Source organism: Shewanella sp. MTB7, assembly GCF_027571385.1.
Classification (GTDB): domain Bacteria; phylum Pseudomonadota; class Gammaproteobacteria; order Enterobacterales; family Shewanellaceae; genus Shewanella.
The window spans coordinates 2,421,776-2,537,118 of the sequence record NZ_CP085636.1; the positions used below are offsets into that span (position 1 = coordinate 2,421,776).

Annotated in this window: 87 protein-coding genes and 1 other annotated feature (1 of these 88 cut by a window edge); of the genes, 36 read left to right on the forward strand and 51 right to left on the reverse strand. The window is 43.7% G+C overall.

The features are described from left to right. A protein-coding gene (locus tag HWQ47_RS10300) for a GMC family oxidoreductase (RefSeq protein ID WP_269971027.1) crosses the window boundary here: on the forward strand, positions 1-47 show its final stretch. 1,522 nt of this gene lie to the left of the window's left edge; 47 of the gene's 1,569 nt are visible here — the last part of the coding sequence; its start codon lies off the left edge, out of view; the stop codon is at positions 45-47. A gap of 62 nt (positions 48-109) precedes the next feature. Further along, positions 110-1,249, forward strand: a complete 1,140-nt coding sequence (locus HWQ47_RS10305) for a porin (RefSeq protein WP_269971028.1) — start codon at positions 110-112, stop codon at positions 1,247-1,249. 82 nt (positions 1,250-1,331) lie between these two features. On the opposite strand, the gene HWQ47_RS10310 is transcribed toward HWQ47_RS10305, so the two are convergent. After that, on the reverse strand, positions 1,332-1,532 hold the full coding sequence (locus tag HWQ47_RS10310) for a ribbon-helix-helix domain-containing protein (RefSeq protein ID WP_326515416.1): 201 nt from the start codon (positions 1,530-1,532) through the stop codon (positions 1,332-1,334). A gap of 445 nt (positions 1,533-1,977) precedes the next feature. Beyond that, entirely contained in the window at positions 1,978-3,273 is a 1,296-nt protein-coding gene (locus HWQ47_RS10315; RefSeq protein WP_269971029.1) for an alpha/beta fold hydrolase, read from the reverse strand. 193 nt (positions 3,274-3,466) lie between these two features. On the opposite strand from HWQ47_RS10315, the gene HWQ47_RS10320 reads away from it, so the two are divergent. Next, positions 3,467-4,114 (forward strand): MBL fold metallo-hydrolase, encoded by a 648-nt coding sequence (locus tag HWQ47_RS10320; protein WP_269971030.1) that lies wholly within the window; start codon positions 3,467-3,469, stop codon positions 4,112-4,114. A gap of 5 nt (positions 4,115-4,119) precedes the next feature. Here the strand turns inward: HWQ47_RS10320 and HWQ47_RS10325 are convergent, their stop codons facing one another. Continuing rightward, a complete protein-coding gene (locus tag HWQ47_RS10325; RefSeq protein ID WP_269971031.1) occupies positions 4,120-6,363 on the reverse strand; it encodes a M14 family zinc carboxypeptidase in 2,244 nt (747 codons plus the stop codon). Positions 6,364-6,890: 527 nt separating this feature from the next. Here HWQ47_RS10325 and HWQ47_RS10330 point away from each other — a divergent pair. The 5 genes from HWQ47_RS10330 (at position 6,891) to HWQ47_RS10350 (ending at position 13,527) form a co-directional block, all read left to right on the forward strand. Further along, on the forward strand, positions 6,891-7,400 hold the full coding sequence (locus HWQ47_RS10330) for a DUF1097 domain-containing protein (RefSeq protein WP_269971032.1): 510 nt from the start codon (positions 6,891-6,893) through the stop codon (positions 7,398-7,400). Between the two features lie 108 nt (positions 7,401-7,508). Then, on the forward strand, positions 7,509-8,957 hold the full coding sequence (locus HWQ47_RS10335; protein WP_269971033.1) for a methyl-accepting chemotaxis protein: 1,449 nt from the start codon (positions 7,509-7,511) through the stop codon (positions 8,955-8,957). Positions 8,958-9,184: 227 nt separating this feature from the next. Further along, entirely contained in the window at positions 9,185-9,856 is a 672-nt protein-coding gene (locus tag HWQ47_RS10340) for a hypothetical protein (RefSeq protein ID WP_269971034.1), read from the forward strand. Next, positions 9,856-12,192, forward strand: coding sequence for a bifunctional diguanylate cyclase/phosphodiesterase (locus HWQ47_RS10345; protein ID WP_269971035.1), 2,337 nt, complete (start codon positions 9,856-9,858; stop codon positions 12,190-12,192). The genes HWQ47_RS10340 and HWQ47_RS10345 overlap by 1 nt, the downstream gene beginning before the upstream one ends. Positions 12,193-12,300: 108 nt before the next feature. After that, positions 12,301-13,527, forward strand: a complete 1,227-nt coding sequence (locus HWQ47_RS10350) for a hypothetical protein (protein ID WP_269971036.1) — start codon at positions 12,301-12,303, stop codon at positions 13,525-13,527. Between the two features lie 71 nt (positions 13,528-13,598). Here HWQ47_RS10350 and HWQ47_RS10355 read toward each other — a convergent pair whose 3' ends face one another. Further along, entirely contained in the window at positions 13,599-15,617 is a 2,019-nt protein-coding gene (locus HWQ47_RS10355; RefSeq protein WP_269971037.1) for an NADPH-dependent 2,4-dienoyl-CoA reductase, read from the reverse strand. Positions 15,618-15,727: 110 nt separating this feature from the next. Between HWQ47_RS10355 and HWQ47_RS10360 the strand changes: the two genes are divergently transcribed. Both HWQ47_RS10360 and HWQ47_RS10365 read left to right on the forward strand, forming a co-directional pair. Then, positions 15,728-16,834 (forward strand): AraC family transcriptional regulator, encoded by a 1,107-nt coding sequence (locus tag HWQ47_RS10360; protein WP_269971038.1) that lies wholly within the window; start codon positions 15,728-15,730, stop codon positions 16,832-16,834. Positions 16,835-16,980: 146 nt separating this feature from the next. Next, a complete protein-coding gene (locus HWQ47_RS10365; RefSeq protein WP_269971039.1) occupies positions 16,981-17,589 on the forward strand; it encodes a TetR/AcrR family transcriptional regulator in 609 nt (202 codons plus the stop codon). Positions 17,590-17,701: 112 nt separating this feature from the next. Here HWQ47_RS10365 and HWQ47_RS10370 read toward each other — a convergent pair whose 3' ends face one another. Then, entirely contained in the window at positions 17,702-19,423 is a 1,722-nt protein-coding gene (locus HWQ47_RS10370) for an AMP-binding protein (RefSeq protein WP_269971040.1), read from the reverse strand. Positions 19,424-19,716: 293 nt separating this feature from the next. On the opposite strand from HWQ47_RS10370, the gene HWQ47_RS10375 reads away from it, so the two are divergent. The 7 genes from HWQ47_RS10375 (at position 19,717) to HWQ47_RS10405 (ending at position 30,601) form a co-directional block, all read left to right on the forward strand. Beyond that, positions 19,717-21,534 (forward strand): acyclic terpene utilization AtuA family protein, encoded by a 1,818-nt coding sequence (locus tag HWQ47_RS10375; protein ID WP_269971041.1) that lies wholly within the window; start codon positions 19,717-19,719, stop codon positions 21,532-21,534. After that, positions 21,534-23,150 carry an acyl-CoA carboxylase subunit beta gene (locus HWQ47_RS10380; RefSeq protein ID WP_269971042.1) on the forward strand — a complete coding sequence of 539 codons (1,617 nt, stop codon included), beginning with the start codon at positions 21,534-21,536 and terminating at the stop codon, positions 23,148-23,150. The genes HWQ47_RS10375 and HWQ47_RS10380 overlap by 1 nt, the downstream gene beginning before the upstream one ends. 42 nt (positions 23,151-23,192) lie before the next feature. Beyond that, positions 23,193-24,344, forward strand: a complete 1,152-nt coding sequence (locus HWQ47_RS10385; RefSeq protein ID WP_269971043.1) for an acyl-CoA dehydrogenase family protein — start codon at positions 23,193-23,195, stop codon at positions 24,342-24,344. A 4-nt stretch (positions 24,345-24,348) separates the two neighbouring features. After that, on the forward strand, positions 24,349-25,197 hold the full coding sequence (locus HWQ47_RS10390; protein ID WP_269971044.1) for an enoyl-CoA hydratase/isomerase family protein: 849 nt from the start codon (positions 24,349-24,351) through the stop codon (positions 25,195-25,197). A gap of 39 nt (positions 25,198-25,236) precedes the next feature. After that, the gene (locus tag HWQ47_RS10395) at positions 25,237-27,309 is read left to right on the forward strand and encodes an acetyl/propionyl/methylcrotonyl-CoA carboxylase subunit alpha (RefSeq protein ID WP_269971045.1); all 2,073 of its coding nucleotides are present in this window, start codon (positions 25,237-25,239) and stop codon (positions 27,307-27,309) included. A gap of 31 nt (positions 27,310-27,340) precedes the next feature. Next, a complete protein-coding gene (locus tag HWQ47_RS10400) occupies positions 27,341-28,306 on the forward strand; it encodes an NAD(P)H-dependent flavin oxidoreductase (RefSeq protein ID WP_269971046.1) in 966 nt (321 codons plus the stop codon). A gap of 219 nt (positions 28,307-28,525) precedes the next feature. Continuing rightward, positions 28,526-30,601: an alpha/beta hydrolase family protein gene (locus tag HWQ47_RS10405; protein ID WP_269971047.1), complete on the forward strand. Its 2,076-nt coding sequence runs from the start codon at positions 28,526-28,528 to the stop codon at positions 30,599-30,601. An 86-nt stretch (positions 30,602-30,687) separates the two neighbouring features. Here HWQ47_RS10405 and xthA read toward each other — a convergent pair whose 3' ends face one another. From xthA to HWQ47_RS10425, 4 genes are all read right to left on the reverse strand, one after another. After that, positions 30,688-31,494 (reverse strand): exodeoxyribonuclease III, encoded by an 807-nt coding sequence (gene xthA / locus HWQ47_RS10410; protein WP_269971048.1) that lies wholly within the window; start codon positions 31,492-31,494, stop codon positions 30,688-30,690. 17 nt (positions 31,495-31,511) lie between these two features. After that, positions 31,512-31,811 (reverse strand): YciI family protein, encoded by a 300-nt coding sequence (locus HWQ47_RS10415; protein WP_269971049.1) that lies wholly within the window; start codon positions 31,809-31,811, stop codon positions 31,512-31,514. Positions 31,812-31,907: 96 nt separating this feature from the next. Next, positions 31,908-32,456, reverse strand: a complete 549-nt coding sequence (locus tag HWQ47_RS10420; RefSeq protein ID WP_269971050.1) for a septation protein A — start codon at positions 32,454-32,456, stop codon at positions 31,908-31,910. A gap of 102 nt (positions 32,457-32,558) precedes the next feature. Next, positions 32,559-35,186: a TonB-dependent receptor gene (locus HWQ47_RS10425; protein ID WP_269971051.1), complete on the reverse strand. Its 2,628-nt coding sequence runs from the start codon at positions 35,184-35,186 to the stop codon at positions 32,559-32,561. Between the two features lie 277 nt (positions 35,187-35,463). Between HWQ47_RS10425 and HWQ47_RS10430 the strand changes: the two genes are divergently transcribed. After that, positions 35,464-37,605 (forward strand): winged helix-turn-helix domain-containing protein, encoded by a 2,142-nt coding sequence (locus tag HWQ47_RS10430; RefSeq protein WP_269971052.1) that lies wholly within the window; start codon positions 35,464-35,466, stop codon positions 37,603-37,605. A 71-nt stretch (positions 37,606-37,676) separates the two neighbouring features. Here the strand turns inward: HWQ47_RS10430 and HWQ47_RS10435 are convergent, their stop codons facing one another. Both HWQ47_RS10435 and HWQ47_RS10440 read right to left on the reverse strand, forming a co-directional pair. Then, positions 37,677-39,050, reverse strand: coding sequence for a TonB family protein (locus HWQ47_RS10435; protein WP_269971053.1), 1,374 nt, complete (start codon positions 39,048-39,050; stop codon positions 37,677-37,679). Positions 39,051-39,365: 315 nt separating this feature from the next. Further along, positions 39,366-41,870 carry a TonB-dependent receptor gene (locus HWQ47_RS10440; RefSeq protein WP_442802045.1) on the reverse strand — a complete coding sequence of 835 codons (2,505 nt, stop codon included), beginning with the start codon at positions 41,868-41,870 and terminating at the stop codon, positions 39,366-39,368. A 954-nt stretch (positions 41,871-42,824) separates the two neighbouring features. Between HWQ47_RS10440 and HWQ47_RS10445 the strand changes: the two genes are divergently transcribed. After that, complete coding sequence (locus HWQ47_RS10445) at positions 42,825-43,994, forward strand: HD-GYP domain-containing protein (protein ID WP_269971055.1); 1,170 nt, start codon at positions 42,825-42,827, stop codon at positions 43,992-43,994. A 78-nt stretch (positions 43,995-44,072) separates the two neighbouring features. On the opposite strand, the gene trpA is transcribed toward HWQ47_RS10445, so the two are convergent. The 6 genes from trpA to HWQ47_RS10475 all read right to left on the reverse strand — a co-directional run bounded on the left by trpA (position 44,073) and on the right by HWQ47_RS10475 (position 50,883). Then, positions 44,073-44,894, reverse strand: a complete 822-nt coding sequence (gene trpA, locus HWQ47_RS10450; RefSeq protein WP_269971056.1) for a tryptophan synthase subunit alpha — start codon at positions 44,892-44,894, stop codon at positions 44,073-44,075. After that, positions 44,887-46,110 carry a tryptophan synthase subunit beta gene (gene trpB / locus HWQ47_RS10455; RefSeq protein WP_269971057.1) on the reverse strand — a complete coding sequence of 408 codons (1,224 nt, stop codon included), beginning with the start codon at positions 46,108-46,110 and terminating at the stop codon, positions 44,887-44,889. The genes trpA and trpB overlap by 8 nt, the downstream gene beginning before the upstream one ends. 109 nt (positions 46,111-46,219) lie before the next feature. After that, positions 46,220-47,665: a bifunctional indole-3-glycerol-phosphate synthase TrpC/phosphoribosylanthranilate isomerase TrpF gene (gene trpCF / locus HWQ47_RS10460; RefSeq protein ID WP_326515613.1), complete on the reverse strand. Its 1,446-nt coding sequence runs from the start codon at positions 47,663-47,665 to the stop codon at positions 46,220-46,222. A gap of 1 nt (position 47,666) precedes the next feature. Further along, complete coding sequence (trpD, locus tag HWQ47_RS10465) at positions 47,667-48,725, reverse strand: anthranilate phosphoribosyltransferase (protein WP_269971059.1); 1,059 nt, start codon at positions 48,723-48,725, stop codon at positions 47,667-47,669. Further along, positions 48,722-49,327 carry an aminodeoxychorismate/anthranilate synthase component II gene (locus HWQ47_RS10470; RefSeq protein ID WP_269971060.1) on the reverse strand — a complete coding sequence of 202 codons (606 nt, stop codon included), beginning with the start codon at positions 49,325-49,327 and terminating at the stop codon, positions 48,722-48,724. The genes trpD and HWQ47_RS10470 overlap by 4 nt, the downstream gene beginning before the upstream one ends. After that, on the reverse strand, positions 49,324-50,883 hold the full coding sequence (locus HWQ47_RS10475) for an anthranilate synthase component 1 (RefSeq protein WP_269971061.1): 1,560 nt from the start codon (positions 50,881-50,883) through the stop codon (positions 49,324-49,326). The genes HWQ47_RS10470 and HWQ47_RS10475 overlap by 4 nt, the downstream gene beginning before the upstream one ends. A 74-nt stretch (positions 50,884-50,957) precedes the next feature. Further along, positions 50,958-51,066 (reverse strand) — a sequence feature (Trp leader region). 266 nt (positions 51,067-51,332) lie between these two features. Here HWQ47_RS10475 and rnm point away from each other — a divergent pair. The 6 genes from rnm (at position 51,333) to HWQ47_RS10505 (ending at position 56,482) form a co-directional block, all read left to right on the forward strand. Beyond that, positions 51,333-52,196 (forward strand): RNase RNM, encoded by an 864-nt coding sequence (rnm, locus tag HWQ47_RS10480; protein ID WP_269971062.1) that lies wholly within the window; start codon positions 51,333-51,335, stop codon positions 52,194-52,196. Between the two features lie 88 nt (positions 52,197-52,284). Beyond that, entirely contained in the window at positions 52,285-52,905 is a 621-nt protein-coding gene (locus HWQ47_RS10485) for an L-threonylcarbamoyladenylate synthase (protein WP_269971063.1), read from the forward strand. Between the two features lie 118 nt (positions 52,906-53,023). Continuing rightward, on the forward strand, positions 53,024-53,812 hold the full coding sequence (locus tag HWQ47_RS10490; protein WP_269971064.1) for a segregation and condensation protein A: 789 nt from the start codon (positions 53,024-53,026) through the stop codon (positions 53,810-53,812). Positions 53,813-53,915: 103 nt separating this feature from the next. After that, on the forward strand, positions 53,916-54,578 hold the full coding sequence (gene scpB / locus HWQ47_RS10495; protein WP_269971720.1) for an SMC-Scp complex subunit ScpB: 663 nt from the start codon (positions 53,916-53,918) through the stop codon (positions 54,576-54,578). Continuing rightward, entirely contained in the window at positions 54,571-55,434 is an 864-nt protein-coding gene (gene rluB / locus HWQ47_RS10500) for a 23S rRNA pseudouridine(2605) synthase RluB (protein WP_269971065.1), read from the forward strand. The genes scpB and rluB overlap by 8 nt, the downstream gene beginning before the upstream one ends. A 136-nt stretch (positions 55,435-55,570) precedes the next feature. Next, positions 55,571-56,482 (forward strand): exo-alpha-sialidase, encoded by a 912-nt coding sequence (locus tag HWQ47_RS10505; RefSeq protein ID WP_269971066.1) that lies wholly within the window; start codon positions 55,571-55,573, stop codon positions 56,480-56,482. Positions 56,483-56,532: 50 nt separating this feature from the next. On the opposite strand, the gene HWQ47_RS10510 is transcribed toward HWQ47_RS10505, so the two are convergent. Next, positions 56,533-57,270, reverse strand: a complete 738-nt coding sequence (locus HWQ47_RS10510; RefSeq protein ID WP_269971067.1) for a YciK family oxidoreductase — start codon at positions 57,268-57,270, stop codon at positions 56,533-56,535. 265 nt (positions 57,271-57,535) lie between these two features. Between HWQ47_RS10510 and HWQ47_RS10515 the strand changes: the two genes are divergently transcribed. The 3 genes from HWQ47_RS10515 to HWQ47_RS10525 all read left to right on the forward strand — a co-directional run bounded on the left by HWQ47_RS10515 (position 57,536) and on the right by HWQ47_RS10525 (position 62,401). Then, positions 57,536-60,022, forward strand: coding sequence for a VolA/Pla-1 family phospholipase (locus HWQ47_RS10515; RefSeq protein ID WP_269971068.1), 2,487 nt, complete (start codon positions 57,536-57,538; stop codon positions 60,020-60,022). A gap of 171 nt (positions 60,023-60,193) precedes the next feature. Continuing rightward, a complete protein-coding gene (gene sohB / locus HWQ47_RS10520) occupies positions 60,194-61,225 on the forward strand; it encodes a protease SohB (RefSeq protein WP_269971069.1) in 1,032 nt (343 codons plus the stop codon). 147 nt (positions 61,226-61,372) lie between these two features. Next, a complete protein-coding gene (locus HWQ47_RS10525) occupies positions 61,373-62,401 on the forward strand; it encodes an AraC family transcriptional regulator (RefSeq protein WP_269971070.1) in 1,029 nt (342 codons plus the stop codon). A 14-nt stretch (positions 62,402-62,415) separates the two neighbouring features. Here the strand turns inward: HWQ47_RS10525 and HWQ47_RS10530 are convergent, their stop codons facing one another. The 5 genes from HWQ47_RS10530 to HWQ47_RS10550 all read right to left on the reverse strand — a co-directional run bounded on the left by HWQ47_RS10530 (position 62,416) and on the right by HWQ47_RS10550 (position 68,478). Further along, positions 62,416-63,600 carry an SO2930 family diheme c-type cytochrome gene (locus tag HWQ47_RS10530; protein ID WP_269971071.1) on the reverse strand — a complete coding sequence of 395 codons (1,185 nt, stop codon included), beginning with the start codon at positions 63,598-63,600 and terminating at the stop codon, positions 62,416-62,418. 95 nt (positions 63,601-63,695) lie between these two features. Next, on the reverse strand, positions 63,696-66,335 hold the full coding sequence (locus tag HWQ47_RS10535) for a parallel beta-helix domain-containing protein (RefSeq protein ID WP_269971072.1): 2,640 nt from the start codon (positions 66,333-66,335) through the stop codon (positions 63,696-63,698). Positions 66,336-66,670: 335 nt separating this feature from the next. Beyond that, a complete protein-coding gene (locus HWQ47_RS10540) occupies positions 66,671-67,558 on the reverse strand; it encodes a DUF481 domain-containing protein (protein ID WP_269971073.1) in 888 nt (295 codons plus the stop codon). After that, the gene (locus tag HWQ47_RS10545) at positions 67,446-67,799 is read right to left on the reverse strand and encodes a hypothetical protein (RefSeq protein WP_269971074.1); all 354 of its coding nucleotides are present in this window, start codon (positions 67,797-67,799) and stop codon (positions 67,446-67,448) included. Before HWQ47_RS10545 ends, HWQ47_RS10540 begins: the two co-directional genes overlap by 113 nt. A 106-nt stretch (positions 67,800-67,905) precedes the next feature. Continuing rightward, entirely contained in the window at positions 67,906-68,478 is a 573-nt protein-coding gene (locus tag HWQ47_RS10550) for an arylesterase (RefSeq protein WP_269971721.1), read from the reverse strand. Positions 68,479-68,521: 43 nt separating this feature from the next. On the opposite strand from HWQ47_RS10550, the gene HWQ47_RS10555 reads away from it, so the two are divergent. Both HWQ47_RS10555 and HWQ47_RS10560 read left to right on the forward strand, forming a co-directional pair. Further along, complete coding sequence (locus tag HWQ47_RS10555; protein WP_269971075.1) at positions 68,522-69,262, forward strand: ABC transporter ATP-binding protein; 741 nt, start codon at positions 68,522-68,524, stop codon at positions 69,260-69,262. Then, a complete protein-coding gene (locus HWQ47_RS10560; protein WP_269971076.1) occupies positions 69,262-71,727 on the forward strand; it encodes an ABC transporter permease in 2,466 nt (821 codons plus the stop codon). The genes HWQ47_RS10555 and HWQ47_RS10560 overlap by 1 nt, the downstream gene beginning before the upstream one ends. 105 nt (positions 71,728-71,832) lie before the next feature. On the opposite strand, the gene HWQ47_RS10565 is transcribed toward HWQ47_RS10560, so the two are convergent. Both HWQ47_RS10565 and folX read right to left on the reverse strand, forming a co-directional pair. Further along, complete coding sequence (locus HWQ47_RS10565) at positions 71,833-72,750, reverse strand: TIGR01777 family oxidoreductase (RefSeq protein ID WP_269971077.1); 918 nt, start codon at positions 72,748-72,750, stop codon at positions 71,833-71,835. Between the two features lie 214 nt (positions 72,751-72,964). After that, positions 72,965-73,336: a dihydroneopterin triphosphate 2'-epimerase gene (gene folX, locus HWQ47_RS10570; RefSeq protein WP_269971078.1), complete on the reverse strand. Its 372-nt coding sequence runs from the start codon at positions 73,334-73,336 to the stop codon at positions 72,965-72,967. A gap of 76 nt (positions 73,337-73,412) precedes the next feature. Between folX and HWQ47_RS10575 the strand changes: the two genes are divergently transcribed. Both HWQ47_RS10575 and HWQ47_RS10580 read left to right on the forward strand, forming a co-directional pair. Further along, positions 73,413-74,537 carry an AI-2E family transporter gene (locus HWQ47_RS10575; RefSeq protein ID WP_269971079.1) on the forward strand — a complete coding sequence of 375 codons (1,125 nt, stop codon included), beginning with the start codon at positions 73,413-73,415 and terminating at the stop codon, positions 74,535-74,537. Positions 74,538-74,579: 42 nt separating this feature from the next. Further along, the gene (locus HWQ47_RS10580; RefSeq protein WP_269971080.1) at positions 74,580-75,491 is read left to right on the forward strand and encodes a class I SAM-dependent methyltransferase; all 912 of its coding nucleotides are present in this window, start codon (positions 74,580-74,582) and stop codon (positions 75,489-75,491) included. 78 nt (positions 75,492-75,569) lie between these two features. On the opposite strand, the gene HWQ47_RS10585 is transcribed toward HWQ47_RS10580, so the two are convergent. From HWQ47_RS10585 to ackA, 4 genes are all read right to left on the reverse strand, one after another. Beyond that, on the reverse strand, positions 75,570-75,794 hold the full coding sequence (locus HWQ47_RS10585) for a hypothetical protein (RefSeq protein WP_269971081.1): 225 nt from the start codon (positions 75,792-75,794) through the stop codon (positions 75,570-75,572). A 526-nt stretch (positions 75,795-76,320) separates the two neighbouring features. Next, the gene (locus tag HWQ47_RS10590; RefSeq protein ID WP_269971082.1) at positions 76,321-76,740 is read right to left on the reverse strand and encodes a hypothetical protein; all 420 of its coding nucleotides are present in this window, start codon (positions 76,738-76,740) and stop codon (positions 76,321-76,323) included. 361 nt (positions 76,741-77,101) lie between these two features. Further along, a complete protein-coding gene (pta, locus tag HWQ47_RS10595; RefSeq protein WP_269971083.1) occupies positions 77,102-79,252 on the reverse strand; it encodes a phosphate acetyltransferase in 2,151 nt (716 codons plus the stop codon). A gap of 118 nt (positions 79,253-79,370) precedes the next feature. Further along, on the reverse strand, positions 79,371-80,567 hold the full coding sequence (ackA, locus tag HWQ47_RS10600; protein WP_269971084.1) for an acetate kinase: 1,197 nt from the start codon (positions 80,565-80,567) through the stop codon (positions 79,371-79,373). A gap of 194 nt (positions 80,568-80,761) precedes the next feature. Here ackA and yfbV point away from each other — a divergent pair, with 194 nt between their 5' ends. Beyond that, complete coding sequence (gene yfbV, locus HWQ47_RS10605) at positions 80,762-81,205, forward strand: terminus macrodomain insulation protein YfbV (RefSeq protein WP_269971085.1); 444 nt, start codon at positions 80,762-80,764, stop codon at positions 81,203-81,205. 45 nt (positions 81,206-81,250) lie between these two features. On the opposite strand, the gene pflA is transcribed toward yfbV, so the two are convergent. The 3 genes from pflA to HWQ47_RS10620 all read right to left on the reverse strand — a co-directional run bounded on the left by pflA (position 81,251) and on the right by HWQ47_RS10620 (position 86,672). Then, a complete protein-coding gene (pflA, locus tag HWQ47_RS10610; RefSeq protein ID WP_269971086.1) occupies positions 81,251-81,991 on the reverse strand; it encodes a pyruvate formate lyase 1-activating protein in 741 nt (246 codons plus the stop codon). A gap of 205 nt (positions 81,992-82,196) precedes the next feature. After that, a complete protein-coding gene (gene pflB, locus HWQ47_RS10615) occupies positions 82,197-84,479 on the reverse strand; it encodes a formate C-acetyltransferase (RefSeq protein WP_269971087.1) in 2,283 nt (760 codons plus the stop codon). Positions 84,480-85,139: 660 nt separating this feature from the next. After that, on the reverse strand, positions 85,140-86,672 hold the full coding sequence (locus HWQ47_RS10620; protein WP_269971088.1) for a DUF3360 family protein: 1,533 nt from the start codon (positions 86,670-86,672) through the stop codon (positions 85,140-85,142). Between the two features lie 917 nt (positions 86,673-87,589). On the opposite strand from HWQ47_RS10620, the gene focA reads away from it, so the two are divergent. Next, positions 87,590-89,074 carry a formate transporter FocA gene (focA, locus tag HWQ47_RS10625; RefSeq protein ID WP_269971089.1) on the forward strand — a complete coding sequence of 495 codons (1,485 nt, stop codon included), beginning with the start codon at positions 87,590-87,592 and terminating at the stop codon, positions 89,072-89,074. Between the two features lie 53 nt (positions 89,075-89,127). Here focA and HWQ47_RS10630 read toward each other — a convergent pair whose 3' ends face one another. The 3 genes from HWQ47_RS10630 to ycaO form a co-directional block, all read right to left on the reverse strand. After that, a complete protein-coding gene (locus HWQ47_RS10630; RefSeq protein ID WP_269971090.1) occupies positions 89,128-90,210 on the reverse strand; it encodes an AI-2E family transporter in 1,083 nt (360 codons plus the stop codon). A 324-nt stretch (positions 90,211-90,534) separates the two neighbouring features. Beyond that, positions 90,535-91,440, reverse strand: coding sequence for a LysR substrate-binding domain-containing protein (locus HWQ47_RS10635; protein ID WP_269971091.1), 906 nt, complete (start codon positions 91,438-91,440; stop codon positions 90,535-90,537). 301 nt (positions 91,441-91,741) lie between these two features. After that, the gene (ycaO, locus tag HWQ47_RS10640; protein ID WP_269971092.1) at positions 91,742-93,508 is read right to left on the reverse strand and encodes a 30S ribosomal protein S12 methylthiotransferase accessory factor YcaO; all 1,767 of its coding nucleotides are present in this window, start codon (positions 93,506-93,508) and stop codon (positions 91,742-91,744) included. Between the two features lie 497 nt (positions 93,509-94,005). Between ycaO and panF the strand changes: the two genes are divergently transcribed. Next, the gene (gene panF, locus HWQ47_RS10645) at positions 94,006-95,445 is read left to right on the forward strand and encodes a sodium/pantothenate symporter (protein ID WP_269971093.1); all 1,440 of its coding nucleotides are present in this window, start codon (positions 94,006-94,008) and stop codon (positions 95,443-95,445) included. 263 nt (positions 95,446-95,708) lie between these two features. Beyond that, positions 95,709-97,187 (forward strand): putative basic amino acid antiporter YfcC, encoded by a 1,479-nt coding sequence (gene yfcC / locus HWQ47_RS10650; RefSeq protein ID WP_269971722.1) that lies wholly within the window; start codon positions 95,709-95,711, stop codon positions 97,185-97,187. 82 nt (positions 97,188-97,269) lie between these two features. On the opposite strand, the gene HWQ47_RS10655 is transcribed toward yfcC, so the two are convergent. The 16 genes from HWQ47_RS10655 to HWQ47_RS10730 all read right to left on the reverse strand — a co-directional run bounded on the left by HWQ47_RS10655 (position 97,270) and on the right by HWQ47_RS10730 (position 115,216). Then, on the reverse strand, positions 97,270-98,238 hold the full coding sequence (locus tag HWQ47_RS10655; protein ID WP_269971094.1) for a TDT family transporter: 969 nt from the start codon (positions 98,236-98,238) through the stop codon (positions 97,270-97,272). A gap of 132 nt (positions 98,239-98,370) precedes the next feature. Next, positions 98,371-99,450 carry a methyltransferase gene (locus HWQ47_RS10660; protein WP_269971095.1) on the reverse strand — a complete coding sequence of 360 codons (1,080 nt, stop codon included), beginning with the start codon at positions 99,448-99,450 and terminating at the stop codon, positions 98,371-98,373. A gap of 122 nt (positions 99,451-99,572) precedes the next feature. Continuing rightward, positions 99,573-100,994, reverse strand: a complete 1,422-nt coding sequence (locus tag HWQ47_RS10665; protein WP_269971096.1) for an NADH-quinone oxidoreductase subunit N — start codon at positions 100,992-100,994, stop codon at positions 99,573-99,575. After that, positions 100,991-102,580: a complex I subunit 4 family protein gene (locus tag HWQ47_RS10670; RefSeq protein WP_269971097.1), complete on the reverse strand. Its 1,590-nt coding sequence runs from the start codon at positions 102,578-102,580 to the stop codon at positions 100,991-100,993. The genes HWQ47_RS10665 and HWQ47_RS10670 overlap by 4 nt, the downstream gene beginning before the upstream one ends. After that, complete coding sequence (gene nuoL / locus HWQ47_RS10675) at positions 102,577-104,448, reverse strand: NADH-quinone oxidoreductase subunit L (protein WP_269971098.1); 1,872 nt, start codon at positions 104,446-104,448, stop codon at positions 102,577-102,579. Before nuoL ends, HWQ47_RS10670 begins: the two co-directional genes overlap by 4 nt. Position 104,449: 1 nt before the next feature. Continuing rightward, on the reverse strand, positions 104,450-104,752 hold the full coding sequence (gene nuoK / locus HWQ47_RS10680; protein WP_269971099.1) for an NADH-quinone oxidoreductase subunit NuoK: 303 nt from the start codon (positions 104,750-104,752) through the stop codon (positions 104,450-104,452). Further along, positions 104,749-105,393, reverse strand: coding sequence for an NADH-quinone oxidoreductase subunit J (locus HWQ47_RS10685; protein ID WP_269971100.1), 645 nt, complete (start codon positions 105,391-105,393; stop codon positions 104,749-104,751). The genes nuoK and HWQ47_RS10685 overlap by 4 nt, the downstream gene beginning before the upstream one ends. Positions 105,394-105,432: 39 nt before the next feature. Continuing rightward, positions 105,433-105,948: an NADH-quinone oxidoreductase subunit NuoI gene (gene nuoI, locus HWQ47_RS10690; protein ID WP_269971101.1), complete on the reverse strand. Its 516-nt coding sequence runs from the start codon at positions 105,946-105,948 to the stop codon at positions 105,433-105,435. Positions 105,949-105,960: 12 nt separating this feature from the next. Beyond that, positions 105,961-106,914 carry an NADH-quinone oxidoreductase subunit NuoH gene (nuoH, locus tag HWQ47_RS10695; RefSeq protein ID WP_269971102.1) on the reverse strand — a complete coding sequence of 318 codons (954 nt, stop codon included), beginning with the start codon at positions 106,912-106,914 and terminating at the stop codon, positions 105,961-105,963. Further along, positions 106,911-109,862 carry an NADH-quinone oxidoreductase subunit NuoG gene (gene nuoG / locus HWQ47_RS10700; RefSeq protein WP_269971103.1) on the reverse strand — a complete coding sequence of 984 codons (2,952 nt, stop codon included), beginning with the start codon at positions 109,860-109,862 and terminating at the stop codon, positions 106,911-106,913. The genes nuoH and nuoG overlap by 4 nt, the downstream gene beginning before the upstream one ends. Further along, a complete protein-coding gene (nuoF, locus tag HWQ47_RS10705) occupies positions 109,849-111,213 on the reverse strand; it encodes an NADH-quinone oxidoreductase subunit NuoF (protein ID WP_269971104.1) in 1,365 nt (454 codons plus the stop codon). The genes nuoG and nuoF overlap by 14 nt, the downstream gene beginning before the upstream one ends. Next, the gene (gene nuoE / locus HWQ47_RS10710; RefSeq protein ID WP_269971105.1) at positions 111,210-111,743 is read right to left on the reverse strand and encodes an NADH-quinone oxidoreductase subunit NuoE; all 534 of its coding nucleotides are present in this window, start codon (positions 111,741-111,743) and stop codon (positions 111,210-111,212) included. Before nuoE ends, nuoF begins: the two co-directional genes overlap by 4 nt. A 9-nt stretch (positions 111,744-111,752) precedes the next feature. After that, a complete protein-coding gene (nuoC, locus tag HWQ47_RS10715; protein ID WP_269971106.1) occupies positions 111,753-113,549 on the reverse strand; it encodes an NADH-quinone oxidoreductase subunit C/D in 1,797 nt (598 codons plus the stop codon). Between the two features lie 2 nt (positions 113,550-113,551). Continuing rightward, positions 113,552-114,142 (reverse strand): NADH-quinone oxidoreductase subunit B, encoded by a 591-nt coding sequence (locus tag HWQ47_RS10720; protein WP_269971723.1) that lies wholly within the window; start codon positions 114,140-114,142, stop codon positions 113,552-113,554. 53 nt (positions 114,143-114,195) lie between these two features. Beyond that, positions 114,196-114,564 carry an NADH-quinone oxidoreductase subunit A gene (locus tag HWQ47_RS10725; RefSeq protein WP_269971107.1) on the reverse strand — a complete coding sequence of 123 codons (369 nt, stop codon included), beginning with the start codon at positions 114,562-114,564 and terminating at the stop codon, positions 114,196-114,198. Between the two features lie 220 nt (positions 114,565-114,784). Beyond that, a complete protein-coding gene (locus HWQ47_RS10730; protein ID WP_269971108.1) occupies positions 114,785-115,216 on the reverse strand; it encodes a CBS domain-containing protein in 432 nt (143 codons plus the stop codon). Positions 115,217-115,343: the final 127 nt, after the last annotated feature.

Consider the following 115,343-nt stretch of genomic DNA (forward strand, 5'->3'; position numbering starts at 1 on the left):
GTCAAGCTAAATTCATTGCTAACCAGCTATCAACTAAAACAATTTAAAGGTATAAAAATGAAAAAAAATAAAATTAAACCATAATCACCTATTTTATCAGTTACTTGTTGTGCTAGGACTTTTCTTAACCTCTAATAGTAGTCATGCAAAAGTAGAACTTTACAATAAAGACAATATGGAAGTATCGGTTGATGCTTTTTTGAGTGCTTTTTATGTTAATAGCAGTTCCGATTTTACGGATCCTGAAAAAATAGATAAAGAACAATCGAGAGTACGAATCGGTTATATCCCTAACTGGATTGGTTTTAACTTTACTAAGACGACTGACAGTGGCTTAACCCTTGGTGCACGTTCTTCTTTTTGGGTGTCTGTTGGCGATCAAATTGATGATTCTCAGCTTACAGACAGTGTTGTAGATACTCGTCAGTTCTATGGCACTGTGTCAGGGGAGTGGGGGGAAGTGTTATTTGGTAAAGATTTTGAGGTTTTTAGTCGTACCACGGTCTTTAATGACGTTAATTTGATGGGGGTTGGTAATGTTAGTCAAACATTAGGCGTGGTTGATTTTGAATTTGTATCCTTTGGAAACTTAGGTACTGGTCATACTTTTCCGTTACCGATTGGTCAAATTACCTATCGTTCACCGGAAATGAATGGATTTAAACTGGCTGTTTCTATGGTTGATCCATCGAAGCAAGCTCGAACAGCAACGATTGACTCACAAGAAAAAAAGCCACGTTTTGAGACAGAGTTAACCTATGATAGAGAATGGCAGGATGGTAGTTTAACGGGCTTTTTAGGTGGTACAACTCAAGAGTCTGAACAATTATTAGCTGGGGGAGATAGTGTTAAATCTTACGGAATAAACTACGGTGTGTTAATTAGACAAAGTGGCTTTGTATTACATTTGTCTGCGCTTGATGGTTCAGGCATTGGGCCGTTAATTAACTCACAAGGTGGTTATGTTCTTAACAAATTAGGTAAATTTCAAGAGTTAGACGTTAAAGCCAGATTAGTGCAATTGTCTTATACTTTTGGCTCCGAAAAATTATTCATTTCTTTGGGTAAAACGGAGCAAGAAGGTGAGTCGGCACTGAGTAACAACACATTTGACGCAAAATCATTAGCGGTTGGTTGGTATCATAAATTTTCAAAACAACTGACACTGTTAACAGAATACAATCATTTAGAACATAAAAATTTGGAAGAGGTTGATATTGTTTCAATGGGAATTGAATTAACGTTCTAGCAGACATTCTGAAGTATCGGTCATGGGTTTCAGTGATGCTGGAAACTGATGACTACGAACGGATTTCGATTTCTTAATTATCCTAATCCCGTTCGAGCTTCACATGTTCTTTATTGTTGAGATAAGTGGTACAAGCTACTCGTAAAAATGATGAAAAATTAACGATTCTTCCGCATTCTGTTAATTTTTCATAATACAGTCTGGATAAAAACTCTGAAAGTTTTAGGCTTTCTTCTTGTGATATTCTATCTAGAAGTTCCCAAAAAACTAATTCAAGTCTAATACGTAGTAACTACGCCATCAATTCGAATAGAGCGTGTTTTTAATTCAAATAAAGCAACATCTGCGCTTATATAAATTTCACACATGCACAACCTCCCAGTTACGCGCCGTACACATGGAAAGATAGTTGATTTTTTTTACCAAAGCAATATTTAGAATTTTTCAAGCCCCTAAATATTTCTTTTTTTGCATGCGTTTAATATATCGCTGAGCCGCCTTAGTTGCAGTAGCAGGTTTGAGTGGCATGATTTCTGCAAGCTTTAGAAGAACGATGGTCTTTACGTCCTCTATTTTTAGCTTTTATAGTATGCTGCAAGCTATTAACAGGGTTGAAGTAACGGCTTACAGCTAGCTAACCAAATACCAATTCCGCTCAATAAACCCAATCAAAAAAGATATTTTAAACTTGTTATCACACACGTTTCCTAACCTAGTTGTCTCACAAGCTACCTAAGTTGTTCACCACGATTAAGGGCTATCAATCTGTCGAGAATATGCTCCCCGTCCATACGGATGCCATTGTGTTCATACTCTGATGTCAGCCAGTATTTTAGGTTGCCCACTTTCTGGGTAGTTTCTAGGCTGTAGCGCATCTCAACAAACATGTCTTCGCTGTAGATGGCGGCTGCGACGGGGACTTGGTTGTTGACCAAGGTGTTCAGGTTATAGAGTGTTGGCCAGTCACTTTTATTGGCTAATAAATTGGCTGCATGTTTAAGCGGTTTTAAGTTAGTAAACTGCTCGAAGAACCAAGGGTAGACCATCTCTCCGGTAAAGAGAAAAGGCTTGCCAAGTTCATAGTTAAACTCATCATATTGAGCCCGTACTCGTTGAGCTGACCAATTTGAAGCGGTTTGCTGACAGTAAATACTTTCATGGAGTAGGGCAAAAATAGGGTTCGTATTGAAGTCTAACATCTGACAGAAGTGGGCGAGGAAAAGTGGGTTTACATGGGTGCCGATCTCCGTTTCTATCAGGGCATGCTCCAGAAGGTAGTATACCGCTTCAGGGCCTTGCTCCATGCCGATATTGATCCCAAGTAACTGTAACATCTCAACGGTGAGCCGCTCGCCAGTAGCGATGCGAACCTCATGATGGGTAATATGCTCGGCAAGCTGAGTGATAAGCTGCTGTGCATCGCTGAAGCGGGTAAAGAAATCGTGGTTTTTTGTTAGGACTCTTTGGTAGGTGGCTTGATAAATTTCATCGGCAGCGCGAGTAATAGAGGGGATCCCACCAGTGATATAGGCCTCTTTGAGTCCTGAAGGGGCATCATTGAGGTACTTTAGTACGCAAAAACCTCCGAAACTCTGACCTAAAATACTCCATTTTTGTCCAGGACAGAGTTGTTCTCGAATGGCTTCAGCGTCACGAATGATATTGTCAGATCTGAAGTGTGACAGATATTCAGCTTGTTGCTCAGAGTTGAAATGAGCCAGACTTAAATAGCTGACTGGGGTAGAAAGTCCTGTTCCGCGTTGATCTAAAAGTAGTACTCTGAATTCTGTTAATGCGCGTTTTATCCAGCCGCTATTTGCAACGGGTCTGATGGCTCCAAATCCAGGCCCTCCTTGAAAAAACACTAAAAAAGGCAGTTCATTTGAATTCGAATTAGTACCCGCTAAGGTGAGCTCTCTGGCAAAAACGTGGATCATTTTACCTTGAGGATCATCATAGTTAAGGGGCAAGGTGAAAGTATGTTTATGCGCAGACAAACCAGCTAAGCTTAGATCAGGTTTCATGGTGGTCCTAATTCTTAAATTTTTCTTATTGCTCGATTGTATACAAGAATTTGGTTTGGTCAAAATCCCTTTTTAGTTGTTGAGATCAAGTTAGTGTGAACTTTTAGCAAGAGTTATTAGAGTATTTCTCTGAGTTGTCGTAACCTCTTACTTTAATTCAAATGAAGTTCAGCCATTTTATGCAGGCCAATTAATGAAGTATCAGATCATTCCTGTCACCCCTTTTCAGCAAAATTGCAGTCTTGTTTGGTGTGATGAGACGATGAAAGCGGCTGTGATCGATCCCGGTGGTGATATAGACCGGATCCTAACTGAAGTAAAAAAACTGGGCGTATCTCTTGAGAAAGTATGGTTAACGCATGGACATATTGACCATGTTGGTGGCGCTAAGTTACTCTCAAAACAACTCAATATACCTATAGTAGGTCCTCATAAAGCGGATGTTTTCTGGCTTGAGAGCTTAGCGGATCAAAGTCAGCATTTTGGTTTAAAGGCCTGTGAGCCCTTTGTTTCTGATCAGTATTTAGAAGATGGTGACACGCTGACTATCGGTAAGTTAACACTTAAGGTATTGCATTGCCCAGGTCATACGCCTGGTCATGTGGTTTTTTTCTGTGAAAAAGCGAAAACAGCGTGGGTGGGAGATGTGTTATTTCATGGCTCAGTAGGGCGTACGGATTTTCCGCAATCGAATCACGATGATTTAATCTCATCGATCACTAAAAAGCTGTGGCCATTGGGCCGAGATGTGGAGTTCATCCCGGGACATGGGCCTATTTCAACTTTTGGTTCAGAGCGAGATCAAAATCCATTTGTAGCTGATCAACTGTTTAACCAGTGAATATTTTATCTCTTTCTTTTTATACCGATAGACAGCAGTAACAAACTGATGAATCCCAGTGCACCACCAGAGCTATTACTTGCTGTTGGTGCAGGTGTTGGCACTGCTGTTACTGTGATGCTTTGTTCAGATATACTATCAGCTTTACCATCCTTGACCGTTAATATCACCTTATACGTGCCAGCTTGGCTATAACTATGTGATAGCTGTAGCTTATCGGCACTATTGCCATCACCGAGATCCCATAGATAACTCAAACTGTCTTCGTCAGCATCACTGCTGCTATTGGCGTCCAGTTGACATGTAAGATGAGTACAATTGGCGGTAAAGCTTGCACTAGGAGCTTGGTTTATGTCGAGTGTTAGGCTTTGACTCTTACTGTTATTCAAGCCTTGCGGATCGGTCACCGTGAGTGTGATTTGCGCTTTATTGTCAGAGAGCTGGCTGTTTGAAAAGTCATAACTAGGACTCCTTTCACTACTTGAAGCTTCAGCTATTTGCCATTGATAAGTTAAGTTATCGCCTTCTGGATCCTCGCTGTTACTGGCGTCAAACTGACAGACAAACTTATCGCACTGGTAACTAAAACTGGCTTGTGGTGCAAGGTTGGCCTCAGGTGTAATAATTTGAATAAACTGCGCTGATAATGCGCCCCATTGACCACTAGTGTCTTTGGCTTTTAGATAGAGAGTATGTTGGCCAATACTTAAATCACTGGCGTTGATTTGAAGCTCACCCTGTTCTGTTTTCTCATCAAACGTCCCGTCTAAAGGGGTGAGCAACGTTGTCTGACCGTCATCCCAAGGTGCATCGTCAATATAAAGTGCAATTTCAGAGATATCTTGAGTGGTTTCAGTGCCACCTCGTTTGCTAAATCTATCGTCGGATGCGGTGACGTTGAGTGTAACTCGGTAGTTTTGCGCAATGGCATCGATGGGGTGGCCAACAATGCTGATACTGGTGATATCAGGGCCAGAGGGGATAAGATAGGGCGCTTCTACAATTTTCGCGGCATATTTAAGAGCCTTGAGATTGTCTGGTAATACCTTCTCATTGTAGACCGAACAGCTCTGAAAAAATTCAGTCCCCAACTCGAAAGTCATGTGGGGGATCCCTAATTCGCCATAGCTTAAATTATCGCTGGTGCCATCGGTTGGGTAGAGTCCGACACTCTGCATCGGCATATAGCCATTGTAACGGGCAAGTTTTCTGCCCAGAGCGCGCATCGCCGCACCATTTGGGGCTAAAGTGTTATTATCACCCCATGGAAAAAGTACTAATTCACTGTAGGAATGAACGTCAATATGCAGTCCTTGGGTGGTATCCGGCGCGGCATCATTGCGGTTCGGTCCTCTGTGATCACCAAACAGGTTTCTCACATAGTTTTCTACAGCTTGTGTTTCAGGTTCTGATGCCGGCGTTGGCCCACGAAATACTTGGCTGCATTCATTGCCGCTAGAGCCTTCCTCTACCGTATTCCAGCCCCAACTAAAATTGCGGTTAAGATCGGTGCCGATGGCGTCGGGATTGCTGGCGCAGTAATCTTGGTTCTCGTTTTTGCGCCAGTACAGTCCATTTTCGGCTCTCTTGCGTCCATCCGGATTCATATGCAGTAGTAGATGAATTTCGTGGCGGTCTAGAATCCATTGGCTGTCGGCGTCGCTGCTGTATTCATTGAGTAGATTTTTAGCAAACTGTAATACCAAAGGGGACGTGGCATACTCCCTCGCATGCATTGCAGCGTGGATAAACAGCTTAGGTTTCTCGCCTGTAACTAGGCCGTTAGTGAGCTTCAATACATTAAGATCATAACCGCCATTGCCCGTCTTTTTTTGCCAGGAATCACCAATATCTTCGATACTGGCAAAATTTGGATATTGAGCAACGAGCTGTTCGATATCGCTTTGGGTCTCCTCAACCGTTGGGTAGCAGCTATAACCCGCTATTCCCTGCATTGATGAACTGCTTTGACTTGGCGCTCTTTGGGGATAAAGTTTGGCAGATTCTTCCACCTTGACTGTGCTGGTGGTGAAAGGCTTTATTCTGTTAAAAGCCGCATTTGACAGTGGCACCCAGATAACCCTCTGCTGGGGTTCTGTTTTTATCTTGTCATTGTGAAGTGTGATATTGGCTTTTAGAAAAGTCATCTCATCGGGAAAGATCAGTTTATAAGTGTGTTGGCTGTTATCTGTTGCAATGGCCTGAGATTGAAGCAGCGATGTTAAGATCAGGCTGGGTATAAATAGCATTTTTGTGAATCTAGAGAACGTTAATTTTGGTGACAATCGAGTTATTTTTTTTGATATATTCATTATAGTTAACGGCCTTGTTCAACCATCCTACCTGAGCTTAAACATGAGCATTTTGAGGTAGCTTGGGCATATATTTCTCATTTAGACGAGAACGGTTTGTTTTACCGTGCAGGGCAAAACGCTTATTCTGTACAAAATAGCAACATATCTCTCTTTTTGTAAGCTGTTTTACACTCTATTAAATATGACAAATAGAGTTTGCTGTGTCTGACGCCTTTTATAGGAGGCTCAAGCTATTCCAAATACCTAGTTTAAACTTGAACCGTTTGGCTGTTCGTCTCGAAGACATTTAACTGAGAAATAGCCTTTTGTTGGTATTTTTACTACAAAAACCTATTTGCAGTCACATCTGCGGCCAATAAAACCGCAGTTAATCCCAGTTTTATGGCATTGATCCTATTTTTGTTATTAAAAATGGAGTAATTTATCATTCAAAACTATTCCAATGTAATGAGGGGTCATACATGGAACATCGTTGGCAAATTGCCATATCGGCAGGCTTACTTGCGGCTGTTTGGGCAGGCGTCGCAGATATCTTTCATCTGGTCACTTGGATCGGGTTTCTAAGTTGTAGCACCTATTTTGCATTGGGGAAATTGAATTTCCAAGGAGTCGTTATCTCTTGGTGCACCAATCTGTCCGGCGTATTCTGGGCTTGGTTAGTCATCAGTGGTAGTAGTTACTTTGAAACGCCTATGGTGGGTTATCTACTTACGGGGATCGTCACCTCAGCCATGTGCCTTCAAGCCAGTTACAGCAAGCTTGCGTTTATTCCCGGGGCATTTATTGGTTGCTGCATTACTTTTGCTATGGGCGGTGATATTGCCAATATTTTACCTGCGTTAATCATAGGTTCACTCTTAGGCTATAGCATGTCAGAATTGACCGGCGTACTGGTGACATTGAAATTAAAATGGAAGGAGCGTTTCCAAAGTGATAGAGCATCGATAAGCTCGTCTAACCAGACAAATTAGTGAGATAGCGCAAAGTTAATTCGTTTTTTGGTTTTATACTCGATAATAAAAATAATGTTTAGTAACAACAATAAATTTCTGTTACTAAACAAAGAGGTTGTAGGAACAATGAAACAGATCCAGTTTAGAAAAATAGATGCTTTGATGATTAAGTTGAGCCTCAATGGCAAATTTTGGCTCTTGTGTCTTTTGGTGTCGTTAATTACCACCAGTATCGCCTTGGTCAATCTTAATCAAGTTCAGACTCAGATTACTGCAAACTCTCAGGAAAGAGCACAATCGATGCTTGATGCATTTGCCAATGTTGCAAGCACTCAAGGGATAACAGGTGATGAGCTTGCTCGTTTTGCTTCAGAGCAAGGGCTTCAGTTAAATAGTAACAGTGTTGATCGCCGTCAGAGGGATTCTGTTACTGTCTCCTCGCCGGTGGGTCATCAGTATCTTCAATTGAATGTCAATGTGAAAGCGTGGGAAGCGCAAGCACTTAGCAATGCCAATATGATGCTTTGGGTCGCTTTGCTCGGTCTGTTGCCACTATTTCAACTCAGTTATTGGACCTCAACCTCACTTGGTGGCGGTTTGTGGGATATGTATATCGCCATTAAGCGTTTGGCTGATGGCGATCTGACTCAGAGATTGAAATTTTTTGGTAAAGACGATTTTAGTATGATCGCCACCGAAATCGATCGCAGTGCCGACAATATGAGTGAGATGGTGGTAGCGATAGCTCAGAATGCAGCTACGCTCGCTCAAGCTGCAGATGAATTTGATCAGCAAGCGAAGCAGAGCGAAGATTTAATCGGTTGCCAACATCAGTTCTTAGATAGTGTGGCGGTGGCAATGGATCAGATGACTGCCGCAATCGAAGAGGTCTCGCACAATGCGGCTAATACTTCAACCCAGACCCAAGAGAATACTCATCAGGCTCAAGCAAGCAAGCAACGTATTGCTGAAGCGGTTACCCGCATCACAGATTTGGTGAATGAGATTGATACGGCATCGAGTTCAGTATCACAACTTTCTAATAGTGCTTCGGAAATTGGCGCCGTAGTGACTACCATCAATGGGATTTCAGAACAGACAAATTTGCTGGCATTGAATGCCGCCATCGAGGCTGCTCGTGCTGGAGAGCAGGGCAGAGGATTTGCTGTTGTTGCTGATGAGGTTCGAACTTTAGCGGGCAGGACTCAGGCTGCAACTGTTGAGATTCAAATGATGATTGAAGGTTTACAAAAGGGCAGTTCAACGTTATCAAAGGTGACTAAAAGTATTGTTGAACAGGCCGATCAGGGACGAAATGCTATCGTTTCTGTAGGAGAAGATGTGGACTCAATGGCGAATTCGACTGCGGACGTATTTGATATGAGTTCTCAAATAGCCGCTTCAGCTGAAGAACAGAGTGTGACGGCACGTGACATTGCCGCTCAGCTCAATGACATTCGTGATCAATCGCAAATCATTAAAGAGACGGCTCAGCGCTCAGTCATACTGGCTGCAGAACTGAGCCAGTCCTCTGTCGAGTTAGATCAGATTTTGAGTCAATATAGATTGAGTTGATTCCACCTCAGTTACGCAGAAAAAGCAAAACCTTGGTTTTGCTTTTTTATTGCCTATTATTAAATAGTTCAATATAGAACTGCTATATTATTTTAAATATATATTTCTTGTTTGAATATGAAATTTTTTTCTTTAAATTCAGTTCTTATTATCGGCGGGATAAAAGTGACTGATGTCATTATTCAACTTTGCCATATTTCTTTTCTGCAATTGAAAATGAGGTAGATGTGAACAATAGACCGGCAATGGCGTTATGTGCAGGATTTTTTATTGGCCCATTAGGGGGTCTTTCTGAAGTGAGTGCAGATACAATCAGGTTGGTTAACCCATCGGGGGAACCTCTACCAGATCTTGTTGTGTACTTACAAACTAGCAATCCCTCTCAGCCCGCAACTATGGGTAAAATCAGCCCTCCTATAGAAATACATCAACAAGATAAACAGTTCACACCCTATATTACGGTGATGCAAAAAGGTTATGAATTACAGTTTGTAAATGACGATGATATTACCCACCATATCTATTCTGCCGCAGGGCCAAAGCGTTTCTCTTTTAAGCTTAGAAAAGGCAGTGCATCGGATTCGATTGTTTTTGACCAAGTGGGCCATATCTCCATGGGGTGTAATGTCCATGATTGGATGAGTGGGCACTTATTAGTCGTCGACACTCCCTATTTTGCTATCACTGATGAGATGGGCGAGGTTAAGTTTGATACCATTGTTGATGCTGACTACACCTTAACGACATGGCATCCCCAGCTATCCGTCGACAGTAATCGTATATCACAGAAGATCACCACACCGCTTGCTCAACCTTTAATCATAACCGTCAATGCATCTATGGCTGATATCCCCGAACAAAAGAGTTTGGATGATTTTGAGTTTCTGGAAGGCTACTGATGTTTGGTTTTTGCAATCGAATACAGACGCGCATTTTTGCCTTTTTCGTCATCTTATTGATAGCGGTTCAGGCGATCTCATTTTCAATTACCTTCTTCGCTAATAAACGACTTGAACAGCAACAACTGAATAACCAGCTATCCGTGGCTGAACTGGTGTTTAAGTCTGATTATGGCAAGCGTAATTACTACCTGTCAGCTTTTGCCGAAACAGCTGCTAAAGATTTTGGTCTCAAAGATATCTTCATCGATAATGACAGTCGTAGTTTTTTGGTGGCGCTTAATAATCACAGAAAACGCATTAATGCCGATCTTGCTATCGCAGTGGATAAACATGGTGCCATCATCGGTGAGTTGATGCTCAACACCGGTGAGCAGGAGCTAGGCAAGGTTACTGTTGGTCCTGAGCAAGGTCAGCAATTTCGTTACCCATTGGATACCGGGCTTGTGAATATTAATCCACTCTATTCGCTCGGAGGTAATATCTATCAAATCAAATTTGCGCCCTTAACCAGCGGCGCAAACAATGTGATTGGTTGGGTCGGGTTTGGTTTTATTATTGGTAATGAACTTGCCAAGTCACTGCAGTTGCACACCGGATTAAATGCCGGGTTTGTGGTGACACAAGCTGGGCAAGCTAATCAATTTATCAGTTTATCCGGTGAAGGTTTAAATGCCGCTGACAATGACGCGGTTTCTCGCTTTATTGCTAATGGAGAGGCTAACGAAGATTATGTTCTTTGGCATGAGCTACTTGGTCAAGTGGAGCAAAAGCAGGTGCATGCCTTCATGTATCAGACTCGGTATGACGTGCTTGAGTCGTTCCAAAAACAGTGGTTGCAACAGTTAAGTTTAATTTTGCTGATGCTTCCTATCTCTCTTTTATTGGCATTTTTTATTTCAAGTGGCGTAACTAAACCGATCATGCTGTTGATCGAGCAGGCAAGGTATATTGCCAAGGGAAATTATAACTCTAAAGTCCAGGTGGGCAACAGTGTCGAGATGCAGCTTTTAGCCGAAGAGTTCACCGTGATGCAGCAGGCTATATTGAGCCGTGAAAGTGAAATAGTGTTTCAGGTCTATCATGATCCCTTGACTAAGCTAGCCAACAAAAATGAGCTGAAACGGCTGACATCCCTATGGTTTGACGATAAGTCGGCCGTTGCTATCTGTTTAATTGATATAAAACGCATGACAGAAGTGAATGGCACCCTAGGCCACGTGGTCGGAGATGAGGTGATTAAAGAGGTTGGCAAGCGGCTGTCGTCTTTGGAAAATATTGACCTTGTTTGTCATATTACAGGAGATGAATTTGCCTTGGCTTTTAAAAACACCTCGCCAAAAAAGCTTAGGGTTTTGATGGCCGAACTGCAAAAAAGCATTGAAGCAGAATACCGTTATCAAGATATATCCCTGCATCTTCAGCTTTCCATTGGTATCAGTTTTGTTCATTACCCTAGTGATTTAGAAACCTTATTACGTCAAGCGGATACGGCACTGCAATATGCCAAGAAAAATAAACTAGAACAGCAAATCTACAATCAGCAGATTGATGGTAATACGTTAGATCGCTTGCAGTTAATTAACGAACTTAAGTCAGCTATAGACAATGGTGAACTGGTGCTCTTTTACCAGCCTAAACTTGATCTTAAATTAAAAAAAGTAACCCATGTTGAGGCGTTAGTGCGCTGGCAACACCCAGATAGAGGCATGATCCCTCCGGATCACTTTATCCCGATTGCGGAACAGATGGGGCAGATGAATGCATTAACCCAGTGGGTAATGAACGAGTCAATTGAACAATATCTTAAGTGGAAGTCTCAAGGCATAGACTTATGCATTGCTATTAACATCTCAGCAGAAAATTTGAAGGATGCTCATTTCTGCCAATACGTACTGGATCTTATCTCAGAAAAAGGCGTACCTATTGAGGTATTAACGTTAGAGATCACTGAGGATGCGGTGGTATCAGATCCTGAAAATGCGATTAAGCAACTTAAGGTGTTAAAAAACAGTGGCCTTAAGATATCTATTGATGATTATGGTACCGGTTATTCATCTTTAGCTCAGCTGAAACAGCTGCCGGTGTCTGAACTGAAAATTGATAAGTCATTTGTGCAAAATTTGATGGTGAGCGTGGATGATCAGATTATTGTGAGCTCTACTTTGCAGTTGGCGCATAATTTAGGACTCAGTGTTGTTGCCGAAGGTATAGAAGATGAAGGTGCATTAAACTGGTTAGTTGAACGAGGATGTGAGATGGGGCAGGGCTACTATTTGTCCAGACCTTTAGATGCAGGAAAAATTGCCGACTGGTTGGCTAACTCACCCTATTAACTTATTAGGCCAATAATCTTAGCTCTGCTGAATATGAAGGTTTGGATGAGAATAGACTATAGAGTCAGTTAGTAAGAGCAAAAATATGCTCGATTAAAAGGGGGAAAGATGAAATATTGGGTATGGATGTTGTGCTTATTCTCATCAATCACAATGGCCGTTGAACATAAGGTGTCAGGGATTGTGGATGTCAGGGCAAGTTATACTGATGGGATAACATCATATGTCGATGCGGGACTGGGTAAGTTCCGTTTTAACCCTGACGGGCAAGTATCTTTAGCTCAAGGAGGACTCAGTTATCAGATTGATTGGGAGAATCCCCTGTCAGCTCATGTGGTGGCAAACGCTTATTGGGATGGAGTTAGAGACAATATAGGCCTTACCGAAGCCTACCTTAAATATAAAGGTTTACCCTGGAGTAATGGGTTGAGGTTGTCGGTGAAGCTTGGGATCTTATATCCAGATATCTCCATGGAAAATATAGCGACGGCATGGTCATCGCCCTACACACTCACATACTCAAATATCAATAGTTGGATTGGCGAAGAAGTTCGTCATATCGGTGGTCAATTTAGTCTTGAACATTTAGGAAAGTTCAGCGATTCTTCCCATGATTTTAAACTGGTTGCCGAGCTATTTCAGAATAATGACACCACAGGCGCCATGTTATCTTGGCATGGATGGACAAACAGTTCGCGGCAGACACTCTGGCAAGAAAAGTTACCCTTGAGTGCACTTCCCAGTCTTGATGGTGGTTCGCTGACGGATCAGGCTAAGGAGTCCGATCCATTCTTAGAACTCGATGATCACCTTGGTTACCATGTTAAAGCACAATGGCGCTTGCAGAGCTTGGGCAGGGTCGAACTGGGGTATTACGATAATGATGTTGATACCAGTGTGGTCAAAGAGGGCCAGTATACTTGGCTGACTCAGTTTGGCCATATAGGTACTAAATGGCGCTTGCCTTATCATATCGAATTAATTGCGCAATATATTAAGGGCGATACGTCGATGCACTCGCCCTCGGGTAGCAAGGTGGTTGATAACGGCTATGAAAGTGGTTTTATTTTATTGAGTCATCGATGGCAGAGGCACAGAGTCTCTTTCAGATTTGAACATTTTAACGTTACAGATAACGATCTTACTCTGGATGATGACAATCGTGAGCAGGGCAAAGCTGTTACGCTTTCTTATGGCTATCAATTGCGTAAAGGCTGGTTTCTGCAGGCAGAATATAATCGTATCGATTCGACGCGTCCCGCACGGCAAGCTCAAGGTTATGATAAGGATTTAATTGAAGAGCAGTGGCAGTTAGCCAGCCGTTACTACTTTTAAGAGTCGTAACGGCTGACAAGATTGCTTGGACTGTCAGTCAAAAGCTGATGGGTTATAAGATGTTGAGACTATTATAGGGCAGCAGCAACGATAGTTCCTTGTTTAATTGCACGCTTAGCGTCCAGCTCAGAGGCGATATCTGCGCCGCCGATCAACGTGACTTTCACATTTTCAGCTTCTAATTCAGCTTGTAGACTTCGGTGCGAATCTTGACCGGCGCAGATGATAATGTTGTCTACTTCAAGAAGCTGGGCTTGGCCCTCTATTTCAATGTGCAGACCCGTATCATCAATGTGAGTGTACTGTACGCCTTTGAGCATTTTCACGCCTTTATTCTTCAGTACTGTACGGTGGATCCAGCCAGTACTTTTACCTAAACCTGCACCTACTTTAGAGGTTTTACGTTGCAGTAGGAATATCTGTCGCGGTGACGGCTCGCTTTGAGGCTCTGTTAAGCCACCAGGGGTAGAAACCGTGAGATCCACTCCCCACTCTTTCATATAAGCCGTTTTATCTAGGCTGGTAGATGGACCCTGATGAGAAAGGTACTCGCCGACGTCGAAACCTATGCCGCCTGCCCCAATGATAGCAACGCGTTTACCGACAGGTTTCTTATGCTTGAGTACGTCGATATAGTTCATCACACTAGGGTGTTCTATTCCTGGAATATCGAGTTGGCGTGGGATTATCCCTGTTGCCAACAACACTTCATCGAACTGGGTTAACTCTTCTTTAGTGGCTTTGGTATTGAGCTTTAGTGTCACACCTGTTAGTTCTATCTGTTTTTGGAAGTAGCGTATGGTTTCAGAGAACTCCTCTTTACCCGGTACTTGCTTAGCGATATTAAATTGACCACCAATTTTGTCATCTGCCTCAAAAAGCGTGACTTTATGGCCGCGTTTGGCGGCTGTTGTTGCGGCAGCAAGTCCAGCAGGTCCAGCGCCGACGACGGCAATATTTCTTACATCACTGGCCGGCAGGATAAGCAATTTTGTCTCATGGCAAGCTTGTGGGTTGACTAAACAACTCACCAACTTCATCTGAAATATATGGTCTAAACAGGCTTGATTACAACCGATACAAGTATTGATCTCATCTGATTTGTCAGCAGCAGCTTTGAGTATAAAATCAGGATCAGCCAGCATAGGTCGCGCCATCGAGATGATATCGGCATTGCCTTCGGCCAAGATCTCCTCAGCAAGTTCAGGGATATTGATGCGGTTAGTGGTACACAGAGGGATATTCACCTCTTGCTTCATGCGCTTGGTTATCTCAACAAACGCTCCCCTAGGTACACTGGTGGCGATGGTAGGAACTCGCGCTTCATGCCAGCCAATTCCCGTGTTGATAATCGTTGCGCCAACGGCTTCAATGCCTTTAGCCAGCTCAACAATTTCTTGCCATGTGCTGCCACCTTCAATGAGATCGAGCATAGATAAGCGGAAGATTATAATGAACTCTTTACCTACTGCTTCTCTGGTACGGCGGACGATATCGAGGGCGAGTCGAGTGCGGTTCTGGTAGCTTCCCCCCCAGCGATCGTTTCTGTGGTTGGTGCGCTTACAGATAAACTGGTTGATAAAGTAACCTTCAGAACCCATGATCTCCACGCCGTCATATCCAGCAGCTTGTGAATTTAGGGAACAGTTAACGAAATCTTGGATCTGTTTCTCAATCCCTGCTTCATCTAGCTCTTTGGGGACGAATTGATTAATCGGTGCTTGTAGTGGCGAACAGCTCACTAGGTGAGGGTGGTAAGCGTAACGGCCGGTGTGCAGTATTTGAAGGCAGATAACCCCATCTTCTTTATGGACGGCTTGAGTGATCAGTTTATGTTTCTCAATGTCCTCATCAGTGGCAATCATGGTGGCATTGGGCATGCCGCCACCTTCCAAGTTCGGCGCAAAACCGCCGGTAACGATAATGCCTATCCCGCCCGCTGCTCGCTTAGCGTAATAGGCAGCCATGCGTTCAAATCCGTTAGGGGCTTCCTCTAAGTTCGTGTGCATCGAGCCCATCAAGCTGCGATTTTTTATGGTGCGGAACCCGAGATCAAGCGGGGCCATTAAGTGGGGGTATGGATTGCTCATTATTCGACACCTAGTCATTATTATTCTTGGTTAAAGATAGAGCGAATGCTAAGATTAGCCAATGACCAAAGTTAACAAATTGATGATTATAATTTGCATGGTGGTGTGTTGTGAAACTCGGTGATATCTCTATCTCATACATTGAAATTGTGATTAAGGCGATGCAATATCTAGGGGAAGATATCGATGGTCTCTTAACTAAATACTCTTTAGATAGCACGGCACTAGCTTCTCCAGATGCTCGAGTAACTATTCCTAAATTTATGCGATTAGGTCATGATTGTATTAAACAAACCAACACACCTTGGTTAGGTTTGATCATGGGTAAAGTCACGACAGTGACCAATTTAGGGATTGCTGGCCTACTGGCTTTTTCGTCGAAAGATCTCAGGCAAGCTTGTGAGCAGATAAGCACTTATGAGCTACTGAATAAGTATAACTCCCGCGGTCAATCGCATTTTTATGTGAGCCACTCTTTTGGCATGGAGATGGGCAAGAGTCGCGAGCTTTGCCGTGAGTACGATGTAGAAGATGGTCAGGGACTATTGATGTTCTACTCCATCAATCCCTATAACGAATATAATCACTTTGTGGTTGACTCTTTACTTTCTGGCTGGCATCAGGTGATTAACACTTTATCGGGTCGTGAGGATGCGATTGTCAAGGTATGTTTCGAATTTCCCGCTCCCGTTTATGCTGATAAGTACAGTGAGTATTTCAATTGTGAAGTGGTATTTAATCAACCCAATAACTACCTAGTCATCAAGGCTGAAGCCTTAGATTGGCCCTGTTTGAATCGTAGTGCGCCCACTTTTGAATTACTGCGCCGTGGCGCGGAAGCTGATCTTGAGAAGGTGCGGTTGGGGCTGAGTTTTCACGAGAAGGTGAGTCGGGTTATAGGCCCCTTACTTGATGGTACCACGCCGACCTTAGAGCAGGTTTCAGAGCAACTCAGTATGGCACCTTGGACTGTGCGGCGTAAGTTGGTGGATGAGGGGGGCAGTTTCCAGCAGACGCTCAATGATACTCGTCGAACCCTCTCAATAAGCTATGTTCGTGATACAGCATTGACCTTAGGAGAGATAGCCTATCTATTAGGATTCGGTTCACCTACCGCATTTCAACGGGCATTTAAACGTTGGACGGGAGAGGCGCCGGGTCGTTTTAGAAACCGAATCACTCAGGGGAATGACCTGAGAAATGTCGATGAAGATTAAAATTAAAACATAGGTTCAATACTTATTCGTTAATAAGTTTGGTGAATTTGCAATCAATAAAATCAACGTGCCAAGCAAGCGCTAGGTTTGCAATGTCTCGCTTGTCATGATATTCCTTTGGTTTTATTTCTGAAACAGAAAAAGTAATGATGGATAAACAGCAAGATATATTTGGTTCTGAGGATCTTGTCGATCTACTTTCTGCCCGTGGGAGACTTCAGCAAGCATCGGCTAGTTTGTTCAAGGCCAAGGGATATTCTCAAACTACAGTGCGTGATATTGCCGCTAAGGTGGGGATTCAAAGTGGCAGTATATTCCATCATTTTAAGAATAAAGAACAGATATTGGTGTCTGTGATGGCGGATTCTGTGCTCAGAGTCTTGCTTTCAATGGAGAGTGGTTTGGCAATAGCTACCAGCACCAAAGACAAGATAAGCTGCTTGATCCAATGTGAATTAAATGCGATACACGATGAAGAGTTAGCGGGCTTTCGTTTACTTATTTCAGAGTGGCGCTCACTGAGTGGGGATAATCAAAAGAAAATCCTCTGTTTACGAGACAGATATGAAGCAATTTGGTCTCAGGTATTGAACAATGCTCAATCGGAGGGGTTAATTCATACTGAGAGCTTCTATCTGCGAGGGTTTATCCGAGGCGCCACCATTGAAACCTGCAACTGGTATAAACCGTCGGGGAGTGTAAGCCTTGCTGCGCTCACTGATAAATTGATGCTCTCTATTGTGTGTCGGGTATAATACCCATTAAAAGTAACCTCAACATCAATCATATTATGTTGGGGTTACTTCTATACCCAAACCTCTAACACAACGCCTCTGAAACTAGCGTTCTTAGGTCGTTTGGGTATAACTATGCCGACAGCTTTTCGAGCTTGGATTCCTCTTTTAATTCACGTCTTAGAATTTTTCCAACCGGTGACATGGGCAGTTCTTTTCTAAACTCATAAATCCGTGGAATTTTATAACCTGTGAGTTTGTCTTTACAGAAGGCTTTTATATCATCTCCGGTGAGGGTGACATTGTTCTGAGTCACAATATAAAGCTTTATCACTTCGCCTTGTTTAGGATCTGGCACTCCTATGGCCGCGCAGTTTAATACATCGGGGTGTGTGGCCACGATTCCCTCAATCTCATTGGGGAACACATTAAAGCCGGAAACAATAATCATGTCTTTCACTCGGTCGACGATACTGACATAGCCATCCTCGTCAATAATGGCAATATCGCCAGTCAGCAGCCATTCGCCACCAGGGGTAAAAGATTCGCGGGTAGCCTTGGGGCGGTTCCAATAACCTTTCATGACTTGAGGCCCTTTAACGCACAGTTCCCCACGTTCACCTATGGCCACCTCATCGCCGATAGCGTTGATGCATTTAAGACTTGTTCCAGGCAGAGCTTGGCCGACGGAGCCCAGACGTTCTTGGCCATCAAATGGGTTCATGCAAACAGCAGGAGAGCATTCGGTTAAGCCGTAGGCTTCTGAAATACCAATTCCAGTGATCTGTTTCCAGCGCTCTGCGGTATCGTCCAGTAACGCGGTACCACCAGATAGCGTGAACACCATCTCACTAAAATCCAGTTGTTTAAAGTTAGGGCTCTCCATCAAGGAGACAAAGAGGGTATTAAGCCCCATCAGTCCCGTCATCTTAAAGGGCATTATAGCCTTGATAAAGGTCTCTGTATCTCTGGGGTTAGCGATTAACACGCTATGCTCCCCCAATCTGAAAAATGCCATTAAGTGCACGGTAAATGAGTAAATATGATAAAGGGGCAGTGGGGCAACCATGATGGATTGTTTATCGGCTCCCATCAACGCTTTGCCATTTTCATCTGTTTGCATGGTAACGGTTCCTGACTGCAACATGTTAGCGACGATGTTGGCATTGGTCAGTTCTGCACTTTTGGCTACTCCAGTTGTTCCGCCTGTGTACTGTAGCACTATGGTGTCATCTGGCTGACTTAGGTGAGTGGGATTAAATCCCTTACCTAAAGATTGATTGACGACTTTTCTAAAAGAGATGGCTTGAGGCAGATGATATTTTGGAACCATCTTTTTGATGTGCTTAACCGTGGAGTTGATCAGCAGCCGTTTTACGCTAGGTAGCATATCGGCAAGGCTGGATATTAAGATAAGCTCCAAGCTGGTTTCAGCTTGTATATTTTCAACGGACTTGGCAAACACATCCATACACAGGAGTGCTTTGGCTCCTGAGTCATTAAATTGGTGAACCATCTCTCGTTCGGTATAAAGCGGATTGGTGTTGACGATACGCAACCCAGCTCTTAATGCGCCATAAACCGCAATGGGATATTGCAGTGTGTTGAGCATCTGAATAGCGATGGCATCACCAGGTAATAGGGAGGTATGGTTTTGCAGATAATGGGCGAAGGCGGCACTGTATTTATCTATTTGAGCAAAACTTAATGTGTATCCTAGGCTAGTAAAGGCGGGTCTGTCTGCATAGGTAACAAAGGCTTCTTCAATTGCCTGAATGACCGATTCATATTGAGTGAAGTCGATGTGATCTGTCAGGCCCGATGCGCGTTTACCATCCCAAAAAGATGCTTCCATAAATCCCTCTTATTTTTATTTTTGACTCAAATCACGGCATTAGCGTGGGATGCTTGCCATTAAGAAGTCTTTTTCAAACTTGACTATCACTTAAATAGCGAACAATGAGAAGTGACTAATAATGACAAATTAGTATCCCAAATTGACATCCAGCTTCTGCCGTTTAGCTAAACAGGTTAGTTTTGCTGTTATTGAGTGAATATTTTGTTGTTACAAGATTGCAAACCAAGCGCTTGCTTGGTAGTGTGTTTTTTAACATAAGTGTTTACTTTATATTCAGCGCAGGTACGGCAATGGGTTTAACGCAAAAAACGGTGCGACTTGGGTGTGCTTCGGCATTCTGGGGAGATACAGGAGCCGCTGCGAGTCAGTTGGTTGCTAAAGGTGAACTGGATTATCTGGTTTTTGACTATCTGGCTGAGATGACGATGTCATTGATGGCTGCCGCTCAGCTTAAAAGTGTCGATGCAGGTTTTGCGCCCGATTTTATAACCAGTTTAATCCCATTGTTACCGAGTATCGCCCAGCAAGGTATTAAAGTGTGCAGCAATGCTGGAGGGATCAATCCCTTAGCTTGTGCGCAGGCTTTGCAAACTCAGATTGACGAACAGGGGTTGGGTTTAAAGGTCTATGTGATTGAGGGAGATGATCTCAGATCCCAAGCGGCCTCGCTGCAGACTCAGGGGATCACTGAGATGTTTTCCAAGCAGGCATTGCCCTCTGATCTCACCAGCGTAAATGCTTATTTAGGCGCTCCAGCGATTGCTAAGGCGTTTGAAGAGGGAGCCGACATTGTGATAACCGGACGTGTGGTCGACAGCGCTGTGGTGCTAGGTCCCTTAGTTTATGAATTCGGTTGGAGCTGGCAAGACTATGACAAACTAGCTCAGGCATCACTGGCTGGTCATATTATTGAGTGTGGCACCCAATGTACAGGGGGGAATTTTACCGACTGGCACATGGTTAAAGATGGCTATGCTGATATGGGTTTTCCTATTGTTGAATGTCATCAAGATGGCCGTATTTTTGTGACTAAAATAGCGGGAACCGGTGGATTAGTCAGTTGCGATACCGTTGGTGAGCAGATCTTATATGAGATAGGCGATCCAAGGGCCTATCAACTGCCTGATGTGATTTGTGATTTCAGCCAGGTGACGCTGCAACAAGAGGGCAAAGACAGAGTATTGGTCACGGGCGCGAGTGGTAAGTCACCTTCAGCGCAATATAAAGTGAGTGCCACCTATTTAGATGGTTACCGAAGTACTGCCAGCTTTTTAATTGCTGGTAGAGATGCAGCCACTAAGGGGCAAGTAGTGGCAGAGGCTATCATTTCGCGAGTTAATGCTATTTTTCGTGACAAAGGTGTCGATGAATTCACTCTGGTAGATATCGAAATCCTAGGGGCTGAATCGACCTATGGGAAGCACTCTCGCGCTTATAATAGCCGTGAGGTGGTGGTTAAGCTTGCGGTTCAACACAAGGACCGCCGAGCATTATTTTTGTTTGGACAGGAGATAGCTCAAGCTGCAACAGCGATGGCTCCAGGGATCTCCGGGTTAATTGGTGGACGGCCTAAGTCGAGTCCTAGGCTTTGTTTGTTCTCGTTTTTAATCGATAAACGCTCAGTCAGTATCAGCTATCGACGTGTTGGTCGAGATAAAGAGTGGTTCAAAGGCGTTTCGGCTGCCTCATCTGACGTTAGCTCATTGCCTGAGTTAGCTTATCAAATACCTACCCCTATAGAGCCTGTTACTGAAGCCAACAGAGTTTCAGTTCCGCTTATTGCACTGGCGCTTGCCCGAAGTGGCGACAAGGGCAATCATTGTAATATCGGTGTGATTGCGCGAAAGCCGGAATATCTGGCTTATATTCAAGCTGCGCTGACAAGGGAGCGGTTAAGCGAGTTTTTTCCCCATCTGTTATGCGCAGATAGCCGAATAACGCTCTATCAAGTTCCGGGAATGAAGGCGATTAATATCCTGCTTGAGAACAGTTTATCCGGCGGGGGAATGGCGAGTTTACGTGCAGATCCTCAAGGTAAGGCTATTGCACAGCAGTTACTGGATTTTCCCGTTGAGATCAGTAACAACGTATTTAAAGGGAGTGACTGATGGCCATTTTATCCTCTGATATAGAGGTTCAAAACCAAGACTTTAATGACAATCGCAGTGCCATGTTAACGGTTATCAGTGAGTTTCGGGAGATAGAGCAGCGGGTAATGGATAAGTCTTCTCTAGCTAAAGGTAAGTTTCAAAAACAGGGCAAACTCCTGCCCAGAGAGAGATTGAATCTGTTACTGGATGCGGGTTCAGGCTTTATTGAACTGTGCGCCCTTGCGGGTTATATGATGCATGACGATAAAGATGGCACAGGAGCCGGCGGCGGACTTATCGCTGGTATTGGGTTTGTGGCTGGTATTCGCTGTCTAATTCAAGTGAATAATAGCGCCATCAAGGGAGGAACCATATCGCCAACTGGGCTGGATAAAACCCTCAGGTTGCAAGAGATCGCCAAAGAGAACAAATTACCTTTGATCACCTTGGCTGAAAGTGGCGGGGCAAATCTAAACTATGCTACCGATATTTTTGTACCGGGGGCACGTGCCTTTGCAAATCAAGCCAGATTATCGGCTCAAGGTGTGCCGCAAATCACTTTAGTCCATGGCAATGCCACGGCTGGTGGGGCCTATCAGCCCGGCCTTTCTGATTACCTTATCGTCATAAAAAATAAGACTAAGATGTTTCTAGCAGGCCCACCTTTGCTTAAAGCTGCAACGGGAGAGATAGCGACCGATGAAGCTCTTGGCGGCGCTGACTTACATGCCTATGAAGCGGGAACGGCTGATTACCTAGCCCAAGATGATGTCGACGGCATTCGTATCGTCCGTGAGATCTTACACAGCTTACCTTGGAACGAACAACTCATTTTGCCGGAGAAAAGAGCTGGGATTGCTCCCCTTTATCCTGCAGAGGAGTTACTTGGTATAGTCCCAGCCATCGCTAAGAAAGCCTATGACGTGAGAGAGGTGATAGCACGATTAGTGGATGGCTCAGATTTTCAAGATTTTAAACCTGAGTTCGATACACAAACCTTATGCGGCTTTGCCTATATCGACGGTCACAGTATTGGCATTATCGGCAATAATGGACCCATTACTGCCAAAGGTGCCAATAAAGCGGCGCAGTTTATTCAGTTGTGTGAACAGGGCCAACGCAGTCTGCTCTTTTTGCACAACACCACAGGGTTTATGGTCGGTACCGACGCAGAGCGAAACGGCATTATTAAGCATGGATCTAAGCTCATTCAGGCAGTTGCCAATGCCAGTGTGCCAAAGTTTTCAATCCTAATTGGTGGCTCTTATGGGGCTGGTAATTACGCCATGTGTGGCCGAGGACTCGACCCACGCTTTATCTTTGCTTGGCCCAACGGTAAGACGGCTGTGATGGGGGGGGAACAAGCGGGCAAGGTGCTGCGCATCGTTACCGAGCAGAAGATGCGCAAGCTAGGTCAGGCTATCGATGAGGCTCAACTGGATCAATTAGAGCAAGGAACAGCGATGAAATTAAACGCGAATTCCACAGCGATATTTGGTACGGCTAGGTTATGGGACGATGGACTTATCGATCCTAGGGATACGCGAGTTTTGTTAGCAAACCTGCTAGATATCTGTTGGCAGGAAAAACACAGACAGCTAGCCAGCAACCGTTTTGGTGTTGCTCGTTTTTAATTGCACGTCATATGAATACCGTATTTTGGATGGAGCCGAATCATGATCTTGACTCAAGAGCACTTAGCGTTGAAACGTACAATCGCCAAATTTGTTGAAAATGAGATAAACCCTCATGTGGATGAGTGGGAAAAATCAGGCGTATTCCCTGCTAAAACCTTGTTTAAAAAATTGGGGGAGCTTGGATTATTGGGGATCAGTAAACCCGTCGAAAATGGAGGCATGGGATTAGATTACAGCTATGAGATGGTCGCAGCCGAAGAGTTTGGTGCTATTCGATGTGGTGGTGTCCCTATGGCGATTGGTGTTCAAACCAATATGGCTAGCCCAGCCTTGGCTCGTTTTGGTAGTGAGTATGTTAGAAACACTTTCTTAGCCCCTGCCATCGCTGGCGATATGGTTGCTTGTATCGGGGTGAGTGAGCCTGGTGCCGGATCTGATGTCGCTGGACTTAAGACTACGGCAGTTAAAATGGGCGATGATTATATTATTAATGGCACTAAGATGTGGATCACTAATGCCACTCAGGCAGACTTTATCTGTTTGTTGGTGAATACCTCGGATGAAGCTCCCCATAGGAATAAATCCCTGATTGTGGTTCCGACAAACCTAGCTGGCATCAGTTTCTCGGACAAGTTGGATAAATTGGGGATGCACTCATCAGATACCGCACAGATATTTTTCGATAATGTGCGCGTGCCTCAGCGTAATCTCATCGGCCAAGAGGGAGCTGGGTTTATCATGCAGATGCAGCAGTTTCAAGAGGAGCGTATGTATGTGGCAGCCATGTCATTGAAGAGCATGGAACTGTGTATTGATGAAACCTACGCCTACACCTCAGAGCGTCAAGCATTTGGAAAACCGCTTATCGCCAATCAAGTGATTCAGTTTCGTTTAGCTGAACTTCAATCTGAAGTTGAAGCTCTCAGATCTCTGATATATCGCGCTTGCGAAGGCTATATTAATGGAGAGGATATGACTCAATTGGCCTCTATGGCCAAACTAAAATCGGGGCGTTTAGCCCGAGAGGTCAGCGATGCTTGTTTGCAGTACTGGGGAGGAATGGGCTTTATGTGGGACAACATTGTCAGTCGTCTGTATCGCGATAATCGCTTAGGTTCCATCGGCGGTGGCGCCGATGAGATCATGTTAAGCATCATCAGTAAAAGCATGAGTAAGCACGCGAGGGGATAAGCTGATGGTTCAAACTGAATTTAGAGAGTTGAGGGAGTTAGATAACTTAGCTAATAAAGGGATCGGGTCAGTGCTTGATACAGCACAGACGTTGCAGATCGATGCGCATTTCCCCGTCATGACGGTCACGCTTAATCGTCCTAAGGTCGCCAATGCCATGAGCCTTAAGATGGTGGAAAAGTTGATGTCAGTGATGAAGCTCGTTGAGCTTGAGCAGTATCGAGTGCTAGTGCTTCAGGGAGGAGGGCATAACTTCTGTGCCGGCGGCGATATTAAAGATATGCAAACTGCCGTAGGAGATGAAGTAGCATTGGTGCGTCTTAATCGTGCCTTTGGCTTAATGATTGAGACAGCAAATAAGTTACCCGCTGTGGTTATCTGTCTGCTGCAAGGGGCTGTGCTCGGTGGTGGATTTGGCTTGGCCTGTATCAGCGATGTGGCGATAGCCGATGGTTCAGCGACGTTCGCCTTGCCTGAAACCTCATTAGGGCTCATACCCGCCCAAATTGCGCCTTTTGTAGTGCAACGAGTGGGCTTAACTGCGGCTCGTCGACTGGCACTATTGGGCATCCGCATAAAATCTGAGGAGGCACTGCGCTTAGGAGTTATTCACCAACTGGCCACTGATCATGATGATTTAGTTTTACAAGCTAAGAAGAGTGTGGACTTAGCCCTTAAATGCGCCCCAAAAGCCAATCGTACCACTAAGGCATTACTTCATGACGTTAGTGAACAACCCCTCGAACAATTACTCGATATTGCCGCAGTAGATTTTGCTTTTTCAGTTGCCAATGAGGGCAGTGAAGGGGCGGCAGCATTTATGCAAAAGCGCGCGGCTAAATGGATACGTTAACGGCGTCAGTGATAAGCCCAATGGGATATAGGTCATGTTATGTTTAATAAAATCTTAGTCGCGAATAGAGGCGAAATAGCGGTGCGGATTATCGAGACGGCTAAAGCATTGGGTTATCGAACGCTTGCAGTATTTTCCGATGCAGATAGTCAAGCCCCACATGTGTTAATGGCCGATGAAGCCGTGTATATCGGTGCATCGAGTGTCAGTGACAGTTACCTCAATAGCGATAAATTACTCGCAGCCGCGAGAGCGAGTGGCGCAGATGCCGTCCATCCAGGTTATGGTTTTTTGTCTGAAAATGCGCAGTTTGCTCAATCTTGTCAGGATGCCGGCCTAGTCTTTATCGGTCCTGGCAGTAGTGCTATTGCGTTGATGGGCAGTAAAGCTGAGTCAAAGCGCGCCATGATAGCGGCAGGAGTGCCTTGCATTCCAGGCTATGAAGGGGAAGCTCAAGATACCGATACGTTTATTGTCGAGGCAGATAACATAGGTTTTCCTTTGATGATTAAGGCATCTAATGGTGGTGGCGGTCGTGGTATGCAGTTGGTTAACCAGATGTCTGAACTTAGCGATGGGCTAAAGTCGGCGCGTTCTGAATCGTTGGCGGCATTTGGTAGCGAAGTACTTATTCTGGAAAAAGCCCTGTTTGGCTGCCGTCATATCGAAATTCAAATCATAGCGGATACCCAGGGCAATACCGTGTACTTGGCCGAGCGTGATTGCTCGGTGCAGCGACGTCACCAAAAAGTGATTGAAGAGGCCCCTAGTCTGTCGGTATCGCCGCAGCTAAGGGAAAAGTTAGGGCAAACGGCAGTTTTAGCAGCTAAAGCTTGCCAATATGTTGGTGCTGGCACCGTGGAGTTTCTGCTGGAGCCTAGTGGTGAGTTTTACTTTTTAGAAATGAATACTCGCTTACAAGTTGAACATCCGGTGACCGAGTTAATCACAGGGCTTGATCTGGTGGCGCTACAGTTGAGTGTAGCCAATGGTGAGCCGCTGCCTTTTACTCAAGAGCAGGTAACTATAAAAGGTCATGCTATCGAGGTCAGGCTTTATGCAGAAGATCCTGCTAACGGCTTCATGCCGCAATCGGGAGAGGTTTTGTTATGGCGCCCCGCCAATCTAGATGAGCAAACAGGCTTGCCGCTCGCGGGACTCCGTGTCGATTCAGGGATCAGTGAAGGGGGAACCGTCACTGCATTTTACGATCCTATGTTGGCGAAATTTATCGCCTATGGCGATAACCGCGAGCAAGCAAGGCGGCGGTTATTGCGTTTAGTTCAGGAGTCTCATCTATTGGGATTACGGGATAACCGTGCTTTTTTAAGTCAATTGTTACAGCATAAAATCTTTATTCAAGGGGAAGCTTGTACTCATTTTGTGGCCGATGAGTTTATGGGCGATGTCAGTCTGACTGAGCAAGTTGTCACTGAAGAGGAGTTGATACTGGCAGCTGTGCTGATGAATGTTGGTCGTGACAAAAGCGATATAAAAAGAGTGAGTGAAGGACAAGATTTTAATTCCAGCTACTTGGGAGATAGGTTCGTCAAGTTCGCTATCGCAGAGCGGGAATATACCTTGTCAGTGGCTCGGCTGGATGTAAGGGGACAAGGTACAGGGTTATCATCGGCTAAAACGGCTTATACCGTGACTAAGCGAGTGGATAGCGCGCGTGATGAGCAACTCAGTGAACCGTCAGAGAGTCTCACTGTGCTTGAGTTAACTCAATCCAATGTTAGGTATGAGTATCAAGGGGTGATTAAGCGCCGTTATTTCGTGTTCAGTCATCAAAAATCCTCACCGTCACTTTGGCTCACAAGTGACATGGGCAATTTAGAGTTTATCGATCTCACGCTTTCAAGCAAGAGCCTACAAACCTATGGTAGCGATCGTGTGCTTGCGCCTATGGATGGCGTAGTGGTCGAGGTGAACGTTGCCGTTGGTGATGAGATTAAAACGGGGGATCTTGTCGGAGTTATCGAAGCGATGAAGATGGAGCATTCACTTAAAGCGAGTGTTGATGGGCGGGTGGAGTGTATCAATGTCAGTGCTGGCGATCAGGTCAAAGGACGACAATTAATAATACAGCTGGCGACCCACGAATCATAGAAGATCTGTAGACACAATTTTGGAGTTAACTATGTTACCGATACAATGGCAGGAACGCTTATCCATCCCAGTGGTAATGGCCCCTATGTTTCTCGTCTCCGGTCCAGAGCTTGTGATCGCCGGATGTAAAAAAGGCGTTGTAGGTACATTTCCCGCCTTGAACCAACGCAGTAGTGAGGATTTTGAGCGTTGGTTACAGCAGATCACCGCTGCTCTGGCGGATTTTGAGCTGACAACGGGCAATAAACCCGCACCCTATGGGGTCAACTTGATTGTGCACGATTCTAATCCCAGGTTGAAAGCAGATTTAGCCCTGTGCGTTAAGTACAAGGTGCCTTTAGTTATTACAGCGCTCGGTGCGTTAAAGGATGTGGTGGATTGCGTACATGGGTACGGTGGTGTCGTCTTTCATGATGTAACCACTAAGCGTCATGCCCTGAAAGCGGCCCAAGTAGGTGTTGATGGTATTATTGCTGTGAGCGGCGGCGCTGGTGGTCATGCTGGGACAATTAATCCCTTCTCATTAGTGGAAGCTATTCGTCAGTTTTGGGACAAAACCTTACTATTAGGTGGCTGCATTAATCGTGGAGAGCAAGTGCGCGCCGCCGAGTTGATGGGGGCGGATCTAGCCTATGTTGGCACGCGTTTTATCAATACCCTTCAAAGTCGTGCTCCCCAAGATCATAAGCAGATGATTATCGATTCAGCCTCTACCGATGTCATTCATACTCCAGCAGTGACGGGGGTGCACTCAAACTTTATGAAGCAGAGTTTAGCGATCGCGGGCTACGATATGCAGGCGTTGCTTGATCCAGGCAATGTGAATTTTGGTGCCAAGTTAACCCCCACAGGAAGTGATTCGTCGAAAGCCTGGCAAGATGTTTGGTCTGCGGGTCATGGTGTCGCCGGGATCCTTGATATTCCTGACTGTGGGGCATTGATTGATCAGATGATTGAGGAGTACACGGTTACGTTTAAACAAAAGAATTGCTATTAGTATCGGTGTTTAGCTTGGTGCGTATTTAATTACTTCAATGATTAACCTGCAGAGGGATCCGCTTTTCAGGCTCAATTCATAGTGAATCGTTAAGGTTAAATCTAATCGACACTTGTTTACGTTTTGCTGTGTATGGTTTTATAATGCTGTGCTCATGCTTGACGAGAACAACAAAATAACAATAACAAGAAAATTAATAGATTGGAGTTACAATACACTATGAAGAGACAGTTAAGTACTGTTAAACACGCCCTTGCTATATCCCTTGGCTTGTTTAGTTTCACTGCTAGCGCTAGCAATATCTTAACCGCTGAAGAGGTCGTAGGTCTGCAACAAGTAGCTCAGGCCCAAGTGAGCCCATCAGGCGACAGTGTCGCTTTTACTCGCAATGTACCCCGTGAGATTTACAAAGAGGAGAATGGTCTACATTGGGCCGAACTCTACCTTGTTGATGATAAAGGGGTTGAACGTCCTTATGTCACAGGTTCAGTGACCGTTAATAACATTCAATGGTCTGCCGATGGCAGTATGATCTACTTCCTCGCTAAGATGGATGAAGACAAGTTTACCGCACTTTATCAGATCCCATTTAATGGTGGCGAAGCTCAAAAGACCATCGAGTTGAAACAAACTGATGTGGCAAGTTATGCTTTAAGTCAGGATGGCAAGCAGATCGCTATCATTGCCAAGCCAGCTAAAGATAAAAGTATAGAGGAGCTTGAAAAACTTGGCTTTATGGCTGAGATCTATGAAGAGAATCTAACCAATAAGCAACTGTTCGTTATTGATCTTGCAGTCAATGATAAGCCACTTACACCCGTAGCTTGGAATATAGAAGATTATGTGTCAGATGTGCAGTGGTCAGCTAATGGTGAGCAGCTTTTAGTTAAGACACAGCCAACTGCGCTGATTGATGATCAATATATGAAGTCTCAGTGGCATATCGTTAATGTCGCGAAGCAAGAAGTGGTTACTTCGTTTATCACCGAAGGCAAACTAGGGGATGCCGAGTTTTCCCATGATGGTCAATATGTTGCTATTCTAGGTGCTGAAGATAAGCACGACCCCGCTGCGGGTCGTCTGTTCCTTGCGGAAACTAACACAGGTAAGATTAGCGAGTGGCTGCCAAATCACTTAGGTCACGTAAGTGATTTTGAGTGGAAAAATAGTGAAAATGAGCTCTATTTTATCACTAACATAGATACTGATTCGGTTGTTGGTTTAATCAAACCCGGTAGTAATAAGTATAAAAAAGTGGTTAAAGCGGGTCAGTTTATCGCTTCTCAATTGAGCATTTCAGACTCAGATAACACCCTTGCACTGCGAGCTAATACCGATAAGCATCCGAATGAAGTGTATCTACTGCACGACAGTAATCATAAGGCTACACGGGTAAGTAACTCTAACCCTTGGCTTGATGATAAGCGTTTCGCTAAGCAAGAGTCGATTTCGTTTAAAGCGAAAGACGGTGTCGAAATTGGTGGTGTGCTTATTTACCCGCTGGATTATAAGAAAGGTCAACGTTACCCGTTAATCATGTCGGTACACGGTGGTCCAGAGAGTCATGATAAAGATGGCTGGCTAACCAACTACTCACGTCCGGGTCAGCTTGGTGCTACTCAAGGCTACGTTGTGTTTTATCCCAATTACCGTGGCAGTACAGGTAAGGGGGTTGATTACTCTAAACTTGGCCAAAATGATTATGCCGGTAAAGAGTTCGATGACTTAGTCGAATTTAAAGACCATTTAGTGGATATGGGCTTAGTCGATAGTAGCAAAGTGGGGATTACCGGTGGTTCATATGGCGGTTACGCTTCGGCTTGGGCTGCAACGAAACTGACGAAACACTTTGCCGCCAGTGTAATGTTTGTCGGTGTGACCAACCAGTTATCTAAGTTTGGTACTACCGATATCTCCAATGAGATGCACCTGGTTCACGCTCGCTCTTACCCTTGGGATAAGTGGCAATGGTACTTGGAGCGCAGCCCTATTTACTGGGCTGGTCAGTCAGAGACACCACTGCTGATTATGCACGGTAAAGATGACCCACGCGTTCACCCAGCTCAATCTATGGAGCTTTATCGCTACATGAAAGTGCAGGGTAAAGATGTGCGTCTAGTTTACTACCCAGGTGAAGGCCATGGTAACCGTAAGGCGGCGGCTCAGTATGACTATCACTTACGTCTGATGCGCTGGATGGATCATTACCTTAAGAGTGACAATAAAGAGATGCCAGCACACGAGTTAGATCACAAAGCCAAGTTAGAGACGGTTAAAAAAGAGCAAGAGGATTAATGTAACTGCCTCCTTTGTTTGGACTGCTTAATTAAAAACGCCAACTCAGTGAGTTGGCGTTTTGTTATTAATAAAAGAGAAGGTGATTATTTAAAACTGCTCCAGATCGGCGCGTGATCTGATGGCTTCTCTATGCCACGCAGTTCGTAATCCACATCAGATTCAACCAGACGTTCAACTAATGATTTGGTTGCCAATACCACGTCGATACGCAGGCCGCGGTTATCATCGAAACCTTTACTGCGATAATCAAACCAAGAATAACGCTCGGTGCGCTCTGGGTGCAGTTCGCGGAATGTATCAACCAATCCCCAATCCATCAGGGTTTTAAGCCATTCACGCTCTTCAGGTTGGAAGCTACATTTGCCGGTTTTAAGCCAACGTTTAGCGTTGGGTTCACCAATACCAATATCAAGATCCACTGGTGAGATATTAATGTCGCCGATGATGGCGATATCTTCATCAGGAGTGTGGTTTTCATTGAGGTATATCATTAAATCTTGGTAGAATTTACGTTTAGCAGGGTACTTGGTCTCGTGGCTGATATTATCGCCCTGAGGAAAGTAACCGTTTAAGACGGTTAACGGACGGCCATTCTCTTGGGTGAATGTGCCCATGATCATGCGGCGCTGAGCATCGTCTTCATCGGTTGGAAAGCCTTTTTGAACTTTCACTGGTTCAAGCTTAGACATCATCGCCACACCATAGTGAGCTTTGCCACCGTGATAGTGAACTTTGTAACCCATGGCTTCAACGTCGGCGACGGGGAAAACCTCATCATGAGCTTTGGTTTCTTGTAGGCCAATGACATCTGGCTGGTGGGCATCAATGAGCGCTTGCAATTGATGTAATCTAGCGCGAATACCGTTGATGTTAAATGAGACTATTTTCATGAATAGGAGCTCCAGTGTTATGGCAGAACACGTTTAAAGGGTTTAACGATCACTTTCTCATAAACGCCTGCTGCGATATAAGGATCGACATCGGCCCAGGCTTTCGCTTCAATCAGAGACTCAAAATCGGCAACCACAAGTGAGCCTGTGAAACCCGCATCTCCCGGGTTTTCATTGTCAATGGCAGGGTGAGGCCCTGCGATTAATAAACGTCCATTATCGGCAAGTTGTTGCAGACGCTCTAGATGCTCTGGACGTGCGGCCAGACGTTTTTCTAGGCTATTGTCAACATCTTGGGAGGAGATCATATACCACATGGTTAATTCCTTTTTATGCAACGAAATCTAGATTTTTAGTGTCAATCAATGGCCCTAGTTGGCTGGACCATTATGGACAAGTTCTGGTAAGTAGATTTACTTGTTGAGTTCTTTTTTATGTTCTTCAGGCATATTTTTAAAGAGATAAATGACCGTGATCACGGTGTTAATCAAGGTGAGTGCGGTTAAGCCAAAGACTTTGAAGTTAACCCAGGTTTCCTGTGACAGGCTAAAGGCAACATAGATATTGATAAGACCACATGCAAGAAAGAAACTCACCCAATACCAAGTGACATGAGCCCATATTCTATCGGGAACAATGAGTTCTTTACCTAACATACTCTTAAGTATTGGTTTGTTGATGAGTTGGCTAACACCTAAAGCAATAGCGAATAGGGCATAAACCACGGTGACTTTCCATTTGATAAAGCTGTCATCATGAAATACTAATGTAAGTGTGCCAAAAAAAGTCACCATCACAAACGTGATGAGGTGCATTTTTTCAATTTTCTTATACAGAGCGTATATCACGATAAGCTGCAACGCGGTAGCAGTAATAAGGGCACCACTGGCTACATAGATATCAAACATTTTATAGACAGCAAAAAATATCACTAAGGGGAGAAAATCGAGCAGTTGTTTCATAAGTCTCTATCTAAATAAGATTTCAAAAAAGTGATTGTAGCATGCCAGTAAAGGCCGCAAAAGGGATTGCGTAGCAGCCTTTACAGCCCTCACTCTAGCCCATTAAAAGGATAATCTGGCGCCAGCGTAAAAACGTCGTCCATTTCGATAGACCCCGACAGGAGCGTATTGGTTACGCTCATAGGTGTAAATGATCTCATCAGTGAGGTTTATGCCTTCAAATACCAGCGACACATGCTCGGTGAGCATCAGAGATAAATTCACATCTAATTGGCCGATATCGTCACTGATCTCTTCACCAATCCCCGTGGCAAAGTCAGTTCTATAGTTGTAGGAGAGACGAGTACTAAGCCAATCATTCTCAAAGTAAGTGGTTAAATTTGCTGTATGATCGGAATGACCCGGTATCTTTATATTTTCGCCTGTTTCTAAATCTTTGCGTTTGCCGTCAATATAGGTGTAGTTGGCTATGATGCCGAGGCCATAAATGATCTCTTGTTGCCAACTCAACTCAAGGCCTCTGATTGTGCCACCACTGCCATTGACTGGGCGGTTAATGATCATCTCTATGTTTTCATACTCCTCTTGATACCTTTGGATATCGATGAAAGATTTTACATCTTTCTGGAAGCCTGCAATTGAAAATAGGGCGGCTTCATCGAAATACCATTCGAGGCCAACATCAAATTTGGTGGCTCTAAATGGATCGAGATCTGGGTTTCCGCCAGCGCCTTGGGCTTGGGTGACATTGTAATTTGTCGATGGCATTAGATGATGATATTCAGGACGAGACATGACTTTAGATGCGGCAACTCTAAAGACCAGATCCTCTCGCCAATCCATGGCGATATTGATACTAGGTAACACATCAGTGTAACTTTTATCAGATGTCGTCCAGAGGTAGTCAAGTTGTTGAGCATCATTTGTTGGGGTTTGCTGATAAGCGGAGGCGGTTTGCTGAGTATGAACCACTCGAACGCCAATATTACTTCGGTAGCTCTCACCTGAGAAGTTCACTTTAGTGTAGCCAGCGTAACTGTTCTCAGTGATATCGAAGCTGCTTGGTTTCTCCTCTGTTTGAATAAAGTTAAGTTCACTATAGGCTGAATTTAGTGCATCGGTATCGGCAAAAGCATAATCTTTGAGGGTGTTTTTGGAGCCAACTCCCTTTAGGTAGTCGCTTGGGAATGCGGCGGGAAAGTCGGCGAGTGTCCAGCCTAAATCACCAGCGAGTCCTTGATAGCCACCATTGCGAGAACGGAAACGAATAAAGTCTCGTGTGTGTCGTTTATATTTGGTTCCAAATTTGATGGAGTCGATAAATTCTCTATCAAGTTGATATTCAAAATCCAGTTGGGCGAACAACTCATCATCAACGGAATTATGTGAATCCTTTCTCACTTCACTGATGGCCCATGCGTCAGCTTGTAAAGGTGACGTGCTGTAGTGTGTTTGAATATCTTTTGCCGTTTGCGTGTTGACGCTAAAATCGGTATTGGCTGACCATTGAGAGGTAAAGTCGCCATTAGTCCCTCCACTGGCACGGGTATAGCCAATTTGATACTGACTTTTCCAATAATCGAATTCATGTTCTAGCAAAAGGTGGTAGATATTGGTTTCTATTTTTGATTCACGCCAAATGGCTTCCATGGCAGTACTAAAGGGACGTCCGCTTGGGTTATCGTTGGGCACTTGGCTATAAGTGGCGGAGGTTAAGGTGTCATCTTGGATCTGATAGTCACTGACTTTACCGCCTCTGCCGTAAACCGTACTGGGTTGCCAAAGGAAATTTTGGTTGCGGTTATTGGCATCTAGCTGAGAGTAGAGGGTTTGAAACTCGATATTCCAATCAAGATTAGGCTGGTATTGCAAAGAGAGCATGGCACTTGAACGGATTCTGTGTTGTTCGAATACAGCACTGCCACCACCGCCTGGGCTCCATATATCTTTAAGATCTGCATCTTCTTGCTGAGTTTCAGACAAGCTGCCTTGTGCATCAATATTGTAATCACGTTCAGCCCAACCCCAAGATTCAAGACCATCACGTCTTAAATGTCTTTCATGGCGTATAAGAGAGACAAGCGCGCCAAAGTTGTTGTCTTCATTAATCCAGTTATAAAGTAAAGAAAATTGGGGATCAGTTTTTTCAGAGGTTTCGCTGTATTGCATCTGAGCGGTGCCAACAAACATATTATTTTCTGTTTCTAGCGGCTTACGGGTTTTGATATTGATGGAGCCACCGAGTGAGCCTTCGTCATGGTCGGCTTCAGGTGCTTTATAAACCTCTAATGAGCTGACAAGCTCAGAGGGGAGCATAGTGTAATTAAAACCACGATTAGGTTGTGATGAGATCCACCAGTCAGCCGAGGCGATGCTTTGACCATTGATATAGGTTTGATTCTGGCTCGGTGCGGTTCCTCGAACGCCCACTCTCTCTCCTTCTCCCTGAACCCGAGTAAGGGACACCCCTGTGATACGTTGAAGGGATTCTGCCACGTTTTTATCGGGAAATTTGCCGATATCTTCAGCGGTAATGGCATCGAGTACCGAAACGCTGTTACGTTTGGTATTGATCGATTTAACGATACTGCCACGAATACCCCGGATTTGAATTTTCTCCAGTGAATCAGCATGACTGTTTTCAGTGCTAGGTTGATTGGCGTAGGCGTTCAGAGTTGTTACAGGGAGTAACAACACAGGGAGTAGGTAGCGCAGAGATGAGATGCTCATAGTCATATCCTGATATTACACTTCTAGCCAGAGATAAAATTAAAAAACACTGCAATAATGATATTGTGGTTTCTGGCTAACTAATTAATATTTTTAGTTATATTTAGTCTTTTGTTTGTCAGAGTCCGTTCTCCCTTTAACGGACGCTAAGTGGTATATTTTTAGTGGTCATATTTATTATTGATATAACTAATACAGCAACTTAGAATATGCACAGTTCCATACTACTCTGTGTTATTGTAATTAACCAATGGTTAACATCGTTTTTAGTGCTTAAATGTCGTTAAGTTGTTCCGATAAAGTAAAGGTCAATGAGATAGAGGTCGACTTTGTCGCGCTTAAATTCTTGATTGATGGAGAATGGCTCGAGATTGAGGCTAGGCAGCTTGCCCTGCTTAAATTACTCATCAAGCACCATGGCGAAGCTGTATCACGTCATCTGATTATGGATGAGTTATGGCATGACACCATCGTCAGTGACAACTCTGTTTCTCAGGCTATCACCCAGTTAAGAAAGTCACTTCAGGATGACAAAGGTACCCCTCGATTTATTCGAACCGTACCTCGTGTCGGTTACCAACTTATTGCCAGCGTTGAAGCGCTTAAAACGCCAGAGGTTTCAGCAGAACTGGGTGTTGTTAAACGAACTTCAAAATCGATGATGGCCATCTTGGGTATTGTTTTAGGCATGGGGTTGATGTTCAGCTTATTTCAATTAACCAAACCTAGTCTATCTCTGCCCACCTATGAATATGAAACCCGATTAACTTCAGTGCCAGGTCCTGAAGGCTTTCTTCGTTACTCTCCTGATGGACGTTATTTGGCTTTCAGCCAGATTTCAGAAAATCGCAGTCAGATGGATCTGGTTGTTTATGACGCTCAAACAGAAACCATTCATTCCATAAAGAACACAGGATACAGTGAAGAGGCGCCAGAGTGGTCTCCTGATAGTCTGTGGCTTATCTATTATCGACATGACCCGATCAGCTGTGATGTCCGTATTATGTCGGTTTCGACGCCCGTTGAAACATGGCGTTTAAGTCCTGATCGCCATTTGAGTGATTGTGAACCTGGCTATAGCAGACAGAAGATGCACTGGGTTTCGTCGGATACTTTATATCGACGCAGATGGCGAGATAACCAAGCCATTTTAACCAAAGTAATCCTATCTACTGATGCGTTGCCACAGATAGTCGAGCAGCAAGATCTGCCTCAGTTTAATCCTCTGTTGATGGATATCGATAAAGAGAATTTGTTGATGTTGTTGGTCGAGAAACATCAAAAATGGTTCGAGTTAAAGTTGGTAGATTTAGTCAGTTTAGATAGCGAAGTCATTGATCGTAGTGAACAAGATTATTGGGGACTTAAATGGCATAAGATCAATGAGAGCTTCTGGTTAGGCAACACCAGTTTACGCTTAATGTCCCTTAATGGAGAGAGTCAGGTAGTTCATAATCCGATGGGGTTTATTCCTGATATCGATATGAATAGGGTGACACAGCAATTGGCCTACTCTGAGGGGCAAGTGAATGTGAATCTTTATAATATTGATTTTAGCCGGACAGAATCATCTGGTGAAGTTAAAGCTCGACAAGTCTCTTCATCGGCTCGCACTGACATATTGCCAACGATGTCAAAAGAAGGCGATCAGATGGCGTTTGTCTCTTTCCAGCGGGGATCGGCAGATGGCCTAAGTCATGTTGAGATCTGGCTGAAGCATAAACACAAAAAAGCGGCTAGTTTACTGGCAAATCTGCCTGAAAATATCAAACCAGACTATCTACTGTGGTCGCCAAACGGTGAGAATATTCTGTTAGGGGATACTGAAGATAAACTTTATCTCATCAATACCTATAGTCGGCATATGGTGCCAATCGTCTCAGGTTATGAGCAACTAGATGCTGTGGTATGGTCACAAGATGGTAAACATATAAATTTCTCGGCGTTTAATGAAGGCAAGTGGCAATCATGGCAATACAATTTGCAGTTGGGCACGTCAACACCGATTGTTGAAGATGATAAACAAGCGAGCACGAGCCAAGGTGAGCTTGAGTTGATTAAAACGCTTAATCCGTCCTTTATTCATTACTCTAACAAGATTACCGATTTTTTAGCGTTAAATTTAGCACCTGAACTAGGGGTATACGATCTGCAACCTTCGCTAAGCTTGTATCGTCCGGCAATTATTGATGAAGGGATCTATTATGTGGTGCGACAAGGCTTACTTTTAAAGCTCTATTATTATGAGTTTGATACCAATCATAACCGCTTCATTAGTCATATTGGCAATCATGAGCAGGAATTTCACCTGACACTCAACATCAGTGCATCCGATGACGGTAAGCGGGTGGTTTATTCTAAAGTTGAAAATGTTGAGACCGATATTTTACTGCAAAGGAAAATCGATACAGATCAATAATAAGCTGGCTGTTAGGGGGAAAAGGGGAGTTTGATATTGGTTGGCATTATACCAGTCAATAGAAGAAGGTATTACTTCAAACCTTGCAAATATTGGCTTATCTCCTGCGTATACCAACCTCGACTCTTAGCTTCCTTTAAGGCTTGTTTTGCATTTTTAGTCGCTAAAGAAGTTTGCCCTTGATGCTTAAGAATCTTTGCTTGAGCTAGGAGTAGATCAGGATGAGAATCATCTTGTATTAGCCCGAGCTTCAAGTATTTCAGTGCCGCGGTGAAGCTTTTATTGTCAACGCTTTGAACCACCATGTCTCGTATGGCCCTAAAGTGACCACTGTCTGCGGCGGCTATCATCCAACGTTGAGATTTTTCGATATCAAATTCAACATGTCGCTTATCCAGCAGTTCTCTTGCGAGTCGGTATTGAGCGTGAACAAATCCGCCTTGGGCTGCAAGCAGGATCCAGTTCAACCCTTTTTCTCGGTTAGCTTGGGTATATTCACCTCTTAATAAGCTCGAACCGAGTCGATATTGTGAGTTGGAGTAACCATTACTGGCAGAGGAGAGCAGCAGTTGAGAACCTGCGTTTTCATCACTCCAATGAAACTTCAGTAGACGTGTGGCGTTGTGTTCATCGGCAACCATCCAGTTAGCAATATAATATTGAACGATAGCATTGCCTTGTTCCGCACTTTCAATCAGCTGACTGATTTTCTTTTGATATTCTCGTTTTTGACTGGCAAAGCTTTCTTTGTAGCGCTTGCCTTTAAAGGTGGTGAAGTGATAAATCAGCGAACGATTACGGTAAGTTTGCGTTTTACCGTTGACGATATAGGGCTCATAACGCCAGCGGCGTACAGCGTTGTAAATTGCGCGGTTAAACGTGTTGTCAGGGAAAGCGTCTAAAATCTCGACATCTTTTACGGCGCCGGATTCATCAATATCAAAATCTAACCAGACCCAGCCCTCTTGCCCTTTTTCATAGGCTTCTTGTGGATATTTTGCATCAAGGGTATAGATGCGTTTTGGCTGTTGATCATTGGTATATTGTTCAGGACTGAATACAGGTTGCAGATCACGGCTAAAGATTGAATAGCCAAAATTCTGGTTTAATGTTTGGTAGTGGCTTTCTAAGCTTGTTGGATCGTTAACTTCCACCTCTATGAGTCTTGCAGCTGAGCGCGCCTCTTCGACACCAAAGTCAGCAGCAAGAAGAAACCATGAATGTGCTGAAGTTAAACTTTTTCCGACCCCTTGGCCGTGAAGGTACATGACGCCAATATTAAATATTGCGTCTTGGTTGCCCAATTTGGCCAGTCGTTGAAATTCTTGGTAGGCGGAGAGGTAGTTACCTTTATTGTACTCAAGTGTTGCCGACAACAAGTCCGCTCTGGGGGTTGAAGAGAATATCAGCGATAAAAAAATAATAATCGAGAGATAAAATTTCATCGTTGTCGTAAGGTTATCGACTAATCATTGGAGCCATTGAGGTTTAGACCTGTTTATTGCTGTTATAGCTCTAAGAATGTTAACAAAGTAGTTGTTTTATGTTTACTATTCTACTGTGTTTAATTAGCTAATGCTTGATTAATTGTATTTAAACTCGGCGTTATTGGCCTTTTTATGGATATAGCAGAATAAAAAAGAGCCACGGGTTTTAGACATGACGCTAAAACCCGTGTAACCAAGGATGTGTGGAAGGGAAGTCCACTCCTGGGTGTTTGGTTACCCCTTTAAATATCTAAAGGGGATAAAAGGTTTGTGCTAGAAATTAAAACGTACTCCAGTGACGAAACGTCTGCCATCGGCGTAGAGACCGGTTAGGGCTTGCTCTACTCCTTTTTGTTGATAACTAAAGGTTTGTTCATCAGTTAAGTTAATTGCTTCGAGGACAAGGGTGATATTCTCGGTGATTTGATAGCTGATATTGGCATCGAGTTGACCGTAATCATCAATGTAACCAGGCCAGCCTAACCCTGTGTCGTATCCTGTGCGGTAGTTGTAAGATATCCGGCCACTAAAGCTTTCATGTTCATAATAAGAGCTTAAATTAACCGTGTGTTCTGAGTTGCCGGGGATGGTGACATCATTGCCTGCTTCATCTTTTGCTTCGCCATCAACAAACGTGTAGTTAGCTGAGATACCAAAATCCTCGAAAAACTCCTGCTGATAACCTAGCTCTAAGCCCATGATTGTGCCACCGTTACCATTGACTGGGCGATTAACTAAGATCTCTGTGTTTTCATGGATCTCAAGTTTGCCTTTCTGCTCAATAAAGGATTGGATATCTTTGTGAAATAACATGGCCGAGACGATGCCAGCTTCACTGAAGTACCATTCAAGTCCTAGGTCAAACTGAGTAGCAAGGTAAGGATCAATGTCAGGGTTTCCGCCAACACCTGTTTTTGTTTCTATGTTGTATGAGGTTGATGAGGTGATATCCACATAGTTTGGACGAGCCATGACTCTAGATGCACTCATTCTTAAGACAAGATCGTCATCGAGATCGACGGCTAAGTTTAAACTTGGCAGAATTTCCAGATAATCTTTGTCTTGAGTGGTCCATACGCCTTGTCCCTCTTCACCAACAAAGGCTGAGGAAGATTGGTTAGTTTGGACTATGCGTATTCCCACATTACCTCTTAAGTATTCAACATCAATGTCGGCTTTGATATAAGCCGCATAAATCTTCTCACCTATATCAAAAGTACTTGCTTCTAAGGTGCGATAATTCCAATTTAATGCATCACCTTCACTGCGAACCTTGTTTGCGTCTGTAATGGCGTAATCTTTTAATGTACCGCTTGAACCTTGATGTTCAAGAAAATCTGATGGCATAGGTAATGAATAATTCGCTAAATTCCAGCCTAAATCGGTGCGTGCATTTGTAGTCTCTTTGGTATTGAAACGTGAATGGTCACGATACTTTGCCCCAAATTTTATTTTATTGAATATGGCAAGATCGATGTCACGCTCAAAATCGGCTTGAATATAGAACTCATCATCTTTTGCGTGGTTTCTGTCGTAGCGAAGGAAACTAAGATCCCACTTTTTACCATCGGCAGGGTTCGCGCCATAATGCGTTTTGACATCCCGTGTTGAAGAGGTGTCGAAGCTATTAACATAGTTTCCTCCCCAACCAACACTTCGGTCAGCTTGAGAACCACCTGTACCTTCGGTATAACCTAAATGAACGCTTGAGCTCCAAATATCACCAATATGATCCACTTTTAAATCGTAAGACTTGGTTTTTAGCTTAGAGTTTCTGATTTTAGTTTCATCTAAGATATTATCGCCAGTGGGTGATAATCCTAAAGTTCCACCAGTGAGCATGGTGCCCACTTCTGGGTGTTCGATAAGGTTGACTGAGGTGTATTGGGAACCACCGTAACCTGGGAGCCAAAGGAAATTTTGGTTCACATTATCAGCTTCAAGAGTCGAATCTAGTGCATTGAATGTCATATCTAAGTTTGATGTCGGGCGATACTGTAAGCTGAGGTTTACACCCGTTCGTACTCGCTCTTGTTGGAACATGGCTGAGCCACCACCGCCTGGACTGTAGACATCTTTATGTACTGTGCCATCTTCTAGGGTGATATCTCTATCTGTCCAACTCCATGCTTCGATCCCATCGCGTCTTAGATTACGTTTTTGTCTGACAACAGAGATAAGAGCACCGAATGTTTCATCTTCATTTTTCCAGCTATACATGCCGGACAGTTGTGGGTCTGTCTCACCAGATATCTCACTATATTGGGCGAGTGCTGAGCCAGCAAACCTATTTGATTCAAGCTCAAGAGGCTTGCGGGTTCTGACGATAACAGTACCACCGATAGACCCTTCATCAATATCAGCCTCAGGAGATTTATATACTTCTAAACCGGATACGATCTCAGACGGTAACATTGTGTAGTTAAATCCACGGTTGGCAGGAGAGTTGGTCCACCAGTCTGCTGAGCCAACGGCTTGGCCGTTTAACAGGGTTCTGTTTTGGCTCTCTGTTGTCCCTCGTATGCTGACACGTTCGCCTTCACCAAAATTACGTGTGATTGATACTCCGGTAACCCGTTGTAGAGATTCTGCGACGTTTTGATCTGGAAACTTGCCAATATCTTCTGAGGTGACGGCATCGACGACTGAATTTGAGTAGCGTTTAGTGTTAAGAGATTTAACGACACTGCCTCTAATCCCTCTAACCTGAATGGTTTCGACTTCGTCGGTATTGATGCTTGGTGTCGTTTCGCTTTCTTCAACAGCAAAACTGGTCATTGGCATAACAACAGCACCAACAACAATGGCATGTTTAATCGCTGTGCCTAATCGGGTTTTCTTGTGGATCTTCATTGTGTACTCCATGTTCTTATCATTTTTCTCATGTACAAATTAGCGTTCGGAGCAGATCATTCTATTAAAATGGTCTACCCAATTTATTACTTGTAAGAGGCCATAATTGAACCGGATTTTATGTCTGAAAACGTTTTGTCCATTAGGTTAATAGGACTCAAACCACCGCATTCCACACAATCAATCACTGTATTTATCTTTCTTATAGTTATGGTATGAAACATACTTCTAACGTTTCAACTTCATATAAATAAACTTGGTTTGAAGAGTCTTGAATCTATGTGAAAAGTTGTGAAATATACGATTGTATTTTTTAATCTATTGATTGTGTTAATTAAAGTTTTTAACTGATTCGATGATAATATCTGTTAGTTAGGTTGTTTTTCACGACGGATGAACTGATATTGCTGTCGAGTTAATCTGATATAGGTGCTAAAGACAGTGGCGGGAAGGAGTTAAGATCTGGGATTGTGTTACTTACGTGCAATAGATCAGAGTAAATGAATTCATTTGCGTCGTTTTAAAGGGGCAACCTGTGTTCTAGTTCAATTTATCATGATCTTGCCGTAGTAAAAACGTCATCCATCTAATGGTTATCTTGACTCTGAGTATCTGTGGGATAGCTGCTTTTACCTTATTCACGCGCTGATATATTGTTTAATCTGTAGTTATATAACAATATTAAGAGATAGATTGATTCTGGCTAACGTAAGGCTAATATTCTTGTGTTAGGATGCTGGCGTTTTTGTATGAGGATATAGCTACAGGTGAAGGCTGGTCTTTGATCAGTTTGTAAACCATAATTTAAATCTGATTGTCTCGAATCAATTTTCGTATCGAGAGTCGGAGGTTTTGCTTTAGGAAATAGGGTTTCAACATATGATTGTCGAGCAAGATATCTCTAATGTTCGTGTTGGCATGTACGTTCTGGACATTACCTACCCGAAAGGAAAGTTTCACCTTACTAAGCCCAGTTGGTTGGATAGTGAGCGTGTTATTGAAGGGCTAAGGAATAAAGGAGTGCAGCGACTTCTTATCGACATGAGTAAGACTCGAGAACCTTCGGTGATCTCTCCTCAGATTATAGAAATAGTCGTTCCTTCTTTTACACAACAAATTACCCAAGCTAGATCGGTTTTTGACGAGTCTAAAGGTATTCAGAAAAAACTGTTTCATGCAGCAAAAAATGGTCATGCACTTGATCTTCAATCTGTATGTAAGATCACCGATGAATCTATTGATATGATCTTTGAAAACCCAGATGCTCTTGCATGCGTACTTAACATCCGCCATAAGGATGAGTACTTACTAGAACACTCTATTGCTGTATCTGTACTGCTCACTATGTTTGCTTTTCATATGAAGTTTGAGAGAGAGATTGTCAGTCAGCTGGCCATCGGGGCATTTCTTCATGACGTGGGAAAAATTATGATCCCGGATGCCATTTTAAATAAGCCCGGGAAGTTAACAGATAAAGAGTTTGAAATCATGAAAGCGCATGCCACTCACTCTATTAATGTGATTAAGAAGACCCCAGGTGTTAGTGCATTAAGTCTTGAAGTCGCTGCATTACATCATGAAAAGCTTAACGGTGAGGGATACCCTAACAAGGTCAAGTCTAATGAGATCTCTATCTATGGGCGTATGATCTCCATCTGTGACATTTTTGATGCATTGACATCGAGTCGCTGCTACAAAGAGGGTTATTCTCAAGTAAAAGCCTTTAGTATTTTGAGAGAGTTAAGTAAAGATAACCAACTTGATATAAATTTGGTTGATAATTTCATTCAGTGTATGGGGGTTTATCCAGTAGGGGCTCTGGTTCAGCTTGATTCGAACAGATTAGCCATTGTTGAGAGTCATAATTTACAAGATCCAGTTCGCCCGAAGGTGAAGGCCTTCTATCGTTTAGATCCTAAACAATTCGAATTGGCACAAAATATTGATTTATCATCGATGCAGACCGAACGGATAGTGAAATGTGTCAGAGCCGATGAATTTAACTTAAATATGGATCAGATCATTGAGTTTTTAGCCCATGAGGGTTGATTGCTAGCGCTTAGATAAATGGTACAAATAATAAAATAGCGCCTATTTGGCGCTATTTTTGTGTAGATGATATGAATCTTACTCGGTTGCAGCTTTCATTTTGCGGGTGAATTCACCTAATTGAGCAAGAAGTTCTATTTCATTGTTTTTATTGGCTTCGATAATTTTTACCACTGCAGAGCCTGAAATGGCACCAGCTGCGCCAGCTTGAATGGCTTGTTTTACTTGAGCTGGCTCAGCAATACCAAAACCTAGCAGTGGTGGTGCGCCGTTAAACTCCTTGAGTCGAGATAAAATATCACCAATAGGCATACCCGCTTTAGACTCTGTACCCGTGACACCTGCACGTGATAAGAGGTAGGTATATCCTTCTCCTTTTTCGCTGACAAGCTGAAGGGTGTCACGATCTGCATTAGGCGGAGCGATAAAGATAGGTGCAATGCCATGGGCTTTAGCCGATGTGATAAATGGATCCGCTTCTTCAACTGGCACATCAGCGATCAATACCGAATCGATGCCAGCGGCTTTTGCTTTAGCGTAAAAAACGTCGATACCGTTAGCAAACACTAAGTTTGCATAGAGGAGCAGTCCGATAGGCAGCTCTGGGTATTTAGCCCGAATAAGCGTCAGCATTTCAAAACACTGAGTTGGTGTGGTACCCGCAGCGAGTGAACGTAAATTTGCTCCTTGGATAACCGGACCATCAGCCAAAGGATCAGAGAAGGGGAAGCCTAGCTCTAGTGCATCAGCGCCATTTTCAACTAGGCAGTCGATAATCTTTAGTGAAAGCGCAGGGCTTGGGTCGCCTAAGGTGACAAAAGGGACAAATGCACCTTGATTTTTCTCTTTTAGTGCGGCAAAAGTTGCCTTATAACGGCCTGCTTGTTTAAATTCAGTCATTGCCACTCTCCTCTTTTTGCTGACTCGTTTGTGATTTCTCGCGCTCCTCTAATATGTCAGCTACGGTAAAGATGTCTTTATCGCCACGGCCCGATAGATTAACCACTAATAGGGTCTCTTTTGTGGCTTTTTGCGCCAGTTTGACGGCGTAAGCTATGGCATGAGCAGATTCTAACGCTGGGATGATCCCTTCGCAGCGAGCCAGTAGTTGGAAAGCATCTAATGCCTCATCGTCGGTTGCTGACTCATAGGTTGCGCGTCCTGTTGCAGCCAAATGTGCATGCTGTGGGCCTACCGACGGAAAATCAAGGCCTGCAGAGACTGAGTATGACTCCTCAATTTGCCCCTCCTTATCTTGCATCAAAGGTGCTTTCATGCCGAAGAAAATGCCTGTTTTACCATGCTTAAGTGGTGCGCCATGCATCGGCGTATCTATGCCTAATCCTGCAGGTTCAACGCCAATAAGCTGCACACTAGGTTCATCGATAAAATCGGCAAACATACCGATTGCGTTGGACCCGCCGCCAACACAGGCGATAACAGCATCGGGCAAGCGGCCTTCACGTTCAAGGATCTGTTTCTTCGTTTCTTCACCTATCATGCGCTGGAACTCACGTACGATAGTCGGGAAAGGGTGTGGACCTGCCGCAGTACCGAGTAGATAATGGGCTTTTTCATAACTGCCGGACCAGTCACGCATCGCTTCATTACAAGCATCTTTTAACGTGGATGAACCCGATGTGACAGGAATAACCTCTGCACCCATCAGTTTCATTCGAAATACGTTTGGCGATTGACGCTCGATATCTTTTGCGCCCATGTACACTTTACACTTGAGACCGAGAAGTGCACAGGCTAGGGCCGTCGCGACACCATGTTGACCGGCGCCAGTTTCGGCAATGATCTCTTTTTTACCCATACGTTTAGCCAGTAAAGCCTGACCTAATACCTGATTGGTCTTGTGCGCGCCACCATGAAGTAAGTCTTCACGTTTGAGGTAAATTTTAACTAATGGATTTGGACTCAAGTTGCGCGTAAGCGTTAGGGCTGTTGGACGACCGGCATAGTTTTTGAGTAGATCGGTAAACTCGGCCTGAAATGCTTCATCTTCTTGTGCTTCAATAAATGCAGTTTCTAACTGTCTCAGTGCAGGCATTAATATTTGTGGTACGTACATACCACCATATTCGCCGAAGTAGGGGTCGAGCTTAGTCATTTGATATCCTTAAATAGATCTGCTTTGCATCTCTATGTGTGCCACTTTCGTTAAAGAGACGGTGGCGTTAATTGGTGCCATTTAGGCAATATGTCAAAAATACTATTTATTAATACTGCCTTAGGGCGCGAAAGGCTGCTGCAACCTTTTGGTGATCTTTCTGCCCCGGTGTCAGCTCTAACCCTGAGTTAAAGTCCAGTCCGTAGAAGCCCTGGGTGGCAGCGCTGCTGGCATTGTCTGCATCTAAACCGCCTGCGAGCATGGCGTCTTGTTTGTTTGGAAGTTGTTGTTGCCAGTTAAAGGTGAGGCCAGTGCCGCCAAACTGAACGCCGCTTGCCTTGCTGCTCTTGCTATCAAACAAGATACGCTCAACATTGGTTGGGATAGATAATTCACTGGCGGTTGCATCAACATCAATGGGGATAGCTTTCCAGATCTGTGCCGTGCTATCTGCGGCCGCTAATGCGTTGCGTACTTGGCTTATCTCATATTCAGATTCGTTGCCATGGAGCTGTACTGCATAGAGGTCAAGTTGTGAGGCAACTTCAGCGATATGTTCAGGCACTTCGTTGACAAACACACCGACAAAATAGAGTTGTTTATCGGTAGCCCGCTGCGCTTGAGTGAGGACCAGTGCTTGCTCTGGGCTGATATACCGCGGTGATTTTTTAGCAAAAATAAGTCCGCCGTACACCGCGCCAGCATCAGCTACGTTGTTGCTGTCAACAACGGATGTCAGTCCGCACACCTTGTTATGGCCAAGAGTGAGCGTACGACAGGCTAAGTCTAAATCATCAGCGGCCATCAAGGAGCTGCCCACAAGGAAACCATCAACGAGTGGGCTTAAACGGCGTACTTGGGCTTGGTTGTATATGCCAGACTCACTTATCACCACGCGATCGGCAGGAATATGAGGTGCGAGCTCCTCTGTGGTGGCTAAATCTGTCGACAGGTCACGCAGGTTACGGTTGTTGATGCCAATAATTGCGGCATTCAAGTCGATGGCTCGCTTGAGTTCAGCTTCGTTACTCACTTCTGTCAGTATATCTAAGCTGTATTTTTCAGCCTCTGTAGCAAGCTTGCGGTATTGCTTATCGTCCAGTACCGACAACATTAATAAAATAGCGTCGGCGCCTTGGTGTGCGGCTAATTTAACTTGATAGGTGTCAACGAAAAAGTCTTTGCATAATATCGGTTGTTTAACCCGAGCGCGGACTTGAGGAATATAATCCATGTCACCTTGAAAAAATTGCTCGTCAGTAAGCACTGAGATGCACGCAGCGTAATGATTATAAACATCGGCTATCGCTTGGACATCAAAATGCTCGCGGATAAGGCCCTTAGAAGGACTGGCTTTTTTACACTCGAAAATAAAACCAGCGTTGGGGGCTTTTAATGCATCAAATAAGCTTCGATCAGATATCTTTGGCTGCAAACTTGCTTCAGGGAAGCGTATTTTTAAAGCGGCAATATGGTCAGCTTTGGTGTCGACAATTCTTGTTAGTACATTGCTGACTTCTTCTGTAGATGAATAGCTCACTGTGACTCCTGACATATTATTTAGCAGCAGTGCTAGCGTTAGCGAGCTGCTCAAGTAGTTGATACGCTTTACCACTGGCGATGGTCTCTAGTGCCCGCTGCGTTCCGGATTTGACGCTATCACATACGCCTGAAATGTACAGGGCGCACCCCGCATTTACGGCAACAGCGTGGCTGTGGGCCAGTAGTCCTTTTCCTTGTAAGATTGCTCGTGTGAATTCGGCATTATCAATGGGTGTCCCGCCCTCTAAATCTGTTAATTGACCTTGGGTTACACCTAAATCCTCAGGGGTTAAGGTGTACTGTGTGATGACATTATTATTGAGCTCACACACTAAGGTGTCGCCGTGTATGGCCACTTCATCAAGTCCGCTGCCATGGACCACCATAGCGCGCTTCATGCCTAAAGCTTTTAATACTTCGGCTATCGGCGCCACCAATTCGGCGCTGTATACGCCTAAAACGATAAAATCCGGATGTGATGGGTTAATAAGCGGCCCAAGTACGTTAAACAGGGTGCGAGTTTTCAAGGCTTGGCGCACTGGCACTGCGTGACGCACGCCGCCGTGATAGTGAGGAGCAAATAGAAAGCACAAGCCGAGTTCATCCAAGCAATCACGGGCTGTTTCAGGCGCCATAGTGAGGTCTATGCCAAATTGTGCTAGTAGATCCGATGAGCCAGATTTACTTGAGACGCTGCGATTACCATGTTTTGCCACTTTGGCTCCAGCGGCGGCGGCAACAAAGGCGGCGGTAGTGGAAATATTGATGGTGTTATGGCCATCACCGCCAGTGCCAACGATATCGACAATTCCTTGTTCACGAGTTATTTCACAAGGCGCAGGAAAAGCTTTAGCTGCGCTACGCAAGGCATCAGCGGCGCCGGATATTTCATCTATGGTTTCACCGCGCATCTTCATTGCAACGAGCATACCGGCCATGGCAACCTCACTCATCTCTCCGGCGATGATACTACTGACCAGTTGCTTGGTTTCTTCTCGAGTGGCTGAGTCCCCAGCGAAGAGTTTATCTAGTATCGGTTGCAGATCAGCTGACTTGTTCAGATTTTGGCTCATGCATTAACTCCTTGATGGCGATTAATGCCGGTTAACTCGTTTAACGTTTGAATAAGCAGCTGGCTGCCAAGTGTGGTGAGAATGGATTCTGGGTGAAACTGAAATCCAATTGCTTGATGGCTTTTGTGGGAGATAGCCATGGGCATCGATTCCGTGGTTGCTATCACATCTAAACAATCAGGCACCACAGTGGCAACGAGGCTGTGATAACGAGCAACAGGCAGAGGAGAGGGGAGATTGTTAAATATGCCGCTTGCTTGATGATAAATTGGACTGGCTTTGCCGTGAACCACTTGGTTTGCTCGCTCAACTTTTCCGCCGTAATGCTCTACTATGGCCTGATGTCCAAGACAGATCCCAAGCATGGGGACTTTACCTGCAAGCAGGCCAATGAGCGCCATTAAGCAACCTGCTTCGTGGGGAGCACCAGGGCCAGGTGAGAGCACTAGCGCCGCTTTATTCTTTTCATTGAGTAGCTTGTCGGCAATAAACTTGGCGTCGACATCGTTACGGTAAATGACAACTTCATAGCCTAAACTTCTGAATTGATCGACTAAGTTGTAGGTAAACGAGTCGAAATTATCGAGTAGATACAGTTTCATAGTCCACCTCCCATTTTAATGGCTGAAATCACTGCTTGGGCTTTTTGTCTGGTTTCATCAGCTTCTGCTTGTGGATCTGAGTCAAACACGACCCCAGCACCTGCTTGGATATAAGCTGTGCCGTCTTTAACAAAAGCAGCGCGAATGACAATACAGGTATCCATGTCTCCCAAACTGTTTAGATAACCTACTGCGCCACCATAACTGCCACGGCGGCTTTTTTCAGCTCCACGGATCAGTTGAGCTGCACTCACTTTAGGTGCACCGGTTAACGTGCCCATGTTCATGCATGCTTGATAGGCATGGAGCGCATCGAGATCGCTGCGCAGTTGACCTGTTACGCGACTGACTAAGTGCATCACGTGGGAGTAACGGTCGACTTTCAATAACTCTGCGACTTTTCGTGTACCACTTTGACTGATGCGGGCCACATCGTTGCGGGCTAAATCGACCAGCATTAGATGTTCAGATAGCTCTTTTTTATCCAGTCTCAGTTCAAGTTCAATGCGGCTATCGAGATCGAAATCTATCTCGCCATCGGCGGTTTTTCCGCGTTGGCGTGTTCCTGCTATAGGGTAGATCTCAACTTGATTGGTGTGGGTTTCATATTTTAGCGCGCTCTCTGGAGACGCGCCAAAAAGGGTAAAGTCTTGACCCCGAAAGTAGAACATATAGGGGCTGGGGTTAGTTAAGCGTAGCGCACGATAAGCGCCTAATGTGTTAGGACAAGGTAGGCTAAAACTACGTGAAGGTACCACTTGAAAAATGTCACCAGCAATAATATGTGATTTTAGGTCTTGTACCATTTGTTTAAACGCATCATCACTGATATTAACTTGGGTATCAGCGGTTACAGGGATTAAAGGGTCAATCACTGAGGTTTGCTCAGCTTGAGCTTGTAGGCTTTGTACTCGCTTTAATAATTGGTTTTTTAGTTCAGGTGATGCGGGTGAATCTTGGGTGCTAAACAGGTGCGAAACAATGTCAGCTTGTTGCTGTTGATGATCAATAAGAATCAATGTTTCGGCGAGGTAAAACAGATAATCGGGACAAGTGTTTTTACCTTGAGGGACTTCAGGGAGCGGCTCGACGGTGTCAATTAAGTCATAAGCCAATACGCCACCTAAAAACAGATCTTCAAATGCTGGTGTCTCACCACAACTGATCTCTTTGACTAACGCGCGCAAGCCATCGAGAGGAGAGCTCGACTTGAGTCTGGCATCCTCATCTAATATCTCTCTCTCTTTAACCAATGTTAGCGTTAAAATGTGTTCATTGAGCTCGCTGTGAGCATCATTAAAGAACGTTTGTATTGGCGTTAACAGTTGCAGACCATTATCGGTTAATGCGGTGAAAGTGAGTTGGTAGCCATCACAACGTATCATCATGGCGCTATGAGTCATCACCATGCTTTTTAGATGGTCTTTGCTCTCAATTTCAGCGGATTCGAGTAACATTGTGTGTGGCGCATCTTGGGTAAGTTGCTGGTATAAGCGCAGAGGGTCCGCATGATAGGTGATCCTCTCCTTACTTGACGTCACGTGAGCTATTTTCATCTAATGTCTCGCTTATCTTATTGTCTTGTATCGCAATAGGGGCTGATCTTTATTTTTTGTGTTAAATTTCAAGTACAAAAAAGCCCGCAATCTATGCGGGCTTCTTGTTGAATCTTGTCTCTTTTACATGAGCACAGAGTTTCACACTACCCGCTAATTTGGGAAGTGCCACCACCAATTAATGTTTTGTGCTTGAAAACGTGTGTTCATTCTAACCCTTGAAATGGTAAGTATAAAATCATGTAAAATAGAGCGGAGCATCTTTATGCTCCCAATGCCTATATAAAAGCATTTGCGAGTGAACCATGTCAATTGAATCTTTTAAAAATTGTCATATTTTTAGTTTATATCTTAGATACACAATTACAATAGTGTTGGCAGAATGATGAAATTATATCCCCGTTGATGTTAATTCCCCTTTTGCTAACAAACTCAAGTAGAATAAGCCTATGACAGATGAAACTTTATTGGCCGATCTACATAGCCACACGACGGCCTCCGATGGCATGTTGACCCCCTCTGATTTGGTAGAAAGAGCGATCGTTAATGGGGTACAAATGTTCGCCATTACCGATCATGATACCACCGCAGGTTTAACAGAGGCTCATGCCTATAACAATAGTCATGAGACACCACTTCGATTAATTAATGGTGTCGAAATCTCAACGCGCTGGCATAACCATGACATTCATATTGTGGCCTTGAATATTGATCCTAATGATAGCGACCTTGATGATTTTTTGATTCATCAACGTAGTTTACGTGAGTTGAGGGCGAAAGAGATTGGTGAGCGACTCGCAAAGGCTGGTATTGACGGAGCTTATGCTGGCGCAAGAGCCATTGCTGGTGATGCGGCATTAAGTCGTGGCCACTATGCGCGTTGGCTTGCTGATAAGGGCTATGCAACGAGCATGGCTAATGTGTTTAAGAAGTATTTGGCACGTGGGAAAATCGGTTATGTGCCTAACAATTGGTCAGACATGGCGACGGCCATTGAAGTGATACATAAAGCCGGTGGAATTGCTGTGTTAGCTCACCCAAGCGGCTACAAATTGTCGACAAAGTGGGTTAAGCGGTTAGTTAGGGAGTTTAAAGAGGCGGCAGGTGATGCCATGGAAGTGGTGCTCAGTCAACAGACTGTCGATGCCAGAAACTTTTTAATCTCTCAATGCTTACAACATGAGTTGCTAGCATCATTGGGAAGTGACTTTCATTTTCCGGGAAGCTGGACAGAATTGGGTAAAAGTATGTATCAACCTCCTGGTGTTAATTGGGTGTGGCAGATGGATAGTTGGCCCTTGGCTAGTGCTTAAGCGAGTGTTTACTTCGGCCAAATAATGTTTATTTAGACTAAAATTTCCCATCGGCTAATGTGGTCAGATGGTGATGGATGGAATCGAGATGAGTCAGTTTTTTTATGTACATGAAGAAAATCCACAAGCCCGTTTGATCAATCAAGCGGTCAATGCCATTAAAAATGGCGGTGTGATTGTCTACCCAACAGATTCAGGCTACGCCTTAGGCTGCCTACTTGGTGAAAAAGATGCCATGAGCCGTATTGCGCGGATCAGGCAGATAGATAACGATCATAACTTCTCCTTAATGTGTCGTGATCAATCTGAATTGTCTACTTACGCTAAAGTGGATAATCAAGCCTATCGAGTGCTTAAACATAACACGCCAGGCCCTTACACCTTTATTTTCAAAGCGAGTAAAGAGGTGCCAAAGCGCTTATTGAATCCGAAGAAGAAGACGATTGGAATAAGAGTGCCAGACAATGTGATTGCTTTGGCACTGCTTGAGGCCCTCGATGAACCGTTAATGTCTACCAGCTTGATTATGCCTGGAGAGGAGTTTGCAGAATCCGATCCTGAACATATTCGTGATATTTTAGAACATCAAGTGGATGTGATTATTCATGGTGGCTACTTAGGTCAAAAGCAGACCACTGTTATCGATCTCTCTGAAGGAGATATTGAGATTTTACGTGAAGGAGCGGGTGATATTAGCTCGTTTACGTAAACTCGGGTTAAAGTCTGTGAAATGTTAACTTAACAGGGTATAATCGCGCGCTTTCTTAGGTCATGGGTCGTTAATTTGGACAATTCACTCTAAGGAATTCTTGGTATAGAGGGCAGTGATGCAGGGGACTCAAATACGTTTACCTTTGGCCATTGTCAGAGGCAAACCGATCAAACAATTTCCGATCGATTTGTTTATACCGCCTGAAGCTTTGGAGGTCTTTCTCGAATCTTTTGAAGGGCCGTTAGATCTGCTTTTATATCTGATCCGTAAACAGAAATTAGATGTGGTTGAGTTGCCCATTTGGCCAGTGACGGAGCAGTATTTAGAGTATATCGACTTGCTTCAGGGGGCGCGAGTTGAGCTTGCCGCAGACTATTTGGTGATGGCTGCAACGCTAGCTGAGATTAAGTCTCGTTTACTGTTACCGCGTCCTAAGAGTGATGATGAAGATGAAGAGGACCCTCGGGCTCAGTTGATCCGTCAATTGAAAGCTTATGAGGTGATTAAAGAGGCGCAACAAGAGTTAGATGCGCTGCCTCGACTCGAACGAGATTTTTTTCAGGCTAAAGTGACACCAGCGCCAGATATCAAGCCAGTGTTATTGCCGCCACAGGTGTCATTAGCGGATATGGCAAGGGCCTTTGCTGCTGTACTTCAACGGGTTGAGGCGACGGTTGATCATCAGGTTAAACGTGAAGTCTTGTCGACCCGCGAGCGAATGATACAGATACTCGCTTTGTTAGACGGTGAAGAGTATTTACCGTTTGAAGCGCTTTTTGATGCAAAAGAGGGGCGGACTGGTGTGGTTGTGAGTTTCTTAGCGCTGATGGAGTTGGTGAAAGAGCTCTTAGTGGAGTTGATACAAGCCGAGCCATTTTCAACGATACACGTGAAAGCCTATTGATGATGTTACTCTTTGATAGTCTAAGTGTGTTGGTGACTGAGCAGCTGTTAATAATATCATAACCTTACTCGCTAGGACGAATTGATTGTCAACAAGTAAACTATTGCAGATAAACCCTGACCAGCTTAAGCAGCTTATTGAAGCTGGCCTGTTTGTATTGGGTAAAGCGGTAACGATTAAAAGCTTAAGAGAAACAGTGCTGGTAAACTTTAATGTATCAAGAGCTAGAATTAAATTAGCGATTGAAGAGTTACAAGAAGATTACCAAGGGCGTGGCATTGAGTTAGTCGCGGTTGCTGGTGGGTATCGATTTCAAACGATCGAAGCGTTAAGCCCGTATTTACAAAGTATGTGGCAGGAAAAGTCGCCAAAATATTCGAGAGCCACATTAGAAACCTTGGCGGTGATAGCCTATCGTCAACCCGTCACTCGAGGTGACATAGAATTTATTCGAGGTGTGGCGGTAAGTAGCCACACAATGAAAAGTCTATCCGATAGACATTGGATTAGAGCGGTGGGGCATAAAGAGGTACCGGGAAGACCGGCGCTATATGCAACAACGACAGACTTTTTAGCTTACTTTGGCTTAGATACGATAGCGGATTTACCTCCTCTGTCTGATCCTGAGTCACTAGCGGCCCTGTTTTCAAATGCAGCGGCATCAAATATTTCGGGCTCAGTTGATGAAACACCGGATATTGGTGCTCCTGCCGATGAAGCAGAGCCTAAAGATACACAAAATAGAGAAGAGTCTAGTAATGAGTGAAAAATTGCAGAAAGTCTTGGCCCGTGCAGGCCATGGCTCCCGTCGTGAGATGGAGGCATGGATTGCTGCAGGCCGAATTAGTGTTGATGGTGAGATAGCCAGTCTTGGTGATCGAGTAGAAGGCGATGTGAAAATTCGTATCGACGGACGCGCGATTACGGTTAAGTCTGAAGATGATCTCATTTGTCGCGTGATTGCTTATCACAAACCGGAAGGTGAGATCTGCAGTCGTAAAGACCCTGAAGGTAGACCAACGGTTTTCGATCGTCTTCCTAAGACCCGAGATTCACGTTGGGTTGCAGTTGGACGTCTGGATATCAATACATCAGGATTATTGCTATTTACTTCAGATGGAGAGTTGGCTAATCGCCTGATGCATCCATCGAACGAAGTTGAGCGTGAATATGCTGTGCGTACATTCGGTGAAGTAACTGATGCTTGTATTCAGCGACTGCGTACCGGTGTGACACTGGAAGATGGTCCGGCACACTTTGACAAAATCAAAGCGGCTGGCGGCGAAGGCATGAACAAGTGGTGGCATGTGTCACTGGCTGAAGGCCGTAACCGTGAAGTCCGTCGTTTATGGGAGTCTCAGGAAGTTCAAGTGAGTCGCCTTATTCGTATTCGTTACGGTATGATCGAATTACCCAAGTCACTGCCTCGCGGTGGTTGGATTGAGTTGGAGCTTGAACAGGTCAACTACCTAAGAAAGACCGCTGGACTCGATAACGAAAACCGCACTATGCTAGGCACAGATAAACACAGTGTTGCTCGTGCTAAAGTGAAGAGTGCTAAGATCAAGCGTGCTGTAAGTAAACACAAAACCAATGTCAGTAAAAATACGCGTCAGCGTTAACTGCAAGTTTATACTAGAAAAAGGTCGCTAACGCGGCCTTTTTTGTGTCTGCAATTCAGGGGAAGTGCCATAGCGTAAGGAGCATTCATTCGATACCGTGCTATATATAGTTTAACTGCAACCATTAGGCTTTATCATGAAATTGATGTCAGTGAATAAAATCTGGGACTTGGCGGATCATAATGCATTCACCGACATGGTGCGTTTTCGTGATGTTTTGTATTGTGTATTTCGCGAAGCAAGTGCCCATGTATCAGACGATGGTGCACTGCGAATCATTCGATCCCTTGATGAAGGTAAAAACTGGGGATCTGCAGCACTGTTCCAGATGAGTCATGCAGATTTGAGAGATGGTAAACTTGTGGTGTATGGGGAAGAACTGTTGCTGTTAGGCGTGGGTAATTTTATTTTGCGCGTTAAACAGGAGAGGCAGTCCTATGTTTGGCGATCTATTGATGGGATTTCTTGGTCTGCCCCTGCAGAGGTCGCTAGGCCTAATGACTGGTTGTGGCGATTTTGTTTGCATAAAAACGTGCTGTGGGGGATCTCCTATCTTCCAAAACCTAAAGGCTACGTGAGTTTATATAAGAGTTTAGATGGTCATTACTTTACTCGGATATTTAAAAACTTGAATAAACAGGGCTATGTAAACGAATCAGGTCTGTTTTTTGATGAACACGATAATGCACACTGCCTGCTGAGACGAGATCCAGTTTGGGGCCCCGCAGAGACTGCTCTTTTAGGATATTCTAGGCCGCCTTATCAATACTGGAAGTGGCAGGAGTTAGATAAACGAATTGGTGGGCCAGTGAGCTTTTATTATCAAGGCCATCATTATGCTGTCGTGCGCCTTTATGACGGCAAGATCAGAACCAGTGTGGTTGAAATAGATGCCCAGTTAGCTAAGATCACAGAGTTGATAAGTCTCCCCTCTGGTGGTGATAGCAGTTATGCCGGAGTGGTGCTTGATAAGGGATGTTTAAAGGTAAGCTATTACTCATCCCATGAGGGAAGAACAGCGATTTACTTTGCTGAAATTGATATCTGATCGTCACAGTAAAGTGAAAAAAGGGAGTGAAATACTCCCTCATTTATCGGTTACTGAGCGTTAAATTGCTGCCCGTTAATCTCGATGGAGTCATTGCCCATCAGATAAAGATATGTACTCATTATCTCTTCAGGGCTTTTAAGGGTTTGTTGGTTTTCAGCTGGGTAAGCATTGGCCCGCATACTTGTGCGTGTTGCTCCTGGATTGATACTATTTACCCGAAGATTTGAATCTTCATATTCATCCGCAATAGCTTGCATCATGCCTTCGGTGGCAAACTTAGAGATAGCATACTCACCCCAGAAGGCTTTGCCTTGTCGGCCGACGCTGCTTGATGTGAACACCAATGAAGCCTGTGGTGACTTCTTCATTACAGGGAGTAAGGCTTTAGTCAGCATTATCTCAGCAATGACATTCACCTGCATCACCTCTTTTACTGAATCCATTGAGATATGTTTAAAGGGGCCTAGAACGCCTAACATGCCCGCATTATGTAAGAGCCCATCTAAGTGACCAAATTGTTCCTCTATGGTCTCAGCCATATCGATATAGTTTTGTTCTGTGGCACCTTTGAGATCCATAGGTACGATGGCAGGTTTTGGGCAACCCGCTTGCTCAATTGCATCATAGACAGCTTCCAGCTTTTTGACTGTTTTGCCGAGTAAGATCACCGTAGCACCATGCTTTGCAAAACAGATGGCCGCTGCCCGACCTATGCCGTCTCCTGCGCCTGTGATTAAAATTGTTTTGTTAATAAGTAGATCTTTTGCAGCTTGATATTCCAACATGAGTCAATATTTCCTATCGGCGGAAAAGCCCGCCACCTCTAGAGTCACTGATGTGATAAACAGATGTTTAAAACAAATGATTAATTATTGTTCGTGTATTCACTGTGCGTTTGTGACAAAAATGTAGCTAAGTCAATATATTTGCGTTAACTTGAACTTAGGTAGGGACTTCTAAAAGTCCTGTTTGGTCATTCAATTATTGTCTATTGTGACCAAATTTTTTGGGGAAAACAAAAATTATTACAACAAGATTTGGGGAACAAAGATGAAAAGACTCTTTTTGGGTGTTGCGATTGCATCTGCGCTTGGATTAACGGGCTGTGGCGGGGACACTGTAGATGAATTAAGAGAGAAGGCAGATATTCTGATCCCTGAATCTCATATTGCTTTTGATCCCGGTAATGCTGATCCCGCTAAACGAACATTACCCTTGCCGAATGATCTTTTATTCAGTGGTACTAGTGATGGTACCATCAATATGCCTGGTGAAATGGCTGATGGTACAAGTGATTACACTGATCCCTCTATGGCAATTGGTGCACTAGATGGTTGGTCTACTACATCCCCAATCTCTATTACTGTAGAATTAGCCAGTGATCATGATGGTAAAGCACTGACCTTAGATGCCGCTTCGGTTTTCCAGCCTGGTGCGGTGAGAATGTTCGAAGCCACCGTTGGTGGTCCTCTTTCATCGGATCCTGAATGTAAGGCGGCGCCATCAGCTTCTGCCTGTAAGGTGGGAGATGAACTGACATTTGGTGTCGACTTTGTCTCTAAAGCTTCAGGCAGTACGATTGCAATCGTGCCGCTAAAGCCGTTAAAAGCCAATCAGTCTTATATTTATGTAACGACAAACCTTATTCAAGATAGTGCCAGTCAACCGATTGCGGCATCAGCAACGTATACCAGTGTAAGGTTGGATATTGAGACTCATCCACTTGAAACAGAATCTCAGCTAACTCTGCAGACGTTGGTTAACAGTTTTGAAAAAGGCTTAGCGACAGCTCATGGTGTTGATGCTGAAACACTCAGTTATTCAGGTCTCTTCACGACACAGTCAGTTGTGGATGTTTATGAGACGACAAAATTGTTGATGTTAGATCCAACACCCGGCAATCCCTATGCACCTTCTATCTCGCTTCCACAACCGCATCCTTTAGGGATCACAGTTGCACAAGCTGCAGGCCTAACGCCTGCTGATGGTGATGCATATGCAGTATCGAATTTAGCGGATGTTTATACGGCAGAGCTGACGATTCCGACTTTTGGCCATTGTGATTCAACAAAATGTTCAGGTATCAGTGGTTCTTGGAAGGCGCTGGGAGATAGCCCTGTATCAGTGTTGCTTGCTCTGCAAGCTGGTACTATGAGTCAAACTAAGTTTGGCATGCAGGCTGCAGCTTATGGTATTGATCCTACTGCAGCACTTGCCAACCCTGCGCTTTTAGCTGGAAAAACTTGGTTATTAGATGATGACACTGCAGCTGATAAAGCAAAACATCTGACCAAATTCAATCCTATTGTACAGCCCACAGGCCAAGAAACTGTACCTGTGCTCATCTCTATGCCAAATGCAGAGCGAGTGGCACAATTTAGCGCTGACAATGGATTAAACTTTACACCGCCTACAGCTGGATGGCCTACGACTATTGCTATGCATGGTTTAGGCGGTGGTAAAGAGATGTCTCTTGCCTACGCAGGAACTTACGCTGCCATGGGGATTGCGACTATCGCCATCGATATGCCGCTCCATGGTGCACGTTCATTTGGCGCTAATGGTGAAGGCGTATATGCAGTATCAGCCTCAGACCCCTCTTATGGGGCTGTAATTGGACAGCCAAATGCTTTCGCAAATGGTAATCCCTTAGTATTTATTAACATTGAAAGTACCTTAAGTGTGCGTGATAACTTCCGTCAAGCAACCAATGATCACCTGGCTTTACGTGCTTCATTAACGGGACTGGCGGGCGCACTTGCACAAGCTCAGTACCCACAGATGTTTGATATTAATAATATCAGTGCACAAGGGTTAAGTTTAGGCGCAATTGTCGGTACAAACTTCTCTACCTATGCAAGCACTGGCGTGATTCATCCTGAGTCAGGACTTGATTTAAGTTATGTTTATAAGATTAATGCGACCTCGTTAGTGGCGCCAAGTGGTGGATTTGCCGGTACCTTTATCGGTTCAGCGACATTCGGTCCTTTACTGTTCGCTAATGTTACTGCAAGTGATACTTTTCAAGACTTGGTTGATGCGGCCAATATTGCTGGTTATGAACCTGGGTCAGCTGAGTATGCTGCTCTTGTTCAAGCGGTTTATGCTGGGTTCTTGCCTACATTTGCGTTTGCTGTGCAGACGGCTGTAGATAGTGCAGATCCAATTAACCATGCTGCTATGCTTAAGGCGACTGAGCTCCCAATTCATTTGATTGAAGTGGTCGGTGACGGTGATATGCATCTGCCGGATCAAGTGTTGCCAAATACTGTTGCAAACTTTCCTATATCAGGTACTGAACCATTAATCACCCATTTAGGGTTGGCGTGTGTAGAGACGACAACAACAGGTGCTTCAGGTGCTGTACGATTCGTTAAAGGTCATCACAGTTCGATTGTCAGCCCTGCAGGTGTTGAAGGCTCTGCAGCTGCAACAATTGAGATGCAGCAACAAGTGGCAGGCTATGCTCTTACGGCAAGTAAGGGGAGTGCGGGTATTATTATTCAGGACTCAAGTGTTATTAAAAAATGTCCTTAACCTTCAGGTTAAGTTGTCATTGAAACACATTTAATCTGTTAGTTTGTGTAAAAACCCAGCGTTTGCTGGGTTTTTTTATCCCATTCTTTTTTTATGCTCCTTTTGCTATTTGAAACTGTTAGAATGACGCTTATTTTCGATTGAACATAGAGCAGTTTGCTGGAGCATATTTTGGAATTTTTGTACGAGTATGGAATGTTTTTCGCTAAAGCGATCACTGTGGTGTTATCAATTATTGCGGTCGTGATTGTTGTTTTAGCTTCTGCTATTAAGCAAAAAGGGGGCAAAGGTGAGCTAAGACTGACCAATCTCTCTGAAGAGCTTAAAGAACTACAACATGATCTTAAAGAGGACCTCTACAGTAAGCAGCAGTTTAAAGCTTATGAGAAGCAACTAAAAGCTGATGAGAAAGCTAAAGAGAAGGCACTTAAAGAACAGAAAGAGCTAACAATAGACCCACGGGTTTTTGTTATTGATTTTAAAGGCAGTATCGATGCCCATGAGGTTTCTTCATTACGTGAAGAAATCAGTGCCATTATTGCTATCGCTGAGCCGGGTGATGAAGCCATCGTTAATGTCGAAAGTGGCGGCGGTATGGTTCACGCTTATGGTTTAGCTTCGAGCCAACTTGATCGTTTGCGTCAGGCAAACATTAACCTAACTATCTGTGTTGATAAAGTGGCTGCCAGTGGTGGATATATGATGGCCTGTGTGGCGAATAAAATATACGCAGCCCCTTTTGCCATTGTTGGTTCTATTGGCGTTGTAGCTCAAGTACCAAATTTCAATAAACTGTTAAAAAAGCATGATATTGATTATGAGCAGCACACTGCGGGTGATTTTAAACGTACTTTAACTGTCTTTGGTGAGAATACCGATGAAGGTCGTGAGAAGTTTCAGCAGGAGCTTGAGGAGACCCATGAGTTGTTTAAAGAGTTTATCGCACATTACCGTCCTGACTTAGATTTGGCTAAAGTAGCAACGGGTGAACATTGGTATGGCCAGCAAGCAATTGAGCTTGGGTTAATCGATGCTATCTCGACCAGTGACGATGTTATTCTTAATTTGGCGAAAGAGCGCACAGTGATTAAAGTGAGATATCAATTAAAGAAAAAATTTGCTGATAAAATAGCCCATGCCGCGTCGTTATCTGTTAACTCTATTTTTAACAAAATGGCAGAAAAAAACCAAGCGATGAGTTAACACTCGTGGTTCTCTGCTTTGTTATATGATTTAAGGCCTGCATTTCGCAGGCTTTTTTATTTTTTCATTTTCATTTTGTTAAAAAACACTGTCAAATCGTCCTTGAATAATATACAAAATAGATAAGAATAAAAAAGAAGACTCTTGATGAATTACGTGCAAAGTTATAAGCGGAATATGTTGGTCGGTGATCAGTCTTATCCGGCCTATCAATTACGAAACTTACTTAACTATCTGCAACAGCATTTTGGTGATGAGGTAGTTGAGAGTTTATGTCTGCAGATTGGTGTTGGGGTGTCAGAGCTCGAACATCTACAACTTATTTATGTTTGGCAAGCCGACTTCGCTATGGAGTTTTTACAGCAATACACCCAAGATCCAGAGATTGGTGCCAAAGTGGGCTATCAATATACGGTCAATGATCTGGATTTCTTACTCAGTTTTTTTAATCAATGCAAAACGATAGGGGAATGCCTACAGTTCGTGCTTTCACATCCTGAACGCGTGGGCAGTTTTACCGATACTCTAGTCAGTCATGAGGAGGGGAAGTTACGTATACGTTGGCTAAATACAGGTAAAATAAATAAGAAGCGCTACTCGTGTCAGTTTCAACACAGTGTGTGCGGTTTAATTAAGATTGGCACTGGTTTAGCTGGGCAGCCAATACTATTCGAGCGGATCAGCCTTGCTGAGACGAAAAGAGATGCTAGTTTTTTGTCTTCAATTACCGGTGCCGACGTGCAATTTGGCAGTGAATTTAATGAGTGGTCAATCGATCAAAAGTTTCTTTCTTTACCCGTAACTTATGTTTTCAATAAAAATCGAATCAATCCTATTTCGACCCAGCAACCCTCTTATATTGAAGCCTTGTTAGAGCAACTACGTCAATCGTTTCCTGATTGTCCCAATATGGAGCAGATGGCTGTAAGGCAGAATATGAGTGCTCGAACACTTAGGCGTAAGATTTCACAAGCTGGAAGCAGTTATCAAAAACTGGTGGATCAGGTGCGTTCTCAGGCCGCGATAGGCTTGATTCTATCAGAAGAACACAGCATCGAAGATATTGCTGAGGTGATGGGGTTTGGCGATGTGAGTCATTTTCGTCAAAGCTTTAAACATTGGCTAGGTCAACCACCAGGCCACTTCCTACGTCTCAATGAGAAGCCCGTAGATTAATCTTACCTAACACGTTAACTCTGGCAATTGCCCAGCGTTGGCGACAGTGAGTCAATCCACTGTTTAATAATGATGATCGCTTCACTATGAACAAGGCTTCTGCCAATAGAAGGCATGCGGTCTTTGGGGCTATTGAGCTCCTGCCTGTAAAGTAAAATAGAGTGTTCGCCATCTCCAGGAACAATGTCATAGGAGAGTCCTTCAGGACCTCCGTCCCAGCCTGGAGGCTGTTTGCATATACCATACTGATAGCTGGTGTGATCGATATGAAATCCCAGCCTAAGTCCTGAAATACTCGCAAAGCCTCCGGCTCTATGACAATGAGCACAGTTAATGTCTAAGTATCCTTTCACTCTTTGGGTGAGATTAGCATTGCTATCAAACAATGAAGGAGCGTAAGCAATATCAGTGATTCTGGGCAGATTTGATAGCAGACCCATACTTTCCCAGTGTGTTAGTTGATTGACTGTTTGCCCTTGATATTCAATATCTTGGCTTAACAGGTGAGCCTTGAGTCCAATAGGCGCAATCTTACTTTCATTATCACGAGTTATTTGGTGACAGAGCTTACATTCCACGCGACTTGGTACATGATATTCAAATGATTCTACTTGTCCTTGATGATTTAAGGTGTGTGGGATGTTGGCTCCGGCTATTGTGAGCTTGGCAGTGGCGTTTTGCCAAAGATAGGGAAGTGTCGTCCAGCCTGCTTCCCTGTGGATCAATAAGCGCGTTTCTATCTTAATCTCATTTTCAGCACCCTTAACTTGAGTGTCGTAGGGCATGGAGAAGGTCTTCGTTAACACGGTCCCTATCGGGAAATCAAAGATGTCAGTAGGGTGATAGCTGGCTTGTTTTCCTTCAGGAATGAACATAAATCTGTGTTTATTAGCATAATTTGTGAATAACTCTGATGAGAGACTATAAGCAATTCCAGGAGTGACCGCTGCTGATGTAGGAGTTGATGGATCGATAAAGAGGCCGTATTGTGCGAGTGTCTCACAATCCTCGTTCATTAAAGCTTCCCAGTTAACCACGCTTGTGGTCTGCTCGCACAATGAGCTAGGAGTGGTCTCTACGGGATCCGTTTCTACAGGAGGCGTCACTGGTGTCTCTGCTACTTGATTGTCCGCCTCATCTCCCCCACCACAAGCGCTTAGGAAAAGAAGTAAAAACGTTAATCGAGTTAAGTTTCGCATACATCACCACTTGAGTTTTGTAGAGAAAAAGGCCGGTATTAACCGGCCTTGGGGTTCCTTTTAGAGCGATATCTAACGGTATTAGCTACTCAGCTTTACTCTGAACAGCTGGCTAGAGGTAGACGTCTAATCCATTCGTGGATAAGCGCGGTACCTTCACCATGGGTTAAGCTACGTCCTATCTCTGGCATACGATCGCCAGGGGCGTTGGTATCCATTCTGAAGTGAAGAATAGAACTCTCTGGTGATCCTGGGACCACATCATAACCCAGTGACCCCCCCCCATAGGCTACAGGTGATTTACAGGTGCCGTGGGCGAATCCATCACCGTATTCACGCCAGTATTCCAAGTTAAGACCTGTATTTGAAGCATTGCCTTCTGGGCGATGACAATGGGCACAGTTGACATCTAAGTAGCCCTTAGCCGTATCCATTAGCATCTCATCAGAGAGTGTTGCTACGTTCAATTCATCAGCATCTGAGTAGGATGGTACAGTGTTGATTGTCGTGACATCAGGAACACCTTGGAGTATGCCGCTAGATTGCCATTTCATTAACTGGTTTATGGTACCTTCAGCGTAAGCATAATCTTTATTCAGATGTCGAGCTTTGGGCCCGATAGGAACAAAGACCGCTGGTGTGTCGGGTGTCGCTTTAAGTTGATGACACTGCTTACATTGATTCATGCTTGGCACTACATAATCGAAATCGAGTGTTTCGCCATTATGGATCACTTGCTTACCTTGAATCGCACCCGCTTTGGTTAAGGTGGCATCTGATTGCTCAGAATTGTAGACATAAGGTAGCGCAGACCAACCCGTTGCACGACGGATCAACAAACGTGTCTCAATCATGTCTTCGTTGTCGATGCCACGTTCATCCGTATTGGCTGGCAGAGCGAAGGTCTTGCTGAGCACAGTACCAACAGGAAAATCCATACTTTCGTTTTCTGTGTAGTTTGCAATTTTACCTTCAGGAACAAACACAAAACGGTATTTACTAGAATAATCAGTAAATAGTTGAGTATTCATATCATAGGGTAAGCCGCCGGAGTTCGCGCCTGTGGTTGGATTTGATTCGTCGGCAAACAGGTTATAGTCTGACAGTTTTGGACAGTTAGCGCCTAACAGAGCATCCCAATTGACTTGATCGCCAGTGGTTTCACATAGGGCTAAATCACCGTCGCCGTCTAATCCACCTTCTCCTTCACCTATGGTGCCGCCACCACCCACTAAGATACCGCCATCACAGCCAGCCACATCGTCATCGACGCCACAACCAAATATTTGATCACCGAATGTAACGGTATGGACAGGTAAGCTAAGCTGAGCACACTTCATGATGTTATCTTGTGTGGTTTCATAAAGTACATCAGGGATGCTGGGATCAGTGTTGTCATTAGCAAAGAGGCGACCAAAAGAAACATCACCGTTATTGGTTGAGCACACATTATCGCTGCCATCTTCGGCGAATGGCATTTCCTGTAGGCCCAAATAAGCCGCTGTACCGTTATTGGATAACATCTCTCCTAAACCATCATAGAGCACGCCCGGAAACTCCCCGTGAGTGAAGAGGTAAGCCTTGATAATGTCGTCGATAAGGTAACCATTTGGCTTCTTACCGTAACCAGTTATCACGTTATCGTGCAGGTAGATATTTCTTGGTGTGGGTCGCCAGCCATCTTCAATGGGCTGATCCGCTTGGCCATAGTTGGCCACAAATGCATTCATATCTGGCTCAGCGATAAAGAAACTGGTTATTGCTACGCCCATGGTATCGTGGTTGGTGATCTCATTATTAAAGATCTCAACATCATCGGTGGCGAGGATAATCATACCTGTGCCCGGTGGCACGATATGTACCCCAGCCGGATTGGCTGAGGCATTGGCGAAATTCTTGGTGTTGTTATCGTAAATTTTATTATTGAAAATACGAACACTGGAGCCATATCGGTGATTATTAATCGGTAAGTCAAAGACTAAAATACCGCCAGTATTGCCCATCGCTTCGTTATCATAGACATCAGCATACTTTGAGTTTTCAATCTCAATACCGGCAACGTTCTCTTTGGCAATATTGCGGCGAACCACAATATACTCAGATTGTCCGACATAGATACCCGCATCGGCACTACCACGGACATAGGTATCTTCGATGAGAATATTTTCACATTCAACGGGGTAGAGACCATATGCACCATTATCTTCATCGAGCTCACCTTCCCAGACTGTCGCTAAACGTCTGAGTATGATCCCGTTAGTATTCTTAAGTTTAATGCCGTTATTTTTGGCTTCATTAACAGAGAGATCTTGAATGATGATGTTAACGGCATTTTGGACGAAGATACCATCGCCAGTGAGGGATTCTGAGAAGTCTAAAACGGTCTCATCCATGCCATATCCCATAATGGTGATATTTTTTGCCATGGAGCCATCGCCATCGACATCCCCGTCGAATAGGAGAGTTGATGCTATTTTAAAATTACCTTTAGGCAACACGATGACATCATTGCTCTGGGCGTTGATTAAGGCTTCCTGAATTCGGATGGTTAGATTTTCTCCATCTTCGATCATGATGGCTCCCTCAGGGAAGCTTGGAGCTGGATCGGGAGTCGGGGTAACGACGGGCTCCTCTACAACGGGCTCGTCATCATCGGATGAACATCCGCTTAGACTTAACGCGACGGCACTGGCCACAATTGAGGGCAGTAACCATGATGGTTTCTTGTTGAACATAGCGTCTCCTACTTATTTTTATTATTCCTTTCTTAGATTGCACTGACGTACCATATAAGCAATGTGAGATCCGGCCAACAAGTGATTAACAAGTTGTTATCAAGTGAGTCTGTGCATGAGTTAAACGTAGTCGGTTGTATTTTTCTTTATAAAACAATAATAAGAATACTTAAGTAAACAGAGAGTCAAGATAAGGCAAGATTAAAAATATTTGAAAAAAGAGCGGGATAAAACATAGAGGCCGGAGATGAAAGTGTTATAAGCAACGACAGTGGCGGATTATACTGAATAGTTAACATATCAGGCCACAAGGTGGCCTGATAGTCATCGTCAAACTAGATGTCGATGCCAAAACCTATGATAAATTGATAATCATTTTGTTTAGGCATGATGTTATCTGAATCCGGTTGTGGTCTATTGGTATGATCCCAGACAAATGACAAGTCAAGATCGAACATATCGGTTAACTCAATTGAAAAAGCAGCAACGGCATGATGCGTGTATCCACCGGAGGTCTCATTACCATATTGAAGTCGATATAAGGTATTGAAATCGATGTCACTGGTTACCTCTGTATCAAATACGGTTTCAATGACCATTGCCGCACTGCTTTCACTCTCTTTTTGATCAACGGCGACATTGTCAAACTTATTGTAAGTGTACGCCGGACCACCACTGATGCTCCATTGTGTTTTTGAAGTATCGATGATGTCGTAACCCAAACCTAAACCTAGGGTGGTTTTATATTGAATGTTTTTAATCGGATCCGTGTAGATTTCGGCAAATACAGGTCGCAAATAAAAGTGTTTTGATAAATACCAGTCAAAGTAAGTGTTAATACGATGATTATTGATATTGTTTTCGCCTTCAGTCTTAGAGTAGTTCCCTAAATAATCAAGGTTATATCTAGACTCTGTGGTGCGACGTTGAGTGTTAGCAATGGCGCTGTAATCAACTTGCTTGGTATTACCAGAACGAAGATTTGCATCTAAAGATATCTTACTGGACCAGTAGTTAGCTTCGGTCTGCTCACCGGCAATGATGGTCATGATCTTAGTGCGATCAAACTCATCGTTACCGATAAATGTTTTGTCGTCTTTAACTAATAATTTACCTGTTTTGGTGCTTAAGTCGGTAAAACCAACACTGACGATGCCAGTACTTTGCAGTACTTTGCAGTACTTTGATGTCTTCCCAGTCGATATATAAGGTGTCCAACTCATCACTTTTAAACTCAAGTTTGTCATCATAAAGGTTTTTAATTTCGCCTTTTAATAGTTCAAATGAAGTTAACTGAATCCAGTCATATGAGGCATCAGCCGGAGGGTAGAGCTGAGCTGGAACAATCTGTTGAGCCGCTGGTTTCATGGGCGTGGTTGCAGATGCGCTGGATACAAAAAGTAAAGGTGAACAGACTGCTAAGATGCCAGAAACGATACTGGCCTTGTTGAATCGACTTTGCAAAAGCCTTCTCCTGAAGTCAAATGACCCATATTTAAAAGGACGAAAACTTTACAGATATTTGTCCTCTCTAACAATTGAATATCAAATTTTTGGGTGGTTATGGGATCTACAACACCTTTTCAATCCAAGGTATGACAAACTCTGCGATGTCATTTTGGGCGAATGCATTAGGGTGAATACCATCTCTTTGCATATATTCTGGTTTGGTCGCTATCTCTGTCATAAAAAATGGCATCAGGGTAATTTGATGTTCGACAGCTAGATCGGCATAGACTTGATTAAACATTTTTGCATATCGAGGGCCGTAATTTGGTGGCACCATGATCTCAGAAAGGAGAACCTGACTCCCTTGAGACTTAGCTAAAGTAATTATTTTTGTAAGATTTTCTTTCAGTTGTTGGGGTGTAAAACCTCTCAATCCATCATTTCCTCCTAGCTCGACTAAAATGAGTTCAGGCTGGACAGAGTCAAGCAGGGCGGGGAGTCTACGTAATCCTCCGGCTGTCGTTTCACCACTCACTGAGCCATTAATTATCTCATGTTGTGGCATTTTTCCCTGCATTAAATGTACCCAACCTCGTTCTTCGTCGACACCATAACTTGCACTTAGGCTATCACCTAGGATTAATATAGGTGCAGCGTTCAGTTGTGAACACGTTAGAATGGCCGCAAAGCCCATTAGGGTAAGCGAACGTTTAAGCACCAGGCGAGAGAAGGGTTTTATGTCAGAAATTAATGCAATCACAGTAAAGGGTCTCATAAAGTCAGTGGCCACCCAAGAGGGAGAGCTTACTATCCTCAACGGCATTAATATGGAAGTCAAGCGGGGAGAGAGTGTTGCGATTTTGGGGCCATCAGGCTCAGGCAAGTCCACGTTACTCGGTTTATTGGCAGCGCTAGATTCGCCAACTGCCGGCGAAATAGTGCTCGACGGTGAAACACTACAACATATGGATGAGGAGGGCAAGGCTGCACTGAGAAAGAGAAAAGTGAGTTTTATTTTCCAATCATTTATGTTGGTCGACACCTTAAATGCACTTGAAAACGTCATGTTACCTGCCGAGCTTGCAGGGATAGACAAGGCCAAAGAGAAAGCCGAGGCGATGTTAACGAGGGTGGGGTTAAGTCATCGACTGACTCATTTCCCTAATCAACTCTCAGGCGGGGAGCAGCAAAGGGTGGCAATTGCTCGAGCATTTATTTGTGAGCCTAAGGTATTGTTTGCCGATGAACCTACCGGTAATTTGGATGCAGCCAACAGCCAGAAAGTGGCCGATATGTTGTTTGAGCTTAATCATGAATGTGATACTACCTTAGTGCTTGTGACCCATGACTTAGTGTTAGCCAAACGATGTGAACGTCAGTTGCTGATGGACAGTGGCGAGCTGACCGAAAAGAGGGACCAGCCTGAGCGAGAGAGCATTGAGCCCCCCGTTAGCCTGCATAGTGTGGAGGCTGGGTGATGGAAGTACAGTTAGCTTGGCGGCTATTTAAGCGAGAGCTTTTACAAGGACAATTATTACTGATCGTGTTGGCGATAACACTGGCGGTGTTATCTGTCACTGGGTTAGCACGAGTAAGTGAACGATTACAGATTGCGATTAACGGGCAAGCATCTAAATTTATCGCTGCTGATAGAATTATTAACTCGCCAGTGAAAATTGATGAGTCGATTTTGACTAAGGCTTCCGAGTTGGGCTTAAGTCATGTATCGAGTATGCAGTTTAACTCTATGGTATTTGCTGATGATAAGTTTCAATTGGTTACCGTGCGGGCAGTCGAAGAGGGATACCCTCTTAAAGGTAAGATAGAGCTTAATGAGAAAGACGGAGTTAGCCACTCAGGGCTGCCTAAAGCTGGGTATTTATGGTTTGAAACCCGTTTAGGTGGATTATTAGGGTATCCCCAAGAGCTTGAGCTTGGAAATCGACAGTTTAGGCTAAGCGCCGAAATAGCCCGTTTGCCAGATGCGGGTTTTAACCCTTTTGCATCTTCCCCTGTTGTTTTGATGCGGATGGAAGATGTGGCCAGTACCGGTGTTATTCAGCCCGGCAGTCGAGTGACCTATTTGGCGCAATTTACCGGTGATGAAACGCAGTTAACTGAGTTTGAAACCTATGCTAAGCCACTGCTTAATAGCTCTCAGCGCTGGGTCGATGTGCAGTCTGGTGATTCACCGATTGCCGATGCTGTTAAGCGTGCTGAACGTTTTTTGCTATTGGCCAGTCTGCTTGGGATCGCACTCGCCTGTGCTGCGATTGGTATTGCTGCTCAGCGTTACTGTCAACGTCACTATGACGTGGTGGCGATGTTAAAGACGTTTGGCGCCTCTGCTAAACAGATCCGTACATTATTCGGTGTTCACCTACTGTTAGTGACTTTTTTTGGCGTGATATTAGGTTTGATAGGGGGCTTTGCGCTGGATGCGGGCATTACGGCTTTTTTACCGGACGAAATAGCTGCTTACTCACCGCCCATGATGAGACCTATATTGTTGGGTCTTGCAACGGGTTTTATCAGCGCCTTTATGTTTTCAGCTTATCCTCTGATGCGGCTGCTCTCCATTCCCCCTTTACGGGTGTTACAGCGTCAACTTGAAGGTCTGCAGCTTGGTATGTGGCTGCATCTGTTACTCAGTCTTTCTGCTATGGCTCTTTTGGGCTATCTTTATTCCAAAAGCCTACCGTTAACCTTGACTGTGGTTGCTGGCGTTTTGTTACTCGGTCTGTTGCTAAGTGTGTTGGGCTTTTTAATGATCCGCGCAGGGCACAGTGTCGGCATGAAGACCACCAATCCACTGCAGCTGGCTTTGGCTGGTCTGAGACGACGAGCTAAACAGAATGCGATTCAGTTAGTGGGTTTTAGCAGCGCTTTAGTGCTATTACTGACGATTCTTGCTTTGCGACAAGATCTGCTCAGTGAGTGGCAAAATCAGTTACCTGAAAATGCGCCTAATTACTTCTTGGTTAATATCGCACCGGATGAGTCGGAACCATTGGCTGAGTTTCTGGCACAAAATACCGTTAAAACAACGGATATCTATCCGGTTATTCGAGGTCGTCTGACTGAAATCAATGGTGAGCCCTTAATATCTGGCGAACAGGCTGATGAAGGTGTCGAAGGGCGACGTGGGATCTCACGTGAGTTAAACCTCACTTGGCGCGATGCATTACCGGAAAACAACGAGTTGATAGAAGGTGCGTTTAATATCAACGATGATGATGTTTCCGTTGAGTCGGGCGTTGCAAAGCGCTTAGACATTAAGCTGGGAGACTCGCTCACTTATGTCATCGATAACATAAGTTTAACGGTGAATGTAGGTAGTATACGTGAGGTGCACTGGGAGACGCTACAACCTAACTTTTTTATGGTTTTTACTCGGCATTCGCTCGCTTCGTTTGCACATACTTCTATGGCCAGTTTTTATTTGGACGAAGGTAATTCAGAGGTGGTGTTACAGATCATAAAGCAGTTTCCGACGGTATCAATTATAGATGTGGGCAATATGATTAAGCAGCTACGCCAGATAATTGATCAGGTATCACTGTCGCTAACTTTAGTGTTGGTGCTGGTAGTGCTGGCGAGTAGTTTAGTGATGGTAGCTCAGACGGAAGCGGGGATGGCGACAAGACAAAGAGAGCTGGCGGTATTAAGGACCTTCGGCGCTTCAGGTTGGTTACTCAGAATGGCGACCGGTCTTGAGTTTGCGTTACTGGGCGCCATCTCAGGGCTGTTAGCCGTGATAGTGGCCGAGTTTACCCTCTACTTGCTAAAAACTCAGGTGTTTGAGCTTAATGTGTATATGCATTGGGAGTGGTGGGGCATAGCCCCTGTGTGTGGTGCGCTTATTGTCGCGCTATTGGGTGTGTGGCGTTGCCGACAGTTATTGAGTAAATCGTGTAGCGAACTGCTGAAAGCCCCAGTTTAAGAGGTAAAGTTAACCACTTTTAAGTAAACGAAAGAGTAAACGAAAGAGTAAATAAACCAAAAGAGCGATATCAAGACGATACCGCTCTTTTGTATTTAAGGACATTTAACTCTCAAGTACATCAGCAAGAGCATAATTTAATTGGGGGTGTTTAAAGGTAAACCCTGCGTCGAGAGACCGTGTTGGTATGACATACTGGCCTTGTGTTAACAGTTGCGCCATCTCTCCTAACAAGGTGTTGAGAATGAACCCCGGCATAGGAAGGATAGTAGGCCGCGATAGCGCATAGCCCAAGGCTTTGGAAAACTCGTGGTTGCTGACCGGATGTGGCGCCGTGGCATTAAAAATCCCAGAGCAGGTTTCATGGTTTATTAGGAAAGTGATCAAATCGACTAAATCTTGTTGATGTATCCAGCTCATTCCTTGTTTACCTGAGGCGATAGTTCCACCAAGACCGAGCTTAAATGCGGGTAACATTTTAGGCAATGCACCACCAGATAATCCCAGTACCAGACCAATACGGATAATGCAGACACGGGTTTGTTCAGATGCGGCGCTTAGGGCAATCTCTTCCCACTTCTGGCATACTATTTGTGGGAAAGGCAGGTTATCGTTGGCCTTTTTTTGAGGTACCAACAGGCTTTCATCGACACGCTGCTCCTCTCTATCTCCATAGATACCGATAGCCGATGCGCTAATGAAGACTGAGGGAGGTATTTGACTTAGTTGAGTGAGTTCGGATAAACGGGTTGTTAGTTCCCAACGACTATTGCAGATCTTCTCTTTTTGAGTATCACTCCAGCGCTTATTTGCGATAGGTTCACCAGCTAAATTGATAACAACATCAAACTCATCAAGATTTGACATTTCGTCTAAGTTGGCTCTGTATTGATGTTGAACTCCTAGTTTTTCTCTGGCTATAGCCGGGTGACGTGAAAGTATACAGAGCTGGTGCTCGCTTTCTAATGCCCTGACAACTTGATGTCCAATGAATCCGCTGCCTCCGGTGATTAATATTTTCATAGCATAGCATCTCATCAAGTTAAAGATTGATATACTTTCAGGATAGCAAAAAGGATCGTTTTGAACTATGTTCGTTCGCGATATCTAACATTTGTCTTGTAAGGTGTTCAAGTAAGAAAAATCGGTTATGCTCAACTAATGCAACGGTTTGTTTTGGTTCATGGCTGCCGATAATTCACAGCAGCCACCTAACTCATCCAACTAGGTAACGAAATTAATCGTTATTCTTATGATAGCTAAGCTGCATTGAGACCGAATCTGCAAATCTGAGCGCATGAGGCTTATCAATTTCCACTTGTGCAAAGTCGACCCAGTCATGTTCGCTGGCGATATCTAGCACTTGTCCTGTAAGGTGTTCAAGTAAGAAAAATCGGTTATGCTCAACTAATGCAATGATTTTTTTAGTTATCGTGCGATAATTCAATGCGTCATCCATATTGTCGCTATTGCGTGCTTTCTTAGCACAATAGTGAATCTCTGCATTGATTAAGACATCTTGTTTATTCTGAGTTTCATCATCCTTAATGCCGATGAATGTACGTAGACGTAGATTTTTAATACGAATTACCGCGATTTCTGGTTTCATAATTATTACTAGCTCTATGTTGAAGTTGCTACTAAGCCTATCAATGTATTAGTTAATCAAGAAGGGTTTTATTTAAATGCCAAGAATTGATACTCAATCGGTTGCCTATAAAGGTTTTGCCATTATGGCTTTTATCGTGATTATTTTAGCTGGTATTAAAGCGGCTAGTCCTATCGTGGTTCCCTTTGTATTGTCCGCTTTTATTGCTGTGATCTGTAATCCTGTGATTGTTGGGCTCACTAAGTTGCGCGTTCCAAGGGCGTTAGCCATATTATTGATGATGATATTTATCGTGATGATGGGACTATGGCTTGCCCAAGTGGTGGGCAGTTCAATCAACGAGTTTTCCAGCCAACTCCCCCTATATCGAGATCAGCTGGTCGAGCAGTTTGGCTGGATTATCGGTAAACTGCGTACGTTCAATATCATCATTACCAAAGAGCAGATGCTGGCCTATTTCGATCCTGGCGTGGCATTGTCTATGACGACCAATATGCTGACTGGAGTAGGTAGTGTAATGGCTAATCTATTTTTGATCATTTTGACCGTTGTATTTATGTTATTTGAGTCTCAAACCATGCCGAAGAAATTGCATTTCGCTCTGGATGATCCAGATATGAGAATGCAGCAGATCGATAAGTTTTTACAGTCAGTTAATCAGTATATGGTGATTAAAACGTTAGTCAGCTTAGCGACGGGGGTGATAGTAGGTATAGGACTTGCGATTATAGGCGTCGATTACGCGTTGCTATGGGGTGTGGTGGCATTCCTGTTTAACTATATTCCTAACATCGGTTCAATTATTGCCGCGATTCCATCTGTATTACTCGCTTTTATTCAGCTTGGCCCAGCAGCGGCAGGTGCGACGGGTTTACTTTATTTAGCCACTAATATGGTGATGGGTAATGTGATTGAGCCTAAATACATGGGCAGAGGTTTAGGGCTTTCAACACTCGTAGTGTTTTTGTCCTTGATCTTTTGGGGCTGGTTATTAGGCTCTGTCGGTATGCTGTTATCAGTGCCATTGACCATGATTGTTAAAATAGCATTAGAGTCGAGTAAAGGTGGCAGTTGGTTGGCTATTTTGTTAGCTGACGATGTGGATGAACTAAAACCTGAGTCTAAGCTAGTGTCCGCATCAGATTCTAAAGCGGAAGTGGCACAGACTGAAGATGTAAAATCTTCAGGAATAGCTAAGTAAGTCAAATGTTTTTAGTCATAGTAAAAGTTAAAAGTGAATTTAATGCAGTTATTTTTTGATGAGTTGAATAAGGTTACTTTAAGCGAAGAAGTTAATCGGCTTTTTCATGGTCGTGGTGGGGTTTACCCTGGTATGGAGCATCTGTGTGTCGATTGGTTTCCTCCTGTACTGTTATTGACTAGCTTTAAGCCGTTAGTGGAAGATGAGCTTGCATTAGCAACACAGAGATTATCTCAGTTGTGGTGTGAACAGCGCAGTGCGAATGAAACGATGAATCTCGTTTATCAGTATCGCAGTGGTGGTCAAACTCATACAGAACTGGTGTCTGGAGAGGTTCCAGAACAGCACACTGTAAGTGAGAATGGTGCCGAGTTCCATGTACACCTTCTTAGAGGCCAAAACCATGGGCTGTTTTTAGACATGAAGAACGGCAGACAGTGGGTGAGGGAGCATGCGGAGGATAAGAAGGTTTTAAATCTTTTTGCCTATACTTGTGCTTTTTCGGTTGCGGCATTGCAGGGCGGGGCAGATAGTGTTGTCAATATTGATATGAGCAAGGGCGCCTTGTCTATCGGTAAACAGAATCACCTACTCAATGGTTTTGGCGCAGTAGCGCGTTTTTTTGGTCACGATATTTTTAAATCTTGGGGTAAGCTGACTAAACTTGGGCCTTACGAGATGATCATTGCCGATCCACCAAGTAATCAAAAAGGAAGCTTCGTTGCGACGAAGGATTACTCTCGGTTATTAAAGCGTTTACCCGAGCTCTTAACGCCCGGTGGCGAGGTGCTTTTATGCCTTAATGCACCTGAGTTGGGGATTGAGTTCTTGATGAATCAAGTGGAGGAGTACAGTGCTAGTTTGGAGTTTGTCGAACAGTTAGAAAACCCTCCAGTGTTTACAGATGTTGACGCGAATAAGGCGTTAAAAGTATTGCGCTATAGACGACTGTAGTCATTTCCGCCTATGGCCAGTCTGAGCTCTAGGCGGAACATTTATTTTGGATAATATAAGGTAAGAGTTAAATTTCCTTTAATATCCTAAACGCTCGTGTAATATCGATTGACCATGTGATTCGATAATTATCGCTATCTTGGATCTATCGACGTTTTGCAGTGATGAGATCTCAAAGAAAAGTTTGTCCTGAACATCATAGGGCATTTTCATCATATCCATGAACATATGTATGTTCAAAGAATCACCTTCATCGAATAGATCGACCAATTTCCCTGCTTCAAATTCAACCAGCGCATTCATAATTGCTACCTCTTAATGACCACAACGCTATTTATAGATATCCTTTATTGATAGCAGTTGACAAGTCAGAGTCTAGATTTTTTGGCTTTAACACTAGGCTGCTTATCACTAAAGACTATTAAAAACTGAAAGTCTTTCATGTTTAAGTACATTTTTTAGATCTGTTTTAGCTGTTTTTGTAGTTTTTAGCGTGGAAACTAACACAATACTGAAAGTATTCTGTAACTGCGTGTCTGCGACTGGTATAATTTAGCAAGAAGTAGATTGAACATCAGCTTCTTCCTCTATTGGCAGAATGTCATCCAAGTAATGACATGCCACAGACCCTACAAACAGTAATTCGGAGTTGTTATGGAAGTTCAAGAATATGAAAGCGCATATTACCAAGTACAAGATGAAGTGATTGAGTCTTTACCGGTAGAGATGGATGAAGAAGCGTTTTTGGATTAAAGAACAATCTGCTAGTTAATCCAATGACAGCCAGTCAAAAAATAGCAACCAATAGGTTGCTATTTTTTGTGCATTTTTATCTTTCAGGTAAGATCTCTGCAATCTCCCATTTAATACCATTTTTGTGAAGTCTAAGGGTGCGATCATCAATCCAAGGACTTCCTCCTTTGAGCCCATGCATCTTGACGATAACAGTAACGTCTTCGGCTGATTTTCTGAAAAAGTCGATATCGATCTCTTCTATCTCAAGTGTCACCTCTGTCATAGAAAGATTAAGCATGTGTCGTTGAACTGATGCGGCGATATGATAATGCGAAATGACCTCTTTCATCGGGTCGCTAACATAGAGCTGCGCTTTTTGAATGTCTTTATCCACATATATTGCGGTGAAGAAACCTAATGAAACATCTTCAGGTGAACGGGTCGAGCCTTTATCTGAAGTCGCCGGCTCACAGCCTGAAAGACAAAGTAAACATAATATAGTTATTATTCTCATATACTTGATACAAAGGGAATTTGAATTAAGTATCGCTATTTAACGGGAGGTTGGCAAGCTATTGGGATAACACTGCTAATCTAGAAATTTTTAATACTTGACCCTGAGCGTTAAATCAGTCATATCTAAAAAGATAAGTTTTAACGGTTATCCACAAAATCTGTGGACAAGTATGTTGAAGACTAGATACATAACTTTTAACTTGTTGTTTTTTAATTATTTATTTCACTGGTTAAAAAGTGACGCATTCCGATTTTTATAGATTTCATTCAGTTTATATACAGTAACGTGTTCTTTTTGTGCATAAAAAAGCCTGTCATTGACAGGCTTTTTTATTTATTTCATACGAAAGTACTAACTGTTATTTAGCTTGTTCCGCTTGCGCAGCTTGGATTGCTGTTAGGGCGATGGTGTAAACGATATCGTCAACTAGCGCACCACGAGACAGATCGTTAACAGGCTTACGCATACCTTGAAGCATTGGACCAATACTGATTAGGTCTGCACTTCTCTGCACGGCTTTGTATGTTGTATTACCAGTATTTAGGTCTGGGAATACGAACACTGTCGCTTGACCTGCTACTGGGCTGTTTGGTGCTTTAGATAGCGCAACGTTAGGCATCACAGCTGCATCATACTGTAGTGGACCGTCGATGATGAGATCAGGACGCTTCTCTTTAGCAATTCGAGTCGCTTCACGTACCTTATCAACATCTGAACCGGTACCAGAACTACCGGTTGAGTAACTTATCATAGCAACGCGAGGCTCAATGCCAAATGCTGCGGCAGAATCAGCTGATTGGATGGCGATATCAGCAAGTTGCTCGGCGTTTGGATCTGGATTAATCGCACAGTCACCATAAACAAGTACTTGATCTGGCATCAACATAAAGAAGATTGAAGAGACTAAGCTTGAACCTGGTGCAGTCTTGATCAACTGAAGTGGCGGACGAATCGTGTTGGCTGTGGTATTTACCGCGCCAGAAACAATACCGTCGACTTCGTTTTGCGCCAACATCATGGTACCTAATACCATGTTGTCACCGAGTTGCTCACGAGCCACAACTTCAGTCAGACCTTTATGGCGACGAAGATCAAGCATTGGTTCAATGTAACGCTCACGTGCTGTGTCTGGGTCTATAATTTCAACACCATCACCGAGAATGACACCTTGCAGAGCGGCAATACGTTGGATCTCTTCTGGGTTACCCAGAAGTATACACTTAGCAATGCCGCGTTCAGCACAGATACTTGCAGCTTCAATAGTACGTGTGTCATAACCTTCAGGTAGAACAACCGTTTTACGTGCAGCGCGTGCAAGTTCAGTCAGTTTATATCTAAATGCTGGTGGAGACAGTCTGTGCTCCCGAGGAGAGTTTTTCGTTGCGCTTTGAATCCAGTTTTGATCAATATGACTTGCAACGTACTCTTGAACTTCTTCAATACGCACAGCGTCATCAACCGGCACTTCATGATCGAAACGTTGGATGTTAAGTGATGTCTGCCAAGTATTGGTGTCAATCAAGAATACTGGAAGGCCAGTTTCGAAAGCTTGCTCACACAATTCCATGATCTGTGGCTCTGGTTCATAACCACCAGTAAGCAGTAGTGCACCTATTTTTACACCGTTCATGGCCGCAAGACAGGCTGATACGATAACATCAGATCGATCACCAGAGGTGACTAATAGTGAGTCAGTCTTAATGTGAGTGACCATGTTTGGAAGACTACGAGCACAGAATGTCACTTTACGCAGACGACGAGCATTCATCTCACCGGCATTGATGATTTTTGCACTAAGGTGCTTAGCAAGATCTGATGCACGTGGTGCAATAAGATCTAAGTTGTAAGGTACGCTGCCTAGTATACGAAGTGAGCTCTTACCTGGAAGTTGGAACATACTAGCCGGATCTGGACGCTGAACATCTGTATGATCAAAGACTTCAGATAGATCTGGACGTGCACGACCTTCGTTATCAACTGGCGCACCAATTTTGTTGATCATCGCGCCAATAATACGTTTGTTATTAATGCCACCCCATGAATTGTGGGCGATTTCTAGGCGATTCATCAGTGCTGTAGCACTTTCATTACCTGGTGTGGCAACAAAGATAATATCTGCATCGAGCGATTTTGCGATGGCATAGTTGATATCACTTGAAAACGGGTGGTTTCTAGTTTGAACTAAGCCTTCAACGACAAGAGTTTCAGTATCGTCAGTACATTCAGTGACACGAGCAATAATCTGCTCCATTAAGACATCTGTCTTATCACCACGAATGAGTCCTTCAGCATGTTCCATATCAAATGGTTCAAGGGGATTAACGGTAGGCGACTTACTTAAAATCGTCGTTGAGCGCTCAGGACCACTATCATTTGGACGCTGTTGAGCGATAGGCTTGAAAAAACGAACCTTAACACCGTGGTGTTCAAAAGCTCGAACGAGTCCTAAACTGATAGAAGTGAGACCGACACCTGTGCCGATGGGTACGAGCATAATATTGCGAGACATAAAAACCTCTGTTTGAAGCTTAGACTGGCGTAGTAATACTACACCGAACTGTATGGTGCAACTCAATAAAAGTATGAGTTTTGGCCTGAAACTAAAAAAAAGATTTCAGGCCAATGTATTATTTCAGTAGGCGCATCGCATCTTCTGCAATAACCCACTCTTCGTTAGTCGGAATAACCATAGCGATAGGACCGTTATCTGTGGTGATTTGACCTTGCTTACCAAAACGGGCAGCCTTGTTACGCTCGTCATCAACTTCAAAGTTGAAGATCTCAAGTAAGTTAAGCACCTTAGCGCGGATTAGATCAGAATTTTCACCGATACCACCGGTAAATACCAGTGCATCTAAACGTCCTAACGGTACAGTGTAAGATGCGATGTACTTAGCTAAACGGTAGCAGAAAATCTCTAGTGCAAGTGTGGCACCTTTATGACCTTCACTGTAAGCCTCTTCGATGCCGCGGCAATCGTTAGTTAATTCAGAAATACCTAAAAGACCACTTTGCTTGTTCATCAGGTTATTAACTTCATCTAAGGTGTAACCTAGGCGACTCACTAAGTGATGAATGATTGATGGGTCGATATCACCACAACGAGTACCCATAACCAAACCTTCGAGAGGTGTCATGCCCATTGAAGTATCGACACTCTTACCGCCTTTAATAGCCGTTACAGAAGCGCCATTGCCTAAGTGAGCACAGATGATGTTGTTATCTTCGATGTTCTTACCCATTGCTTTAGCCGCTTCACGGCTAATGAATAGGTGGCTAGTACCGTGCATGCCATAGCGACGGATACTATTTTCGCGGTATAACTTGTAAGGAAGCGCGTAGATGAACGCTTTCTCAGGCATTGTCTGGTGGAAAGCGGTATCGAAAACGGCAACTTGTGGCAGTTCAGGGAATGAAGCCTGAGCTGCACGAATACCGATCAAGTGAGCAGGGTTGTGGAGTGGAGCAAGCGCAGCACAATCTTCAATACCTTGGATAACGCTCTCATCGATGATAACCGACTGAGTGAATTTCTCACCACCGTGAACAACTCGGTGTCCAATTGCATGAATTTGTGATGCAATTTCAGGATGAGCACCAAGAATATTATTAACAATATACTCAACAGCTTCACGGTGTGAGGTGAATGCACCTAGGCTAGCTTCTTGCTTAACGCCATTGACTTTCCACTTAATCTTAGCGTCTTCTAGACCAAAACATTCTGCTAGACCTGAGATCTGGTCATCACCTGTAAGGGCGTCGATAATCGCAAATTTTAATGACGAGCTACCGCAGTTAAGTACCAATACCAGTTTATTTGACATCTTTAAAACCTTTTACAATGTAGTGAACATTTGTCACTGAACAATAATGACTTCGTTGGTAAAAATCATCGAAGCCGCTAGAAGCGCTCTGAGATCAGAGCAGGGAACTGCTAATAATGCGGCTACAATGCCTTGGGGCTCTATTGCAGCTTGTGCTATTGTAAAAGCAGTATCCCATTCAATCGGTGTAACACTTGAGCTTTCAAGCTTTCAAAACCCTAGGGCAAGGTCGTCAATATATGAAGACGTGGCCTATGGTCAGACAACTTAGTTTTTATTTCCCTGAGTATCGCGTGATTCGCGCCACTCAGATTGCGCTACCTGTAATGCCCTTCTTGGCACTACTGGTTGCAGCGAGTCAGTTATATATTCATGGTTGGGAATTTCTTCCACAAGCCATCACATTAGCGCTGTTTTTTATTAGCTTACCTATTCAAGGTTTGCTGTGGCTAGGCTGGCGCTCTCGTCATCCATTACCGTTAACTCTACTTGGGTGGTGCGATAAATTGACCACTAAAATGATCGCCATGGGGATCAGTTGTCGTCCATTAGGACCTAAAGCTTGCTACTTCGATATGGCGCTTATTCTTAAAGCGGCATTCGAACGTTTAGACGAGCAATATTGGGAAGAACTTTAACCGGTATTGTCGGTCAATTATTAATATTGCTACATCTTGAAACTCTTAGTAGATGGCGTTTAATCCCGCTTCTACAAAGACCTTCTTGATCTGTTCCATTGTTTCACCCGATGGAGGAGAGATGTCATTGAGTTGATACTTTTCTCCCATCGCTTCCCACTTATGCTTGCCCAACTCGTGATAGGGAAGTAACTCAACCTTTTCGACATTGGTCATCGGTTTAAGAAAATCGGCCAGTTTCTTGGCTGAGGCTATATCGTCAGTGAACCCACCAACCACAACATAACGTATCCAGGTTTTTTGCTGGCGTTTATGTAAAAGCTCAGCAAACTGCAACGTGCGATAATTACTGACTTGAGTGAGGTCAATATGGCGCTGATCATCAATATGTTTAATGTCTAGTAGTACCAGATCGGTATTATCGAGTAGTTCATCAATGATTGGGGTGTATTTTCTGACGAAACCATTGGTGTCTAGGCAAGTGTGAATACCCTCTTTTTTACAAGCTTCAAAAAGAGCTGAAACGAATTCCGCTTGTAATATGGCTTCACCACCACTGGCAGTTACACCACCACCGCTGGATTCAAGAAAAGGGCGGTAGCTGATAATTTGAGACATGAGTTCTTCGACCTGCACATCCGTGCCGCCGTGTAGATCCCAAGTATCGCGATTGTGACAGTACTGACAACGCATTAAACAGCCTTGCATAAAGGCGATAAACCTTATGCCTGGACCGTCAACGGTACCAAAGGATTCCAGTGAGTGGATCCGACCAGTTACTGCCATTGTGACTCCATATCTATAGTTGCAATTGTTAATGTTGTAGCTTTCATAACAATGCCACAATCTTAAGTTTTAAATAAATATACCCAAGCGACCTTAAAATGCTGAACCCTACATTTCGAGGTGGTTTGGGTATCGGCTGTACTATTGTCAGTACAGCCTAGTTATAGCTCGTTACTACCTCAATATCTGTGAAAGATATCTGGTATTACATACCTTTAGTGAAGGTACGAGTGATAACGTCTTGCTGCTGTTCTGGTGTCAGAGCATTGAAGCGAACAGCATAACCAGAAACTCGGATTGTAAGCTGAGGATACTTCTCAGGGTTAACAATCGCATCTTCAAGCATTTCACGGTTCATCACGTTCACGTTCAGGTGCTGACCACCTTCACGGCTGTCGCTATGAGCAAAGTAACCGTCCATAAGCGCGGCTAAGTTAGTGCGACGACCATCTTCATCTTTACCTAACGCGTTTGGCACGATAGAGAAGGTATAAGAGATACCGTCTTGAGCGTGTGCAAACGGAAGTTTAGCAACAGAAGTTAGTGATGCAACAGCGCCTTTCTCGTCACGACCATGCATAGGGTTTGCACCCGGAGCAAACGGAGCACCAGATGGACGACCATCAGGCGTAGTCCCCGTTTTCTTACCGTACACAACGTTAGAAGTGATGGTTAAGATTGACTGAGTAGGGATCGCGTTACGATACATCTTCATCTTACGGATCTTAGCCATAAAACGCTCTACAAGCTCAGTCGCTAGATCATCAACACGTGCATCGTTGTTACCGAACTTAGGATAGTCACCTTCGATTTCGAAATCGACAGCGATACCGTTTTCGTCACGGATTGGCTTAACTTTGGCAAACTTAATTGCAGAAAGAGAATCAGCAGCGATAGAAAGACCCGCGATACCACATGCCATAGTACGACGAACGTCACGGTCATGAAGTGCCATAAGGGCAGATTCATAAGAGTACTTATCGTGCATGAAGTGGATAGCGTTTAGTGCAGTCACATATTGTGTTGCTAACCAATCCATCATGGTGTCTAGGCGACCTAGCACATCATCAAAGTCTAAATACTCAGAAGTGATAGCATCGAACTTAGGACCAATTTGAGTCTTAAGTTTTTCATCAACACCACCGTTGATAGCATAAAGCATTGTTTTAGCTAAGTTAGCGCGAGCTCCGAAGAACTGCATGTGCTTACCTACAACCATAGGGCTTACACAACAAGCGATAGCATAGTCATCTGAATTAAAGTCAGGACGCATTAGATCATCGTTTTCGTACTGAATTGAACTGGTGTCGATAGACACTTTTGCACAGTACTTTTTGAAATCTAATGGTAATTTTTCAGACCATAAAACAGTGATGTTTGGCTCTGGACTTGGACCCATGTTGTACAAGGTGTGCAAGAAACGGAAGCTAGACTTAGTCACCAAAGTACGACCATCAACACCCATACCACCGATAGACTCTGTCGCCCAAATTGGGTCGCCAGAGAATAGCTCATCGTATTCAGGAGTACGTAGGAAACGAACCATACGTAGCTTCATCACGAAATGGTCAACCATCTCTTGAGCTTGTTGCTCAGTGATAACGCCATTTTTAAGATCACGTTCGATGAAAATATCAAGGAAACTTGAAGTACGACCAAGAGACATCGCCGCGCCGTTTTGACTTTTAACTGCAGCTAGGTAGCCGAAGTAAGTCCACTGAATCGCTTCTTGTGCATTGGTAGCAGGTAGCGAGATGTCGAAGCCATAGCTTGCAGCCATTTTCTTCATCTGACCTAGTGCACGGTGCTGTTCAGCAATCTCTTCACGAAGCTGCATAGTGTAAGACAAGTCTTCACCTGTTTCAAAATCTGCTTGAAGTGAACCAAACTGAGCAAACTTGTCAGCCATCAAATAATCGATACCGTAAAGTGCGATACGACGGTAATCACCAATGATACGACCACGACCGTAAGCATCAGGTAAACCAGTCAAAATACCTGATTTACGACAACCCATGATTTCAGGTGTGTAGATATCGAAAACACCTTGGTTGTGAGTCTTACGCAGCTCAGAGTAAACGTATTTAACGTCAGCATTTAACTCACGGTCATAGGCTTTACAAGAACTTTCAACCATACGAATGCCGCCATTTGGCAACATTGCACGCTTAAGTGGCGCTTCAGTCTGTAGGCCAACAATAGTTTCAAGCTCTTGCTCGATATAGCCAGCAGCGTGTGAAGTGATGGTAGATACAACTTCAGTATCAAAATCAACAGGTGCGTGAGTCGCGTTTTCCTGTTTGATGCCTACCATTACCTTGTCCCAAAGCTTTGTAGTAGCAGAAGTTGCTTCAGCTAGGAAAGATTCATTACCTTCATAAGGCGTGTAGTTAGCTTGGATAAAGTCACGAACGTTGACTTCAGTTTTCCATTCGCCAGAAGCAAAACCTTCCCACGCGTTAGCAAACTTTTCAGTTTTTTCGGTCATCGTACAAATACCTTTTAGTTGAGATACATGTTATTGGTTATCGATGTTGGCTTTGAAAGCGAGAGTAATCGATATCTCAATAGCTAAGTCTTAAAAAGCTTCCTCTCGATAATATGTGGTGGAGGAAACTGGTTTCCGAGTATTTTAATTCTCGGAGTGATTTGTTGTTTTGATACCGATATGAGAAAGAATCCGTTTACGATGAATATCGATTATCAGTAAATTGGTAAGACCAATTTACCATTAGTATATTAACACAAGCAAACATAGGCTGCATCTTAATACATTTTGTTTTGGTCTATAAATTCAAAAACTGTTATCCATGCATCAGTTTTTAGCTAAAATAATGTTTGCACCTAACACTAATGTCAGTTCCTAGAATGATTGTGAGTACATTATGTTGCGCTTATTGAATGTTCATGTAAGTCCAAGTAACAATCACGATGGGTGAGTTTGTCACTTGCATAACTAAAGAATTATCTCTCTATGCAATTTATTTTTCGTCATCACTAACACTGATATTAAGTGTTATGTGCTAAATAAAATAAGCACCAGATAAATGCTGAGGTGAATTCAAGACAGATTGAATCCTGCATTTCCAAGTAGCTTGGGTATAGATAACGAGAAGTGAAATGCACCTCTCGTTATCAGTCTTCTCTTTTATAAGAGTGCTGGAATGCCAGTGATCATCCCGACTGCAAGCATGGCTGCTAAACAGATCACAAACGCGAGGCCTGGGATAATAACGCGATCAGCGAGTGACAATGATTTTGCACGTTCTTTATCACCGATAAGTCCGTTGTTGTCCAAAAACATCGTTAATGCCCATGCCAATACTGGATTTGCAACAAAAGAGGCGAATATACAAATACCTGCAGCCTGACTGTTCTGAGTATTTTTCACCATCTGCATTCCCGCCTCGAGTAGAGGTAAAAATACGCCTACAAGTAACGCGATTGACATGACTGGTTGCCAGACTGCGATATCCATAGGATAGCCAATGATAGCCACTACGATACATAAGATACCCAGTAAAATGGCACCTGCAGGGATCGGACGTTTTGCCGTTGCAGCAGGGATCATGTAAGTCCCCCAAGATGAAGTGATATTACCACCACCAACAGCAGTACCTACGATTTGGCGCAGTGAACAAGTCGTCATGGTGTCATCAACATCCATCAAGACTTTTTCTGCACCTTTAGGGTAGTTAAGTTCTTGGAATATACGGTGTCCCAAAAAGTCTGGTGACCACATGGCCACAGCCAAGATAGCAAAAGGCAAAGAAGCAATGAAATGCTGCAGATTAGGTAAGCCTAACTGCCAGCCTTGCTCAGTAGAGCCCCACCAATAAACAGGGTTAAGATTTGGAATGCCAGGTTCGGTGACAAACTGTAGATCCAGCCCTGCACCTAGCACGAATGCCATCGCTACCGCGGCAATAGAGCAAAGTGGGATAGCTAACCAACGTTTCCCCACCTTTGCCAGGATCGCATATAAAATCACATTGGCAAGTAAGATGAAAAACGCAACATAACCTAAGCTGTAACCGAGATCATGCTTAGCCTGTAAATTACCTGCCCATTCAAATAGTGAACTTATCTGACCCTCTGCACCCATAAAGCCAAGGAAGACCAGTAAACCGCCAGCAACACCGCTACTGGTAAGGTTCACTAACCGTGACCCACCTTTTACATAGCTTAATATAAGACCAAACACCCCCAGTAAAATAGCAAGCGCAAGTGGATGTGCACCCGCCAGCGCAATTGCACCGATAAGTGGGATCATTGGACCGTGATTACCGGCCAAGTTCGCTTTAGGATTGAAAAATCCTGAGCTAATAATACAAAATAGTAGTGCTGGAATAAGCATCTCTACACGGACAACTTGAGTCGCAAATTCTGCGCCCAGATTAACATGTTCCCATTTCTCGCTTAGGCCCGCAGCCCATGCTGCCATTACCGCTGAGTACATCACGGTAATACCGATAGTACCTGCAATCGCCGGGACAAGATCTTCCCATTCAAAGCGGAAATCTCTCCCTGGTAGGTTAAGTCCCCAGCGCTTAGGCTTCATGATTTTCAATTCATTGTCTAAGTACTCTTCACGAGTGGCAAACTCAGACGCAGGACGATGAAGCTCTTGATAAGATTTAGTGGAGTCTTCGCTCTGTTGGTTTTTCACAGTTTCTGACATATTTTCTCATTCTCCGAGAAGAACATAGTGATTCATCTAATTCGATGACAACTTAAGTGATCTATGAGTGTTAGCTTGAGTATTACGAGCCTCTTTGGCTGCACTATTCATTGAGTCAACTAGCCAGCATAATATGATAAAGAATCAAAAATCGATTCTGTCAGCGATGCTGTTGTTTTCTCTAACAATCTTTATTTAATTGGTAAGACCAATTTACCTTATGAATTTTAACACAGGCAAAGATGATCTTCATCAAGTATCAATATTCTTGAATAGGGTGTTTGAGCTATTTGAGATCTACTTAACAACTAATGCAGGGATTGCTAAATAAAGAGGGTGTTGGTGTATATATTTCTATGCTCAACATCACGCATTCAATCAATGTGCGATGCCTGTCACTGATTTAGCTTGTTGTTGTTGAGTGTTGGTTTTTTATGTTTTATTTGACGCTGATCGCTAAATCGAGATTGCTAAGCGAGATGACTATCACGTTTGCGCGGTGTGAGTTCGTTGGTTGTTAGCCTCTAGCTCAATATCACTAATTTACTTTTGGCACTGGCCTTATTATCAATGTTTATGATATCAGGCTGAATGTCGGCGGTTTAACAGTAAATAAGTGTATGAGTTTTTTATTTATTAGAATCGTTTGAGTTTTTTCTAGCTTGCAGTTAAATGTGAATGGTTATAAATCCTTACTTAACAATGTGTTCGGTTGCAAAGTGTTAAGGTTTGAAATTTTACATTTTGAAACACTCACCTCAAGGTATCAAGTTCATTGATACTCACCATCATAATTATCAAATTTTATTATTTTATATTTCTGGCTATCTTATCAATACAAAATAACAAGCTGAGGATATAGATAAGTATGTATATCAAACACAATAGATTACGACGTCTTAATCTGGAGACGATAAATGACGTCCAATAATGAGGTTAGTGAATTAATGCTAACTAATATTCTTCATAAAACAATGGAAACGTCAAAACCAGTGCAAGCCAGCTTATATGAACAAGCTGAGTTTTATGGTCAGTCAAAAGTCATAAAATCTGCTTGGCAATCTTTTGGTTTAGCTGCTTTTGCCGGTGCATTTATCGCCTTGGCTTTTGTCTTCTTTATTACCGTAACAACTGGTAACGAAGGTGGTTCCTGGGGGTTAGTCCGACTTGTAGGAGGCTTAGCCTTTAGTTTAGGTTTAATGTTAGTGGTGATATGTGGCGGAGAGCTCTTTACCAGTACCGTACTTAGCAGTGTAGCTTGGGCGCAAAAGTTAGTGACAACGCGAGATCTCATCAAATGCTGGTGCCGAGTTTATATAGGGAACTTATTAGGCGCTATGATTATGTTGACATTAATCATATCAGCTCGTATGCATGAACTTGATGGCGGATTGTGGGGGCTTAATGCGCTACAGATAGCACAACATAAGCTTCATCATGGTTGGCTACAGGCTTTTGTCCTTGGTGTACTTTGCAATATGTTGGTGTGCTTAGGTGTGTGGATGACGTTTGCCAGTCGAGATGCATTAACCAAAGCGATACTACTCATGCTTCCTGTTGCTATGTTTGTCAGTAGTGGTTTTGAGCACAGCATTGCTAATCTGTTTATGGTGCCTTTAGGAATTGCTATTTCTCAATTTGCACAACCTGAATTTTTTACCTCATTGGGTATAGACTCTGCACAGTTCGCCGATCTGACCTTAAGCAATTTTATATTCAACAACCTTATTCCTGTGACCTTAGGCAACATTGTCGGTGGTGGTGTATTTGTAGGTTTAGGTTATTGGCTTATCGAAAAATCAGGAAAAACTGTTGAACTCTCTCTAGTCCATAGTGTTTCACCATTAGAAAGTGTTACCCCAATACACCCATTACCTACTTCTGGAGTTTCTCATAAAATGCCTAAAACAATTCAAAAATTATGTGTCCAAGACCTAATGGACACTAACCCGTTGACAGTCTCTTCTGATCTGTCGGTGTATGCTGGTTTGGCCATACTTACCGATAATGATTGCAGAAGTGCTCCTGTACTGGATGAGAAAAAACGCTTACTTGGTTTCATTTCACAACAAGATTTACTGCGTAGCTTATGGTCAGAAGAGTTTGCCAGAGGTATATCTTACAAAGTGGCAGACTTGATGCAAAAAGAGGTGATGACCCTATCGCCGCAAGATTCGGTGGCTGAATTGATTGAGTTAATGGTGGTTGACCGTAGTAAGCTCTTTCCTGTGAATGAGTATGGGATATTAACGGGCAATACTTTCACCAGTTATGAAGAGAGATTACGTTGTGCTTCAGCCGATAAACCTAGCATGTTCCCTGTCTTGGATAAGGGGTTATTGTGCGGCGTTATCACCCGTGAGGTGATTGCTAAAAAGATATGCGATATCTATAAGGTATAGCAGAGTAAATTGAATCAGAGACGGTGCTAATATGGCACCGCTTTTGTGTCTATTTATTCTTTATTTTGTTGTTCTAAAAAACCTTCAAATTCAACTTCATACAACTTAAATAATACCAATGTCACCGCAAATACTATGGGGCCATAAATTAAACCAATTAAGCCAAATAGTTGTAACCCACCGAGCAAGGAGAAAAAGAGTAACAATGTACTCATGCCTGTGTTGCCTTGCATAAGCCAGGGCCTGAGAAAGTTATCAATCGAGCCGACTACCACGACTCCCCAAACAACCAAGAATGTGCCCCATTGCCAGTCTCCTGTTAAGAACAAGTAAATAGAAGCTGGAAGCCAAATCATGGCGGTTCCAACGAAGGGAATAAAGGAAGCAAATGCCATCATGCTACCCCAAAATAAGCCAGGGAATCCGGCCAACGCCATGGCAATGCCACCGAGCACTCCTTGGGCTAAAGCCGTAAGAAATGAACCTAATACTGCTGATTTAGCGACTGTTCCTATTTCATTTAAGATGAGATCTTCTTGTGAACGTGTTAACGGAATGATGTGTCGTATATTGTCGATAATTTTGTCTTGATCTCGCAAAAAGAAAAATAACACAAACAGCATTAATGAAAAATCTAGAATTGTATCGGCTAAATCACCCACTAAACCCGTACTGGCACCTATCAAGGTACTGCTTAGTGCGGTGGCTGTCGATGCCGCTCGTTGTACAAAATCATCGGGCTTAATGGTGTCAAATGGCAGCCATTTATTTAATAAACTAATACCGCTATGGATCCATGGATGAGCAAAAAAGGCTTTTGCGCCTCCTTCTGTTAGCCATTGGTAGGCATTGCTCATAAAATTGATGCCTTGATCCATAATGGCTGCTGTCACCAATAATAATGGAATTAATACCATCACTGTGACCAATGTACATGAACATGCAGAGGCCATATTAGGACTGGCTGGCATCCGCTGTAGAACTCGAGCATGAATAGGCAGAAACAACAAGGAGACGATAAAGCCCAATATAATTGACCCTAAATAGGGTGCAATAAGTAAATAACAGGCATAAACGGCGATGACTAAGGCGACCATCAACACTAGGTGGCGAGGTTTTAGGTTAAGGCTGTTCATCAAAAAGCTCCAGAACAAATGGCAGGTAAATCATTTTGGAAGAGAATTAAATCATGGTCATCTACTCTCTACAAGTTAATTCAGGCTTATTGATGCTTATTATCAGATAAACAAAGGGTTGAAGGAACAGGACAGCTGAGAATTTTTCCTGTCATTGTTGGCCCGAATACTTTTCTGCAAGATATTCAGCATAAGGCTACACATACAAAATTGCAGAGTTAAATTGAAACTCTGCAACTAGATAAGCTGATCAAATACTGATTTAGTCCAATGGAGTTAATCCGAGCAGAGGTTTCAAACTTGTGATCTTAGAAAGCACAAATACTATCTCTTTATTTGCCTACTGCGGCTTAATCGTCTTGCTTCTGTGATGATACAGTCACGCAGTGGGTTTTCACCTGAGTCAGCACGCCAGATGAATGAGAGGTGGCGTTGCATATTAAGCTGTGGTGTTTGTAGGATAACTAATTCACCCTTCGCGACCTCATTCTCAACATCAAGAAAAGGTAAGCTGCTGATATATTGTCCATTTTTAACCAGGGACTTTAATACCGATACTTGCTCATATTCCTTCCATACATTGAGTTTTTCGATAACACCGTGAATGGCCCCTTCGAAAATCCTTCTGGTTCCAGCCCCTTGTTCCCGTAACACCCATTTTGCTTGTTCGAGTTGCGATAAACTGGTCATTTCACATTTAGCATAGGGGTGGTGAGGCGAAGAGAAGACCACCAGATGATCATCAATCCATCTTTCCTGATGTAATCGAGTATCGTCGTTTCGGCCTTCAATGATGCCAAGATCAAACTCATAGTTGAGCAAGCCATCGATAACATTTTCGGTATTCTCAACCATCAGATCGATCCTTAGCTCAGGAAAATCAGTATCAAGCCTGCTGATGAGTTCTGGAATTAAATGCTCTGCTGCGGTTTGGCTTGAACATAATCGAAATTTACCACTGATAAGGTGTTGTTCATGAAGACCTAATTCAATATGTTGCGCATCTTGGAGTAGACGTCTTGCTTTAGGGCGAAGCCAGTTTCCCCAATGGCTTAATGTTAACCTGTTACCTTGGCGGATAAAGAGTGGTCGCCCGAGCAAATTTTCTAGCTGACCCAGTGACATACTGACTGCCGATTGTGTCATAGATAATTTTCTTGCGGCAGCACTGACGCTTTCTAGACTGGCAACTGCATCAAAAACGGTGATCTGCTTGAGTGAATACTTCATCGACTACTTGTGGCTTCCCTATATGAAAATAATAACAATTGAAACTATCAATATAATTGATAGCTGTGTGTTTTTGATTTTAATGTGTGTATATGAGCATAACAAGCAGAGTTGATGTTGGCGTAACAGAAGTTAGAGGGGACTCACCCTTTTTAGGTAGATATAACAATTTTTTAGTTTGCTTTACGTTTTTTGAGTCAGAAATATTTATAAGTTACTTTTTTTAGACAGAAATAAAAAGAGCGCGTACTGCTCGCGCTCTAATGTCATTTAAAACATCAATACTCAATAATGAGTAAGGTTAAACATCCCATTTGGTGTACTTAGCTTTGGCTCTTTGTAACTTGTCATAGGCAACAAGTAGGCTTTGGTGCTTCTTAAAGCTGAGTATTTGCTTCACTGATTTAAGATCATAGCCTTGCGCTTCATTTAACACGTGCAGTTTTGCTTCGTTATAGTCGACTTCGGTAAACATGCGCTTGAGTTTAGTTTCATACTGCTCAAGATCTTTACCGTCTAGCTCAATATTAATGATGGCCATCATTGCATGGTAGAAACGCAGACGTTTCTGTTGAGCAGGACTGATCCCACCGGCATTAAAGTCGGTGGTCCATTGCGCCCATTCGTAGGCAGATTCAAGGTCATTAAGGGCTAAATTGAGCAGACATTTAAACTCACCCATTCTAAGAGTTGCCCAAGGTGTGTTGGCATCGACGCCCAAACCTAATAGCTGATCCAATGGCTGGAACTCATCGAGATCAAGTTGATCGACTGTGTCTAAAATCGTCTGTGTCAGCTCAACATCGCTGCTGTCGTTTAACCATTGCTGGATCATGGCGCGCAATGCCATACCTCGGTTATTATTGACCCAAGTTAGTTCATAAACTGGGTAAATTTCCGAGTAACCAGGAACAAGCACACGACAAGCATAAGTGCCGAGGTGAGCGTAATCTGCAATGTAAACTTCGGCGCCGAGTTTATGGAATTGACCTAAAAGCTGAGCGTACTCCTCTTCGGTTGTGCCAGTGAAGTTCCAGTCCACAAATGGGAAGTCAGCATTTTCTTTAAACATATCCCACGAGATAAGCCCTGAAGAGTCGATAAAGTGAGTTTCAAGATTGGTATGTTCTGCTACTTCGTCATTATCAAATGATGGGCTAGGGAATATGTCGAGATCTTTCAGGCTACGGCCCTGAAGAAGTTCTGTAACGGTACGCTCTAAGGCGATTTCAAACCTTGGATGTGCCCCGAAAGAAGCGAAACATCCACCATTTTCTGGATTGAAAAGTGTGACACAGATAACCGGGAAATCTCCCCCTAATGACGCGTCAAAGCAGGTGATCGGGAACCCCTGTTTTTCGAGCTCATCGATCGCCGCAACGACTTTCGGGAAACGATTCACGACGTCGGCTGGAATTTCTGGCAGAGATATCGCTTCGGCAATGATGCGGTTCTTAATGTAACGCTCGAAACATTCAGAAAGAGCTTGTGTACGAGCTTCTGTCTGGCTGTTACCCGCGGCCATGCCGTTGCTGACAAACATGTTACCAACGATGTTCATCGGAATATAGGTTAGCTGACTGTCAGATTGACGTGTAAAAGGTAAGCTACATACGCCGCGCTCTGGATTACCAGACTGAATATCAACGAGACCTTCTAGGGTCACTTCGCCTTCAGGATCGTAGTGATCCCATAAAGCTTGGTTCATTAGTCCTTCTGGACGTGTGTTGTCAGAAATTGGGAACCATTTTTCGTTAGGGTAATGAACAAAGTCACTGTTGGCCACTTTGTCACCTAAATGGAAATCGGCAAAGAAGTAATTACAGGCTAAACGCTCGAAGTATTCACCCAGTGCGCTTGCTAGTGCAGCATCACGACTCGCGCCTTTACCATTGGTAAAGCAGGCTGGGCAGTTACGGTCACGGATGTGCACAGACCAAACATAAGGTACTGGATTCAGCCATGAGGCTTCCTCTATATCAAAGCCCAGATCAACGAGTCTTTGTTGCATGGTGGCGATGGATACTTCGAGTGCTTCGTCTTTACCTGGAATGTAGGTGTGATTCATTACTGCCTCTATAACAAATGGGGAAAACTGATCATTTTTGTGACACCAAGGTGTTAAAAAATGTGATTACTGAGATCAAGTCCGCAATTGTATAGATAAGGTGGCCAAAGTGGAAATTTGAGCCGTGTGTTTCGAAGAATTTAATGGCATTTTTTTGATATTAACGATAACTATCGGTGATTTGCTTCTCAACTGAACACAAAGATGGGGAAAGTGCTTATCAGCTGGGGTTAATTACGAGGATTAGCTCTAGCCTGTGCACTGAGTTTAGGTATAAAATCCGCTATCTGATTTTACTTCCCACATTACTTTTATGTCCTCACTGTCTAAAACTGCACTTATGCTGACCTTAAGTTACTTTATCTTATGGTGTGCAGGGCCTCTATTTATCGACAAGACTTGGGTTTGGCAAGGGGTACCAGTTTGGTTTTGGTTCTCCTGCATTTTGGCGCCATTGGTATTAATCCTATCTCTTGTCATTTTTGTGGGAAGGGGGCATGACTAACTTAATTCCTGTGCTTATCTATTTAATGCTCAGCCTTGTCATCACCCGCTGGTGGAGCCGTCGCACATCAGATACAGATTCTCTTCATCAAGATAAAGCCAAGCGATTTTTTATTGGAGGTTCATTTCTCAATGGCCCCATGTTGGCGTTGACTCTAGTTGCGACTTATACCAGCGCTAGTTCTTTTATTGGAGGACCTGGTGCGGCTTATAAAATGGGACTTGGCTGGGTATGGTTAGCCCTTATACAAGTGCCTGTTGCCGTATTAGCCTTAGGCGTTTTAGGTCCGAAATTTTTAGCATTGCGCGAAAAACAGCACGCGACCTTAATCGAGTGGCTCGACAGTCGGTTTCAACATCCTTGGTTGAGTCGATTGGCCATGGTGAGTTTAGTCATGGGTTTTATTGCCATGATAGCGGTACAGTTTATTGGTGGTGCCCGCTTATTTTCAGGAGTGAGCGGGATCAGCTACGAGATAGGTTTAGGACTATTTGTAGTCACCGTTCTAGCCTATACCTTGACCGGTGGCTTTAGGGCGGTTGTCTTGACCGACGTCTTACAGGGAGTGGTAATGTTGGCGGGTTTAATCCTGCTGTTTGGCGCGATTTTATCTCAGGGAACCTTGCCCGAACTGATGGCAAAGGTGAATGACTACTCTCCCGAGATGCTCAGCCCTCATGGGGTTAATGAGTACCTCGGCTGGCCAATGATTTTGTCGTTTTGGATACTCATCTGTTTTGGTACCATGGGCTTACCCCATACTTTAGTGCGCTTGCTTGCGGTTAAAGATACTCATTCTCTTAAACGTGGCATGATATGGGGGACTATAATTTGTTTTTTGATGACCTTGATACCGCATCTGTGTGGTGTTTTAGGCCGTGCGCTTTATCCTGACTTGAGTGTCCCCGATGAGATTATGCCGACACTTATTGTTGGCCTATTTAATCCATTTTGGGCGGGGGTTTTACTCGCAGCGCCTATCGCAGCAGTGATGTCGTCGGTTGACTCAATGTTACTTCAATCGGCGGTAAGCCTTGTCCGTGATGGGATAGTGAAGAAATACCCAAGTTTAAATTCGTTGCAACAGGTCAAACTGACCCGGATGAGTATGTTGTTGATCACGGCTGTAGCCACTTATTGGGCTATTAAGCCTCCCCTGATGATTGTTTGGATCAATTTGGCTGCATTTGGTGCTCTACAGGCGGTATTTTTATGGCCTATTATCGCGGGCGTTTTTTGGAAGAATATTAATGGTAATAGTGCGTTTCTTGCGATGGCGTCAGGGTTATTTAGTTACCTTGCTTTGCAGTTGAACGCACCATTGGTTTGGCAAATTCATCCTATCGCACCGGCCTTAGCCTTGTCTTTGTTTGTGATGCTTGTAGCTCACGTGATTAGTGCTCGGACAGAGTCAAAAGCGTTTGAAGGTTAAGGGGTAAATGCCGTGGAACTCATTGACTCTGCATCTGTTATATTTTGTGCTGTTGATTAATGAGTTTCATTTTTGTTTAACTCGTTCATGGTTAGGGTTAACTTCATGGATGCTAATCTGTAAACTTCAATATAATTAGTTTATATTTGCTGCCATATAATAATTAGAATGGCCCAAGCATGAACACGCAAACCTCTTTATCTCAAGATGCACCACCAAATCCCTCATCGGAAACACCTACAACTCAGTCCAAAACCTGGCAGATGCCAGATACTTTAGTCCTCATCTTTTTTGTCGCAGTCGCGGCCGCGCTACTCACCTATATTGTGCCAACGGGGTCATTTCAAACTCAAGAGGTTAACTACCTTGTTGATGGTATAGAGAAAAGCCGCAGTGTGATCGATCCTAATTCGTTTAGTTATGATCTTGACGATAACGGTGAGCCCCAATTGGCTCCAGTAGGTTTGTTCGAAGGCAATGGCGGCGCTGGTTTTTTTAACTTCGCATTTGAAGGATTAGTCTCAGGTTCTAAATGGGGCAGCGCCATTGGTGTCATCATGTTTATGTTGGTGATTGGAGGCTCATTTGGTGTGGTGATGGCAACGGGCACCATAGATAACGGCATATTAAAGCTGATTGACAGAACGCGAGGAAATGAATCGCTGTTTATCCCCGTTATCTTTGTGCTATTTTCACTCGGTGGTGCGGTATTTGGTATGGGGGAGGAGGCTATTGCCTTTGCAATTATCATCTGCCCATTAATGATACGGCTCGGCTATGACGGGATCACCACAGTTATGGTGACCTATGTGGCGACTCAGATCGGGTTTGCCAGCTCTTGGATGAATCCTTTTAGTGTTGCTATAGCCCAAGGCATTGCCGATATTCCGGTACTGTCTGGTGCTGGTGTGCGTGTGGTACTTTGGTTGGGATTTACCCTCATGGGGCTTATTTTTACCCTAAGATACGCTAATAAGGTCAAACTTAGGCCTGAGTACTCCTTTAGTTATCACAGTGATGCTTACTTTAGAGAAAACCAGAGCAAAGCGAGCTTGGATAGCCGCTTTAATCTTGGCGATATTCTCGTGTTAACGACTATTATCGCAACCATCATTTGGGTTATCTGGGGCGTAGTGACTCAAGCTTGGTTTATCCCTGAAATTGCTAGTCAATTTTTTACCATGGGGATTGTGATCGGTACCATAGGTGTCATCTTTAAACTTAATGCTATGACAGTAAACGACATCGCGATTAGTTTTAAGCAAGGGGCTGCTAACATGTTAGAGCCCTGTATTTTAGTCGGATGTGCATCAGGTATTCTTATCTTGTTAGGCAGCGGTGGACCAAGTGAGCCTAGCGTCTTGAACTCAATTCTTAACAGTGCAGGGAACTTCATTGGCCAGCTACCGAATGCACTTTCGGCTTGGTTTATGTTGGTTTTCCAAACAATATTTAATTTCTTTGTGACGTCAGGATCGGGACAAGCTGCGTTGACCATGCCATTAATGGCACCTCTTGCCGATATTGTTGGTGTCACTAGACAAGTTGCGGTATTGGCATTCCAGTTAGGGGATGGATTTTCTAATGTATTGGTGCCAACATCGGCTTCGTTAATGGCAACATTAGGTGTGTGTCGCGTGGACTGGGGAGACTGGCTCAGGTTTATCTGGCGATTTATGTTGGTATTATTTGTTGTGTCGAGCCTTGTAGTGGTTGGTGCTCACTATATGGGATTTAGCTAGCCAATTAATCAATTAGCAAGTTAATTTAAAATAGAAATGCCAGTAGCTCATTGTTACTGACATTTCTAGATGAGGAATTTATTTACGCGTTAATAGCTCTTGGCTTGTAGTGTGAGAGATAACGATAAGTCACATAAATCACCACTGCAGTTGATATAAATAATTCCCCTTGTGCTGCATAAACAATTGAATCTGTAAATGAACTCTCACCGTAGGATTGACTAAGCCAATGGGCTGCTTTAAACAATGCTGTTGCACCTATTACCATAGGAAAAGTAAAGGCCGCATACCCTGGTGAAAATGGAAGTCTTAGTAAGTGAAAGAAAGCTAAGTAGATAACACTGGTCATCAATACCGCAATACTGAGTAATAACGCCACAATAATGAGCGAAGGCTGGCTACTCACGGTTAAATATCCTGCCAAAGATAAACTAGCCGGTGCGGCCATAATTGCTATTGTTGGTTTTGCTGCGTCAGGGATAGGCGCACAAAATATCAAACGATATAACATCACAGGCAGCATGATGAGATAACAGATCATACCGAAATTAAGTGTTGCATTTGCTAACCATTGGTATTGTTCGCCTGGAAAACTCACTGCAGCCACTATGATACCAATGGGCGGGACAAACCAGCTTGGTACCATGTGTTCAAGCTTGAAATCTATTGCTCTAAAGTAAGCAAACATGGCTAAGAACACAATATGAATAGCAATAGCCGTAAGCCATAAAATGAGTCCTTCAGTGGGAAAGTAATGTCCCAGTGCATTAGAGACCACCATTAATCCCATGGCGAAAGTTGGAATAACGCTACCAACAACAGGATGTGACAGCTCCTGCTTTAAAATAGTAGGATGAAACACAAACTTAATCACTAATGAAGCTAACATAAGTGCTGCGATCACCGCGCATATGCTTTGAGCACGTCCATCAATACTAGATGACATGTTTTCCCATGCCCAGCCTAAACTAGCAATGGCGAGTGCGAGTCCTGCCATAGGGCTTGGTAATTGAGATGCGTGATGTGAGATTTTTTTGAATGAAGATTTCATCTCTATTCTCCTAGTAAATAGTCTATGACTAAATAATAAAAGAGTATGGTAAGTAAGAATATTTGAGTTTAGTTAACCATAGATTAAGTTTAATTTAATCTATGGTTATGGTTTGATTAAATCTTGCTGGTCTTAGGCTACTGGTTTACGTTTACATCGGAGTAAGGTGTGGCCTAAGCCTATCTCATCAATATCTTCATCCACATAGAGACCCGCTTGAGATATAAGAGATAACATCTCTTTTGAGTGGTACATGCGGCTGTCACCATTTGCCATGGCGGTAAAATAAATAGAGGTGGCATTAACGCAATATGCGCCTGCTTCAAAGGGTTGTCTGTCCCAGTAGGTTTCTAAGATACAGAGTTCACTGTTGGCTGTCATGCTTTGAGCTGTGCGAGTTAAAATACTTAAAATTTGATCTTTTGAGAAGCAATCGAGAAATTGGCTCATCCAATAGAGATCGCCGTTTTGACAGAAATCCTGCGACGCGTCTAGCAGATCACATTGAAAGCCAGCGACTCTGTCGGCTACGCCTTTCTCTTTGGCATTGGCGAGGGCGACATTAAGCTGACCGGGCAAGTCCATAATGGTGATATTGACACTTGGATCATAAGCAGTGCAAGCAAGTGCCCACTTGCCTGTATTACCACCTACGTCGACGATATGCTTTGGCTTGGCCTGAAAAATAAGTGGCAGCAGTTGGCCAAATGCATGATCTGAATAGTAATGATCAAATTCAAACCAACTTTGCTTTACCTGAGCAGGCAACTCACTCAAGGTTGGGTAGATGGTGTCCCAATCCCCAAAGATCCTAAGTCCCTTTGGTTTACCCTCAAGCAAAGAGGATTCAAGCTCAAACATGCCTTGGTAACAAACATCATGAACAAAGTTAAGGTTGACCTTAGCCATATCATCTACAACGAGAAAGTGACCGATTTTATCGAGCAGATATTTATCTTCATTTTGCCAGAGTAAGCCCATACTAAGACCCATATCGATAAGAACACTAATGGCATACTCTGATAATCCGGTTTTTTCTTTTATGTCGGCGAGGGAGCAACCTTGCTCTGCAGAAGTCTCAATTTGCGCTAAGATGCCAAATTTAAGTAAACAACGGGCGACTTGAAAACTGATGGGAGCAAATGCGATTTTTTGTGCTTCAAACTTAGCGTTAAATGCGCTTATTTTCTTTGGGGATTGATAAAAAGCCATAGATATTCCGGGTGTTATTTCTCATTATGGAGGGACAGTATCATGATCATGCTTAATAAAAGTATGAATTATTCAAAGGGACCCCATATTTTTAACTATGGGGTCTGAACACTTGTAAAATGCTAATGGACTGTGTGCCTGATGACCTCGGCAAAGAGTGCAGGGAAGGTACCTAATCCCATAACGACGGCGATAATAAACCAGAGACTAGCCTGTTCTCCCGTGGTTGATGTCTGGCGTTTTTCTGCTTGGTTTATTGATGACAACATCACCATAATTATCCTGAGATAGAAAAATAGCCCAACTACGCTGGCGATGACCAAAAAGGGTAGCGGCCACAGAATTTGATGAGAAATGGTTGCGGTCACCAGATAAAACTTCCCCATAAAACCAACAGTCAGCGGGATCCCCGCCAGTGAAAGCATCAAAATGCTCAGGCTTGCAGCATGCAGTGGTCGGATCCAAAAGAGCCCGCTTAACTGTTCAAGGGTGGTTTTTCCCTCCAATTGCATCAAAACAGAGAAGGTGCCGGTTAATGTAATGAGATAAGCACACAAATAGAAAACAAGTGCTTCGAGTGGAAATTTTGCATTTTCAAGCAGGTCAGCATTGTGATTAAACAGCAGCAGTAAAATCAACAGATATCCGAAATGTGAGATTGATGAAAATGCCATTATGCGAAGAATATTGTTCTGCAATAGAGCGAGTAAGTTCCCTATGAGCATCGAAGTCACAGCCACTAAACCGATGATCTCGAGGATAATTTGATTATGTTGCCAGCCACCTAAGTTAAACATCTTCCAAAGCACAACAAATGAAGCCAGTTTAGAGACGGTTGATAATAGGGCGGTTGAAGCAAGAGGGGCGCCTTGGAAAATATCAGCAACCCATAGGTGGCATGGCACCATAGAGAGTTTGAAAAAGAGTCCGATAAGAATAAAGATAATACCGGTGGTGGTTAATAAAGGCATAGAGTCAGCAGAGCTGACTTCAGTTGTAATATGTTCAAATGTAAGACTGCCTGTTTGCAGATAGATGATGGCGATCCCCATGAGTAAAAAGGCTGAGGCAACGGCTGATAGAACTAAATATTTTATTCCAGCCTCTTGGCCTACGGGTTTATCTTGTGAGTAAGCGATTAATCCGACAAAGGATAGGCTCATTAGCTCTAAGGTTAAAAAGAAACTGGCAAAATGCTCGCTGACTATCATCCCTAGTGCGCCTAAGCTAGTAAGTAGAAAGAGTAAGTAAAACTCCTCCTTGTGTCCCGTTTGTTTCTCAAGCCAAGCATACATTTGTAACCAGAGAAAGATGAGGATGCTCAGCAGTAATAAACTGAGTAGGCCGCTAACAGGAGAAAATACAAAAAGTTCGTCTGACGAATTTGGTTCATTTAAGAGTAAGCATTGACTAAAACAAGCGCCGATTAGTCCTAGCCCAGTAATGATAAATGCTAAGTTGTGGGACCGTTTAAGAGCGATCGCCAACAACAAGACCAATATGGCGACAGAGATGATCATTGCTGGGAGATAATGAAGGCTCATAGCTGCACCTCTAATAGTTGGATCTCTGGTTGGAGTGGAGCTTGAAATGGTGTTTGAAAGAGTAAGGCTATCTCCATTAATGAACCATTAACTAAGTTAAAAATAGGCTGAGGGTGAAGTCCCATTAGTATCAGAGCTAAACACATCAACATTAAGGTGATTTTCTCTTTGGTATTCAGATCTGTGATGACCTGCTTAGGGGGATGTGCCGTTTGACTATCAAGTTTGTTTGAGTTTTCTGTTTCAGTCTTTATGTTTTCATCCGAGTTTACGCTCACGCCAAAGAAACTTTTTTGGATCATGCGTAGGGAATAAACTGCGGCTAATATCAGCCCTGACGTTGCCACTAAAGCAAACATTGGCGCTTGTTTAAAGGTGCCGATAAGCACCAATAACTCAGCGATAAAATTTCCAAGTCCAGGCATGCCTAAAGAGGCGACACCAAAAAACAATCCCATGGCTGATAGCTTAGGCAAGGTGTTCCAGAGTCCTCTTACTTGATTAAGATCTCGAGTGTGAAATTTATGTTGGATTAACCCCACCAACATAAAAAGGGCCGCCGTGCTGATCCCGTGTGCCAACATCTGCATGACAGCACCTTGTAGGGCATAAAAGTTAAGACTAAAACAACCTAAAAGCACAAAGCCCATATGACTCACACTTGAATAAGCCACCAGTCGTTTAAGATCCGTTTGTGAAAAAGCCATCATGGCGCCATAGATGATACTCACTCCGGCAAGTCCCATCATCAGAGGCGACCAAAATTGACTGGCATCGGGGAACAAAGGTAATACAAATCTGAGTAATCCATAACCACCGGTTTTGAGCAATACCGCAGCCAGTATGATACTGGCAGGTGTTGGTGCTTGTGTGTGCGCATCGGGCAACCAGCTATGGAAGGGGAAAGCGGGGAGTTTGACAATAAAAGCAATAATGAATCCCAGACAGATCCACTTGGCAAATTCAGATTCAATGGGTGATTGAACCAATATTTGATAATCAAAGCTAAGAATTTGAGTTTGCTGATAATGTATAACGGCCAGAGCGATAATACTTAAGAGCATCAATAAGCCACCAGTTTGGGTAAAAAGGAAGAATTTTAAGGCGGCGTAGCGACGGTTTTCATTGCCCCATATAGCAATAAGAAAATACATGGGCACTAACATAACTTCCCAAAAGACGAAGAAAAGCAGCAGATCCATGGCTAAAAACACACCAATAATGCCTGCTAATGTCCACAGATAATTACCATAAAAGAAACCTGTGTGTTGGCTTATTTCGTTCCACGCTGAGGACAAGCCCACTAATCCCATTAAGAGCGTTAATAGGATCAACACGAAGCTGAGCCCATCCATGGCAAGGTGGGCACTGATATTGAGTCTGGGGATCCAAGCAAGTGTCTCATCGACAAGCCAGAGATTGGATGCATCTATATTGGTGCCGAACTTAAGCGAAGTTAGAAAGGCTAATGACAGGAGTAAACACAGACAGGTTACCCATTTGGGCGCATCTTGATGTACTCGCTGACTCCAACATGCGATAACGCCACCAATAAGCGGCAGTAAGATCAAAGTAAATAGCATCATTGTATTAACCCCCAAACGATGGCTAACACGCAAAATATCACCAGACTTGCACTATAGTATCTAAGTTGCCCGGTTTGAAAACGATTGAGCTGTCTGTAGAGTAATGAACTGAACGTTTCAAGCTGACGATAGGCCAGATCGATAATATCCCTTCGATTATATTCAGTGACGAATTTAAACGGTTTGATAAATATAAAATAGTACAGTCTATCGAAATCCCAACCAGATAATAAAAAACTATGTAACTCTTGCCTAAAGCTGGATGAGGATTGGCTGGGTGGAGAGCTTGGTGTAAATACGCCCTTAATAAACAGAAACCAGGCTAAGATAACAGTGAATATAGGTAAGAGGATTGGCAACCAATGCTGAAATAAACTAAGAGTATGTTCCTGTGATACCGATAGAACGACAGTAGAAAAGTGGGTAAATACACCTTGAGGTTGTATACCGCCTACAAGTGACAATAGCATTAAGATAATAAGTACGCTTGCCATAATTGTTGGCGTGTTATGAGTACTTGGTTGGTTTAGTTTGCCAAAAAAGATGATAAAAAATAGTTTGGCACTGTAAAGGGCGGTAAAAAATGCGCCAATGATACCGCCCCACCAAAGTAAAGGCTGATGAGCAAGCAGTGTTTGTTCAAGAATAAGTTCTTTACTGAAAAAGCCAGACGTCATGGGAAGTGATGCTAATGCAGCGCAGCCGATACCGAATGAGAGGGCCAACAGTGGCTGAGATTTTCTTAATCCTCCCATTTTAAAAATATTTTGCTCATGATGCATACAATAAATAAGTGCTCCGGCGCTAAGAAATAACAGTGCCTTAAAGAAAGCATGGGTCATCAGATGAAATACAGCAGCAGAGGCAGAGCCAACGCCAAGGGCTAGAAACATATAGCCTAATTGGCTAATGGTAGAGTAGGCGAGTATTCGTTTCAGATCAGACTGAGCCAGCGCTGAGCTCGCCCCTAAAATCAAGGTGATAACGCCGATAATGGCGATAAGATGTAATACATCGGGAGCGAGTTGGAACAGTTCCATATTTCTTGCTATCAGGTAGATTCCTGCGGTGACCATAGTAGCTGCATGGATCAAGGCACTCACGGGAGTCGGACCTGCCATGGCATCGGGAAGCCAGGATTGCAGAGGCACCTGTGCCGATTTACCTGCAGCGCCAGCAAATAGAAGTAAACAGCATAAGCTGATAATACTCGTTGTTGAATCCCTAGTCGAAAGCCCTACAGTTTGCAGTAGTTGCTGTGATTGTTGCTGTATCTGCTGGATATTTAAGGTGTCGAATTGGTAGAAGAGCAAAATAATGCCGATAAGCATGGCGGTATCACCGATACGCGTGATGATAAATGCCTTATTAGCGGCTTGACTGTTTTTCTGTTCACGATACCAAAAACCGATCAGTAAATAACTGCATAAACCCACGCCTTCCCACCCTAAGTAGAGCAAGATCAGATTATCGGCGAGGACCAGAAATAACATGGCCGAGACAAAGAGATTAAGGTAGGCGAAAAAACGACACACATCGGCATCATCTTTCATGTAGCTGGCCGAGTAGAGGTGGATCAGCGCACCAACACAGGTAATAATCGTGACCATAATTAAAGATAAAGGGTCGAGATACAGGTTAAAATCTAAGGACAAGTTATCTATAGTAAACCATTGTCCAAGCGATACCTGAAGTATAAATTGAGTCTGATCCCAAAATTGAATGTTTAGAGTCAATGCCAATAATGCTGCTAGACTTACTGAGCCTACGGCGATGATTTGGGTTATAACAAGTTTAGGCTGCCAGAAGATCAGTAGGCAGGCGCTAATCAAGGGAAAAAGAGGAATTAAGCCAAGCAATATCTTCATATTAGCCCCGCAACTTAGTCAGTGTATCAACATCGAGATTCTGTTGCTGCCTGTAAATTTGCATGACCAAAGCAAGGCCTACGGCGACTTCTGATGCAGCTAAAGTCAGAACCAGCAGGTACATGATCTGACCATCGTTATTGCCATGCAAGTTGGATGCTGCAACAAACAGTAAGATTATGCCATTAAGCATGATCTCCAGTGAAAGTAAGATAAAGAGTAGGTTTCTTCTGCTTATTAGACCAAATACCCCGATGGCGAACAGTGAAAAACTCAGTATTAGTACCCATAGAGTTTCTATCATGGGTTTTCCTCCTGCTGTTTACTTGCTAGTAGTGGCCTTTCTGGCCTAGGAGTTTCGTCTTCTGACTTTGGTCTTTTTCGCGCAATGTGTATGGCTCCAATTAATGCAGAGAGCAAAAGCATTGCGGCAATAAGGACCAATAAACGATAGGGACCATAGAGTTGTATGGCGAGTGATTTGACTGAGTTGAGCTGTGAAGTGTTGTCGCCCTGAGTTGAATGCTGCTCAGCTCCGCTGCTAAAGACTTCATTGTTAATAGGGCTGAGAGGTACAAGTGCAGCGTTGGCTTCTAGCGGTTGCACACTAATCACCAGTAGCTCAATGATCAGTATCGTGGCCAGTAATAGTGGGCCTTTAGCACTTTTTAGATTAAAGAGAGCTTTCTCATCAAGGATACTTTTCTCGCCTTGATGTAGCATCATGGTGACAAACACAAACAGCACCATTACGGCTCCGGCATAGACAATGATCTGCAGCGCTGCGGCAAAAGGAGAGCCAAATAGAAAGAAAATTAGCGCAATAGCGATCATCATCGTCACTAGATAAAGCAGGGCATGCACTGCGTTGTGGGCCGTGACGGTTAATAATGCTGCGATAACGCAGATGATTGCAGTAATAATAAAAATGACTTCAATCATCATTCTGCCCCTTTAACGGTGTAGGGGGGATCTTATTGATTTTCATGGCAATAAACTCCTTACATTAATGGGAGGCAATTCATTTTCAGCTTCTCCTTTGCCTTTGCCTTTGATGGCTTTGCCACTCACTTTGTAAAAGTTGTAGTCATGATACTTACCTGGACCGGAGATAAGCAGATGCTCCTTTTCATAGACTAGGTTTTGTCTGTCATATTCGGCCATCTCTACATCTGGGGTTAGCTGAATGGCGTGAGTCGGACAGGCTTCCTCACAAAACCCACACATGATGCAGCGAGAAAAATTGACGGTGAAACTTTCAGCTTCCCAGCGCCCGTCTGGTTTCTCTGTTTTAACCACTGATATACAATCGACAGGGCAGGCCACAGAGCAAAGATTGCAGGCGACACAGCGCTCTTCACCATCTGGATCGCGGGTCAAGACTATTCGACCACGGTAACGAGGCGACAGATAAGGTTTTTGCTCCGGATACTCGACCGTGTCGGCACGGGTGAATGTGTGCTTTAGGATTGTGATTAGCGTTCTTATTTGACTTAACATGTCACGCTCCTCTTAAAAGCCTATGGTTAATTTCCATACTGCGGTAAGCAGCAGGTTTAATAGTGCCAGTGGCAGTAAAATGGACCAGCCAAAGCTCATCAGTTGATCGTATCTAGGCCTTGGTATCGCGGCGCGAAGTAGAATAAAAAACATCACAAAAAAAATGGTTTTGAGTGTGAACCAGACAATTGGCGGCAGCAAGGGGCCTTGCCAACCACCGAAATAGAGGGTGGTGATTAAGGCAGAGATGAAGATCACCCCTAGGTATTCTCCAATGAAAAACATACCAAATTTCATGCTGGCATATTCGGTATGAAACCCTGCAACAATTTCGGTCTCTGCTTCAGGAAGATCGAATGGGGCACGGTGACTTTCGGCAACACCAGCAAAGAGAAAAAGTAGAAATCCCAGAGGTTGACTGAGGATAAACCAATATTGGCTTTGAGCCTGAACGATCTCATTGAGACTGAAACTGCCAGCTATTACTACAACTCCCATTAAAGACAGTCCCATAAACACCTCGTAGGAAAGCATTTGAGCTGTGGTTCGCAGCGCACCTAAGAGTGAATATTTACTGTTAGATGAAAATCCAGCCAACATGATGCTATACACAGACAAGGAGCTAATTGCCAAGATAAATAGCAAGGCGTTATCAAATTCAGCGATCTGAATATCTGGGGAAAAGGGGATAATAGCGAAACCAAGTAAGGTCATGATCATCAAGATCATTGGTGCGATAACAAACAGCGCTTTATCTGCAAACGGTGGGATCCAATCCTCTTTGGTGAAAATCTTTATCATATCGGCAATAACCTGAAACAGGCCAAACGGGCCGACTCGGTTAGGGCCTAATCTGTCTTGCCAGATGCCCAGTAAACGTCGCTCGAGCCAAGTTGACCAGGCGGCGGCAAGCAGTAAAACAATCAACACTGCCAATGGGGTTAAAAGAGAGGTTAACTCAATCATGTTTCCTCCTCATGCGAGGGGCGCTGTAATGGCTCTTGTGATAGTTCTTGTAAGGAGTCAAGTGGAGATGCTGGTGCAAGCTCTTGTTTAAGTTCAGAGGTAAGTTCAGGTGTAGAGAGTCGAGTCCATTTAGCACTATCCCCCAGTCGAGTGAAATACTCTGTCGGAATCAATATCAACTCTTTGGCTTGGCTTGAGTTAAATATGCATTCGAGTCCAATTTGGGTGCTCTCTTTAAACAGGCTTATGATATCTCCTTCCGCTAATTGCCACTTTGCTGCAGTATCAGGGTGGATGTTGGCCTGTTTTTTAGGAGCCAATGAAACTAGAGCTGCGGAGTATTGAGCCAGTTCAAAATCAGCATAGAGATTAGCCATGGGACCTAGTCTAGCGTTTTCACTTTCCTTCAGGGAAGAGAGGGAGTTTGTTGATTGAGAAGACGGATCTGCTATTTCTAGTGGGGTTGCTGTTGAAAAAATCTTGATGCCTTTATTCCAAATAGACAATAGGGAATTAGCCTCTTCGTAACCTTGCTCTCTTCCATGACCTCCTCCTTGATCTGAGTTCCATTTAGGTGACCATTGATTGGCTGGCAGTACTGAAATAGGTTGCACTAGCGTTTGACGAAATCCGGCAACGCCTTCCATGGAGTTATTAATAGGGGCCAGTAAATCGATAATGGGTTGGCTCTCTTTAACATCATCAACAGCATGGATTGCGGTTCTACCGCTGTCTCTTACTGTTTGTCTGGCTATTTTGAAGGGAGATAATTCATTAAACCTTGTCAACTCAGCAAACGCTTCGATGACCTTAAGTGGAGCAGACTTAGCTGCTATCCAACGTACTAGTTCGCCATAGCTTGGCAGTCCTACTAGTGTCGACAACCATTGCCATGGGGACAATCTCCCCTTGATTTGGGGCATGGTCGCGAATGAAAACTGCAATCTTCCTTCGGAACTTAAATCACAGCCATATGATTCGGCAAATGAAGTAGCTGGAAGAATAAGGTCTGCCATGCTCGCTGTTTTTGTGAGTAGTTGGTCGATAACGATGATCTGTTTGACGTTATTTAAAGCGTTGTCGAGTTGGGTATTGTCTAGATAACGATAGAGATCGGTCTCTAACACGATTAAAGTCTCAACAGGGGCAGAATTAAGCCGTTTGATAAGGGAATCAAGTCCTTGGGGGCCGCGGCCATTGGTGTCATCATAGGAGTTATCACTTGAGTCGTTACTAGAATTATTACTTGATAAAAGTCCGAGATGAAGATCATTTCCTGCTTGAGTCGCAGCATAAAACCCTGCGTTTTGGTTTAGCTGTTTCAGCGAGTTGGCTATCTTAATACTCAAAGACAATAAGTGTATATCTCGACTTTGAATGCCGGTTAACACCAATGGCCGCTGGGCGCTTAGCAAGTCGTCGACGATATTTCTTGCCTCGTTAGAAGCCGACATCTCTGATCTATTTTGATCTTGCGAGGTATTGAATAGACGATCATCTAATAAAAATGCGACCTCTTCGAGTAGTCGTATTTGCTCAGCGGGATGCAAGATAATACTTTGGGTTGCGATGGGGGTCAGTTCACAGGCTTGACTCTCAATGATATGCAACGGCGACAATGTTGTTTGGGCTATATTGCGAACGGCGCCATCTTGCCAATGTTGAACCCCTAGATTAGCCGCTTTTTTTAGTCCGGCATTACGACTCATTTGCCGTACGCTTAAGGCGAGTCTTGGCGCGGTGTGAGTGATATCTTCATTGATGATAAGCGTGGCATCACAGGTTTCAATCTCTGTTAACGACATAGGGGTCAACGAGGTTTCACTGTAGGTTTTACACAAGAGATCTAACAGCTGAGCGTGACTATCATTGATACCAAGATAGAATTGCGTTTCGCCTACCAGTTTTAGTAGCGCGCCATTGTTTTCAATGTGAGTACGCACTGATCCTACCGCAATACAATTTTCTTTTGGATTGTGGCAATATTCAGCAAGGAGCGCTTGAGTCTGTTCTTGGGTGAGAACGTCAGTGCTTTTATGCTCATTATTGCGCTTAAGTGGCCATTCAAGGCGTTCATTGTGATTGACATGCTCATATCCAAACAGGCCTGTATTACATAAAAAATGGCCATTAATGGCATCGTGATGGCGATTGGTAACTCTTCTAATACTCTCACTGCGTTCACCTAGCGTGAGGTTGCAGCCTAAACTGCAGTGTGGGCAGACGACTGGTGCGGTCTGTAGATCCCATTTACGGCTGTAATGATGTGAAAAAGGCTTATCAGTAAATACGCCTGTGGGACAAACTTCGGCAAGATTACCGGAGAAGGGGCTTTCAAGTATGCCAGATTCAGCTCGCCCAAAATAGAGGTGGCTTTTAGAGCCAAACACATTGAGATCGTTACCGCCACAATAATCACGGTAAAAACGAACACAACGGTAGCAGCCGATGCAGCGATTCATCTCATGATTGAGCAAAGGCCCTAAAAATTGGTTGAGATGGGTGCGTTTCTTGCCTGGGTATCGGCGGGTTATATGCTTGCTCATCAAGGTCATATCTTGTAGGTGGCAGTTTCCTCCCTCTTCACACACCGGACAGTCGTGGGGGTGATTAGTCATGATGGCAGCAATATTGGTTTTTCTGAACTGTTGTGATTTATCATCTTGAAGAGAAATAATCATGCCTTCGCTTACGGTGGCCATGCATGACATGACCAAACGACCTCGGGTATCTTCGCTATTTTGATATTGAGTGACAGCGCATTGTCTGCAAGAGCCAACAGATCCCATGGACGGATGCCAACAGAAGTAAGGCAGATCTAAACCTAAAGATAAGCAGGCTTGGAGTAAGTTTTGTCCTTTCTCTACACCATAGACTTGGTTATCTATGGTGAGGGAGATGGTTGCTACACTTTCAACATTGGTGCTGTTAGTATCAGACTTGCTCATGGCTTTCACCTCCATCTTTATTCATAGAGTGCGAATGACCGAGGTCGAGTTTCAGGTCTTGTTGAACATGGAAAGGACAGCAAGCTTGAGTAATATGAGATTCAAAATCCTTCTTGAAATAGTTAAGCGCGCTCTGTAAAGGTTCAACAGCGCCAGGGGCTAGGGCGCAAAATGTGTTACCAGGGGCGGCAAAGCGACAAAGTTCCTCGAGTTGGGTTATATCTTCGAGTTCACCTTCACCAGATTCAATTTTTTCTAGCAATACTTGCGCCCAAGGCAAGCCATCACGGCAAGGTGTACACCACCCACAAGACTCTTGAGCAAAAAACTTAATCAGGTTCAGTACCATAGATACAGGGCAGTATTTATCATCCAATATGATAATAGTGCCAGTGCCCATTCGACTGCCTTGTTTGCCAATGGCGTCGTAATCCATCGGAACATCTAAATGCTCTGTCACTAAAAAGTCAGTGGATCCACCACCGGGGAGAAAGCCCTTAAGCGAGTAGCCATCACACATTCCGCCAGCATGTTGCTCAATAATTTCTCTGATAGGGGTTCCCATTGGTAGCTCCCACAATCCAGGATTGTTGACTCTGCCACTGACGCCAAAAATTTTAGTGCCCGCATCTTCCTCAAGCCCCAGTTCTTTAAACCATTGAGGACCAAAGTTGATAATGTGTGGCAGGTTACAGAAGGTCTCGACATTGTTGACTATGGTGGGTTTACCCCATAAGCCTGCTACTTGGGGAAAAGGGGGTTTAGCCCTTGGAGTGGCGCGTTTACCCTCCATCGAATTGATTAATGCAGTCTCTTCGCCGCAGATATAGCGGCCAGCGCTAGTATGAAGATGAATATCGAAATTTAATTCCGACCCTAAGATATTTTGACCTAAAAGATTGGCAGCACGACATTCATTTAGTGCTTGAGTTAATCGCTCCTCGGCTAAGTAGTAGTCACCACGTAGAAAGATATATCCGATAGAGGCTCCTAAGGTTTGTGCACCGACAAGCAAACCCTCAATGATCTGATGCGGGGTTTTTTCCAACAGCATGCGATCTTTAAAGACACCAGGCTCCATCTCATCAGCATTAACAATGAGGTAGCGAGGTGAGGGAGCATTATTTCCTCTTGGAACGAAGCTCCACTTAAGGCCTGTAGGGAAACCTGCGCCGCCTCGGCCTCTAAGGTTGGACTCTTTGAGGGTATCGAGTAGTTGGTCTTGACTCATATCCAAAGACTTACGAAAACCTTGGTAGCCACCATGGGCTTGGTACTGTTCAAGGCACCAACTCGTTTCATCTGAGGTGATGAAACGAGTTAAGGGATTGTGAGGGAAGGTTTGACTCATTTACTCACCTCGCCTAATGCCTTAATTAACTCTGGTATCTCTTTTTCAGTCATATTTTCAAATAGCTGTTTATTGGCTATCATGACCGGCGCTTTATCGCAGGCACCCAAACAAGGTAGCGGAATAAGAGTGAAGTGATTATCCGGTGTTGTTTCGCCCGTATTGATGTTCAGTTGTTGACTAAGACACTGACGAATGTGTTCAGCTCCCATTAAGTCGCAGCTAATTCCATCACAGGGGTGGAGCACGACTGTACCAACAGGCTGACGAAAGATGAGATTGTAGAAGGTGGCAACACTATCGAGATCAGCCACTGGAATGTTGGTATAAAGAGACAGGGCATGTAAGCTTGCATCGCTTACCCAGCCTCGCTCAGCTTGTATCAGTTTTAGGGCATCGATAGTTATTCCGGCAAGCTGAGGAGAATGAGAGATCAGCGCATCAATCCCGTGCTGTTCTTCTGCACTCAAGCGGGTACTATCAGCCTCAACTAATGCAATGGGGATCGCTTGTTGGTGTAGATTTTCCATAAAGTCCTCCTACCTATCCACGTCGGCCATTACAAAGTCGATACTGGCTAAGATCACAATGAGATCCGCTACCATCAAACCTTTTGCCATTTTAGGTATCATCTGTAAGTGGGCAAATGAGGGAGTGCGAATACGGGTGCGATAACTGGTGTTACTGCCATCGCTGATAATGGTGTAGGCGTTGATTCCTTTGGTGGCCTCAACGGCGAAACAAGACTCGCCTTTTGGCATTACTGGCCCCCAACTTACATTGAGAAAGTGCTGAATTAAGGTTTCTATGTCCTGTTTGCTACGCTGGTCTGGCGGAGTCGTTAATGGATGATCTGCCTTAATGTTTCCTTGGGGCATGTTATTAATGCATTGTTGGATAATGTTGACGCTCTGCCTCATCTCATCAATTCTAAGTTGGCATCTGTCGTAAGCATCACCATTATTGGCTGTGGGTATCTCAAACTCATAATTCTCATAGCCTGAATAGGGACGAGTTTTACGAAGATCCAAACCGAGCCCCGTGGCGCGTAAACCTGCGCCGGTAATATTCCAATCTAGGGCTTCTTGTGTGTTGTACTGTCCTATTCCGATAGCACGTCGTTTCAATATGCTGTTCTGCATCACCATGATTTCATATTCATCGAGTTTTTTTGGAAATTCATCGATAAACTCCTGCATCATACTGTCCCAGCCTGTGGGGAGATCTTGAGCAAGACCACCAATTCTGAACCAGCTTGGGTGCATACGTGCCCCTGTGATAGCCTCAATGATGCCAAACAGTTTCTCTCTATCAATAAACAGATAGAAAATTGGAGAGAGCTGTCCTACATCTTGGGCAAACGTTCCAAAAAAAAGCATATGACTTAAGATCCGGAAACACTCGGATAACATGACTCTAATGCATTTGACTCGTTCTGATACCTGAATATTAGCCAGCTGTTCTATGGCTAAGATATAAGGGAAGTTATTCATCACTCCCCCGAGATAATCGATCCTGTCAGTGTAAGGAATAAAGCCATGCCAGCTTTGGCGTTCGGCAATCTTCTCGGCGCCTCGATGGTGATAACCAATATCGGGAACTGAGTTGATGATATGTTCACCATCGAGCTGTAAGGCTATGCGAAAGACCCCATGTACACTGGGGTGGTTAGGCCCTAGGTTTAGAAACATGTAGTCATTGTCTTTGTTGTTTTCCTCCATGCCCCAACGTTTTGGGTCGAACTTGAGTGCTTCTTGCTCTATGGCTAAACGTTCATCATCTAAGCTAAATGGCTCAGTTTCTGTAGCGCGACAAGGAAACTCTTTGCGCAGTGGATGGCCTTTGAATGTGGGAGGGAGGAGTATGCGGTATAGATTGGGGTGGTCATCAAATACGATACCAAACAGATCCCACGCTTCTCGCTCATACCAGTTGGCTGAAGGCCAAAAGCCAGTAATGGTTGAGATATGAGCTTCATCTTGAGAGAGTGCGACTTTAAGCCTGATATCTTGGTTACGGCTAACTGACATGAGTTGATAAACTAAGGTGAAATCTTTTGCTGGGATCGTTTCTCTATCTAATCTCAGTCGCTCGTCGACAGCGTAAAGGTCAAATAGAAAATCAAAAGGTTGTTGCATCCCTTTGAGCAGTTTCAGAGTTGGAATGAGCAATGTTTTATCTATCCAAAGCGTTAAAATTTGGTCAAGGCAAACTTGTTGCTGTGCAGAGGTGCGTAACAAGTTATCAAGCTCAGGTAACATCTTTAGATTAAGTGTTTTTTGAATCTTTTCAGACTGAATTTTATGTGGTGATATCGCCTTAGTGATTATGCTCATGTTTACACCTCGTCTGGTGGTGTGAGCTTATCGGTTTGAATTCTCTGCTCATGCTTCTCATCACGCATATTGCGACAGGAAAAAGCTTGGATCTCTTCAGGGGTGATCGTCCGATTGAGTGGTCTGGCTTGGCGAGGTTCACCTTTTTGTATCGCTTCTTGCAGTAGAGTGAGTCCATACATCAAGGCTTCGGGTCTTGGAGGGCAACCGGGGACATAAAGGTCGATAGGGAGAAAACGGTCGGCACCTTGCACTACGCTATAAACATCATACATGCCACCAGAGTTGGCACAAGAACCCATGCAAATCACCCACTTAGGCTCTAGCATCTGATCATAAAGGTGTTTAATTACCGGTGCCATTTTAAGAAAAACGGTACCAGAAATAACAATAAGATCAGCCTCTCTAGGTGTTGCTCGGATCACTTCTGAACCAAATCTAGCGATATCATGGCGACTGGTAAATGAAGTGGCCATCTCAACATAACAACAAGAAAGGCCAAAGTTAAACGGCCAGAGCGAGTTGCTTCGACCCCAAGCGACAAGATCTTCAAGTCGAGTGACCAGCAGGTTCTTTTCAACCACTTCCTGCATGGTTTGAGGTGCTGTTGGAATGATCTCAGGCTTACTCAATTGCCAGCGCATAGCTACTCTCCTTGTTGTCTTTTACCCCAATCAAAAGCACCTTGTTTAATTTCGTATATTAGTGCGATAAGCAGGGCCAAGATGAAAAGGCTGGCGGTGGTTAATCCGGGCCAGCTTGTCTCTAACACAACCAGAGACCATAAGTAGAGGTAAACGGCTTCGATATCGAAGATGACAAAGGAGATAGCAATTAAGAAATAGTTAACGTTCCAACGAATATTGGTGTCCCCAACAGGAACGATGCCTGATTCGTAGGGGTAGCTATTTTTCCTTTTTTGACCTCTGGGGTTGAGCGCATAAGAGACGAGCAACATTGTCATGGTGACAATGACGATAGCGAAAGCGTAAAAAATAAAACTCGCAGATACCATAACCTAGCGCCTTATTCTTTGTTTCTTATATTTATTCATTTGTTAGTTTGACGGAGTAAAGCATAGACAACTATGTGCAAGCTGCCTGATTTATGAACAATGATCAAGTCGGGAGCACAATTAATAACCAAACAACCAAACTAATATCTTTGATATAATGCCTACTGTCTGGGCTCACAGTGAGACTTGGGAGATAAAGAGAACGCTTCAAAAAACATCATTAGACTAGGCGAGAGTGCCCTTGTTGATACATGGCTTTCAATTGGTCATCAATCGCCCTTAGTACATCAGAGCGACTGATCACGCCGATGAGTTGATTCGACTCATCTATGATGGGGTAGATTTTGGGCTTAGCATGAGTCATCTGTTGGGCCAGATCTAACACTGAAGCGTCTGGACGTACAGTAAGGGGCTTATCATGCATTATATCCCCTATGACATAGTGATCTTCGTTAAGGTAGGTGGCTTCTAGCATTTTGATTAAACAGTCCTGTTCTGACAGAAAACCGATAACATGATTGTTTTCATCGATAACCGGTCCACCTATCTGTTTAGCGCGAAGAAAGATCTCAACGGCTTCTGCGATATGCATATTGGCTGTAAACGTCACTGGACGTCTATTCATAAAGCTGGATATTTTAATTGATTCCATATCAAATCCCTTAATTGAAACTTGGTAGTCTTGTCTGCCATAGTAAGTTAATGTATAGGTGGATGAACTCTTTGGTTATTTTTAGCTCACTGCTTATAAGGTTAGTCCGAATTTATTTTTATTGTTT

Excerpts from the sequence above, each read along its gene's own strand:
- HWQ47_RS10440 (WP_442802045.1), bottom strand. The coding sequence starts at position 41,870 with ATGACCAGTTTTGCTGTTGAAGAAAGCGAAACGACACCAAGCATCAAT.
- HWQ47_RS10395 (WP_269971045.1), top strand. The coding sequence starts at position 25,237 with ATGTTTAATAAAATCTTAGTCGCGAATAGAGGCGAAATAGCGGTGCGG.
- folX (WP_269971078.1), bottom strand. The coding sequence starts at position 73,336 with ATGAAACCAGAAATCGCGGTAATTCGTATTAAAAATCTACGTCTACGT.
- trpCF (WP_326515613.1), bottom strand. The coding sequence starts at position 47,665 with ATGTCAGGAGTCACAGTGAGCTATTCATCTACAGAAGAAGTCAGCAAT.
- HWQ47_RS10630 (WP_269971090.1), bottom strand. The coding sequence starts at position 90,210 with ATGAACAGCCTTAACCTAAAACCTCGCCACCTAGTGTTGATGGTCGCC.
- rnm (WP_269971062.1), top strand. The coding sequence starts at position 51,333 with ATGACAGATGAAACTTTATTGGCCGATCTACATAGCCACACGACGGCC.
- HWQ47_RS10525 (WP_269971070.1), top strand. The coding sequence starts at position 61,373 with ATGAATTACGTGCAAAGTTATAAGCGGAATATGTTGGTCGGTGATCAG.
- nuoE (WP_269971105.1), bottom strand. The coding sequence starts at position 111,743 with ATGGAAAATCTACACCAACAAGCGATCCCCATTGCATTAGTTGAGGCT.
- HWQ47_RS10620 (WP_269971088.1), bottom strand. The coding sequence starts at position 86,672 with ATGTCAGAAACTGTGAAAAACCAACAGAGCGAAGACTCCACTAAATCT.
- HWQ47_RS10655 (WP_269971094.1), bottom strand. The coding sequence starts at position 98,238 with ATGAAATCTTCATTCAAAAAAATCTCACATCACGCATCTCAATTACCA.
- HWQ47_RS10355 (WP_269971037.1), bottom strand. The coding sequence starts at position 15,617 with ATGAGCAATCCATACCCCCACTTAATGGCCCCGCTTGATCTCGGGTTC.
- HWQ47_RS10670 (WP_269971097.1), bottom strand. The coding sequence starts at position 102,580 with ATGATGCTATTTACTTTGATCTTACTGCCGCTTATTGGTGGCGTTATC.
- HWQ47_RS10320 (WP_269971030.1), top strand. The coding sequence starts at position 3,467 with ATGAAGTATCAGATCATTCCTGTCACCCCTTTTCAGCAAAATTGCAGT.
- HWQ47_RS10475 (WP_269971061.1), bottom strand. The coding sequence starts at position 50,883 with ATGAAAATAGCTCACGTGACGTCAAGTAAGGAGAGGATCACCTATCAT.
- HWQ47_RS10375 (WP_269971041.1), top strand. The coding sequence starts at position 19,717 with ATGGGTTTAACGCAAAAAACGGTGCGACTTGGGTGTGCTTCGGCATTC.
- HWQ47_RS10345 (WP_269971035.1), top strand. The coding sequence starts at position 9,856 with ATGTTTGGTTTTTGCAATCGAATACAGACGCGCATTTTTGCCTTTTTC.
- HWQ47_RS10585 (WP_269971081.1), bottom strand. The coding sequence starts at position 75,794 with ATGAATGCGCTGGTTGAATTTGAAGCAGGGAAATTGGTCGATCTATTC.
- nuoC (WP_269971106.1), bottom strand. The coding sequence starts at position 113,549 with ATGAGCATAATCACTAAGGCGATATCACCACATAAAATTCAGTCTGAA.
- HWQ47_RS10350 (WP_269971036.1), top strand. The coding sequence starts at position 12,301 with ATGAAATATTGGGTATGGATGTTGTGCTTATTCTCATCAATCACAATG.
- pflB (WP_269971087.1), bottom strand. The coding sequence starts at position 84,479 with ATGACCGAAAAAACTGAAAAGTTTGCTAACGCGTGGGAAGGTTTTGCT.
- HWQ47_RS10330 (WP_269971032.1), top strand. The coding sequence starts at position 6,891 with ATGGAACATCGTTGGCAAATTGCCATATCGGCAGGCTTACTTGCGGCT.
- pflA (WP_269971086.1), bottom strand. The coding sequence starts at position 81,991 with ATGGCAGTAACTGGTCGGATCCACTCACTGGAATCCTTTGGTACCGTT.
- ycaO (WP_269971092.1), bottom strand. The coding sequence starts at position 93,508 with ATGAATCACACCTACATTCCAGGTAAAGACGAAGCACTCGAAGTATCC.
- HWQ47_RS10540 (WP_269971073.1), bottom strand. The coding sequence starts at position 67,558 with ATGAGTTGGACACCTTATATATCGACTGGGAAGACATCAAAGTACTGC.
- HWQ47_RS10575 (WP_269971079.1), top strand. The coding sequence starts at position 73,413 with ATGCCAAGAATTGATACTCAATCGGTTGCCTATAAAGGTTTTGCCATT.
- HWQ47_RS10470 (WP_269971060.1), bottom strand. The coding sequence starts at position 49,327 with ATGAAACTGTATCTACTCGATAATTTCGACTCGTTTACCTACAACTTA.
- HWQ47_RS10390 (WP_269971044.1), top strand. The coding sequence starts at position 24,349 with ATGGTTCAAACTGAATTTAGAGAGTTGAGGGAGTTAGATAACTTAGCT.
- nuoK (WP_269971099.1), bottom strand. The coding sequence starts at position 104,752 with ATGATAGAAACTCTATGGGTACTAATACTGAGTTTTTCACTGTTCGCC.
- HWQ47_RS10485 (WP_269971063.1), top strand. The coding sequence starts at position 52,285 with ATGAGTCAGTTTTTTTATGTACATGAAGAAAATCCACAAGCCCGTTTG.
- HWQ47_RS10420 (WP_269971050.1), bottom strand. The coding sequence starts at position 32,456 with ATGAAACAACTGCTCGATTTTCTCCCCTTAGTGATATTTTTTGCTGTC.
- HWQ47_RS10325 (WP_269971031.1), bottom strand. The coding sequence starts at position 6,363 with ATGCTATTTATACCCAGCCTGATCTTAACATCGCTGCTTCAATCTCAG.
- HWQ47_RS10380 (WP_269971042.1), top strand. The coding sequence starts at position 21,534 with ATGGCCATTTTATCCTCTGATATAGAGGTTCAAAACCAAGACTTTAAT.
- HWQ47_RS10590 (WP_269971082.1), bottom strand. The coding sequence starts at position 76,740 with ATGAGAATAATAACTATATTATGTTTACTTTGTCTTTCAGGCTGTGAG.
- HWQ47_RS10685 (WP_269971100.1), bottom strand. The coding sequence starts at position 105,393 with ATGATGATTGAAGTCATTTTTATTATTACTGCAATCATCTGCGTTATC.
- HWQ47_RS10415 (WP_269971049.1), bottom strand. The coding sequence starts at position 31,811 with ATGTGGTATATGATCTCCTCCCAAGATGTTGACAATAGCCTAGAAAAA.
- nuoF (WP_269971104.1), bottom strand. The coding sequence starts at position 111,213 with ATGAGTCAAACCTTCCCTCACAATCCCTTAACTCGTTTCATCACCTCA.
- trpA (WP_269971056.1), bottom strand. The coding sequence starts at position 44,894 with ATGACTGAATTTAAACAAGCAGGCCGTTATAAGGCAACTTTTGCCGCA.
- HWQ47_RS10550 (WP_269971721.1), bottom strand. The coding sequence starts at position 68,478 with ATGGGCTTTGCGGCCATTCTAACGTGTTCACAACTGAACGCTGCACCT.
- HWQ47_RS10730 (WP_269971108.1), bottom strand. The coding sequence starts at position 115,216 with ATGGAATCAATTAAAATATCCAGCTTTATGAATAGACGTCCAGTGACG.
- HWQ47_RS10725 (WP_269971107.1), bottom strand. The coding sequence starts at position 114,564 with ATGGTATCTGCGAGTTTTATTTTTTACGCTTTCGCTATCGTCATTGTC.
- rluB (WP_269971065.1), top strand. The coding sequence starts at position 54,571 with ATGAGTGAAAAATTGCAGAAAGTCTTGGCCCGTGCAGGCCATGGCTCC.
- HWQ47_RS10510 (WP_269971067.1), bottom strand. The coding sequence starts at position 57,270 with ATGTTGGAATATCAAGCTGCAAAAGATCTACTTATTAACAAAACAATT.
- HWQ47_RS10560 (WP_269971076.1), top strand. The coding sequence starts at position 69,262 with ATGGAAGTACAGTTAGCTTGGCGGCTATTTAAGCGAGAGCTTTTACAA.
- HWQ47_RS10430 (WP_269971052.1), top strand. The coding sequence starts at position 35,464 with ATGTCGTTAAGTTGTTCCGATAAAGTAAAGGTCAATGAGATAGAGGTC.
- HWQ47_RS10370 (WP_269971040.1), bottom strand. The coding sequence starts at position 19,423 with ATGGAAGCATCTTTTTGGGATGGTAAACGCGCATCGGGCCTGACAGAT.
- HWQ47_RS10635 (WP_269971091.1), bottom strand. The coding sequence starts at position 91,440 with ATGAAGTATTCACTCAAGCAGATCACCGTTTTTGATGCAGTTGCCAGT.
- HWQ47_RS10720 (WP_269971723.1), bottom strand. The coding sequence starts at position 114,142 with ATGCAGGAAGTGGTTGAAAAGAACCTGCTGGTCACTCGACTTGAAGAT.
- HWQ47_RS10580 (WP_269971080.1), top strand. The coding sequence starts at position 74,580 with ATGCAGTTATTTTTTGATGAGTTGAATAAGGTTACTTTAAGCGAAGAA.
- panF (WP_269971093.1), top strand. The coding sequence starts at position 94,006 with ATGACTAACTTAATTCCTGTGCTTATCTATTTAATGCTCAGCCTTGTC.
- HWQ47_RS10400 (WP_269971046.1), top strand. The coding sequence starts at position 27,341 with ATGTTACCGATACAATGGCAGGAACGCTTATCCATCCCAGTGGTAATG.
- HWQ47_RS10490 (WP_269971064.1), top strand. The coding sequence starts at position 53,024 with ATGCAGGGGACTCAAATACGTTTACCTTTGGCCATTGTCAGAGGCAAA.
- yfcC (WP_269971722.1), top strand. The coding sequence starts at position 95,709 with ATGCCAGATACTTTAGTCCTCATCTTTTTTGTCGCAGTCGCGGCCGCG.
- HWQ47_RS10565 (WP_269971077.1), bottom strand. The coding sequence starts at position 72,750 with ATGAAAATATTAATCACCGGAGGCAGCGGATTCATTGGACATCAAGTT.
- HWQ47_RS10535 (WP_269971072.1), bottom strand. The coding sequence starts at position 66,335 with ATGTTCAACAAGAAACCATCATGGTTACTGCCCTCAATTGTGGCCAGT.
- xthA (WP_269971048.1), bottom strand. The coding sequence starts at position 31,494 with ATGAAAATAGTCTCATTTAACATCAACGGTATTCGCGCTAGATTACAT.
- nuoI (WP_269971101.1), bottom strand. The coding sequence starts at position 105,948 with ATGTTAAGTCAAATAAGAACGCTAATCACAATCCTAAAGCACACATTC.
- HWQ47_RS10505 (WP_269971066.1), top strand. The coding sequence starts at position 55,571 with ATGAAATTGATGTCAGTGAATAAAATCTGGGACTTGGCGGATCATAAT.
- HWQ47_RS10530 (WP_269971071.1), bottom strand. The coding sequence starts at position 63,600 with ATGCGAAACTTAACTCGATTAACGTTTTTACTTCTTTTCCTAAGCGCT.
- HWQ47_RS10435 (WP_269971053.1), bottom strand. The coding sequence starts at position 39,050 with ATGAAATTTTATCTCTCGATTATTATTTTTTTATCGCTGATATTCTCT.
- HWQ47_RS10665 (WP_269971096.1), bottom strand. The coding sequence starts at position 100,994 with ATGAGCCTTCATTATCTCCCAGCAATGATCATCTCTGTCGCCATATTG.
- HWQ47_RS10425 (WP_269971051.1), bottom strand. The coding sequence starts at position 35,186 with ATGAGCATCTCATCTCTGCGCTACCTACTCCCTGTGTTGTTACTCCCT.
- HWQ47_RS10515 (WP_269971068.1), top strand. The coding sequence starts at position 57,536 with ATGAAAAGACTCTTTTTGGGTGTTGCGATTGCATCTGCGCTTGGATTA.
- trpB (WP_269971057.1), bottom strand. The coding sequence starts at position 46,110 with ATGACTAAGCTCGACCCCTACTTCGGCGAATATGGTGGTATGTACGTA.
- nuoL (WP_269971098.1), bottom strand. The coding sequence starts at position 104,448 with ATGAAGATATTGCTTGGCTTAATTCCTCTTTTTCCCTTGATTAGCGCC.
- nuoG (WP_269971103.1), bottom strand. The coding sequence starts at position 109,862 with ATGAGCAAGTCTGATACTAACAGCACCAATGTTGAAAGTGTAGCAACC.
- ackA (WP_269971084.1), bottom strand. The coding sequence starts at position 80,567 with ATGTCAAATAAACTGGTATTGGTACTTAACTGCGGTAGCTCGTCATTA.
- nuoH (WP_269971102.1), bottom strand. The coding sequence starts at position 106,914 with ATGATTGAGTTAACCTCTCTTTTAACCCCATTGGCAGTGTTGATTGTT.
- HWQ47_RS10315 (WP_269971029.1), bottom strand. The coding sequence starts at position 3,273 with ATGAAACCTGATCTAAGCTTAGCTGGTTTGTCTGCGCATAAACATACT.
- pta (WP_269971083.1), bottom strand. The coding sequence starts at position 79,252 with ATGTCTCGCAATATTATGCTCGTACCCATCGGCACAGGTGTCGGTCTC.
- HWQ47_RS10335 (WP_269971033.1), top strand. The coding sequence starts at position 7,509 with ATGAAACAGATCCAGTTTAGAAAAATAGATGCTTTGATGATTAAGTTG.
- trpD (WP_269971059.1), bottom strand. The coding sequence starts at position 48,725 with ATGAGCCAAAATCTGAACAAGTCAGCTGATCTGCAACCGATACTAGAT.
- HWQ47_RS10385 (WP_269971043.1), top strand. The coding sequence starts at position 23,193 with ATGATCTTGACTCAAGAGCACTTAGCGTTGAAACGTACAATCGCCAAA.
- focA (WP_269971089.1), top strand. The coding sequence starts at position 87,590 with ATGACGTCCAATAATGAGGTTAGTGAATTAATGCTAACTAATATTCTT.
- HWQ47_RS10405 (WP_269971047.1), top strand. The coding sequence starts at position 28,526 with ATGAAGAGACAGTTAAGTACTGTTAAACACGCCCTTGCTATATCCCTT.
- HWQ47_RS10445 (WP_269971055.1), top strand. The coding sequence starts at position 42,825 with ATGATTGTCGAGCAAGATATCTCTAATGTTCGTGTTGGCATGTACGTT.
- HWQ47_RS10660 (WP_269971095.1), bottom strand. The coding sequence starts at position 99,450 with ATGGCTTTTTATCAATCCCCAAAGAAAATAAGCGCATTTAACGCTAAG.
- HWQ47_RS10365 (WP_269971039.1), top strand. The coding sequence starts at position 16,981 with ATGATGGATAAACAGCAAGATATATTTGGTTCTGAGGATCTTGTCGAT.
- HWQ47_RS10555 (WP_269971075.1), top strand. The coding sequence starts at position 68,522 with ATGTCAGAAATTAATGCAATCACAGTAAAGGGTCTCATAAAGTCAGTG.